Origin of the sequence: Promicromonospora sukumoe (assembly GCF_014137995.1) — a bacterium.
Classification (GTDB): Bacteria; Actinomycetota; Actinomycetes; order Actinomycetales; family Cellulomonadaceae; genus Promicromonospora; species Promicromonospora sukumoe.
This window is the reverse complement of sequence record NZ_JACGWV010000002.1, coordinates 170,416-285,758: the sequence shown is the minus strand read 5'-3', so window position 1 is coordinate 285,758 and position 115,343 is coordinate 170,416. Positions and strand designations below refer to the sequence as shown.

General features: G+C 73.4%; 99 protein-coding genes, 3 tRNA genes and 1 riboswitch (1 of these 103 running past the window's edge). Of the genes, 62 read left to right on the top strand and 40 right to left on the bottom strand.

The features are described from left to right. Positions 1–116: 116 nt before the first annotated feature. The 9 genes from FHX71_RS18530 (at position 117) to FHX71_RS18490 (ending at position 6,993) form a co-directional block, all read left to right on the top strand. Positions 117–887, top strand: coding sequence for a class I SAM-dependent methyltransferase (locus FHX71_RS18530; RefSeq protein WP_376770161.1), 771 nt, complete (start codon positions 117–119; stop codon positions 885–887). 33 nt (positions 888–920) lie between these two features. Continuing rightward, positions 921–1,703: a fumarylacetoacetate hydrolase family protein gene (locus FHX71_RS18525; protein WP_182618985.1), complete on the top strand. Its 783-nt coding sequence runs from the start codon at positions 921–923 to the stop codon at positions 1,701–1,703. A gap of 1 nt (position 1,704) precedes the next feature. Further along, the gene (locus FHX71_RS18520; protein WP_312877114.1) at positions 1,705–2,373 is read left to right on the top strand and encodes an NUDIX hydrolase; all 669 of its coding nucleotides are present in this window, start codon (positions 1,705–1,707) and stop codon (positions 2,371–2,373) included. A 75-nt stretch (positions 2,374–2,448) separates the two neighbouring features. After that, a complete protein-coding gene (gene gltX, locus FHX71_RS18515) occupies positions 2,449–3,921 on the top strand; it encodes a glutamate--tRNA ligase (RefSeq protein ID WP_312877113.1) in 1,473 nt (490 codons plus the stop codon). Positions 3,922–4,344: 423 nt separating this feature from the next. Continuing rightward, positions 4,345–5,457: a CPBP family intramembrane glutamic endopeptidase gene (locus FHX71_RS18510; protein WP_182618984.1), complete on the top strand. Its 1,113-nt coding sequence runs from the start codon at positions 4,345–4,347 to the stop codon at positions 5,455–5,457. Then, positions 5,454–6,404, top strand: a complete 951-nt coding sequence (locus tag FHX71_RS18505; protein ID WP_182618983.1) for an HAD family hydrolase — start codon at positions 5,454–5,456, stop codon at positions 6,402–6,404. The genes FHX71_RS18510 and FHX71_RS18505 overlap by 4 nt, the downstream gene beginning before the upstream one ends. Before the next feature lie 243 nt (positions 6,405–6,647). Continuing rightward, positions 6,648–6,719, top strand: a tRNA-Gln gene (locus tag FHX71_RS18500). Between the two features lie 91 nt (positions 6,720–6,810). Beyond that, positions 6,811–6,883, top strand: a tRNA-Glu gene (locus FHX71_RS18495). Between the two features lie 37 nt (positions 6,884–6,920). Next, positions 6,921–6,993, top strand: a tRNA-Glu gene (locus tag FHX71_RS18490). Between the two features lie 171 nt (positions 6,994–7,164). On the opposite strand, the gene FHX71_RS18485 is transcribed toward FHX71_RS18490, so the two are convergent. The 3 genes from FHX71_RS18485 to FHX71_RS18475 all read right to left on the bottom strand — a co-directional run bounded on the left by FHX71_RS18485 (position 7,165) and on the right by FHX71_RS18475 (position 9,630). Continuing rightward, a complete protein-coding gene (locus FHX71_RS18485) occupies positions 7,165–8,361 on the bottom strand; it encodes a PH domain-containing protein (RefSeq protein ID WP_182618982.1) in 1,197 nt (398 codons plus the stop codon). A 127-nt stretch (positions 8,362–8,488) separates the two neighbouring features. Beyond that, on the bottom strand, positions 8,489–8,659 hold the full coding sequence (locus tag FHX71_RS18480) for a hypothetical protein (protein ID WP_182618981.1): 171 nt from the start codon (positions 8,657–8,659) through the stop codon (positions 8,489–8,491). A 251-nt stretch (positions 8,660–8,910) separates the two neighbouring features. Further along, the gene (locus tag FHX71_RS18475; protein ID WP_026365378.1) at positions 8,911–9,630 is read right to left on the bottom strand and encodes an IclR family transcriptional regulator; all 720 of its coding nucleotides are present in this window, start codon (positions 9,628–9,630) and stop codon (positions 8,911–8,913) included. A gap of 127 nt (positions 9,631–9,757) precedes the next feature. Between FHX71_RS18475 and leuC the strand changes: the two genes are divergently transcribed. Both leuC and leuD read left to right on the top strand, forming a co-directional pair. Beyond that, complete coding sequence (leuC, locus tag FHX71_RS18470) at positions 9,758–11,287, top strand: 3-isopropylmalate dehydratase large subunit (RefSeq protein WP_182618980.1); 1,530 nt, start codon at positions 9,758–9,760, stop codon at positions 11,285–11,287. 14 nt (positions 11,288–11,301) lie between these two features. Next, positions 11,302–11,937 carry a 3-isopropylmalate dehydratase small subunit gene (gene leuD / locus FHX71_RS18465; RefSeq protein ID WP_182618979.1) on the top strand — a complete coding sequence of 212 codons (636 nt, stop codon included), beginning with the start codon at positions 11,302–11,304 and terminating at the stop codon, positions 11,935–11,937. Between the two features lie 88 nt (positions 11,938–12,025). Here the strand turns inward: leuD and FHX71_RS18460 are convergent, their stop codons facing one another. Beyond that, positions 12,026–14,173, bottom strand: coding sequence for an acyltransferase family protein (locus tag FHX71_RS18460; RefSeq protein ID WP_182618978.1), 2,148 nt, complete (start codon positions 14,171–14,173; stop codon positions 12,026–12,028). A 101-nt stretch (positions 14,174–14,274) separates the two neighbouring features. Beyond that, positions 14,275–15,129, bottom strand: a complete 855-nt coding sequence (locus FHX71_RS18455; RefSeq protein ID WP_182618977.1) for an LLM class flavin-dependent oxidoreductase — start codon at positions 15,127–15,129, stop codon at positions 14,275–14,277. An 80-nt stretch (positions 15,130–15,209) separates the two neighbouring features. Between FHX71_RS18455 and rnhA the strand changes: the two genes are divergently transcribed. Beyond that, positions 15,210–15,683, top strand: a complete 474-nt coding sequence (rnhA, locus tag FHX71_RS18450) for a ribonuclease HI (RefSeq protein ID WP_376770146.1) — start codon at positions 15,210–15,212, stop codon at positions 15,681–15,683. 111 nt (positions 15,684–15,794) lie between these two features. Continuing rightward, on the top strand, positions 15,795–17,198 hold the full coding sequence (lpdA, locus tag FHX71_RS18445; protein WP_182618975.1) for a dihydrolipoyl dehydrogenase: 1,404 nt from the start codon (positions 15,795–15,797) through the stop codon (positions 17,196–17,198). 111 nt (positions 17,199–17,309) lie between these two features. On the opposite strand, the gene FHX71_RS18440 is transcribed toward lpdA, so the two are convergent. From FHX71_RS18440 to FHX71_RS18410, 7 genes are all read right to left on the bottom strand, one after another. After that, positions 17,310–18,230: a cation diffusion facilitator family transporter gene (locus tag FHX71_RS18440; RefSeq protein WP_182618974.1), complete on the bottom strand. Its 921-nt coding sequence runs from the start codon at positions 18,228–18,230 to the stop codon at positions 17,310–17,312. Next, complete coding sequence (locus FHX71_RS18435; protein ID WP_246403413.1) at positions 18,227–18,682, bottom strand: ArsR/SmtB family transcription factor; 456 nt, start codon at positions 18,680–18,682, stop codon at positions 18,227–18,229. The genes FHX71_RS18440 and FHX71_RS18435 overlap by 4 nt, the downstream gene beginning before the upstream one ends. 70 nt (positions 18,683–18,752) lie before the next feature. After that, positions 18,753–19,745, bottom strand: coding sequence for a cytochrome c oxidase assembly protein (locus FHX71_RS18430; protein WP_182619945.1), 993 nt, complete (start codon positions 19,743–19,745; stop codon positions 18,753–18,755). Further along, on the bottom strand, positions 19,745–20,617 hold the full coding sequence (locus tag FHX71_RS18425; RefSeq protein ID WP_182618972.1) for a copper resistance CopC family protein: 873 nt from the start codon (positions 20,615–20,617) through the stop codon (positions 19,745–19,747). The genes FHX71_RS18430 and FHX71_RS18425 overlap by 1 nt, the downstream gene beginning before the upstream one ends. Before the next feature lie 137 nt (positions 20,618–20,754). Continuing rightward, positions 20,755–21,603 (bottom strand): C40 family peptidase, encoded by an 849-nt coding sequence (locus FHX71_RS18420; RefSeq protein WP_182618971.1) that lies wholly within the window; start codon positions 21,601–21,603, stop codon positions 20,755–20,757. Between the two features lie 107 nt (positions 21,604–21,710). Beyond that, entirely contained in the window at positions 21,711–22,166 is a 456-nt protein-coding gene (locus tag FHX71_RS18415; RefSeq protein WP_182618970.1) for a hypothetical protein, read from the bottom strand. A gap of 66 nt (positions 22,167–22,232) precedes the next feature. Then, complete coding sequence (locus FHX71_RS18410; protein WP_182618969.1) at positions 22,233–22,568, bottom strand: YnfA family protein; 336 nt, start codon at positions 22,566–22,568, stop codon at positions 22,233–22,235. Positions 22,569–22,787: 219 nt separating this feature from the next. On the opposite strand from FHX71_RS18410, the gene FHX71_RS18405 reads away from it, so the two are divergent. The 3 genes from FHX71_RS18405 to FHX71_RS18395 all read left to right on the top strand — a co-directional run bounded on the left by FHX71_RS18405 (position 22,788) and on the right by FHX71_RS18395 (position 25,553). Next, complete coding sequence (locus FHX71_RS18405) at positions 22,788–23,159, top strand: hypothetical protein (RefSeq protein WP_182618968.1); 372 nt, start codon at positions 22,788–22,790, stop codon at positions 23,157–23,159. A gap of 208 nt (positions 23,160–23,367) precedes the next feature. Further along, positions 23,368–24,282 (top strand): c-type cytochrome biogenesis protein CcsB, encoded by a 915-nt coding sequence (gene ccsB / locus FHX71_RS18400; protein ID WP_182618967.1) that lies wholly within the window; start codon positions 23,368–23,370, stop codon positions 24,280–24,282. Positions 24,283–24,371: 89 nt separating this feature from the next. Next, on the top strand, positions 24,372–25,553 hold the full coding sequence (locus FHX71_RS18395; protein ID WP_182618966.1) for an oxygenase MpaB family protein: 1,182 nt from the start codon (positions 24,372–24,374) through the stop codon (positions 25,551–25,553). Positions 25,554–25,659: 106 nt separating this feature from the next. Here the strand turns inward: FHX71_RS18395 and FHX71_RS18390 are convergent, their stop codons facing one another. Beyond that, a complete protein-coding gene (locus FHX71_RS18390) occupies positions 25,660–27,096 on the bottom strand; it encodes an MFS transporter (RefSeq protein ID WP_220490192.1) in 1,437 nt (478 codons plus the stop codon). Between the two features lie 213 nt (positions 27,097–27,309). On the opposite strand from FHX71_RS18390, the gene FHX71_RS18385 reads away from it, so the two are divergent. Then, positions 27,310–28,161: a helix-turn-helix transcriptional regulator gene (locus FHX71_RS18385; protein ID WP_182618965.1), complete on the top strand. Its 852-nt coding sequence runs from the start codon at positions 27,310–27,312 to the stop codon at positions 28,159–28,161. Between the two features lie 66 nt (positions 28,162–28,227). Here FHX71_RS18385 and FHX71_RS18380 read toward each other — a convergent pair whose 3' ends face one another. After that, positions 28,228–29,841 carry an SLC13 family permease gene (locus FHX71_RS18380; protein ID WP_182618964.1) on the bottom strand — a complete coding sequence of 538 codons (1,614 nt, stop codon included), beginning with the start codon at positions 29,839–29,841 and terminating at the stop codon, positions 28,228–28,230. A gap of 84 nt (positions 29,842–29,925) precedes the next feature. Between FHX71_RS18380 and FHX71_RS18375 the strand changes: the two genes are divergently transcribed. Next, entirely contained in the window at positions 29,926–31,308 is a 1,383-nt protein-coding gene (locus FHX71_RS18375) for an FAD-dependent oxidoreductase (protein ID WP_182618963.1), read from the top strand. A 19-nt stretch (positions 31,309–31,327) separates the two neighbouring features. Here FHX71_RS18375 and FHX71_RS18370 read toward each other — a convergent pair whose 3' ends face one another. Further along, entirely contained in the window at positions 31,328–32,656 is a 1,329-nt protein-coding gene (locus FHX71_RS18370) for a glycoside hydrolase domain-containing protein (RefSeq protein WP_182618962.1), read from the bottom strand. A 113-nt stretch (positions 32,657–32,769) separates the two neighbouring features. Between FHX71_RS18370 and FHX71_RS18365 the strand changes: the two genes are divergently transcribed. The 3 genes from FHX71_RS18365 (at position 32,770) to FHX71_RS18355 (ending at position 35,455) form a co-directional block, all read left to right on the top strand. Continuing rightward, on the top strand, positions 32,770–33,264 hold the full coding sequence (locus tag FHX71_RS18365) for an SRPBCC family protein (protein WP_182618961.1): 495 nt from the start codon (positions 32,770–32,772) through the stop codon (positions 33,262–33,264). Between the two features lie 96 nt (positions 33,265–33,360). After that, entirely contained in the window at positions 33,361–34,536 is a 1,176-nt protein-coding gene (locus FHX71_RS30145; RefSeq protein WP_312877112.1) for an NUDIX hydrolase, read from the top strand. Between the two features lie 22 nt (positions 34,537–34,558). Beyond that, entirely contained in the window at positions 34,559–35,455 is an 897-nt protein-coding gene (locus tag FHX71_RS18355) for an aminoglycoside phosphotransferase family protein (protein ID WP_182618960.1), read from the top strand. 49 nt (positions 35,456–35,504) lie between these two features. Here FHX71_RS18355 and FHX71_RS18350 read toward each other — a convergent pair whose 3' ends face one another. Beyond that, on the bottom strand, positions 35,505–35,948 hold the full coding sequence (locus FHX71_RS18350; RefSeq protein WP_182618959.1) for a hypothetical protein: 444 nt from the start codon (positions 35,946–35,948) through the stop codon (positions 35,505–35,507). 159 nt (positions 35,949–36,107) lie between these two features. Between FHX71_RS18350 and FHX71_RS18345 the strand changes: the two genes are divergently transcribed. Then, positions 36,108–36,431 (top strand): DUF5808 domain-containing protein, encoded by a 324-nt coding sequence (locus FHX71_RS18345; protein WP_182618958.1) that lies wholly within the window; start codon positions 36,108–36,110, stop codon positions 36,429–36,431. A 99-nt stretch (positions 36,432–36,530) separates the two neighbouring features. Further along, positions 36,531–37,304 (top strand): DUF3592 domain-containing protein, encoded by a 774-nt coding sequence (locus FHX71_RS18340; protein ID WP_182618957.1) that lies wholly within the window; start codon positions 36,531–36,533, stop codon positions 37,302–37,304. Positions 37,305–37,346: 42 nt separating this feature from the next. Here FHX71_RS18340 and FHX71_RS18335 read toward each other — a convergent pair whose 3' ends face one another. Then, entirely contained in the window at positions 37,347–38,030 is a 684-nt protein-coding gene (locus tag FHX71_RS18335; RefSeq protein ID WP_182618956.1) for a TetR family transcriptional regulator, read from the bottom strand. Between the two features lie 119 nt (positions 38,031–38,149). Here FHX71_RS18335 and FHX71_RS18330 point away from each other — a divergent pair, with 119 nt between their 5' ends. Next, a complete protein-coding gene (locus FHX71_RS18330; RefSeq protein ID WP_182618955.1) occupies positions 38,150–39,265 on the top strand; it encodes an AF_0692 family protein in 1,116 nt (371 codons plus the stop codon). A 40-nt stretch (positions 39,266–39,305) separates the two neighbouring features. Here FHX71_RS18330 and FHX71_RS18325 read toward each other — a convergent pair whose 3' ends face one another. The 4 genes from FHX71_RS18325 to FHX71_RS18310 form a co-directional block, all read right to left on the bottom strand. Beyond that, positions 39,306–40,532 (bottom strand): hypothetical protein, encoded by a 1,227-nt coding sequence (locus FHX71_RS18325; protein WP_182618954.1) that lies wholly within the window; start codon positions 40,530–40,532, stop codon positions 39,306–39,308. 109 nt (positions 40,533–40,641) lie between these two features. After that, complete coding sequence (locus tag FHX71_RS18320; RefSeq protein WP_182618953.1) at positions 40,642–41,388, bottom strand: sulfite exporter TauE/SafE family protein; 747 nt, start codon at positions 41,386–41,388, stop codon at positions 40,642–40,644. Between the two features lie 100 nt (positions 41,389–41,488). Beyond that, positions 41,489–42,958, bottom strand: coding sequence for a sensor histidine kinase (locus FHX71_RS30140; RefSeq protein WP_312877111.1), 1,470 nt, complete (start codon positions 42,956–42,958; stop codon positions 41,489–41,491). Next, positions 42,955–43,641, bottom strand: coding sequence for a response regulator transcription factor (locus FHX71_RS18310; protein WP_246403324.1), 687 nt, complete (start codon positions 43,639–43,641; stop codon positions 42,955–42,957). Before FHX71_RS18310 ends, FHX71_RS30140 begins: the two co-directional genes overlap by 4 nt. A 219-nt stretch (positions 43,642–43,860) precedes the next feature. Here FHX71_RS18310 and FHX71_RS18305 point away from each other — a divergent pair, with 219 nt between their 5' ends. From FHX71_RS18305 to FHX71_RS18295, 3 genes are read left to right on the top strand one after another with little or no spacing between them, the layout of a single operon-like run. Further along, the gene (locus FHX71_RS18305) at positions 43,861–44,988 is read left to right on the top strand and encodes a LolA family protein (protein ID WP_182618951.1); all 1,128 of its coding nucleotides are present in this window, start codon (positions 43,861–43,863) and stop codon (positions 44,986–44,988) included. Then, on the top strand, positions 44,985–46,136 hold the full coding sequence (locus FHX71_RS18300) for an ABC transporter ATP-binding protein (protein ID WP_312877110.1): 1,152 nt from the start codon (positions 44,985–44,987) through the stop codon (positions 46,134–46,136). Before FHX71_RS18305 ends, FHX71_RS18300 begins: the two co-directional genes overlap by 4 nt. Continuing rightward, the gene (locus FHX71_RS18295; RefSeq protein WP_220490191.1) at positions 46,133–47,062 is read left to right on the top strand and encodes an ABC transporter permease subunit; all 930 of its coding nucleotides are present in this window, start codon (positions 46,133–46,135) and stop codon (positions 47,060–47,062) included. Before FHX71_RS18300 ends, FHX71_RS18295 begins: the two co-directional genes overlap by 4 nt. A 90-nt stretch (positions 47,063–47,152) precedes the next feature. Here the strand turns inward: FHX71_RS18295 and FHX71_RS18290 are convergent, their stop codons facing one another. Beyond that, a complete protein-coding gene (locus FHX71_RS18290; RefSeq protein WP_182618950.1) occupies positions 47,153–48,535 on the bottom strand; it encodes an MFS transporter in 1,383 nt (460 codons plus the stop codon). Between the two features lie 293 nt (positions 48,536–48,828). On the opposite strand from FHX71_RS18290, the gene murA reads away from it, so the two are divergent. The 3 genes from murA to FHX71_RS18275 all read left to right on the top strand — a co-directional run bounded on the left by murA (position 48,829) and on the right by FHX71_RS18275 (position 52,111). Beyond that, positions 48,829–50,145, top strand: coding sequence for a UDP-N-acetylglucosamine 1-carboxyvinyltransferase (murA, locus tag FHX71_RS18285; protein WP_020013735.1), 1,317 nt, complete (start codon positions 48,829–48,831; stop codon positions 50,143–50,145). Positions 50,146–50,273: 128 nt separating this feature from the next. Continuing rightward, a complete protein-coding gene (locus FHX71_RS18280; RefSeq protein ID WP_312877109.1) occupies positions 50,274–51,029 on the top strand; it encodes a lysophospholipid acyltransferase family protein in 756 nt (251 codons plus the stop codon). 59 nt (positions 51,030–51,088) lie between these two features. Continuing rightward, positions 51,089–52,111: an NAD(P)H-dependent glycerol-3-phosphate dehydrogenase gene (locus FHX71_RS18275; protein WP_182619939.1), complete on the top strand. Its 1,023-nt coding sequence runs from the start codon at positions 51,089–51,091 to the stop codon at positions 52,109–52,111. A 55-nt stretch (positions 52,112–52,166) separates the two neighbouring features. Here the strand turns inward: FHX71_RS18275 and FHX71_RS18270 are convergent, their stop codons facing one another. Beyond that, positions 52,167–52,877, bottom strand: coding sequence for an AMIN-like domain-containing (lipo)protein (locus FHX71_RS18270; protein ID WP_182618949.1), 711 nt, complete (start codon positions 52,875–52,877; stop codon positions 52,167–52,169). Between the two features lie 197 nt (positions 52,878–53,074). On the opposite strand from FHX71_RS18270, the gene FHX71_RS18265 reads away from it, so the two are divergent. Continuing rightward, positions 53,075–55,522 (top strand): glycoside hydrolase family 95 protein, encoded by a 2,448-nt coding sequence (locus FHX71_RS18265; protein WP_182618948.1) that lies wholly within the window; start codon positions 53,075–53,077, stop codon positions 55,520–55,522. 74 nt (positions 55,523–55,596) lie between these two features. Further along, complete coding sequence (locus FHX71_RS18260) at positions 55,597–57,498, top strand: right-handed parallel beta-helix repeat-containing protein (protein ID WP_220490190.1); 1,902 nt, start codon at positions 55,597–55,599, stop codon at positions 57,496–57,498. A 114-nt stretch (positions 57,499–57,612) separates the two neighbouring features. Here FHX71_RS18260 and FHX71_RS18255 read toward each other — a convergent pair whose 3' ends face one another. Then, positions 57,613–58,671 (bottom strand): GlxA family transcriptional regulator, encoded by a 1,059-nt coding sequence (locus FHX71_RS18255; protein ID WP_182618947.1) that lies wholly within the window; start codon positions 58,669–58,671, stop codon positions 57,613–57,615. An 83-nt stretch (positions 58,672–58,754) separates the two neighbouring features. Here FHX71_RS18255 and FHX71_RS18250 point away from each other — a divergent pair, with 83 nt between their 5' ends. Together FHX71_RS18250 and FHX71_RS18245 are read left to right on the top strand one after the other, a co-directional pair. Then, a complete protein-coding gene (locus tag FHX71_RS18250) occupies positions 58,755–60,083 on the top strand; it encodes an MFS transporter (protein ID WP_376770145.1) in 1,329 nt (442 codons plus the stop codon). A gap of 138 nt (positions 60,084–60,221) precedes the next feature. Then, on the top strand, positions 60,222–61,427 hold the full coding sequence (locus FHX71_RS18245; protein ID WP_182618946.1) for a trans-sulfuration enzyme family protein: 1,206 nt from the start codon (positions 60,222–60,224) through the stop codon (positions 61,425–61,427). Positions 61,428–61,555: 128 nt separating this feature from the next. Here the strand turns inward: FHX71_RS18245 and FHX71_RS18240 are convergent, their stop codons facing one another. After that, on the bottom strand, positions 61,556–62,731 hold the full coding sequence (locus tag FHX71_RS18240; protein WP_182618945.1) for an acyl-CoA dehydrogenase family protein: 1,176 nt from the start codon (positions 62,729–62,731) through the stop codon (positions 61,556–61,558). A gap of 9 nt (positions 62,732–62,740) precedes the next feature. Further along, the gene (locus FHX71_RS18235) at positions 62,741–64,000 is read right to left on the bottom strand and encodes a PucR family transcriptional regulator (protein WP_182618944.1); all 1,260 of its coding nucleotides are present in this window, start codon (positions 63,998–64,000) and stop codon (positions 62,741–62,743) included. A gap of 185 nt (positions 64,001–64,185) precedes the next feature. Between FHX71_RS18235 and FHX71_RS18230 the strand changes: the two genes are divergently transcribed. From FHX71_RS18230 to FHX71_RS18215, 4 genes are all read left to right on the top strand, one after another. Further along, positions 64,186–65,889 (top strand): aldehyde dehydrogenase family protein, encoded by a 1,704-nt coding sequence (locus FHX71_RS18230; RefSeq protein WP_182618943.1) that lies wholly within the window; start codon positions 64,186–64,188, stop codon positions 65,887–65,889. Positions 65,890–65,966: 77 nt separating this feature from the next. Further along, a complete protein-coding gene (locus FHX71_RS18225) occupies positions 65,967–67,565 on the top strand; it encodes an AMP-binding protein (RefSeq protein ID WP_182618942.1) in 1,599 nt (532 codons plus the stop codon). Between the two features lie 24 nt (positions 67,566–67,589). Next, positions 67,590–68,771: a D-alanine--D-alanine ligase family protein gene (locus FHX71_RS18220; protein WP_220490189.1), complete on the top strand. Its 1,182-nt coding sequence runs from the start codon at positions 67,590–67,592 to the stop codon at positions 68,769–68,771. An 86-nt stretch (positions 68,772–68,857) separates the two neighbouring features. Next, a complete protein-coding gene (locus FHX71_RS18215) occupies positions 68,858–69,391 on the top strand; it encodes a hypothetical protein (protein ID WP_182618941.1) in 534 nt (177 codons plus the stop codon). 34 nt (positions 69,392–69,425) lie between these two features. Here FHX71_RS18215 and FHX71_RS18210 read toward each other — a convergent pair whose 3' ends face one another. Together FHX71_RS18210 and FHX71_RS18205 are read right to left on the bottom strand one after the other, a co-directional pair. After that, positions 69,426–70,199 carry a TetR/AcrR family transcriptional regulator gene (locus FHX71_RS18210; RefSeq protein ID WP_182618940.1) on the bottom strand — a complete coding sequence of 258 codons (774 nt, stop codon included), beginning with the start codon at positions 70,197–70,199 and terminating at the stop codon, positions 69,426–69,428. Then, positions 70,196–70,687 carry a DUF3515 domain-containing protein gene (locus tag FHX71_RS18205; protein ID WP_312877108.1) on the bottom strand — a complete coding sequence of 164 codons (492 nt, stop codon included), beginning with the start codon at positions 70,685–70,687 and terminating at the stop codon, positions 70,196–70,198. The genes FHX71_RS18210 and FHX71_RS18205 overlap by 4 nt, the downstream gene beginning before the upstream one ends. Before the next feature lie 111 nt (positions 70,688–70,798). Here FHX71_RS18205 and FHX71_RS18200 point away from each other — a divergent pair, with 111 nt between their 5' ends. Then, a complete protein-coding gene (locus FHX71_RS18200) occupies positions 70,799–71,908 on the top strand; it encodes a thiamine-phosphate kinase (RefSeq protein ID WP_182618939.1) in 1,110 nt (369 codons plus the stop codon). Between the two features lie 2 nt (positions 71,909–71,910). On the opposite strand, the gene FHX71_RS18195 is transcribed toward FHX71_RS18200, so the two are convergent. Together FHX71_RS18195 and rpmB are read right to left on the bottom strand one after the other, a co-directional pair. Then, positions 71,911–72,417, bottom strand: coding sequence for a GNAT family N-acetyltransferase (locus tag FHX71_RS18195; protein ID WP_182619934.1), 507 nt, complete (start codon positions 72,415–72,417; stop codon positions 71,911–71,913). A gap of 154 nt (positions 72,418–72,571) precedes the next feature. Continuing rightward, the gene (rpmB, locus tag FHX71_RS18190; RefSeq protein WP_020013756.1) at positions 72,572–72,769 is read right to left on the bottom strand and encodes a 50S ribosomal protein L28; all 198 of its coding nucleotides are present in this window, start codon (positions 72,767–72,769) and stop codon (positions 72,572–72,574) included. Positions 72,770–73,085: 316 nt separating this feature from the next. Between rpmB and FHX71_RS18185 the strand changes: the two genes are divergently transcribed. The 9 genes from FHX71_RS18185 to FHX71_RS18145 all read left to right on the top strand — a co-directional run bounded on the left by FHX71_RS18185 (position 73,086) and on the right by FHX71_RS18145 (position 82,618). Next, entirely contained in the window at positions 73,086–74,987 is a 1,902-nt protein-coding gene (locus tag FHX71_RS18185; RefSeq protein ID WP_312877107.1) for a DAK2 domain-containing protein, read from the top strand. Beyond that, the gene (locus tag FHX71_RS18180) at positions 74,984–77,275 is read left to right on the top strand and encodes an ATP-dependent DNA helicase RecG (RefSeq protein ID WP_182618937.1); all 2,292 of its coding nucleotides are present in this window, start codon (positions 74,984–74,986) and stop codon (positions 77,273–77,275) included. The genes FHX71_RS18185 and FHX71_RS18180 overlap by 4 nt, the downstream gene beginning before the upstream one ends. An 82-nt stretch (positions 77,276–77,357) precedes the next feature. Then, on the top strand, positions 77,358–78,323 hold the full coding sequence (locus FHX71_RS29410) for an endonuclease/exonuclease/phosphatase family protein (RefSeq protein ID WP_220490188.1): 966 nt from the start codon (positions 77,358–77,360) through the stop codon (positions 78,321–78,323). A gap of 136 nt (positions 78,324–78,459) precedes the next feature. Further along, positions 78,460–79,191 carry an RsmD family RNA methyltransferase gene (locus FHX71_RS18170; RefSeq protein ID WP_182618936.1) on the top strand — a complete coding sequence of 244 codons (732 nt, stop codon included), beginning with the start codon at positions 78,460–78,462 and terminating at the stop codon, positions 79,189–79,191. Further along, positions 79,188–79,700, top strand: coding sequence for a pantetheine-phosphate adenylyltransferase (coaD, locus tag FHX71_RS18165; RefSeq protein WP_182618935.1), 513 nt, complete (start codon positions 79,188–79,190; stop codon positions 79,698–79,700). Before FHX71_RS18170 ends, coaD begins: the two co-directional genes overlap by 4 nt. A 184-nt stretch (positions 79,701–79,884) precedes the next feature. Continuing rightward, entirely contained in the window at positions 79,885–80,439 is a 555-nt protein-coding gene (locus tag FHX71_RS18160) for a YceD family protein (protein ID WP_182619932.1), read from the top strand. A gap of 2 nt (positions 80,440–80,441) precedes the next feature. Continuing rightward, complete coding sequence (rpmF, locus tag FHX71_RS18155; RefSeq protein ID WP_108495103.1) at positions 80,442–80,636, top strand: 50S ribosomal protein L32; 195 nt, start codon at positions 80,442–80,444, stop codon at positions 80,634–80,636. An 88-nt stretch (positions 80,637–80,724) separates the two neighbouring features. Then, the gene (rnc, locus tag FHX71_RS18150; protein WP_376770144.1) at positions 80,725–81,414 is read left to right on the top strand and encodes a ribonuclease III; all 690 of its coding nucleotides are present in this window, start codon (positions 80,725–80,727) and stop codon (positions 81,412–81,414) included. Next, positions 81,407–82,618 (top strand): DNA-formamidopyrimidine glycosylase family protein, encoded by a 1,212-nt coding sequence (locus FHX71_RS18145; RefSeq protein ID WP_182618934.1) that lies wholly within the window; start codon positions 81,407–81,409, stop codon positions 82,616–82,618. Before rnc ends, FHX71_RS18145 begins: the two co-directional genes overlap by 8 nt. A 108-nt stretch (positions 82,619–82,726) precedes the next feature. Here the strand turns inward: FHX71_RS18145 and FHX71_RS18140 are convergent, their stop codons facing one another. Together FHX71_RS18140 and FHX71_RS18135 are read right to left on the bottom strand one after the other, a co-directional pair. After that, complete coding sequence (locus FHX71_RS18140) at positions 82,727–83,704, bottom strand: NAD(P)-dependent oxidoreductase (protein WP_182618933.1); 978 nt, start codon at positions 83,702–83,704, stop codon at positions 82,727–82,729. A gap of 144 nt (positions 83,705–83,848) precedes the next feature. After that, on the bottom strand, positions 83,849–84,733 hold the full coding sequence (locus FHX71_RS18135; protein WP_182618932.1) for a C40 family peptidase: 885 nt from the start codon (positions 84,731–84,733) through the stop codon (positions 83,849–83,851). Between the two features lies 1 nt (position 84,734). Next, positions 84,735–84,886: riboswitch (cyclic di-AMP (ydaO/yuaA leader) on the bottom strand. A 155-nt stretch (positions 84,887–85,041) separates the two neighbouring features. On the opposite strand from FHX71_RS18135, the gene FHX71_RS18130 reads away from it, so the two are divergent. Further along, the gene (locus FHX71_RS18130) at positions 85,042–86,796 is read left to right on the top strand and encodes a phytoene desaturase family protein (protein WP_182618931.1); all 1,755 of its coding nucleotides are present in this window, start codon (positions 85,042–85,044) and stop codon (positions 86,794–86,796) included. Positions 86,797–87,314: 518 nt separating this feature from the next. Here FHX71_RS18130 and FHX71_RS18125 read toward each other — a convergent pair. Both FHX71_RS18125 and FHX71_RS18120 read right to left on the bottom strand, forming a co-directional pair. Beyond that, complete coding sequence (locus tag FHX71_RS18125) at positions 87,315–90,023, bottom strand: FtsX-like permease family protein (RefSeq protein ID WP_182618930.1); 2,709 nt, start codon at positions 90,021–90,023, stop codon at positions 87,315–87,317. After that, complete coding sequence (locus tag FHX71_RS18120; protein WP_182618929.1) at positions 90,023–90,772, bottom strand: ABC transporter ATP-binding protein; 750 nt, start codon at positions 90,770–90,772, stop codon at positions 90,023–90,025. Before FHX71_RS18120 ends, FHX71_RS18125 begins: the two co-directional genes overlap by 1 nt. 88 nt (positions 90,773–90,860) lie before the next feature. Between FHX71_RS18120 and FHX71_RS18115 the strand changes: the two genes are divergently transcribed. Continuing rightward, positions 90,861–91,547 (top strand): response regulator transcription factor, encoded by a 687-nt coding sequence (locus FHX71_RS18115; protein ID WP_182618928.1) that lies wholly within the window; start codon positions 90,861–90,863, stop codon positions 91,545–91,547. After that, positions 91,540–92,781, top strand: coding sequence for a sensor histidine kinase (locus tag FHX71_RS18110; protein WP_312877106.1), 1,242 nt, complete (start codon positions 91,540–91,542; stop codon positions 92,779–92,781). The genes FHX71_RS18115 and FHX71_RS18110 overlap by 8 nt, the downstream gene beginning before the upstream one ends. 181 nt (positions 92,782–92,962) lie before the next feature. Here FHX71_RS18110 and FHX71_RS29405 read toward each other — a convergent pair whose 3' ends face one another. The 4 genes from FHX71_RS29405 to FHX71_RS18085 form a co-directional block, all read right to left on the bottom strand. After that, a complete protein-coding gene (locus FHX71_RS29405; RefSeq protein ID WP_246403322.1) occupies positions 92,963–95,323 on the bottom strand; it encodes an amino acid ABC transporter ATP-binding/permease protein in 2,361 nt (786 codons plus the stop codon). Further along, positions 95,320–97,599: an ABC transporter ATP-binding protein/permease gene (locus FHX71_RS18095; protein ID WP_246403320.1), complete on the bottom strand. Its 2,280-nt coding sequence runs from the start codon at positions 97,597–97,599 to the stop codon at positions 95,320–95,322. Before FHX71_RS18095 ends, FHX71_RS29405 begins: the two co-directional genes overlap by 4 nt. Before the next feature lie 34 nt (positions 97,600–97,633). After that, complete coding sequence (gene cydB / locus FHX71_RS18090; protein ID WP_182618927.1) at positions 97,634–98,683, bottom strand: cytochrome d ubiquinol oxidase subunit II; 1,050 nt, start codon at positions 98,681–98,683, stop codon at positions 97,634–97,636. Between the two features lie 78 nt (positions 98,684–98,761). Next, a complete protein-coding gene (locus FHX71_RS18085; protein ID WP_182618926.1) occupies positions 98,762–100,258 on the bottom strand; it encodes a cytochrome ubiquinol oxidase subunit I in 1,497 nt (498 codons plus the stop codon). A 449-nt stretch (positions 100,259–100,707) separates the two neighbouring features. On the opposite strand from FHX71_RS18085, the gene FHX71_RS18080 reads away from it, so the two are divergent. The 3 genes from FHX71_RS18080 to FHX71_RS18070 all read left to right on the top strand — a co-directional run bounded on the left by FHX71_RS18080 (position 100,708) and on the right by FHX71_RS18070 (position 106,662). Then, a complete protein-coding gene (locus FHX71_RS18080) occupies positions 100,708–104,568 on the top strand; it encodes an Rne/Rng family ribonuclease (protein ID WP_312877105.1) in 3,861 nt (1,286 codons plus the stop codon). 228 nt (positions 104,569–104,796) lie between these two features. Then, positions 104,797–105,966, top strand: a complete 1,170-nt coding sequence (locus FHX71_RS18075) for an acyltransferase family protein (RefSeq protein ID WP_182618924.1) — start codon at positions 104,797–104,799, stop codon at positions 105,964–105,966. 57 nt (positions 105,967–106,023) lie between these two features. Further along, positions 106,024–106,662: a thymidine kinase gene (locus FHX71_RS18070; RefSeq protein WP_182618923.1), complete on the top strand. Its 639-nt coding sequence runs from the start codon at positions 106,024–106,026 to the stop codon at positions 106,660–106,662. A gap of 45 nt (positions 106,663–106,707) precedes the next feature. Here the strand turns inward: FHX71_RS18070 and FHX71_RS18065 are convergent, their stop codons facing one another. Further along, a complete protein-coding gene (locus FHX71_RS18065) occupies positions 106,708–107,817 on the bottom strand; it encodes a fatty acid desaturase family protein (RefSeq protein ID WP_182618922.1) in 1,110 nt (369 codons plus the stop codon). A gap of 187 nt (positions 107,818–108,004) precedes the next feature. Further along, the gene (locus tag FHX71_RS18060; protein WP_182618921.1) at positions 108,005–108,595 is read right to left on the bottom strand and encodes a protein-L-isoaspartate O-methyltransferase family protein; all 591 of its coding nucleotides are present in this window, start codon (positions 108,593–108,595) and stop codon (positions 108,005–108,007) included. 262 nt (positions 108,596–108,857) lie between these two features. Between FHX71_RS18060 and rplU the strand changes: the two genes are divergently transcribed. The 8 genes from rplU to FHX71_RS18020 form a co-directional block, all read left to right on the top strand. Further along, positions 108,858–109,166: a 50S ribosomal protein L21 gene (rplU, locus tag FHX71_RS18055; protein ID WP_182618920.1), complete on the top strand. Its 309-nt coding sequence runs from the start codon at positions 108,858–108,860 to the stop codon at positions 109,164–109,166. 88 nt (positions 109,167–109,254) lie between these two features. Then, entirely contained in the window at positions 109,255–109,512 is a 258-nt protein-coding gene (gene rpmA, locus FHX71_RS18050) for a 50S ribosomal protein L27 (protein ID WP_036961235.1), read from the top strand. Between the two features lie 107 nt (positions 109,513–109,619). After that, positions 109,620–111,137, top strand: coding sequence for a GTPase ObgE (gene obgE, locus FHX71_RS18045; protein ID WP_182618919.1), 1,518 nt, complete (start codon positions 109,620–109,622; stop codon positions 111,135–111,137). 135 nt (positions 111,138–111,272) lie between these two features. Continuing rightward, positions 111,273–112,505: a glutamate 5-kinase gene (proB, locus tag FHX71_RS18040; RefSeq protein WP_376770143.1), complete on the top strand. Its 1,233-nt coding sequence runs from the start codon at positions 111,273–111,275 to the stop codon at positions 112,503–112,505. A 184-nt stretch (positions 112,506–112,689) separates the two neighbouring features. After that, the gene (locus FHX71_RS18035) at positions 112,690–114,117 is read left to right on the top strand and encodes a glutamate-5-semialdehyde dehydrogenase (protein ID WP_182618918.1); all 1,428 of its coding nucleotides are present in this window, start codon (positions 112,690–112,692) and stop codon (positions 114,115–114,117) included. Positions 114,118–114,243: 126 nt separating this feature from the next. Next, positions 114,244–114,396, top strand: a complete 153-nt coding sequence (locus FHX71_RS18030) for a hypothetical protein (protein WP_182618917.1) — start codon at positions 114,244–114,246, stop codon at positions 114,394–114,396. 46 nt (positions 114,397–114,442) lie between these two features. Next, positions 114,443–115,057 (top strand): nicotinate-nucleotide adenylyltransferase, encoded by a 615-nt coding sequence (gene nadD, locus FHX71_RS18025; protein ID WP_182618916.1) that lies wholly within the window; start codon positions 114,443–114,445, stop codon positions 115,055–115,057. Next, positions 115,050–115,343, top strand: the beginning of a protein-coding gene (locus FHX71_RS18020; protein WP_182618915.1) for a hypothetical protein. The gene runs 852 nt beyond the window's last position; the window shows 294 of its 1,146 coding nt (coding positions 1–294); its start codon is at positions 115,050–115,052; the stop codon falls past the right edge of the window. Before nadD ends, FHX71_RS18020 begins: the two co-directional genes overlap by 8 nt.

Genomic DNA, 115,343 nt, shown 5'->3' with positions numbered 1-115,343 from the left:
GCTCCGGCAACGGCGACGGGCAGGACGGCGACGGGCAGGGGAGCCACGACACCCCGGTCGCCGGCACGGACCTCACCAAGGAGTCCGAGTCGTACACGCACGGGCACCACGAGTCCGTGCTGCGCTCCCACCGACGCCGGACGGCGGCCAACTCCGCCGCGTTCCTGCTGCCCCACCTGCTGTCCGACATGACGCTGCTCGACGTCGGCTGTGGCCCCGGCACGGTCACCGTCGACTTCGCCGAGCGGCTCACGCAGGGCAGCGTCGTCGGCGTCGACGCCTCCGACGACGTGCTGGAGTCCGCCCGCGGGCTCGCCGACGCGCACGGCACCAAGAACATCACCTTCGAGCACGCCAACGCCTACGAGCTGCCCTTCGAGGACGACTCGTTCGACGTCGTGTTCGCGCACCAGCTCCTGCAGCACCTCTCCGACCCGGTCGCGGCCCTGCGCGAGATGAAGCGCGTCGCCAAGCCGGGCGGGTTCGTCGCCGTCCGCGACGCCGACTACGAGGCCATGACCTGGTACCCGGAGTCCGCGGAGCTCACCGAGTGGAACATGCTCTACCACGAGGTCACGCACACCTACGGCTTCGAGCCCGACGCCGGACGCCGCCTCGCCTCCTGGGTGCGCGACGCCGGCTTCGACCCCGCGACCATCGAGCCCGGAGCGAGCGTCTGGTGCTACGCCACCCCCGATGACCGCACCTGGTGGGGCGGGCTCTGGGCCGAGCGCTGCACCGAGTCCAACTTCGCCGTGCAGGCCAAGGACTCGGCGCTCGCGGACGACGTGGCCCTCGAGCAGCTCGCCCAGGGCTGGCGTGAGTGGGCCGCCGCCCCGGACGGCTGGTTCGCGGTGCTCAACGGCGAGGTGCTCGCCCGGGCGTGACAGGCGGGCGGCCCGGCGGCTTACGCTGAGGCCGTGCGTATCGCGAGATTCACCACCGGAGACGACCCCCGCTTCGCCCTCGTGCAGCAGGAGGGCGACAAGACCTTCCTCGCAGTGCTCGGCGGAGACCCCCTCTACATGCCGGCCATGCCGACCGGCGAGCGCATCGAGCTGGGCGACGGCGTCCGGCTGCTCGCCCCGGTGATCCCGCGCTCCAAGATCGTGTGCGTGGGCAAGAACTACGCCGACCACGCCAAGGAGATGGGCGGCGACGTCCCGACGACGCCGCTGCTCTTCTTCAAGCCGAACACCGCGGTGGTCGGCCCGGACGACCCGATCGTGCTGCCCGACTTCACGCAGGAGGTCTCCTACGAGGCCGAGCTGGCCGTCGTGATCTCCAAGGTCTGCAAGGACGTCACGCCGGAGAACGCGTCGTCGTACATCCTGGGCTACACCGTGGCGAACGACGTCACCGCACGTGACGCCCAGCGGACGGACGGTCAGTGGGCCCGCGCCAAGGGCTTCGACACCTCGTGCCCGCTCGGGCCGTGGATCGACACCGACCTGAACCCGGAGGACGTCGGCGTGCGCTCGCGCGTCAACGGCGAGCCACGCCAGGACGGCCGCACCCGCGACATGGTGTTCGACGTGCCGTTCCTCGTCTCGTACATCTCCGAGGCCATGACGCTGCTGCCGGGCGACGTGATCCTCACCGGCACGCCCGCCGGCGTCGGCCGGATCGACCAGGGCGACCGCGTCGAGGTCGAGGTCGAGGGCGTGGGCGTCCTCGCCAACCCGGTGCTGCGGCGTCGCTGAGGTGGCTGCCCAGACATCCTCCGGCCCGACGGCGTCCAGCGTGGTGTCGTCGGGCACGGCGTCGTCCGACGTCCACGAATCCCAGCCCGCGTCCGGGCTGCATGCCGAGGCTCTCGCGACCCTGCGCTCCTGGACCGCGCCGACGGCGGAGCAGGAGCGCCTGCGCGCCCGGTACGTGGTGCACCTGGAGGCCCACGACCGGGCCGACGACGACGGCGTGTACCGCGACTGCGTCCCGGACCACCTGACGGCGTCGACCGTGGTGCTCTCGCACGACGGCGCACAGGTGCTGCTCACGCTGCACGCCAAGGCGCGGCGCTGGTTCCAGCTCGGCGGTCACCTGGAGGCCGGGGACGTCACGCCGGCCGCCGCGGCCGCCCGGGAGGCGCGCGAGGAGTCGGGGATCGCGGGGCTGGTGCTCGACGCCGTCCCGGTGCACCTCGACGAGCACGTCGTGCCGTTCTGCCGGCCCGGCACCGGCGACCCGGCGCGCCCGGTGCACCACCTGGACGTGCGGTTCGTCGCGGTCGCGCCGGCGGACGCCGAGACGGCGGTCTCGGACGAGTCGCTGGACCTGCGCTGGTGGCCCGTCGACGCGCTGCCCGACCCCGAGCTGGCCGAGCTGGTGCTGCGGGCCAGGGCCCGGCTGGGCGGCCGGGCATCCGACTAGGCATTGCGAGGCCGGCAACTGCGCGGGCAGGTGATCGCGCAGTCCCCGGCCCCCGCAGCGCCTAGGCTGGGGCCCGTGACTTCCGTGACCGACACCCCGACCCAGCCCGCGCCCGACGGCGCGGCCGTGCGCGTCCGCTTCGCGCCGTCCCCGACCGGCATGTTCCACGTGGGCGGTGCCCGCTCCGCGCTGTTCAACTGGGCCGTGGCGAAGCAGCAGGGCGGCACGTTCGTGCTGCGCATCGAGGACACCGACGCCTCGCGCAACCAGCCGGAGTGGGTGGACGGCATCTTGTCGGCCATGGAGGCGCTCGGCATCCGCAAGGACGACCCGGCGTTCGAGGGCCCGTACTTCCAGTCCGAGAACGCGGGCATCCAGAAGGACGCGGCCCAGCGGCTCTTCGCCGAGGGCAAGGCGTACTACTGCGACTGCACCCGCGACGCCGTGACGGCGCGCACCGGCAACCAGCAGACCGGCTACGACGGCTTCTGCCGCGACCGGGGCCTGGAGTACGCCGAGGGCCGCGCGCTGCGCTTCCGCACGCCCGACGAGGGCGAGACGCAGGTCGTCGACCTGATCCGTGGCAACCCGACGTTCCCGAACGCGAACCTCGAGGACTTCGTCATCGCGCGCGGCAACGGCTCGCCGGTGTTCCTGCTGGCCAACGTGGTGGACGACATCGACGAGCACATCACCCTCGTCATGCGCGCCGAGGAGCACCTGCCCAACACCCCCAAGCAGCAGCTGCTGTGGGAGGCCCTGGGCCAGACGCCGCCGCAGTGGGCGCACATGCCGGTGATCGTCAACGAGAAGCGGCAGAAGCTCTCCAAGCGCCGCGACAAGGTGGCGCTGGAGGACTACCTCGCCGAGGGCATCCTGCCCGACGCCATGGTCAACTACCTGATGCTGCTCGGCTGGGCGCCCGGCAACGACGAGGAGATCCTCCCGTTCGACGAGCTGGTGCGCCGGTTCCGCGTCGAGGACATCAACTCGTCGTCGGCGTTCTTCGACATCAAGAAGCTCACGGCGTTCAACGGCGAGTACATCCGCGCCCTGAGCGTCGAGGACTTCGCCGCGGCCTGTGCGCCGTGGCTGCAGGCCCCGGCCGCGCCCTGGACGCCGGAGCAGTTCGACCAGAAGGTGTTCGACGCCGTCGCGCCGCTGGCCCACTCCCGGGTGGCCGTGCTGTCGGAGATCACGGCCAACGTGGACTTCCTGTTCCTGGACGCCCCGATCGTCGACGAGGACTCCTGGAACAAGGCGATGAAGGCCGGCGCCGCCGAGCTGCTCGCCGACGTGCGCGCGGCCCTGGCCGACGGCACGGCCTGGGCGGCCGAGCCGCTCAAGGACGTCGTCACCGAGGTGGGCGAGAAGCACGGCATGAAGCTGGGCAAGGCGCAGGCCCCGGTCCGGGTCGCCGTGACCGGACGCCGGATCGGCCTGCCGCTGTTCGAGTCGCTCGAGGTGCTCGGCAAGGAGCGCACGCTCGCGCGGATCGACGCTGCGCTGGCGCGTCTTGCCGCGGCGCAGCTCGCCCCGACGGAGTGAGCCGCCGGGGCGTCTTGATGGCTGGACGCCCCGGCCCCCGGCCGAGCAGTCCGGACGTTCTGGTCTAACGTGGCTGGCGTGACCGACGCCAAGACTCCTGACGCCGTGCCGCCCACGACCGATCAGCCGGACCAGCCCGCAGCGGTGCTGCCGACAGACGTACGGCAGCCCTCGACCGCGCCACAGCCCTCGACCGCAGCACAGCCGACGCCGCAGTCCCCGTTACCGGGGGCTGCGGCGCCGTCGTCTCCGGGGGTGCCCGCTCCGGGAGGGCCCGCCCAGGGGGTGCCTGCCCAAGGGCTGCCTGCCCCAGCAGCGTCCGCCCCAGCAGCGCCCGCTCCGGCAGCGCCCGCCCCGGCGGCGTCCCGGCCGGTGCAGCCGCCCGCGTGGGCTGTCGGGCCTGTCCGGCCCGCGCCCCCGAGAGTGCTGCCGTCCGGGCCGCGCGAGTATCCGCAGGCGCTCCGCGGGCCGTGGTTCCGGTGGTGGCGGCCGCTGCTCGGGCTGGTCGCGATCGGCGCGTGCATCGCCCTGGTGTTCGGGGCGATGCTGCTGTACGCCCTCGTCTGGCTCGTCGCGTCGGCGCTGGGCACGCAGCTCCCGGACCCGAGCACCGTCACCGACGCCTGGTTCGTCTCGCCGGCCGGGCTGGTCGTGACCAACCTCGGTCTCGCCCTCGGCATCCCGCTCGCCCTGGTGGCGACCTGGGCGCAGGCCCGCCGCGGCGGCCTGGTGTCGTCGGTGCTGGGGCGGGTCCGCTGGCGCCTGCTGCTCGGCGGGCTCGGTGTGTCGCTCCTGCTCCTGGCGCCGCTCACGGTCGGCAGCAGCATCCTGATGGCGCAGTTCGGGGCGGGGGCCGACGCCGGTTCGGGCGCCGACGATCCCGGACTGTGGCCCCTCACGCCGGCGTCCGGCTGGCTGGTGCTGGCGCTCGTGATCCTGCTGACGACCCCGCTGCAGGCGGCCGGCGAGGAGTACTTCTTCCGCGGCTGGCTGACGCAGTGGATCGGCAGCCTGCTGCGCTGGCGCTGGGTCGCCCTGATCGTGCCCGCCGTCGTGACCGCCGTGCTGTTCGCGATGGCGCACGGCGCCCAGAGCCCGTGGCTGTTCGCCGACCGGCTGGTGTTTGGCCTGGTCGCGAGCCTGCTCGTGTGGCGCACCGGCGGGCTCGAGGTCGCCGTCGCCCTGCACGTGGCGAACAACCTCATCGCGTTCGGCCTCGCCATCGCCTACGACGGCCTCGAGGACTCCCTGCTGATCACCGAGGTGGCGCCCGCCGAGGGCGCGGTGAGCATCGCCGGCACGCTCGTGACGACCGCGGTGCTGCTGTGGTGGGCGCGACGTCGGAAGCCGACGCTGGTGGTGACGGACCCGCCGGCGCCGCCCCCGGGCCCGCCGGGCTGGGCCCCGGGAGCCGGGGCGCCTGTGGCAGCGCCGTCTGGGGCAGTGGCAGGACAGGCAGGCACGATGGCGGCACAGCACGGACCGGCACAGCACGAACCAGCACAGCACGAAAGAGCACAGGGAGAGACGGCATGACGATGGACGGCATCCTGTTCGACGTCGACGACACGCTCGTCGACACCAAGGGCGCCTTCGCGCGGGCGCTCGAGGCCGTGCGGGCGGAGCACCTGCCGCACGTGCCGGCCGAGCGCGACCCGGAGATCCTGTCGCACTGGCGGACCGATCCGGGCGGCTTCTACAGCCGGTACACGCGCGGCGAGATGGACCACGTGACGCAGCGTCGGCACCGCGCGGCGCTGCTGCACGAGACGTTCGGCGCGGCGCCCGTCACGGAGACGTCCTTCGAGGCCTGGGACGCGCTGTTCTGGGGCACGTTCGAGCGGTCCTGGGCGGCGCACGACGACGCGCGGGCCGCGATCGACGCCGTCCTCGCCGCCGGCCTCCGCGTGGGCGTGGTGACGAACGCCGCCACCGAGCTGCAGGAGCGCAAGCTGAAGGCTGCGGGGCTCGGCGACCTGCCGGTGCTCGTCGGCGTCGACACCCTGGGTTTCGGCAAGCCGGACCCCCGCGTGTTCCTGGAGGGAGCGCGGAAGCTGGGCACCGAGCCGTCCCGGACCGCCTACGTGGGCGACGAGCCCACCGTGGACGCCCTGGCGGCCCACGAGGCGGGCCTGACGGGCGTCTGGCTGGACCGGGCGGGCCACCGGCGGGGTCCGGGCTACGCCGGTCACGCGCTGCCCGGCAGCGGGCTCCCTGGTAGCGGCCTGTCGGACGCCGCGCTGTCCGGTGCGCTCGGGTCCGGCGCGGGGCAGCCCGGAACCGGGCAGGCCGAACCGGCAGAGCCCGGCCTGGCAGAGCCCGGCCTGGCAGAGCCCGGCCTGGCACAGCCCGGCCTGGCAGAGCCCAATGCGGCGCAGCGGGCGGTCCTTCGGGGCGACCCGCAGAACCCGGAGGCTCTGCGCGCTGCGGGTGTCGTGGTGGTCGAGACGCTGGCCGAGCTCCCGGCGGCGCTGGGCTACTGACCAGCGGGCAGCGTCGGTGAGCTGGCACCGTCGGCGAGCGGGCATGACCGACCAGCGGGGACAGCCGTCGGGGGCCCTGAAGAGGGCTCCCGACGGGTGTCGGACGGCCCGATCGGGCACGGGTGACGGACGGCACCCCGATTGCGTTTTGCCCACCGTCCGAGGTCAGGTAGTGTTCTCCAGCGGTAGGGCCCCCACGAAAAGCCTGTCGGAGACAGGTGTATCCAGGCGGCAATACCCCCATGGGGTATGGTGTAATTGGCAGCACGAGTGATTCTGGTTCACTTAGTCTAGGTTCGAGTCCTGGTACCCCAGCGCAGAGCGCAGCGCATGTGCGGCCGACGTCAGTCGGCAGCATGGTGCGCTACGGTTCTCCCGGCAGCCGGTCCGTATCCGGTTAGTTCAGGCCCCCATCGTCTAGCGGCCTAGGACGCCGCCCTCTCACGGCGGTAACGCGGGTTCAAATCCCGCTGGGGGTACGCAGTCCATCGGCTTCGGTCGGCGGACGAGTTCAAGGCCCCCATCGTCTAGCGGCCTAGGACGCCGCCCTCTCACGGCGGTAACGCGGGTTCAAATCCCGCTGGGGGTACAGCAGGAAGGCTCGGTCCACGCGGACCGGGCCTTTCGTCGTTCCGCCCAGCAGATGACTTCGGCCCATTGCGTTGAGACCGGTCCGTCGACCGACCGATCTCAGGACATCTGACCGATCTCAGAATGTCGGACAGATCTGGCCAGGCCAGCAGATCACCAGGCCGGCAGGTCAGCGGATCTTCGGGTCCTTGCCGCCCTCGATGAACGGGCTCGGCAGGGTGTCGGAGCCGTCGGTCGCCGCCGTCGGCCCGCCCGGCACGTGGTCGCCGCCCTTGCCGTCGCTGGTCCGTCCGGGCATCCTTCCGCCGCCCGACGACGCCGCTGCCGCGGCCGCTCCGCCCGACCGCCAGGAGGCCCCGGAGCCGTCGCTGTTGGGGCCACCGTGGTTCCCGGCGCCGTCGGAGATCACACCGCCCGAGGCCCCGCCCGACGTCGTCCCGCCGGAGCTCACGCCGCCCGACGTCGGACTGCCTGAGGCAGCCCCGCCCGAACCGGTCCCGCTCGAACCGACCCCGCTCCAACCGCCCCCACCGAAGCCGTCGCTGCCCTGCGCCGCCCCGCCCAGGACGGCACCGTCGGAGACCGGGCCACCCGCGGTACCAGCACCCGCACCACCCGAGACCGCTCCGCCTGAGACCATGCCTCCCGAGCCCGTCCCGCCCTGCGCAGCCCCGCCCGGGCCCGTGAGGTCGCGCAGCGCCGGGACCTCGATGCGCTGGGTCGGGGGATTGCTGCGCCGGCCGATCCGCGGCATCAGGGCGGGCGGTGCGGCGGGCGCGACAGGCTCGGCCGCGGGCGGCACCGCCAGCGGCCGCTGGCCGGGGTTCGACTGGGCGGCGGCCTCGGCGTCGGCGGCGTCCGGGTGGAAGAGCGTCGCGATGATGAGGCGGTAGCGCGAGTCGGGCCGGGGGACCCAGGTGACGCGGTCGAGCGCCTGGTCCTGGCCCGCGGTCTCGAAGACGAAGGTGCCGTACCCGAGCACCTGGCCCAGCGGGGTGCGCTCGTACCCGAGGTCGGTCACCTTCTCGGACGGCATCATCGCCACCCGGTGCACCAGGAACCCCGTGAGCAGGATGAGCCGGCGGTCGGTCATGACGAACCACTCGGCCCGCCAGTTCAGCCACTTCCAGAGCAGGCGCGCGCCGAGGACCAGGAACGGCAGCCACACCCAGGCCAGGCTGTCGCGGACGTCCGGGTCGACCGCGACGAGGATCGCCAGGCCGAGGATGAACGCGCCGGATGTAGTGAGGATCGGCTCCCAGAGCTGGGCCCAGTGCCGGCGGGTGGCGACGACGACCTTCTCGTCCGCGAGGATGTACCGCTGCAGGGCGCGGTGGCGGATGACGAAGTCCGCTGTTGCGCTCATGCGGGTCTCCCCGGTGCGTTCGGAATGGTCCGGTGGTGCCGGTCCCGGCGGCGAAGCCGCAGGTCGGGCGGCGAGGTCCGGCGTCGCGAGTGTTCGCGCGCCGGACCTCGCCGCCGACCTTACGTGGTCAGCGGCCGATGGACCCGGTGAAGAGCTCCTCGAAGAAGGTGCCGATGTTGGCGATGGCACCCCAGATGACGTCCCAGAGGGCGAGCACGACGTCGGCGGACCGCTGGGGGTCGTTGATGACCGAGTAGAGCAAGAAGATCACCACGACCCAGATGATGATGAGTCTCACCTTTGGCGGCATCAGATTCCTCCGACGTTGGTGCGTGCGCACCGGGTGTGCGCACGTCGCGGACGAGACTACTGACACCACCCCGACCTGGGGAATGACCTGGCCCGGCGTGGCGGGCCAACACTCACGGACCGCTCACCGGCCGCACACCTCGTGCGCACGGCCGGCGGCCTTGATTCTTTGCGGGACCAGGACTGTTGCCGGAAACCCCCGCGGGGACCGGGAGGTACCGGGACTGATCGCGGGGTCCGCTACTCGCCGGAGCGGTGCAGCACTTCCGTCAGCTTGTTGGCCGCGGCGACGACGGCGGCCGAGTGCAGCCGGCCGGGCTGCCGCGACAGGCGCTCCACGGGACCGGACACGCTGACCGCCGCCACGACGCGACCCGACGGTCCGCGCACCGGCGCGGAGACGGACGCCACACCGAGCTCACGTTCTGAGACCGACTGGGCCCAGCCCCGGCGTCGGACGCCGGAGAGGATCGTGGCCGTGAACGTGGCGTCGCGCAGGCCGCGGTGCAGGCGGTCCGGCTCCTCCCACGCGAGCAGGACGTGCGCCGCGGAGCCCGCGCTCATGCTGAGCGTGGCCCCTACCGGGATCGAGTCGCGCAGGCCTACGGGGCGCTCCGCGGCGGCGACGCACACGCGGTGGTCGCCCTGCCTGCGGTAGAGCTGTGCGCTCTCGCCCGTGTGGTCGCGCAGCGCGATGAGCACCGGGTTCGCAGCCGCCAGGAGGCGGTCCTCACCGGCGGCCGTGGCCAGCTCGTTGAGGCGCGGACCCAGTACGAACCGTCCCTGCATGTCCCGTGCCACCAGGCGGTGATGCTCCAGAGCCACCGCCAGGCGGTGCGCCGTCGGGCGAGCCAGGCCGGTGGAGGAGACGAGCTGCGCCAGGGTGGCCGGGCCGGCCTCGAGTGCCCCGAGGACGGACGCCGCCTTGTCCAAGACGCCGACTCCGCTAGTATCGTCCATACCGCGATATTGCCGTCTCGGAACGTGAGATTGCAAGTCGAGGCCCAAAGTTGTTCCCGAGTTGTTCCCAAGTTGTTCCACACAGTTGTTTCTGACAGAGGTAGTTTTGACAGGGAGGCGAACCGCAATGGCCGGCACGCTGGCGGAGAAGGTCTGGGAAGCGCACCTGGTGCGCCGAGGCGAGGACGGCTCGCCCGATCTTCTCTACATCGACCTGCACCTGGTCCACGAGGTCACGAGCCCCCAGGCGTTCGAAGGACTGCGCCTTGCCGGACGGCAGGTCCGGCGGCCCGACCTCACGATCGCGACCGAGGACCACAACACCCCCACGCTCGACATCGACCGGCCCATCGCCGACGCCACGAGCCGCACGCAGATCGAGACGCTGCGCGCCAACGCCAAGGAGTTCGGCGTCCGGCTGCACAGCCTCGGTGACGCGGACCAGGGCATCGTGCACCAGGTGGGACCGCAGCTGGGGCTCACCATGCCCGGCCTCACCGTCGTGTGCGGCGACTCGCACACCTCGACGCACGGCGCGTTCGGCGCGCTCGCGTTCGGCATCGGCACCTCCGAGGTGGAGCACGTGCTCGCCACGCAGACGCTGCCGCTGGCGCCCTTCAAGACCATGGCGATCACGGTCAACGGCGCGCTGCCCGCGGGCGCGACGTCCAAGGACATCATCCTGGCGATCATCGCCAAGATCGGCACCGGCGGCGGGCAGGGCTACGTGCTCGAGTACCGCGGCGAGGCCATCCGCGCGCTGTCCATGGAAGCGCGCATGACCATCTGCAACATGTCGATCGAGGCGGGCGCGCGCGCCGGCATGATCGCGCCGGACGAGACCACGTTCGAGTACCTCAAGGGCCGCCCGCACGCGCCCGAGGGCGAGGACTGGGACGCCGCCGTCGACTACTGGAAGACCCTCCGGTCCGACGACGACGCGCAGTTCGACGCCGAGGTCGTCCTCGAGGCGGCCGACCTGGAGCCGTTCGTCACCTGGGGCACCAACCCGGGCCAGGGCCTGCCGCTGTCGGCGGCGGTGCCCGTCCCGGCGGACATCGCCGACGAGGACGAGCGCCTCGCCGCCGAGCGGGCCCTGGAGTACATGGGCCTGGAGGCCGGCACGCCGCTGCGCGACGTCCGGGTCGACACCGTGTTCATCGGGTCCTGCACCAACGGGCGCATCGAGGACCTGCGGTCCGTCGCCAAGGTCGTCAAGGGCAAGGAGAAGGCCTCGGACGTCCGCGTCCTCGTGGTCCCGTCGTCGGCCCGCGTGCGCCTGCAGGCGGAGGCCGAGGGCCTCGACGTGATCTTCAAGGACTTCGGTGCCGAGTGGCGCAACGCCGGATGTTCGATGTGCCTGGGCATGAACCCGGACCAGCTCGCACCGGGGGAGCGGTCGGCCTCGACGTCGAACCGTAACTTCGAGGGCCGGCAGGGCAAGGGCGGGCGCACCCACCTGGTGTCGCCGCTCGTCGCGGCCGCCACGGCGATCCGGGGCACGCTCTCCAGCGTCGGCGACCTGGACCTGCCGTTCGACATCGACATCACCACGTTCGACGGCACGCCGCTCGACGGCGTGGGTGTCTCGCCGCTGGGCGAGTCCGTCGTCGTCGACCTGCCCATGCCCGTAGCCGGCCAGCCCGCGCTGCGCTGAGAGGACCACTGACCATGGAGAAGATCACCACGCACACCGGCGTCGGCGTGCCGCTGCGGCGCAGCAACGTCGACACCGACCAGATCATCCCGGCCGTGTACCTCAAGCGGGTCACGCGCACCGGGTTCGAGGACGCGCTGTTCGCGGCGTGGCGGGGCGACCCGTCGTTCATCCTGAACCAGGAGGCGTACTCCGCGGGGTCCGTGCTCGTGGCCGGGCCCGACTTCGGCACCGGCTCGTCGCGCGAGCACGCCGTCTGGGCGCTCAAGGACTACGGCTTCCGCGTCGTGCTGTCGTCGCGGTTCGCCGACATCTTCCGCGGCAACTCGGGCAAGCAGGGCCTCGTGGCGGGCATCGTCTCGCCCGAGGACATCGAGATCCTGTGGAAGATCCTGGAGACCAAGCCGGGCACCGAGGTGACCGTCGACCTGGGGGCGAAGACCGCCACGGCCGACGACGTCACCGTGCCGTTCCAGATCGACGACTACACGCGCTGGCGGCTCATGGAGGGGCTCGACGACATCGGGCTCACCCTCCAGGAGGCCGACAAGATCACCGCGTTCGAGGAGACCCGGGCGTCGTGGCGTCCGAAGACCCTTCCGGCCCGGCACCTGCCGTCCGTCGAGATCGAGGCGGCGCGCCCGGTCTGACGTTCGTTTCGGCCGGGCGTCGGCGCCGGCCTGACGTTCACACCTGTCTCACGCTCGCACCTGTCTCACGCTCGCGCCCCTGCTGCGGTCAGCTTCCTGCCCGCAGCAGGGGCGCCAGTGCGTTCGCGAGGTAGGGCGCCAGGGTGCCCGCGAAGGTGTCCGACAGGTGGTCGGCGTCCCGGTACACCGTGACGCCGCCGATCACCGGGTGGCACTCGCGGGCGTCGCAGTAGACGTCGGTGAGGTCGACCAGGACGACGTCGGGCCGGTCCAACCGGTCCACGGCGCCCCGCTGCGGGTCGAACGCGCGCGTCGCGTCGCCGCGCGGGTTGCGGCAGGCGGTGGTGAGGTCGACGTCGGGCGCCGTCAGGCACTCGACCACGTCCGGGCGGGGCCTGGGCACGTCGGCGATCGCCGCGACGGGGAGCTTCTCGGCGGCGAGCCGCTGCCACAGGGCGGCCAGGCCGTCCTTCGCCCAGGCCTGAGGTGTCGCAGCCTGGGGTGTCGCGCCGGTTCCGGTCGTAGCCGCCGACCAGGGATTCTCCCAGCCGACGCCGCTCATCTGGGAGGTGACCACGAGGGCGTAGCCGCCGTCGAGGAGCACCCGCTCCGTCCGGTCGACCCACTCGACGCACGCTGCGGTCAGGACGTCGTCCTGCACGCGCACCGCGTCGGAGAACGGGCAGCCGGCCTTGACGAAGATGTCCAGCGCCCAGCCCTCGGTCTCCGCAGCACCCACGAGGGCGCTCGCGTAGTGCGCGGCGTGCGAGTCGCCGACGAGCGCGATCCGGACGCCGCTCGTGCGGTCGCCGCGCTCGCACGCGACGGGTTCCGTGGTCTCGCGGCCCGTGCTCGCGCACCTGTCCGTCGCGGACTCCGCGAACGGCGCCGGCAGGTCCGCGGCGACGGCCTCCGGGGCCGGCACCGCGGTCCCGGCCAGGTCCGGGTTGGCGCAGTGCTCGCCCTGCGGGGGCCGGGCCGCCGCCCCGAAGCACGCGACGCCGGCCGCCGCCGCGGCGGTCGCCGCATAGAGCTCGTTCCGGACGTGTTCCCGGGCCGTGTACGTCGCGGTGAGCGAGATGCCCGCGACGACGGCGCCGATCAGCGCCGCGCTGATGATCGCGGGCCAGGGCCGCAGCCGGCCCCGGCGACGGCGCACGGGCTCCTCGACCCAGCGTCGCGTGGCCCAGGCCAGGACGAGGGTGGCCGCCAGGACGGCGACCTTGTCGCCGGTGCGCAGGTCGTGCCCGGTGACGTACGGGACCAGCACGATCAGGGGCCAGTGCCACAGGTAGACGGCGTACGAGACGTCGCCGAGGAACCGCACCGGGGGCAGCCCCGCGAGCCGGCCGGTGAACCGGTCCGACGCCCGCGCCCCGAGGACCAGGACCGTGCCGAGCACGGGCACGGCCGCCCAGGCCCCGGGGAACGGCGTCGTCTCGGTGAAGAGGACGGCCGAGAACACGATCATGGCCAGGCCCGACCATGCTGCGACGCCCCGGGCCGTGGCACTCCGGGCCGCCGACGGCGTCAGGGTCGGTGTTCCCGGGGACGGCGCGAGCGCGAGCAGCGCCCCGGCGCCGAACTCCCAGGCGCGGGTCGGGGTGATGAAGTACGCGTACGCAGGGTCGGCCCCGGTCCAGACGACCGAGGCGGCGAACGACGCGACGACGACCAGCGCCAGCACGCCGACGACGGTCGCCCGCCAACCGGCTGTGTGCCGGGAGCCGCGGAGCCGGTGGTCGAGGGCCAGCGCCGCGACGATCAGCAGCGGCCAGAGCAGGTAGAGCTGCTCCTCCACGGCGAGCGACCAGTAGTGCCGCACCGGGGAGGGCAAGTCGCCGGCCGCCAGGTAGTCGACGGCGTCGGCGGCCAGCACCCAGTTCTGCGCGTACAGCGCCGAGGCGGCGATCTCGCGGAACCACTGCTCCCAGTGCTGGACCGTTGCCAGCGGCCAGACGCCGAGCGCCGTGACGCCCAGCACCAGCAGCGAGGCGGGCAGGAGCCGCAGGATCCGGCGCGACCAGAACCGCGTCACCGAGAACCTGCCCGCGTCGACGTCCCGCGCGATGTGCGACGTGATCAGGAAGCCCGAGATCACGAAGAAGACGTCGACGCCCACGTACCCGCCGGTGAGCCGTTGGGGCCACAGGTGGTACAGCATGACCGCGAGCACTGCCACGGCCCGCAATGCCTGGATGTCGGCTCGCGGGGTGGTTCGGCGCTCGTCCGTCACGTCGTCTCTCCGTCGGCGCAATCTCGCGCAACTCGCGCATACCGGCGCAAGTTGGCCGAGATGCTACCGGCCCCCGGCCCGCGACAGGAGGGCTCGTCCGACTACAGAGCCGGCGGTCCTTGGCGCACCTTCTCCAGCAGCGACTCCGCCGAGTCCGTCGCCGGGTCCCACCAGGACTCGATCCACCACGTGACCCCGGCGTCGGCCATGGCGCGTGCCTGCTCGGCCGCCTGCTCCGGGTCGCTGGACAGCTTGCCCTGCAGGATGACCTCGAACGGCCGCTCCTCCGCCCCGTCCGGCCGGTGCGTCGTGAGCCAGTCGACCAGGGCGGCGATGTCGTTCGTCGTCAGGTCGTCCGCCGTGCCGCGCAGCTGCGGGACGATCCCGTCCCAGCGCAGGGCGCGCAGCAGGTTCTTGGTGGGCGGACGCTCGACGTCCCACACACCGACCGGCCACACCGGGATGCGGCCGTTCACGGGAGGCTCGGGGAACCGGAACGGGCCCGTGCGGATCTGCTCGCCGTCGGCCTCGAACTCCTCGCCGGACCAGGACCGCTCCATCCAGGCCAGGGTCTCGTCCAGCAGCTCCGCCCGTTCCTTCAGGCCCGTCGCCTGGCCCGGGACGGACGTGAAGCCCCGGTCGTCGGTCACGCCGACGCCGACGGGCAGCACCAGGCGACCGCCGGAGATCCGGTCCACGGTGAGCGCCCGCTGCGCGAGCTCCCACGGCCGGTGCCGGGGCACGGCGAACACCATCGCGCCCAGCGTGATGCGCTCGGTCACGGCCGCCGCGGCCGCCAGCACGGCGAACGGGTCGTAGACCGGCATGGCCCACTCACCGCCCAGGCTGATGGCGTCCCAGGTGAAGAACCCGTCCCAGCCGTGCTCCTCGGTCTCCCGCGCGAGTGTCACGTGCTGGTCGATGGTGCCGAAGCTGCTGATGAACCCGAACTTCATCCGTCCTCCTGATGCGTCGTCGTACCGGGGCCGACTCACACGCTATGCCGGACCACTGACACTTGGCCCGCACGGTTAGGGTGAGCCCCGTGACCAGCACGAGCAGCACGAGCACGACGCGACCGACGGCGGAGATCTGGACCGACGGAGCCTGCAAGGGCAACCCGGGCCTGGGCGGATGGGGCGCGCTGCTGCGTTCCGGGACGCACGAGAAGGAGCTGTTCGGCGGGGACCGGGTCACCACGAACAACCGCATGGAGCTGACCGCCGTCGTCGAGGCGCTGAAGGCGCTCAAGGGCCCGACCGTCGTCACGCTGCACGTCGACTCGACGTACGTGATGAACGGGATGAAGACCTGGATCCACGGCTGGAAGCGCAACGGCTGGAAGACGGCGAGCAAGCAGCCCGTCAAGAACGTGGACCTGTGGCAGGCGCTCGACGCGGAGGTCGGTAAGCACGAGGTGAGCTGGGTCTGGGTGAAGGGCCACGCCGGCGACCCGGGCAACGAGCGGGCCGACGCCCTCGCGAACAAGGGCGTCGACAGCGTGCGCTGACGCACGTCCGGCGCACCTCCGGCGCACGTCGGGCGCATGTCGGGCGGCACGTCCGCCCAACGAGACAGAAGTCACGTCACCACGATTCGCGTGCACCAATACCCTTGACCCATGGCTTCCCACTACGACGTCGTACTCCTCGGTGCGGGCCCCGGCGGCTACGTCGCCGCTATCCGCGCTGCCCAGCTCGGCAAGTCCGTTGCGATCATCGAGGAGAAGTACTGGGGTGGTGTCTGCCTCAACGTGGGCTGCATCCCCTCCAAGGCTCTGCTCCGCAACGCCGAGCTGGCCCACATCTTCACCCACCAGAAGGACTTCTTCGGCATGTCCGGAGACGTCACGTTCGACTTCGGGAAGGCCTGGGACCGTTCGCGCACCGTCGCTGACGGCCGCGTCAAGGGCGTGCACTTCCTGATGAAGAAGAACAAGATCACCGAGTTCGACGGCCGCGGCACGTTCCGCGACGCGAACACCATCGAGGTGGCCCTCAACAAGGGCGGCACCGAGACCGTGACCTTCGACAACGCGATCATCGCGACCGGCTCCGAGGTGCGCCTGCTGCCCGGCGTCGAGCTGTCCGAGAACGTGGTCACGTACGAGAAGCAGATCCTGACGCGCGACCTGCCGAAGTCGATCGCCATCGTCGGCGCCGGCGCCATCGGCATGGAGTTCGCCTACGTCCTGAAGAACTACGGCGTGGACGTCACGATCGTCGAGTACCTCGACCGTGCGCTGCCGAACGAGGACGCTGACGTCTCCAAGGAGATCGCCAAGCAGTACAAGAAGATCGGGATCAAGGTCCTGACCTCGACGGCCGTGCAGACCGTCAAGGACGAGGGCTCGTCGGTCACCGTCTCCTACAAGGGCGTCAAGGACGACAAGCCGGGCGAGCTCGTGGTGGACAAGGTCCTCATGGCCGTCGGCTTCGCGCCCAACGTCAAGGGGATCGGCCTGGAGAGCGCCGGCGTGCAGCTCACCGACCGCGGCGCCATCGGCATCGACGACTACATGCGCACCAACGTGCCGCACATCTACGCGATCGGTGACGTCACCGCGAAGCTCATGCTCGCGCACGTGGCCGAGGCGCAGGGCGTCGTCGCCGCCGAGACCATCGGCGGGGCCGAGACCCAGACGCTGGGCGACTACCGCAACATGCCGCGCGCGACCTTCTGCTCCCCGCAGATCGCGTCGTTCGGCCTCACCGAGCAGCAGGCCAAGGACGAGGGCTACGACGTGAAGGTCGCCTCGTTCCCGTTCATGGCCAACGGCAAGGCGCACGGCCTGGGCGACCCGACCGGCTTCGTCAAGCTGGTCGCCGACGCCAAGTACAACGAGATCCTCGGCGCCCACATGATCGGCCCGGACGTCTCGGAGCTTCTGCCCGAGCTGACGCTCGCGCAGAAGTGGGACCTCACCGCCGACGAGCTGGCGCGCAACGTGCACACCCACCCGACGCTGTCGGAGGCGCTCCAGGAGTCGATCCACGGCATCGCGGGGCACATGATCAACTTCTGAGTCCGGCTTCCCGGTCTCTCGGGAGCCGAACCGGCCAGAGGCCCGGATCCGCGAAGTTCCGCGGGTCCGGGCCTCTTCGCGTGCCGGGGTGTCGTGGACACCCCAGGGGCATCACGCGTGGCTGGGCGCCTCGTGGTTGCTGTGCCCGGCGGGTTCGATCTGGAACGTGGAGTGCTCGACGGGGACGTCGAAGTGGGTGGCGACGCATTCCTGGAGGTTGTCCAGGATGCGCGGGGCGTGGCCGTCCTTGAAGCAGCCTTCGTCGACGACGACGTGGGCGCTGATGATGGGCAGGCCGGTCGCGATGAGGGAGGCGTGCATGTCGTGCACCCCGCGGACGTGGTCGGCCTCCAGCAGGTGGGCTCGGACCTGGTCGAGGTCGAGGCCGGGCGGTGTCGTCTCCAGCAGTACGGACGAGGTCTCGCGCAGCAGCTTGATGGCACGGGGCAGGATCAGCGCGCCGATGAGCAGGCCGGCGATCGAGTCGGCCTGCTGCCAGCCGGTCGTCGCGATCACGATGGCGGCGACGATCACGCCGACCGAGCCGAGCGCGTCGTTGAGGACCTCCAGGAACGCGGCCCGCAGGTTGAAGTTGGCCGACCTCTTCCCGGCCAGGACGAGCATGGAGGCGATGTTGCCGACCAGGCCGATCACGCCGAAGACCACGAGCTGGGTCGACGGGATCTCCGGCGGGTCGAACAGGCGCTGGACGCCCTCGATCAGGACGTAGGTCCCGACGGCGAGCAGGAGCGCCGCCTGGGCGAGCGCGGCCAGGACCTCCGCTCGCCGGAACCCCCAGGTGCGGCGCGAGGAGGCCGGGCGCAGGGTCAGTGAGGCGGTCAGCAGCGCCAGCAGCAGGCCGGCCGCGTCGGTCAGCATGTGCGCGGTGTCGACCAGCAGCGCGAGGCTGCCCGTTAGCACCGCACCGACGGCCTGGGCGAGCAGGATGACGGCGGTGATGCCGAACGCGACGGCCAGCCTGCCGCGGTGGTCCTCGGCGCCCACGCCGGCGTGATCGTGGTTGTGGCTCATGCCGAGCGCTCCTGCTCGGTCTGGTCCTGCTCGGCGCGGTTCTGCTCGGTCCGGTCCTGCTCGGTCCGGTCCTGCTCGGTCTGGTTCTGCTGGGTGAGGTGGGTGCACAACGTGACGGCCGAACCGGTCGCGGCCAGCAGCCCCTCGGTGACGGCGAACAGAGCGGTCAGCCGGTCGGGGTCGACCAGCGAGAACATCGAGGCGCGGCCCTCGGCCCGGGACCGGACCAGCCCACAGTCACGCAGGCAGGCCAGGTGTGCGCTGACCGTGCTCTGCGCCAGGCCGAGGTGCTCGGTCAGCTCCCGCACGCGGTGCTCACCGCTGAACAGGTGCTGCAGGATCAGCAGCCGGGTCGGCTCGCTCAGCGCGTGGAAGAGCGCGGCCGCCGGTGCGATCGCCGCCGCCTCGTCGAGCGGTGCTTCGAGCTCCTGGTCGCGCAGGTCCGGTTGCATCGTCATAGAACGATGATAGCGGTCGGGGGCGTGATGTTCCAGGGCCATTGCTCCAGGGGCATCACCGCGCTCACCCCCGGCCGCGTTCGGCGAGCCGTCTGAGGTAGGCGTTGTACGCGTCGAGGTCCGGGTCCTCGTCCAGGGTGCGGCGGTCGGCGGCCGTGGTCGCCCTGGCCTCGTCCTTGCGCCAGCGGCCGAACACGATCAGCAGCATGATCAGCGCGGGCAGCTCCCCGTAGGACCAGGCCAGCCCGCCGGCGGTCTCCTGGTCGGCCAGGACGTCGACACCCCAGGACGCGGGTGGATGGGTGAACGCGCTGACCATCGGCGTGGTGGACATCATGACGATCACGCCGAAGAAGGCATGCGTCGGCATCTCGACGAACATGTCGGCGGCCCGGCCGAGGTAGCCCTGCGGGCTCGGCAGCGGGTCGCGGGACAGGACCGGGACCGTGAACAGGATGCCCGCCACGAGGAACAGCAGCTCCAGGCCGAGGTGTCCGGTCCAGGTGCTGAGCAGGCGTCCGGCCAGCGGGCTCAGATACAGGGCGTAGAAGCACAGCAGGAACAGCGGGATCATCAGGGCCGGGTGCAGGGCGACCCGTCCCGCGCCCGAGCGCAGCCCCCATCGTGCGGCGACCAGCACGTGCCGACCGACCCCGTGGTGCGGCGTCGCACGCAGCAGGAGCGTCCCGGGCCTGCCCAGGACCAGGAGCGGGGGAACGGCCATCATGAGCGTGAGCTGCTGGAACATGAACGCGGAGAACAGCTCCAGCCCGTACCCCTCGATCCCGGCACCGGTGACGACCACCAGGACCGCGCAGCCGGTCAGGAACGACAGCGTCGCCCACGGCGACCAGCGCCGACCCGTGGCCCACACGCGGATCGCTCCGGCCAGGTACAGCGCGCCCAGGACCAGGCCGATCACCGGGATCAGGGGGATCGGCTGGAGCGTGGGGGCCAGGTAACTCGCCCAGGACGGCGGGTCGGTCGGTATCCAGACCGGGCCGTCGATGTCGCGTGCCGCCACGGCCAGCGCCCCGACGGCCGCCCTTGCCGGCATCATTCCGAGACGTCGGTGCTGTCGGTGCTGTCGGCGTGGTCAGCCGGGTCCGGTGCCGGGTGGTTGCGTCGCGTGAGGAACGTGACCACCACCAGGACTGCGACGGCTACGCCCACACCCACGCCGACCACGAGGATCGGGTCCACAGTCCCTCCACCGTTTGCCGGACGACCGTCTGCCGGACGACCGTCTGCCGGACGACCGTCTGCCGGACGCGACGCTCCCGCCAGGTCCGTCGATGCCACGGAGGGTGTCGACGACGGTGGGTCCTGGGACGGCGTCGCGCTCGCGCGGGCCTCCTCCGACGCGTCCTTCGTGGGCTCGGCCGTGGCTGTCGCGCGGACCGCGAACTCGAAGATCCCCTCGATCGGGTGCCCGTCGGAGGAGACGACGTGCCAGGCCGCCGTGTAGTCGCCAGCGGGCCCCTCACCCGTCAGGGGGAACGTGAGGGTCGCGCCGTCCCCTTCGACGGCGGGCGCACCGGCGGCCACCGTGTCGCCCTCCGGGGTGGTCAGGACGAGCTGGGCGCCGGTCGCCAAGGGCGCCTCGGACAGGACGAGGGTGACCTGGTCGGGCAACCCGGTCGTCGTCGCGCCTTCGGCGGGAGTCGAGGACCGCAGCTGGTCGTGCGCCGTCGCGGGCGGGGCGGCGACCAGGAACAGCCCGACCGCCGCGAGGGCGACGCGCAGGGCACGCCGGGGCGCGCGGCGAGCCGCCCGCCGCGTCAAGGCTGCGGACGGCGGCACGGCGGACAACGGCACGGCGGACAGCGGCACGGCAGACAGCGGCACGGCAGACAGCGGCAGCGCGGACAGCGACAGCGCGGACGGCGGCAGAGGGGACAGCGGCAGGGACGTCTGATGGGTGTGCATGGGTGTCTTTCGGAAGCCGTGGGACACGGCCGGGGCCTGGTCGTGACGAGGCCGCGCAGCCGGGAAGGTGTTCTTCGCGTGAGCTGAGCGAGGCCGCCGGTGAGGGACCGATCAAGCCCCTCACCGGCGGGGGAGGGTCAGCCGACGCGCAGGAAGGTCGGGTTGGACTGCCAGATGCTCGTGTACCGGACGGACTTGCCCGGGACCGGGGCCTCGATCTGCATGCCGTCGCCGGCATAGATCGCGATGTGCCCCGGCGACCAGATCAGGTCGCCGGGCTGCGCCTGCGACCACGGCACCTCCGGTCCCGCGTACCGCTGCTCCGAGGAGGTGCGCGGCAGGCTGATCCCTACCTGGCCGTAGACGTACGACGCGAACCCCGAGCAGTCGAACCCGGCCGGCGTCGACCCACCCCACACGTAGGGCACGCCGAGGTACCGCATCGCCACCGACACGACCGCTGAACCCGACGCCGACGCCGGGATCTCGACCGCCGCGGCCGCCTCAGCAGCGATCCCGGCAGCCGCCTCAGCAGCCGCCTCCGCCGCGGCCGCGGCTTCTTCCGCCTCCGTCTCGGCGGCCAGCTCGGCCTGGTAGTCCTCGTTCTCCGCGGCGGACGTGACGGAGACGGCGGCCTTCTCGACCGTCAGCGTCGCGTCGGCGGCCACGGTGACCACGGGCGAGGCGGAGACCGACTGCTTGGCCTGGGTCGCCAGGGCGTTGAGGTCGGCGGCGTTCAGCTCGCCCTGGAGGGACTTGCCCGCCAACGAGGTGCTGATCTCCGTGGCGGGTGCGGCCTGTGCCGAGGGTGCGACCAGGGACAGCAGGACGCCACCACCGGCAGCGGCGACGACGGCGCCGCGACCGGTCAGGGCGGCCAGCTGCCCGGAGGCGGCCTGCGCGACGCCGGCCAGGACCGGGCGGCGGGCCGCTCGGTGACGGCCACGCCCACCCTGGGGCGCGGCAGAAGAGGTGTACGAGTCCATGAAAGCGGGGACCTTTCAGATCGGAAGGAGGACCACACGCGCTGCCCCGACGGGGGCGCGCGAAACCGGTCGACATCAAGGGGGTGATGTCGACGGGGAGTGGTGGCCTACGTCCGGGAGATCCCCAGGGCGTGCAGCGACGGTGCGGCCGCGACGGTTCCGTTCGGCCCGACCCGGGACGCGTGGTGCGCCGCTTCGGGCACCTGCCACCGGACGGTCAGGTCCGGCAGCACCGCCGAGCCCGCGGGCACGGGCAGGACCGGGTCGCACTCCGCGGTGGCCTGATGGTGGTCGGAGCAGCCGTGCGAGTCGCCGCCCGCCGGCTCCGGAACGGCCGGTGCGCCGACGGCGTCGCCCGCAGCCTCGTCCGCCACCTCGTCGACCGAGACCAGGGCACTCGCCGCGTGCGAGTGACCGGCGCCCCGCGCCTGCTCGTCCAGGTGCACGCTGCACAGAACGTGCACGCTGACGACCGCCAGCGCGAGGAGCAAGACCGTCCAGGCGCCCGCCAGCCCATGCCGGGGACCGGCGAGCTGCGAGCTGGGGCGACGCGTCGGGCTCATGGCGAGGCCAACAGTAACGGAACGGACACGGTGCCGGGCGACGCCGCCGCTACGGCGTGCCCGTGGTCATGCGGATCGCGGCGCGTACATGATGATCGCGACGCCGACGAGGCAGATCAGGGCACCGGTCACGTCCCACCGGTCGGGCCGGAACCCGTCGACGACCATGCCCCACGCCAGGGAGCCGGCGACGAACACGCCGCCGTAGGCAGCCAGGATCCGGCCGAAGTTCGCGTCGGGCTGGAGGCTGGCGAAGACGCCGTAGATCCCCAGCGCGATCACCCCGGCGCCGATCCACACCCAGCCGCGGTGCTCGCGGATGCCCTGCCAGACCAGCCAGGCGCCGCCGATCTCGAACAGCGCGGCAGCGATGAACAGGCCGATCGAGTACAGGACGCTCATCGGATCGTCTCCGGGCCGGGTATCCCGCTGCGCCGCGACAGCTCGCCGATCCTCATCCTGTCCATGACCCGACGGTAGACCGTCGAGCCCGCTCGAAGGTCACTCCCAACGCGGCCGCACGACCGCCGGTCGGCGTCGAGGCGTGTGCCTAGGATGTCTCCCATCATGGGTAACCCGGTCCGACGTCGAGCAGGCTCGCGCGCCGTGCGGTGCGCGCTCGTGGCCGTCCTGCTCGTGCTGACCGTGCTGTTCGGCGGGGCCGCGGAGCAGCTCCCGACGTCGTCGGCGGCCGTCGCGGTGGCGCCGGCCGAGGCGCCGGCCGAGATGCCGTCAGCCTTGCTGGGTGATGGTTCCGTCATCGCGGCGGAGACCGTCGGATCGCATCTCCACGACACGATCAGCCTGCTGTGCCTGTGTGCCCTGGTCATGGTCGGCGTCCTCCTGGTCACCCGGCGCGTTCACCGTGCTTCCGGCGACGACGCCGGATCCGCTCTCCTGGGGTGTGTGCCGCAGATAGGCCACGTGAGCGGTTCGACGTCGAACGCTCCCTCGTGCCGCAAGCCGCCTCACCGCCAGGGCGCCCCGTCGTGACCTGGCTGGTGACAGCCCTGGTCAGCAGCTGACCGAGGGCGCTGCCTCCCCGCACGGAATCGCTCCCGCGACGCCCGCCCGCGCCCGCGGGCCAAGGCGTGCGCGCCCATGGCGCGTCCGTGCGCGGTGTCCACCTGCTTGATCTGCCTGAGTTCCGGCTCGCCGCCCCGCGCTCCGAACATGGGCGACCCCTTGAAGGGACCCCTGAATGGATATCTCTGCCCTGAGCGTGCTCCTCGTCTGGGCGACGGTCACCGCGCTCGTGATCGCACTCGTCGCCTTCGCCGTCGACCTGTCACGACAGGTCGACCGACGCGCGGCCCCCGCGTTCACCGGCGCGACCTCGGTGATGGCACCCCGGCGCGCCGCGGCCATCGGCATGTCCACGACCTGGCTGGCCACCGGCCTGCTGACCGGAGCCGTGGTGCTGCGCGGCATAGCGGCCGGCCGCACCCCGTGGTCGAACATGTACGAGTTCACGCTCGTCGGGACGTGCGCCGCCCTGCTCGCCTTCGTGCTGCTCGGCCTGCGCCGCGACGTGCGGTTCCTCGGCACCTTCGTCGCGGGTACCGGGGCGCTGTTCCTCGTGCTCGCGGTCAACGCCTTCTACACCCCGGCCACCGGGCTGTTCCCCGCCCTGCAGTCGTACTGGCTGGTCGTCCATGTCGGCGTCGCCGTGGGTGCCGCCGGGATCTTCACCGTCAGCTTCCTCATCGCGTCGCTCCAGCTCCTGCGCGACTCCCGCGACCACGACGGTCCGATCACCGGCCGGCGTGCGTGGCGCTGGCTGGACAACGTTCCCATCACCACCGCGCTGGAGTCGCTCTCCTTCCGGCTCAACGCCATCGGCTTCGTGGCCTGGACCTTCACCCTCATCGGCGGGGCGATCTGGGCCGAGAGCGCCTGGGGGCGGTACTGGGGCTGGGACCCCAAGGAGGTCTGGACCTTCATCATCTGGGTCGTGTACGCGGCCTACCTCCACGCCCGCACCACGCGCGGCTGGACCGGCCGGAAGGCCGCCTGGTTCGTGCTGGTCGGTTACGCGTGCGTGGTCTTCAACTTCACCTTCGTCAACCTGGTGATCAACGGCAAGCACTCCTACTCCGGGCTGACCGCCGGATAGGGCCGCACGGCTCACGGCCCGCAGAACACCCCGCAGAGGGGGATCACCAGGCCGTGGTTGTCCTCCGGCGCGGTGGCTTGGATGGCGGCATGACCCTCTCGAACAATGCCCCACCAGCCCCCGACCGCCTGGTCAACCTCGCCGCGGCTCGCGCCCGGCACGGCGACCGGGTCGACCTCATGGTCCAGAAGGTGCGGACGGGTGACCCGCTGGCCGACGCCGTCGTCGTCGAGCTCGACGCGCTCGGCCGCCCCGCCCGGGCGGCGCTCCAGCGTGGCCTCGCCGAGGGCCGGGCGAGCGTGCCGGACGCTCCGCCCGGCGTCGCCGCGCTGCTCGACCAGGTCGAGACGGTGCCCGGGTGGGTCGCGTCCGACCTGCTGGACGCGGGGGACCGGACGTCGCTCGCCGTGCCGCCGCACTGGCGCGGCCTCGCCTTCGCGGGCGGCTCGCTGGCGCACACCTACCGGTCCCCGGCGATCGCGAGGCTGCTCGTGGGGACCGGCCGGCTGACGTCGACGGCGCCGCGCCGGCTGGCCGAGACCGGGCTGTGGAACGCGTCGGTGGTGCTGCCCGGCGGTCTGCGGCACGGCGCGCCCGGCTACGTGCAGACGGTCCAGGTCCGCCTGCTGCACGCGCGGGTGCGGGCCTCCGCCACCGCGCACGGGTGGGACGCCGCCCGCTGGGGAGTGCCGATCAACCAGGCCGACACGGCGCGCACCTGGCTCGACTTCACCGTGGTGCCCTTCACGTTCCTGGAGGGCATCGGCTACCGGCTCACCGGCGAGGAGCAGGCGCAGCTGTACCGGTACTGGTGGTACGTCGGCCACCTGCTGGGCCTCGACGAGGAGCTCTTCCTCGGCATCGGGAACCACGAGCAGGCCGGTGAGCTGCTGGACCTCGTCGACTCGACGTCCGAGGCGCCGGACGAGAACAGCCGGGCCCTGGTCGGAGCCCTGTTCGACGCCGCGACCACCAACCTCGCGGCCGTGCCGCGGTCGCCGATGGACGCGGCGGGCTGGCGCGACCTGCTCAACGCCCTGGCCGGCCGCTATCACGGCGAGGCCGCGACGGCGCTCGGCATCCCGGAGTCGCCCGTCGCCTCCGTGCTGCCGCTGCTCGCGGCCGGGGAGGCGAAGGCGCGCGGCTACCAGCTCCAGGTTCCCGGCGCGGTGCAGGAGGCGGTCGACGACGGCGTCCTCGCCTTCCGCGGTCTGATCGCCGCCCTGGGCGACGGGAACGCGGCGTACCAGGACCACGTCGCCGCCCGCTGAGCCGGCCAGACCAGCGCCACCTGAAAGACCAGTGCCACCAGAAAGACGGGCCGGCTCCGGACCAGATGGTCCGGAGCCGGCCCGTCGTCCCACGGGTGCGTGTGAGTCAGCCCCGGACCTCGAAGCGCGCCCGCCCCGCCGGGGAGGACGAGGCAGGGGAGTCCTGGCTCTCGGCGATGTCGCTCAGCACCTCGGCGGCCGCGAGCTCGTCGCGCGCGGCGAGCCGGTCGAAGCCGTCCACGGCCGGGTAGACGTACCGGCCCAGCGTCGCGATGAGCACGGCGCCGACCACGAGCACGCCCATCAGCACCGGCATGACCGGGTCGTAGGAGCCCAGCTCGTCGTACCCCAGCCCGAGGAGCAGGGGCCCGAACGCGCTGCCGAGGATGAACATCGCCTGGATCGGGCCGATGATCCGGCCGAAGTTGCGCATGCCGAGGTACCGCGTGATGAGCAGGGCCAGCAGGTCGCCCTCGATGCCGAACGCGACGCCGATGAACGCGACCGCGACGGCGGCCGTGGAGAACGGCGGGTGCAGGAAGAACATGCCCGCGATGGGCGCGAGGATCACGATCGGTCCGACGATCGAGCCGTGGACCCGGTCGATGACGACGCCGCCCACGACCCGGCCCACCAGCGAGGCGACGCCGAAGACGACCAGCAGCCGGGCCGCCTCGTCGGGGCTCAGGCCGCGGTCGGTCATCATCGGCACGAGGTGCACCTGCAGGCCGATCACGACTACGCCGACCAGGCCGAGCCCGAGAGCGATGTTCCAGAACTGCCGGGTGCGCAGCGACTCACGGAAGGTCAGGCCCGGCAGCTCGAGGCTGACGTCCCGGTCGCCGACGTGGGTCTCCTGGACGAGTCGCCCGCGGACGTGCCGCTCGGCGCGGCCGCGCACGAACAAGGTGACCATCGTGACGGACACGACGGCGGCGATCAGTGCCATGCAGCCGTAGGCCAGCCGCCAGCCGACGCCGTCGATCAGGGCCCCGGCCAGCAGGGGGCCGAGCGCGGCGCCCAGGCCGATGATGCCCGTGACGACGCCGACGGCGAGGGCCCGGTTGTTGTCGAACCAGCCCACGACCACCCGGGAGGCGGGGATCGCTGTGCCGGCGCCGAAGAAGCCCACGAAGAAGCAGGGGATGAAGTAGATCCACTCGACCGCCGGGACCAGGCCGATCGTCGCCATCGAGGCCGCGAACAGCAGGAACCCGGGCACGAGGATGTAGCGCGCGGCGTAGCGGTCCACGAGCCGGCTGACGAGGAGCAGGCCGATCACCATGCCGACGGCGGCGACCGAGTAGGCGCCCGTCACCGTCGTGCGGCTGAAGCCGGTGTCCTGCACGATCGGCAGCACGAAGATGCCGGTGGTGGCGAGGTACATCTGGGGTCCGACGGCGTTCGCCGTCCCGGCGCCGACGACCACCCACCACGGGCTCCGCGTCCGGCCGGCGGTGCGCTGGGCACCGGGCTGGGCACCGGGCAGAGCATCGGTACTACGGGGGACAAGGTCAGAGGCAGGTTCAGGGACCGGGCTCATACGGCTGCTCCTCAGGTTCGACGTCGGCTGTGGCAACGAGCCTGGGCGGACGGCGAAGACCTATCCAGGACCTCCCGATCACAGGCTGGCCCTGTCACCTCCTCGCTCCGAGAGGCGTAAAGGGGGATCGCCGGGCCGTGGCTAACCCGATGCGCAGCCGGTAGAAACGAGGCAGTACTCCAGAAGAGGCAGTACTCCACAAGGGGGAGCGCGATGATCGACCGCACCGGGCTGGCCGGCTTTCTGCGCAGCAGGCGTGAGGCGCTGCAGCCGGAGGACGTCGGCATGCCGCGTGGGCAGCGCCGCAGGACCAGCGGGCTCCGGCGCGAGGAGGTCGCGACGCTGTGCAACATGTCGGCGGACTACTACTCCCGCCTGGAGCGGGAGCGCGGGCCGCAGCCGTCGCCGCAGATGCTGGCGTCGATCGCCCAAGGGCTGCACCTGTCGATCGACGAGCGCGACCACCTGTTCCGCCTCGCCGGGCACAACCCGCCGCCCCGGGGCTCGTCCAGCGAGCACATCAGCCCGGGGCTGCTGCGCATCCTCGACCGGCTGGCGGACACGCCCGCGGAGATCGTCACCGAGCTGGGCGAGACCCTGCGGCAGACGCCGATGGGGGTGGCGCTCACCGGCGACACGACCCGGTACACCGGCCCGGCCCGCAGTCTGGGGTACCGGTGGTTCACCGAACCGGGCGCCCGGGACCTGTACGCCCCGGAGGAGCACGCGTTCATGACCCGGATGTACGCCGCCGGCCTGCGTGGTCTGGTCACGCTGCGCGGCCCCGACTCCCGGGCCGCCTACCTGGCCGGGCTGCTCCTGGAGAGCAACGAGGAGTTCCGGCGCGTGTGGGACGACCACGAGATAGGCATCCATCCCCATGAGGTCAAGCACTTCGTCCACCCCGAGGTCGGCGCGCTGGAGCTCAACTGCCAGCGGCTCGTCGATCCCGGGCAGGCCCACGCTCTGATGGTCTACACCGCCGTCCCGGGCAGCGAGAGCTACGAGAAGCTCCAGGTGCTCTCCGTCATCGGCGCGCAGACGCTGCGCTCGACCTCCGGCTGAAGATCCGGCCGGGCACCCGGCCGAAGATCCGGCTGAAGATCCACCCGAGCATCCACCGCAGCCCCGTCAGAACGGCCAGACCACCGGCACGTAGAACACGGCCGCCGCCAGGAACACGAGCGCCAGCGGCAGTCCCAGCCGCCAGTAGTCCCCGAACCGGTAGCCCCCGGGCTGCAGCACCATCAGGTTGACCGGCGTCGCGATCGGGGTGAGGAACGCGGCCGCCCCGACCACCGCGAGGGCCATCATGAACGGCTGCACGCTCACGTCGAGCGTCTGCGCGAAGGACACCGCGACCGGCGCCATGACGAGGACGGTCGCCACGTTCGAGATGAACTGCCCGAGCACGAGCGTGAGCGCGCACACCGCCAGCAGCGCGAAGTAGGGGGAGCCACTCCCGGTCAGCCGCATCACCAGCTCGGCGATCGCCTCGGCCGCGCCCGAGGACACGAACGCCGCCGACAGCGGGATGAGCGCGCCGATCAGGATCACGGTGTCCCAGGAGATCGCCCGCAGGCCCTGGGGGACCGTGATGACCCGCAGCAGCACGAGGGCCGCCGCGGCCAGCAGCCCGACGATCACCGGCGGGACGGCGCCGGTCGCGAGGAGCCCGATAGTCGCGACCAGCACCCCGAGGCAGCGCTTCCAGCCGAGCCCGAGGGGCACGCTGCGCTGCAGGCTCTGCGAGGCCTCGACGGCGATGACGTCCGGCGACCGGGTGTAGCGGTGCAGCGCCTCCCACGGTCCGCGGACCAGCACGGAGTCACCGGCCTGCAGCGGCAGCGCCCCCGACGACGCGGAGGCGTCGGAACCGCCCGACGGGTCGCTGGCGCGGCGCAGCGCGACGACGACGAGGTCCTCGTCCCGCGTCGTCATGCCGGGGCTGACACGACGCCCGATCAGGGTCGAGCGGGGCGCGATGAGCACCTCGACCACACCCGTGGTGCCCGTGAAGAGGCGCGCCGCGTCGAGCTCCGCGGCGTAGCTCTCCTGCCACGAGCGCACGCGTTCGCGCGGGTCGGCGGCGACGTCGGCCAACCGCTCGGGGGCGCGCTCCGGCAGGAGGCGCTGGCCGAGGGTCACGACGAGGACCATCGTGACCAGGACGAGCGGCAGCCCGACCAGCGCGAACTCGAAGTACCCGAACTCCCGGCCGCCCGCGTCCGCGGCCACCTCGGAGACGATGACGTTCACCGGCGTGCCGGTGAGCGTCAGCATCGACCCCGCGCTCGCGGCGAACGCCACGGGGATCAGCATCCGCGAGGGCACGATGCCGGCCCGCGCGGCGGCGACGACGGCGACGGGCAGGAGCGCCGCGACCGCGCCGTTGATGCTGATGACGGCCGCGAGGAGCGCCGTGCCGCCGACCATCGTCGCGAGCAGCCCGGTGCGCCCGAACGACGAGCACCGCTCCAGCTGCGCCCCGATCCACGCCGTGATCCCCGTGGTCTCCAGGGCCGCGCTGAGCACGAACAGCGTGGCGATGAACAGGACCACCGGATCGCTGAAGCCGGCCAGGGCCTCACCCAGCGGCAGGACGCCGGTCGCCCACAACGACACCGGGACGAAGAGGGCCACGATCACGAGCGGCACCCGGTTCGTCGCAAAGCCGAGCACGGCTAGGGACAGGATCACGAACGTTGCGACCAGCGGGTCGATCAGGTGCTCCACGGGCCCCATCGTCGCACTTGGCAGGTTGTCGCATCCGGCCGGTTCACCCGGCGCGCACTGGTGGCGCCCCGGGCCGCCCGGCAAGATCGACGCATGACCGACCTCGACGTGGATCTCGCGGTGATCGGCTTCGGCAAGGGCGGCAAGACCCTCGCGGCCGCCATGGCCCGCCGCGGCGCCCGGGTCGCGATGATCGAGCAGTCCGACCGGATGTACGGCGGTACCTGCATCAATATCGGGTGCGTCCCCACCAAGGCTCTCGTGCACGACGCCGAGAACGGCTCGCCCGACGTGCCGGGACCCGAGCGGTACCGCCGCGCCGCGGAGCGCACCGACGCTCTGACCACGCTGCTGCGCGGCAAGAACTTCGCGATGCTCGACACCCTCGACACCGTCACGGTCATCACCGGCACCGCCGCGTTCGCGGACCCGCACACCCTGACCGTGCGGGCCGGCGACGACACCCTGCGGGTCACCGCGCGGACGATCGTCGTCAACACCGGCGCCGACCCCGAGCTCCCGCCGGTCCCGGGCCTGCGCGAGAGCGGGCGCGTCGTCACCAGCACCGAGCTGCTCGCCCGCACCGAACGGCCCGGCGAGCTGGTCGTGCTCGGCGGAGGGTACGTCGCGGTCGAGTTCGCCTCCATGCACGCCGCCTTCGGCGCGCGGGTCACCCTCCTCGCGCGGGGCCCGCGCCTCCTGCGCAGCGAGGACGACGACGTCGTCGCGACCGCCACGGAGATCCTCACCGGAGCGGGCGTCACGGTCCGGACGGGCGCCACGGTCACCGGCGTCGAGGACGACGGCGACGTCGCGGTCGTCACGTACACCGACCAGGACGGCGTCCGGCGGACAGCCCGGGGCGACACCGTGCTCGCCGCGCTGGGCCGCCGTCCGCACACCGCGGGCCTCCGCCTCGACGCGGCCGGGATCGAGACCGACGCCCGCGGCGCCGTCGTCGTCGACGAGCACCTGCGCACCACCCAGCCGCACGTCTACGCCGTCGGCGACGTCAACGGCGGGCCGCAGTACACCTACGTCTCGCTCGACGACCACCGCATCGTGCTCGACGACCTCACCGGCGAGGGGCGCCGCACCACCACGGACCGCAGGGCCGTGGCCTCGGCGCTCTTCATGACGCCGCCCCTGGCGCGCGTCGGCCTCACCGAGGCCGAGGCCCGCGCGACCGGGCGGCCGCTCCTGGTCGCGACGCGCAGGGTCGCGGACATGGCGACCGTTCCCCGGGCGCGGATCGTCCACGACCCGCGCGGCCTGATGAAGGCGGTCGTCGACGCCGAGACCGACGAGATCCTCGGCGTCACGATGCTCAGCCACGACGCCCACGAGACGATCAACACCGTGGCGCTCGCCATGCGCCACGGCGTCACCGCGAGCGAGATGCGCGACGAGATCTACACGCACCCGTCGATGACCGAGGCGTTCAACGACCTGTTCGCCAACCTCCGCCCGGCGTGACGGTCACCTCACGGGCAGCTCAGGGGCAGCGGGGCACCCGCGAGCTCCAGGTCGTGTTCGACCGGTTCGAGACGTAGTAGTCACTGACCCAGCTGCCGTTGCGCAGCTTGTCCCACACCGCGGTGGTGCCGACCCGGCTGCCGGCCCGCTGGCACATCACGTAGGCCAGGGCGCCCCGCCGCAGCGGGCTGCCGGTGGTCGGGTACGACGCCCCGGGACCGGTCCGGGCGTTGACCAGGTCGACGGTCACCTGCCCGGGATAGGTGCACCGCGGCAGCACCGAGGCGGAGAACCCCGTGCCCGACGGCGTCGACACGTACCGGTCGCTGACCCAGGCCCCGTTGGTCAGCCGGTCCCATACCGCCGTCGGGCCCACCTGCTGCCCGCTGCCCTGGCACACCACGGACAGTGCGGCGCCCGGGGCGTAGGTGCGCACGACCGGCGAGGACGACGACGGCCCGCTACGGGCGTTCAGCGGCGTCGAGCTGGTCACGGTGTACTGGCGCGCGACCGTGGCGACGGGTGCCCGGACGGAGTCCGAGTCGATGTTGATCGTCACCCCGCCGTGGGTCTCGTCGTGGTCGCCCTGGTACTGCTTGGCGCGCTGGTAGTACGACCACTGCGAGTTCGGCGCCGTCGGCCAGTTCGTGAGCGAGGGGTCGCCGTCCCAGCGGGCCATCCACACCGCGTCCGCCCGGGCGTACGCGCTCCAGTTGTAGGACTCGGACAGGTCGCGCAGCCCGGAGTCCTGGTGCACGTACACGCCGGCCAGGTATCCCGCGGCGTGCAGGGTCTTCGTCCACGCCGAGACGTACCGCCGTACCGCGGTCCGGCACGGCCCGTCGGTCCGGTCGTAGTTCTCGACGTCGGCGTAGAGACCGCTCCCGGACAGCACGCCGAGCGCCTGGGCCTGTGCGACGGCGTCGGCGCCGTCGGAGCTGCCGCGAGCCGTGGCATTGCCGGCGTTGTAGCGGTTCGGCTTGTTGCCGAACATGCAGGTCGGCTGGTACCCGAAGTAGGTGGGCAGCAGCTTCCAGCCGGCGGCGACGGCGCCCCGGACCCACGTCGGGGTCAGGTTGGGCTGCGCGCAGCCGCGGTTGTTGCCGCCGAAGTAGATGTTCACCACCCCGTAGGGTGACGTCCCGCGCCAGGCGCCCAGCGCCGCGAGCGAGGGCGCGGAGCAGGCGTCGAAGCCGAGGCCGTTGGCCCGCGTCGCCGTCGAGCCCGAGCTGTAGACCACCGGGGTCTCCGGCTCGGCCGCCGCCGGAAGGGCCAGCCCGGCGACCAGCAGGGCCAGGCTGCCGCCGCACGCCGCCAGGCCCCTGAGGAACATCTGCGCGGCGGACATCGCGTACCTCCCTGTACGGACCGGGTCGCCTACCTGGAGTGTCTGCCCGGGGAAGCCGCCGCGTCAGGGACTTTGGTCCCTGATCCTGCGAGTCCTGCGAGTAGGGTCCGAGCATGTCTGGTGCGAGCACGTCCGGTTCGGGCGCTTCCGGCGGGAACTCCTCCGGCCCGCGCCGCTACCGCGACGTGCGCGCGATACCGGTCGGCGCCCCGCCCGAGGCGGTGTGGCGCGCCGTCCTCGACCAGGTCGAGGTGCTCGGCCGGCCGTCCTGGTACGTGTGGCTGATCGGCTGCCGCGACCGGCGCGCCGAGGGCCCGCGCCCGCTCCGACCGGGCTCGGTGGTCCCGGGCTTCCGCGTCACGGCCGCGGACCCGCCGGCCCGTCTCGTGCTCGACGGCGTCCACCGCTTCTCGGTCTACACCCTCACCTTCCTGCTCCTGCCCGACGACGACGGCGGCACGCGGCTGGAGGCGCACACGGACGCGACCTTCCCCGGGGTGCTCGGCGCGGTGTACCGGCTGCTGGTCATCGACTCGGGCATCCACAAGATCGCGACCCGGAGCATCGTGACCCGCGTCCGACGGCGGACGGGCCCGGCGACCGGCTAGTGGCCGCCCGGCGGAGGCCTCGGGTTCACGAAACCGAGGGGTGGGGTTCACGAAAACGAATGTGTAGGCCCGTCATCGTGCGCAAGGATGGCGGATGTGGACCCTGTCGCTGATGCCGCTGCGCTGATCACCGACCGTTACCCCGACGCTCGGTGGGCACTGCTGGGCGGCAGCGTGCTCGACCCCGGCTCCCGCACGGCCGGTTCCGACCTGGACATCGTGGTGTGCGTGCCGGACGACGCCGTCGGGCACCGCGACTCGGTGCGCTGGCGGGGCTGGCCGGTCGAGCTGTTCGTGAACACCGAGGCGGGCCACCGCTGGTTCATCGCCAACGAGACCGCCCGCCGCAAGCCGACGCTGGCCCGGATGATCGCCACCGGCATGCCCGTCGCGGGCGCGGCCGAGCTCGTCACCGAGCTGCAGGCCGAGTGCCGCGAGCTGGTCGAGGCCGGCCCCGGCCCGGCGTCGGAGGCGGCGCTGGAGGACGCGCGGTACGGCGTCACCGACCTGATGGACGACCTGTCCTACGCCCGCGACCTCGGCGAGGCCGACGTGGTGCGGTCGGTGCTGTGGGAGCGCGTGGGGCACCTCGCGCTGGCGGCCGCCGGCCGCTGGGACGGCGGCGGCAAGTGGCTCCTGCGCGAGCTGCGCGCCTGGGACCCCGGGTTCGCGGCCCGCTGGGTGACCGCCCGCTACGACGACCAGGCCATGGTCGACGTCGCCCGGAGCACCCTGGACGCCGCCGGCGGCCCGCTGTTCGAGGGGTACCTGCGGCAGGCACCCGTCGTCGACGACGTCCCCGCCGTCGTGCCGCCGGTCGTGGTGCGGCAGGCGGCGCGCGCGATCCTGCTCGACGCCGAGGGGCGCCTCGTGCTCATCAAGCGCACCGTCCCGGGACGCGCTCCCTACTGGGTCACGCCGGGCGGCGCCGTCGAGCCGAAGGACGCCTCGGTCGAGGACGCGCTGCGCCGGGAGCTCCTGGAGGAGCTCGGCGCCACGGCGAAGGTCGTCCGGCAGGTGTTCCTGGCCTCCCAGCCCAAGGACGCCGGGGTCGCCGTGAGCCACTACTTCCTCGCCCGGGTCGTCTCGATGGACCTGACGCTGCGCTCCGGCCCGGAGTTCCAGGAGCCGATGCGCGGCACCTACGACGTCGAGCACGTGGACCTGCACGACGAGCGGGCGCTCGCGGGCGTCGACCTGGTGCCCACCGCGCTCAAGGCGTTCGTGCGGACCAACCGGCACGCGCTGCTCGCGGAGGCGGCGGGGTCCTGAGCCCCTGCTGTACGGTCTCGGCATGGTCGAGGTCCCCGCGTCCTTCCTCGCGATGCCGCGCTGGTGGACGGCGACGCCGGCGGAGCAGCGCTGGCTGTCCGACCTCCCGGGCCTCGTCGACACCTGGTGCCGGCGCTGGCGACTGACTGTGGACGGGCCGCCCGTGCACGGCTCGAACGCCCTGGTCGTCCCCGTACGTCGGGCGGGGACGCCGGCCGCGCTCCGGCTGACGCCGCCGGGCGACGACACCGCAGCGCTCTCGGTCGCGCTGGAGTTCTGGCGCGGCCAGGGCGTCGTGGAGGAGCTCGCGGCGGACACCGCGGCCGGCGTCCTGCTCCTGGACCGGCTCGATCCGAACCGCACCCTCGCCGACGAGCCCCTGGACGTCGCTCTCCCCGAGATCGGCCGGACCGCACGCCGCCTCGCGGTCCCCGCCGACGACGGGGTCGCGTCCGGCGTCGGGCACACGGCGGACGACGTGGCCGCACTGACGCCGGGCCTGCGGCCTGCCTGGGAACGGCTGGGCCGGCCCTTCGACGAGTCCGTCCTGGTCCGGGCCGCCGACGCCGCGGACGTGATCCTCGCCGGTGACCGGGAGCCCCTCGCGGTGAACGCCGACCTGCACTTCGACCAGGTGCTGCGCGACCGGGACGGCCGGTGGTGCGTCGTCGACCCCGTGCTGCGGCGCGGCGACGCGGAGCGGACCGCGGTGAACGTGCTCTGGCACCGCGTCGACGAGATGGCCGACCACGAGATACCCCGCTGGTTCGACGTGCTGGTCGAGGCCGCAGGGCTCGACGACGGGCTGGCCCGGGCGTGGGCGCGGTGGCGCGTCACGGACTACTGGGTCTGGGGGCTGGAGAACGGCCTCACCGAGGACCCGCCCCGCTGCGCCCGGGTGCTCGCCGCCCTGCGGTGAACGTGCCCTGCGCTGAACGGTCCCTGCTCTCAGACGGAGAACCAGCAGGTCAGACGGAGAACCAGCAGTACAGGTCCCCGCCCCGGGTCATCGCGCGGCGGCCGAGCGCCGACAGACCCGTGAGGAACTCGACGGGACCCTCGGCGTCCGCGTCCGGACCGAACTCCTCGGTGCGTCCCCAGGTCGCGGCGACCTCCGCCACGCGGCCCGGCGCCAGGTCGGCGAGGGCCGTGGTGAGCACGCCGCGCACCCGCACGACGCCGGACCCGCCGTCGTCGCCCAGGCCGACGGGGTCGCCCTGGTCCTCCGCGATCTCGTCGTACGGCTGACCGGTCAGCGTCGCCTCCAGCGTCCGGAGCATGATGAACGGGTCGATGCCCTTGGCCTCCTGGAGGTCGTCGGCGTCCAGCCCGGCGCCGTAGACGCCGCCGTCGAGAAATCGCGCCGCCTCGGAGTCGGAGCCGGCGATGAAGTAGTCGGTGATCAAGCCCATGGGCGTCGAGCATGCCACCTGCCTCCGACACGTCGGCAAATCGCCCGCCGAAACGCCCGCCGTCGGCGACCTCCCGTGGCGTGTACCAGGAGCGTGGACCAGGATGGTGGCGACAGGCACCGGGACCAAGGACCGGCGCCGCGAACCCCGGAGGACGTCGTGGGATCCAGCACGTCGGGCGGCAGCGGAACGAAGAAGCACCGCAAGGGCGGCCTCAACCGGCTCCTCACGCTCGTGACGATCAGCCTTGCGGTCGCGGCGATCGTGAAGGAGCTGCGCAAGCCGGAGGACGAACGCACCTGGAACGGCAAGGTCGCGGCCGTCGTGCCGTACGACTTCCGGTTCCCGACCCTGGAGCGCGCCAAGGAGCGGCTGTGGGACCCGGAGGCGGAGCACGTCGTCGGGCCGCGCGTCTTCGGCGTCGGCTGGGCGGTCAACGTGGGCCGGGTCGTCGCGATCGTCCGGGCGAAGCTCGACGTCTAGGGGGAGCTCGACTAGGGCGAGTCCGACGTCCAGGGCGAAGTTGACGTCCAGGACGTCCAGGGCGTCGCGCGCGGGAACCGCGCGTGGTTCGATGCCCCGATGAGATCTCGTGCCCTCCTCCTCGTCGCCGTCGGACTGCTGGTCATGGCGGCGGTGTTCGGCACGGTCGCGGGCGTCCTCGCGGTGCGGACCGCCGGCTTCCTGGCCGACGCCCAGGCGGTCGACGGCGTCGTGGTCGGCCTCGACGAGCAGTACAGCAGCAGCGACGAGGGCACCACGCGCTCCACCTACCACGCGGAGGTGGCGTACGAGGTGGGCGGCCAGGAGCACGGCTTCACCGACCGGACCGGCACCAACCCGCCGCGGTACGCCGTCGGCGAGCGCGTCACCGTCCTGTACGACCCCGCCGACCCGGGCGACGCACGCCTCGACGCGGCCTACGGGTACTGGCTGGAGACCATCTTCGGCCTGGTCGCGCTGGCGCTCGCCGGCGCGGGAGTTCCCGTGCTGCTCGTCTGGGGGCGGGGCGCCGCGCGGCGTCGGCTGGCCCGCACCGGTCAGCGGGCCACGGGCACGGTCACCGACGTGCGCGCGGCCGGCAAGGTCGTCCTCAACGGTCGTCCGCGCATGGCGACCACCGTCCGCTGGCGGCACCCGTTCGCCGGCGAGCAGACCCTCGTCGAGACCACGTGGGGCGCCGCGCACGCGGTCGGGGACCAGGTCACCCTCCGGTACGACGCCGACAGGCCCGCCCGGGCGCTCGTCGAACCGCCCGCCGGGCCTGCCTCCGGATCTGCCTCCGGATCTGCCGCTGGATCAGCCGCTGAGTCGTCGCTCGGACCGTCCGAGGAGCCGTCGGCCGAGCCCGTCTGACCGTTCAGCCGTCCGACGGCGGCCCACCCGTCCGACGTCGGTTCAGTCGTCCGACGGCGCCAGGCCCCGCACGAGCGCCGTGAGCCCGACGTCGAACTCGTGCGCGGCGCCGAGGTCGGCGACGGCCCGGACGACCGCCAGGAGATGGTCGGCGCCCTCGAGGCCGGCGTCTTCGACCGCGTCACCCCTGCGGTCACCCCCGGCGCCGCCGCCGGTACCAGGGCCGGCGCCGTCGTCGGCCACGAAGGCCGCCTCGCCCGGCGCCGACTGCTCCTCCAGCGTCGCCCCGATCGTGTACCGGGAGACGGCGATGAACGCCAGCACCGCGTCCGTCCCGGCGAAGCCCTGGGCCTCCAGGTGCGCCACCTGGGCCACCGAGTTGGCGAGGTTGGGCGCCCGGGGCCCGGTCGAGGCGATCAGGCGCGCGCCGTCGCGCACGGCGAGCATGGCGCGCCGCAGGCTGCGCGCGTTGCGCAGGAGGAACGCGTCCCAGCGCTCGCCGGGTTCGGGCAGGCGGTCGGTGTGCCAGCGGTCGAGCACCTCGGCCGCGACCGCGCTCAGCAGCTCCGCCTTGTTCCGGAAGTGGTGGTAGAGCGCGGGCTGCTGCACGCCGAGCCGGCGCGCGACGTCGCGGCTCGACAGCCCGTCCAGGCCGCGCTCGTCCAGGGTCTCGAGGGCCGCGGCGACGATCGTCGGCCGGTCCAGCCCGGGGCGGGTGCGTGGCATGGCCCGACTCTAGCCAGAGGTTCCTTATCGGTGATAATTTATCGGTGATAAGTTGTGCGGCAAGGGCACGGCAGGAGCAGGGCCAGAGCGCGGCAAGGGCGTGACGAGGGGGAGCGGCGATGACCGACGAGCGGACGACGGCACGGGCGGGGCTGGACGAGGCGCCCGATCGGCCCGGCGTGGCGGCTGGGCGACCGGACGGCGCGCCGGAGCGTCGGCGGCCGGTGCGCCACCGCGGGGCGGCGTGGACGCTCGTCGTCCTCACACCGCTGATCGCCGAGCTCGCGCTCGGTTCGACGCCGGTCCGGATGGCCTGGCTGGTGCTCCTCTGGATGCCGGTCTACGGCGCGGGCGTGCTCCTGATCCGCGAGCTGGTCGCCCGGCGCGGCCGGGGCTGGCCCAGCATCCTGATCCTCGCGCTGGCCTACGAGCTCGCCGAGGACGGGATCGGCCTCCAGGCGCTGACCAGCCCGCACCTCTACGACGCCGCCTCGTGGGGAGCGCGCGTGCTCGGCGTCAACCTGCCCTACTTCGAGGCGAACGCGATCTACCACGCCGTGTTCACCGTCTGCATCCCGATCGCGCTGACGAACCTGCTGTTCCCCGCGCACCGCGGCCGCCCCTACCTCGGGGTGCCCGGGACGGTCGTGACGGCGGTGATCGCGGTGCTCGGCGTCGGGCTGCTGCGCACGGTGACGATGTCGGAGGACGCCGGCTACCAGGCGCCCCTCGGCTTCGTGATCGGGTGCGCCGTCCTGGTGGTCGTGCTCGGGGTGGTCGCCCTGTTCGTGGTGCCGCCCTCCCGCGACCGCGTCCTGGCGGGCTCCGAGGACGTGCCGGACGACGGAGCCGGTGCGCCGGTCCCGTCCCGGGGCGCCCTCTTCGCGGGGGCCGGGCTGGCGACGCTGGTCTTCTTCGGGCTGTCCTTCCCCGTCTTCGGTGCCGAGCAGCCCGCGTTCACCCAGGGGATGGTGGTGCTGGTCCCGATGGCCGTCACCGCCGTCGGAGCCTGGGCCTGCTACCGGTACCTGGCGCGCACGTCGGCCCGTGCCGGCTGGACGCCGCAGCACACCCTCGCCCTCATCGGCGGGGCGCTGGTGGCGCACTCGCTCGGCGGCATGGTGATCATGGCGCACACGACGGTGGACCGGGTCGGCCTGGTCGTGATCGTCGCGCTGACCGTCGCCGGGCTGCTGCTCGTCGACAGCCGGCTGCGGCGCCGAGCCCCGCGCTGAGTCACGTGCCGGCCCTCGCGCAGGGACCTCGGCGCGGGCCTCAGTTCGCGGCGTCCCACTCCGCGACCTCGGAGGCCTTGGCCCCGCCGTACATGTCGACGACCTCGCCGTCGGGGTCGTAGGTGACCGAGGCGTCGTCGTAGGGCCCGGAGCCCCAGACGAGGATCTCGTAGGGCCGGCCGACGTCGCCGAACGCCGGGTTCGGCACGCGGACCTGGACGGTGACCGCGTCCTCCGGCTCGAAACCGGCCTGCTGCGGCAGCCGGTCGGCGAGCTCCTGGAGCGCGGCCCAGTCGACGTCGGCGGCGTCGAAGGGTCGCAGCGGCAGCTCGTCGCCGCTGGGCTGGATGGACGACGGCTCGTTCTGCACCACGTCGCCGTGCGCCCAGACGAGGTCGTCGGTGTTGTCCGAGCCGGGGGCCGCGGGCACGGTCGCCGTGGCGGTCGTGCTGCCGAGGCCGACGTCGGTGAAGCTGCTCTGCCCGGTCTCGGCGACGAAAGCGTCGACGACCTCCTGGGCCCGCACCGGGTCCAGCGTGCTCGCCTCCCGGTCGGCGCGTCGCTCCTGGGCCGCGGCGACCTCCGACAGCGGCGTCCCGGTGAGCACCGCGGCGACGTCGTCGCGCACCGGGTAGAGGCGCGCGGCGAACCCGACGAGCACCAGCAGCGCGAGCAGGGCGGCCGGGATCTTCACGAACCCCCGCGCGTCACGGCCCGCGCTCACGGGGGCGGCCCACTCGGGCGGCTCGTCCATCCGGCGGACCGACGTGTCCTCCGCGGCCCGGTCGCGCCAGGCCTGCGGCGGGGACTGGAGCAGGGTCACGCCCGGGGCGTCGGCCTTGTCCTGCAGCACCATGACGACGCCGCCCGGCTGGAACTGCGGGAGCCGGGTCTTGTCGATCAGCGCGCGCGTGGTGGTCGTGTACGCCGCGCGGCTCCGCGTGGCGACGGCGAGCCGCAGCGCGGCCACGGGGTTGTCGTTGATCTCCGTGCCGGTCGAGGAGATGTCCAGCACCCGGGCCAGGTGCAGGCGCCCCTCGCGCTCGGCGTCGGCCACGTCGTCGGACGACGGAGCCGTGCGCAGCACGTTGGCCCCGCCGACGCCCGCGAGGGCGGTCGCGATGGCCGCCAGCACGACCGCCACGCTGCTCACGGCGATGGCGACGGGCAGCCACCACCCGGGCGCGCCGTGGTCGAGCTCGAGGATGAGGAGCAGGAGGCAGGCGAGGGCGAACCCCACGGCGAGAGAGCGCACGATCCGGATCACGCGGCAAGTATTGCCGACCCGACTGACACTCCCGCACGTGTCAGACGTACAGGTCACCCGGGTGACCTGTACGTCTGACACGTGCGGGGGGAATCGCCGGCGGTGGTCGTCAGAGGGTGAGGAGGCCGCGGGTCAGGGCCGTGATCGCACCCGCGACGGCCACCGTGACGGCCAGGCGCGACGCCGTGCGGGTCGACAGGCGGCGGGCCAGGAGGTTGCCGAACGCGACGCCGCCGAGCACGGCCGCGAGCAGCACCGGCCAGACCCACCAGGCGGGGGCGGATCCGGCGGGGATCGCGCCGAGGCTCAGCTTGGTCACCACCGACATGACGTTCATGACGACGAGCAGCGGCTGCATCGTCGCCGCGAACGACCGGTGGTCCCAGCGGGTGGCCAGCGCGTACGCGGTCCAGGCGGGCGCCGCCACACCGGAGGTGGTGTTCATGAAGCCGGCCGCCAGCCCGGTGACGACGGCGACAGAGCGACCCTTGATCCGGACCCGCCGGCGCAGCACCGCCGAGGCGCCCAGGGCGAGCAGCACCGACCCGCCCACGATCACGTCGAGCCACGCGGTGTCGGCCTCCCGGACCGTCAGCGCGCCGAGCACGGAGCCCACGAGCATGAGCGGCAGGATCGTCACCACCCGCCGCCAGTCCACGCCGTCCCGGAGCGCCCGCAGGATGAGCAGGGCCGTGACGACCGCGGCGACATTGCTGACCAGCACGCCCACCGACGCCCCGAGGAACACCGTGAGCACGGGCGCGGCCACCATGCCGACGCCCATCCCGGCGACCCGCTGCAGCCCGGCCCCGAGGACGACGGCCACGCACGCTGCGATCAGGGCCGTCGTCTCCACGCCGTCACGCTATCCCCGATCAGGGGCGGCGCCGGTGCGAGGAATATCACCCCTTGGCCGGCTCGCGCGGCTGGTTCGGCCCGGTCCGGCGCCGCCCGGCTCACCGCGCCCGGGGCCAGACGACGGTGAACCGGGCCCCGCCGTCGGGCGACTCGCCCACGGCGACCTCGCCGCCCCGGCGCCGGACCAGCTCGGCGACCAGCGCCAGCCCGAGCCCGGCACCGCCGGAGGTGCGCGCGCGGTCGTCGGCGACCCGGTAGAACCGGTCGAACACGTGGGCGCGGTGCTCCGGGGGCACGCCCGGCCCGTCGTCGTCGACCAGCACGCGCACCGTGGACCGCTGCGCGAGGACGGAGACCACGACCCGCGTGCGGGTGTACCGGCCGGCGTTGCGCAGCAGGTTGTCGAGCACCAGCTCGGTCTCGGTGTGCGCCGCGGCCGCCCAGGCCCGGTCGGTCAGGGCGTTGACCACGACCGGCACGGGGACGGCGGGGTCGCCGGGCCGTGCCGCGCCCGCCCTGTCCGCCGCGTTGCCCGCCGCGTTTCCCGCCCCAGTCCTGTCCACCGCCGCCCGGACGGCGTCGACCAGGTCGACCGACTGCGCCGGCGGCAGCTCGCCCGCGTCCGACCGGGCCAGCGCCAGCAGGCCGTCGAGCAGCGCGGACAGCCGCTCGGCGTCGGCCAGGACGTCGGCGTGCACCTCCTGCGAGAGCCGCGGGTCCGGGCTGGCGACGGCGACCTCGGACTGCACGCGGATCGACGCCACGGGGGAGCGCAGCTCGTGCGCGGCGTCGCCCGTGAACCGGCGCAGCCGCTCGGCGGTGGCGTCCTGCCGGTCCAGCAGCACGTTGAAGTCGTCGGCCAGCTCGCGCAGCTCGGGCGCCGCGCCGCCGGGCACCGCCACGCGGGCGCCGGGCGCGAGCCGGCGCACCGACTCCCGCATGCGCGCGACGGGCGCCAGCGCGGAGCCGACGGCGAACCAGATGGCGACCCCGGCCACCAGCGACCCGACCAGCGCGGTCAGCAGCAGCCACCGGCCGCCCGACTCCTTGGCGGCGGCCTGGCCCACCAGCCCCGTGCCCGCGACCACGAGACGCTGGGCGCCGTCGGGCGCGGTGGTGACGACGCCGTGCCAGCGCACCGGCTGCGCGTCGCCCGCGGTGACGGGGGTGCCGGCCTTCAGTGTGCGCACCTGGTCCCGGGTCAGGTCGGGCGCGTCCCCGGCGGTGCCCCCAGCGGTCTCCCCGGAAGGGCCTCCGGCGCCGTCCCCGACGGCGTCGCCCGCGGTGTCCAGCACGCGCACCTCCAGGCCGTCGGGGGAGTCCGGCGCGCGGCCCGTGGCGACGTCGGCGGCGGCCGTGCTCAGCGCGACCCGCAGCTCGTCGTCCACGGCGCCGGTCAGCACCGGCCCCAGGCCCCGACCGGCCGCAGTCGCCAGGCCCAGCAGGCAGGCCAGCGTCACCGCCGTGGCGAGCAGAGTGATCCGCAGGCGCAGCGACACCCCGGACCAGCGCCCGCCGGCCCGTCCGCTCGTCGGCCCGCCGACCTGCCCGCTGGGCGGCGCGCTCACCGGGGCGCGTCCCCGAGCTGGTAGCCGTGCCCCCGGACGGTCCGGACCAGGTCCCCGGCGCCGACGGCGGCGAGCTTGCGACGCAGGTAGCCCACGTAGACCTCGACGACGTTCGGGGTGGCGGCCTGCTCGTCGCCCCAGGCCTCGGTGAGCAGCTCCTGCTTGGTCCACACGGTGCCCGGCCGCGAGGCCAGCGCCTCCAGCAGCCGGTACTCGCGGGGGCTCAGCGGCACTCCGGCGTCGTCGTACCGCACGGTGCGCGAGGCGCGATCCACCGTCAGCGGCCCCAGTCGGATGCGGGTCCGGGCGGCGCCCGGCGCCGTCCGGCGCAGCAGGGCGCGCACCTGGGCGAGGAGCACCACGAACGAGAACGGCTTGACCAGGTAGCCGTCGGCGCCGAGGTCCAGGCCGTCGGCCTGGTCGACCTCGCCGTCCTTGGCCGACACGAACAGCACGGGCGTGGTCACCCCGGCGGCGCGCAGCTCCTCCAGCACGCGGTACCCGGACAGCCCGGGGATCATGATGTCCAGCAGGATCGCGTCGAACGACCCGCTGCGCGCCAGCCGCAGCGCCGTCGGCCCGTCGGCGGCGAGGGCGACGTCCATGCCCTCCGCGCGCAGGCCGCGGTCGAGCGCCTTGCGCACGCCCGGCTCGTCGTCCACCACGAGGATCTGCGGCCTCATGCCTGCCAGCATGCCGCACGGTCCGCCCGGCGTGTACGTAAGCGGTCATGTCACCTGGCAGGTCGTCGGGCAGATCGGCGCGCAGGCCCGCGCATCGGGGCGCGACTCTCAGCGCGGTCTCAGCCGCGAGGGCGCATGGTGGAAGAAGTCAGGCACCAGATCAGGCACGACGCACGCAGGAAGGGCCGGGCACGGTCCGCCGGAGCGAAGGAGCTGCACATGAGGCCGAGGACGAAGGCGCTGGTCGCCGCAGGATCGGGCATCGCCGCCGGGCTGGCGGGCCTGGCGCTGACCACCCTGCCGGCGGGCGCGGACGACGACCCGGTGCTGCCCGCGATCGAGCCGGAGGCCCTGGTCGCCTCGGCGCTCGCGGCCGAGCCGCAGGCGTTCTCCGGCCAGGCCGAGGTGAGCAACGAGCTCGGGCTGCCCGCCCTGCCCGGCGTCGACGCGCTCGACTTCGAGTCGGCGCGCGTGTTCCACGACGGCCAGGAGAGCGCGCGGGTCCAGCTCGAGAAGCCGACGTCCGAGGTGACGTTCGTGAAGAACCCGGACGAGGCCTGGGCCTACGACTCCCAGGAGCGCGCGGCGCGGCACGTCACCTGGGACGACGCCGACGCCGCGGCCGCCCGCGAGCACGCCGAGGCCCAGCTCGCGGACCCCGCGCAGGCCGCGGCCCAGCTCATCGAGCAGCTCCGGCCCACCAGCGAGATCGTCGTGGACGGGACGGCGAGCGTCGCCGGCCGGGCCGCGTACGAGCTGGTGCTGACGCCCAAGCCGTCGGAGAAGACGCTGCTGCGCGAGGTCACCGTCGCGATCGACGAGCAGACCCGCATGCCGCTCGCGTTCGACGTGTACGCCAACGGCCGCACCGACCCCGTGCTGTCGCTCGGCTTCACCGAGCTCGACCTCGGCGCGCAGGACCCGACGCTGTTCGACTTCACGCCGCCGCAGGGCACGAAGGTCGAGACCACCGACGCGAGCGACGCGGCCGGGCACGGCGCCGGCAAGGACAGCGCCGGCAAGGACAAGGCGGCCGAGCGGATGGCCGAGCACAGCACGACGATGGTCGGCGACGGCTGGGACGCCGTGGTGATCGCCGACCTGCCCAGCGACCTGCCCGCCGACCTGCCGGCAGACATGCCCGCCGGGATGCCGGAGGGAGCGTTCGGCGGCGGGCAGGACCTGGCCGGGACGCTGGCTCAGATCGGGCAGCCGGTGTCCGGCGCGTTCGGCTCCGGGACCCACGTGGGGATCGCGGTCGGCGGCGCGATCGTGACCGACGACGGCCGGGTCGCCGCCGGCGCGGTGCCGCAGCAGGTGCTCGTCGACGCCCTGGACCAGCAGTGACGGCAGGCGCCGCCGAGCCGGCGCCGCCGGTCCCGGTCGGCGGCGCGGGCACCGCCCTGGCGGCCCGCACCCGCGGGCTGCGGAAGGTCTACCGCGGCACGGTCGCCGTGGACGGCGTCGACCTGGACGTGCCCGAGGGCGCGGTGGTCGGGATGCTGGGCCCCAACGGCTCCGGCAAGACGACGACGATCCGCATGCTCCTCGGGCTCGTGCAGCCGACGGCGGGCGAGATCGAGCTGCTCGGGGCGCCCGTGCCGGGTGCGATCGACCGGGTGCTGCCGCACGTCGGCGCACTCGTGGAGAGCCCGGGGTTCCACCCGTTCCTGTCGGGGCGCGAGAACCTGCTGCGGTTCGCGGCCGCGGAGCCGTTCCTGACCGGGCGGGGGTTGTCTGGGCGGGCGCTGGACGGCGCGGTGACGGCCGCGCTGGAGCGGGTCGGCCTCGCGGGCGCGGCCCGCAGGAAGTACCGCGCCTACTCGCTCGGCATGAAGCAGCGCCTGGGCCTCGCCTCGGCGCTGCTGGTGCCCCGGCGGCTGGTGGTGCTGGACGAGCCGACGAACGGCCTCGACCCGGCCGGCACGCAGGAGATCCGCCGGATCATCGCGGAGCTGCACGCCGGAGGCGTCACGGTGCTCGTGTCGTCGCACCTCCTGGCCGAGGTCGAGGCCACCTGCACCCACGTCGTCGTGCTGAACGAGGGTGTCGTGGTGGCACAGGGCGCCCTGGACGACCTCCTGGAGTCGGGCAGCCCGGCGCTGCTCGTCTCCACGGCCGACGGAGCCCGCGCCGTGGACGTGCTGCGCGACCGGCGGATCCCCGCCCGGCTCACCCCGGACGGCGTCCGCGTGGACCTGGCGACCACGCCGTCATCCGCCGTGATCGAGGTGCTGGTGGGCGCCGGCGTCGGCGTGGACGAGGCCCGTCGGGAGCGCACCGGGCTGGAGGAGGTCTTCGCGCGGCTCACCCACGACGCCACCGCTGGTACGCCGATCGACGCCCGGGCCGACGCCCGGGCCGACGTCAGAGCCGACACCACGCCCGACGTCGGGGACGGGGCCAGCGACACGTCGCACGACCAGGCCGGCGACGCCGGGGGCAGCACCCGGGACGGCGCCGGGGACCGCACCGGGACGGGGGCCGGACGATGACCGCCGTCGGCCCGGACACCCGGCCGCACGCGGACCTCGACCCGCACGGGACCCTGCCCGCCCGCCGGCGCGCGCCGCTGGGCCGCCTCCTGCGGTCCGAGCTGCGCTGGATCTTCCGGCGACCCCGCACCCTGGTGGTGCTCGCGCTGCTCGCCGCGCTCCCGGTGATCACCGGCATCGCCGTCGACCTGACCTTCGACGGCGCTGCGGCACCCGCCCCGACCGGCGGCCCCGGCCCGGGCGGGAGCGGCCCCGGCGAGGGGCCGCCCATCTTCGTCACCATGGCGAGCAGCGCCTTCGTGCTGCCGCTCGGCTCGCTGATGACGCTCCTGATCCTCCTGCTGCCGCTCACGGTGGCGATGGCGAGCGGGGACGCCCTGGCCGGCGAACAGTCCACCGGCGCGCTGCGCGGCTGGCTGCTGGCGCCCGTCGCCCGGGGCCGGCTGCTGCTCGTCAAGGCCGTGGGCGTGCTCGTCGTCGCACTGGCCGCCGCCACGCTGGTCGCCACGTCCGGGCTGGTCACCGGCCTCGTGCTGTCCGGGACCGACGGCCTGGTGTCGATGTCGGGCACCCGGCTCTCGGTCGCGGACGTGCTGCTCCGGCTCGCGATCGCCGTCGCCTGGGCCACGGTCTACCTGATGGCGGTCGGCGCGGTGGCGCTCGCGATCTCGGCGTCGACCGAGCACCCGATGCTCGTGGTGGTGAGCGTCCTGGGCGGCCTCATCGTGTCGGGCGTGCTGCTGCAGATCTCGGCGCTGGACTGGTTGCATCCGTACCTGCTGCCGACGTCGCTGACGAGCCTCGCCGACCTGATCCGTGACCCGCTGGCGTTGGACGGCCTCGCCGAGGGCGCGTTCCGGTCGCTGTGCTACCTCGTGATCGGCATGTCCCTGGCCTACGCCCGCCTCACCACCCGCGACGGCTGAGCCCCGCCCGCGACAAAGCGAGACGCCGTCGCGCCCCTTCCGTACGGAAGGGGCGCGACGGCGTCGGGCAGGGAGGTCAGCCGGAGCGGCTCAGGCCCCCACGTTGTCGTCGTAGTCCACGTCGCGCGTCTCGCGCTCCAGGATCAGCGCGACCAGCGTGATCACGGCCATCGCGGAGAGGTAGACGCCGACGAGCACGGGGGAGCCGTCGCCCTTGGCCCACAGCCACACGGCGATGAACGGGGCCACCGCGGCGCCCAGCACCGAGGACAGGTTGTACGCGATGCCGGAGCCCGTGTACCGCACGTTGGCGGGGAACAGCTCGGGCAGCACGGCCGCCATCGGGCCGAACGTGAGGCCCATGAGCGTGAAGCCGAGGATGAGCAGGGTCTGCACGCCGACGTCGCCCGCTGCGAACAACGGCACGAACAGCGCGCCGAACAGGATGATCGCGACCGTGACCCAGATGAGGTGCTTGCGGCGGCCGAACTTCTCCGCCAGCGGCCCGGACACCAGGGTGAAGACGCCGAAGAAAACGACGCCCACGATCAGCATCCAGAGGAAGTCGATCTTCTCGTAGCCGAGGCCTGCGGGGGAGCCGTCGGTGGGCGCGGTCGGGGCCACGCCGTAGTTCAGCGTGAACGTCGTCATCAGGTAGAACAGCACGTACGTGGCCAGCATGATGAACGTGCCGGAGACGATCTGCTTCCACGACGTGCGGAAGACGCGGGCCACGGGCACCTTGCTGACGGCCTCGGCCGCGAGCACCTTGCGGAACGCGGGGGTCTCCAGCAGCGAGAGCCGCACCCACAGGCCGACGATGACCAGGATCGCCGACGCGATGAACGGGATGCGCCAGCCCCACGCGGCGAACTGCTCGGGCGTGAGCGACGTCGACAGCGCGATGAACACCGTGTTGGCCAGGATGAAGCCGATGGGCGCGCCGAGCTGCGGGAACGTGCCGTAGATGGCGCGCTTGCCCTGGGGCGCGTTCTCGGTGGCGAGCAGCGCGGCACCGCTCCACTCGCCGCCCAGGCCGAGGCCCTGGCAGAACCGGCACAGCACCAGCACCGCGGGCGCGGCCAGGGCCCAGCCCGGCGTCGACGCCGCGGGGATGAGGCCGATCAGCACCGTCGCGATACCCATCGTGAGCAGCGACGCGACCAGCGTCGCCTTGCGGCCGATCCGGTCACCGAAGTGCCCGAACAGGACCGAGCCGACCGGCCGCGCCACGAAGGCGACGCCGAACACGGCGAACGACGACAGGAGCTGCGTGGTCGGGTCCTCGGCGTTCGGGAAGAACAGCGCGGGGAAGACCAGCGAGGCGGCGGTCGCGTAGATGTAGAAGTCGTAGAACTCGATGGACGTACCGATGAGGGAGGCCAGGACGACGCGGCCGCGGGGATTGCCGGCCGGCGCTGTGCTCTGCCCGCCGCCGGGGGTCCCGGCGGTCGGCGCTGCGGAGGTGCTCATGTCCGCGAGATTAGGCACGGTGTCCGCGATCCGGGAACCCCGTCTCGCGATACGGATGGGGTCTTGACGTAGGCTGCCGCAGTCGGCAAGCGCCGGTCATGCGCGGGCTCTGTGCGCGCGCGGCGTGTCGAACTGCGGCCTGGTGCGTCGCGAGTGAAGGTGTGGTGAACGGTGAATACTCCTGCCGGTCGCCGTGTTGGCACGACCGGCGGCGAGGGGCAGGATCGACCGGGCCCCCGGAGGCTCCGCCATCGGACATCCATCATCGGAACGAACGAGACGACGACGAGGATATGAACGATCTGCTGTATGTGAACGGCGGCAACCCGTTGAACGGGACCATCACCGTTCGAGGCGCAAAGAACTTCGTGTCGAAGTCCATGGTGGCTTCTCTGCTGGGGGAGACCCCGAGCGTGCTGCGGAACGTTCCGCAGATCCGTGACGTCAAGGTCGTCTCGGGGCTCCTGGACCTGCACGGCGTGAACGTCAAGTACGACACCGACGCCGGCATCCTGGACCTCGACCCGTCCAACGTCGAGTCCGCCCACGTGGCCGACATCGACGCGCACGCCGGGTCCAGCCGCATCCCGATCCTGTTCTGCGGGCCGCTGCTGCACCGCCTCGGCGAGGCGTTTATCCCTGACCTGGGCGGCTGCCGCATCGGCGACCGGCCCATCAACTACCACCTCGACATCCTGCGCCAGTTCGGCGCCGTCGTGGACAAGCGGCCCAACGGCATCCACCTGCGGGCGCCGCGCCGCCTGCAGGGCACCAAGATCTCCCTGCCGTACCCCTCGGTGGGCGCCACGGAGCAGACCCTGCTCACGGCGGTCCGCGCGGACGGCATCACCGAGCTCTCGGGCGCGGCGATCGAGCCCGAGATCATGGACCTCATCGCGGTGCTGCAGAAGATGGGCGCCATCATCTCGGTCGACACCGACCGCGTGATCCGCATCGAGGGCGTCGACCGCCTCGAGGGCTACACCCACACCGCGCTGAACGACCGGATCGAGACCGCGTCCTGGGCCTCCGCGGCCCTGGCCACGGGCGGCGACATCACCGTCAAGGGCGCCACGCAGCCCGAGATGATGACGTTCCTGAACACCTTCCGCAAGGTCGGTGGCCGGTTCGAGGTGCAGGACGACGGCATCCGCTTCTGGCACGCCGGCGGCGACCTGAAGTCCATCGTGCTGGAGACCGACGTGCACCCGGGCTTCATGACGGACTGGCAGCAGCCGCTCGTCGTGGCGCTCACGCAGGCCACCGGCCTGTCGATCGTGCACGAGACCGTCTACGAGAACCGGTTCGGCTTCACCGACGCCCTGCGCAAGATGGGCGCCACGATCCAGGTCTACAAGGAGTGCCTGGGCGGTCGCGACTGCCGGTTCGGCCAGCGCAACTTCCACCACTCCGCCGTCGTCTCCGGCCCGACGCCGCTGTCCGCGGCCGACATCGAGGTGCCGGACCTGCGCGGCGGGTTCTCCCACCTCATCGCGGCCCTGGCCGCCAAGGGGCAGTCGACGGTGCGCGGCATCGGCCTGATCGACCGCGGCTACGAGAACTTCCAGGACAAGCTGGAGGCCCTGGGCGCCGAGGTCGTCCGCGGCTGACCTTCTCCCGCACATGTCAGACGCTCAGGTCCCTCCGGGGACCTGAGCGTCTGACACGTCAGGGGCGGGGCAGGGGGCGGGGCAGGGCGCGGGCGGGGAACGGGGTTCGGCCGAGTATCCTTTCGGCCGTGTCCATCCCACGCCCCGAGTCGCGCATGTATCGCTTCGTCGCGTTCATCGTGCGGAACCTCATGTTCGCGCTGTGCAAGTACGAGTGGAAGGGCGGGGAGAACTTCCCCGAGAAGGGCGGCTTCATCGCCGCGGCCAACCACGTCACGGAGCTCGACGCGCTGACGCTCGCGCACTACCTGTTCGACAACGGCCGCGAGCCCCGCATCCTCGCCAAGCGTGGGCTGTTCGACTCGCCGCTGACGGGCTGGGCCCTGCGCGGCACCAAGATGATCCCGGTGGACCGGGACTCCACGAAGTCCGCCGAGTCGCTGAAGGACGCCGCCAACCAGCTCGGCGACGGCGCCTGCGTCGCGATCCTGCCGGAGGGCACCCTGACGCGGGACCCCGAGTACTGGCCCATGGAGGGCAAGACCGGCGTGGCCCGCATCGCGCTGACGACGCGCCTGCCGGTGCTGCCGGTCGCGCAGTGGGGCGTCACCGAGATCCTCGGCCGCTACAGCCGCGTGCTCAAGCCGATCCCGCGCAAGAAGGTGACCATCCGGACCGGCCCGCCCGTGGACCTGAGCGACCTGTACGACCGTCCGCAGGACACCGCCACGCTCCGCGAGGCGACGTCGCGCATCATGGATGCCATCACCGCCGAGCTGGAGCAGATCCGCGGCGAGAAGGCCCCCACGCCGCGCTTCGACCTGCGCAAGCACCCCGACTACGAGGCCAAGATGACGACCTACCCGCCGGTGGAGCGCCCATGAGCACGAACGAGTCGCAGAGCGCCGCGAACGAGACACAGCGCATGACCGAGACGCAGCACATGACGCAGCAGCCCAGGGTCGCCGTGCTCGGCGCGGGCTCGATGGGCACCACGTTCGCCATGGTCCTGGCCGACGCCGGCTGCGACGTGACCCTCTGGGGCCGCGACGCCGCCGTGCTCGACGCCGTCGAGACGACGCACCGCAACGAGAAGTACCTGCCGGGCGTGCAGCTGCCGCCGATGCACGGCACGACCGACCCGGCCGTCGCCCTGCGCGGCGCGTCGATCGTGGTCGTCTCCGTGCCGTCCCAGGTCGCGCGCGCCACGCTGGAGTCGATGAAGGACCTGGTGCACGAGCTGGCCGCGCCGGACGCCGTCGTCGTCTCCCTGATGAAGGGCGTCGAGCTCGGCACGGACAAGCGCATGAGCCAGGTCATGGCCGAGGTGCTGGACCTGCCGGACGAGCGCGTCGCCGTCGTCTCCGGGCCCAACCTGGCGCCGGAGATCGCGGCCCGCCAGCCGACGGCGACCGTGGTCGCCTCGCGCAGCGAGGCCACGGCGCAGCGTGTGGCCGCGGCCTGCTCGACGGGCTACTTCCGCCCGTACACGAACACCGACCTGGTGGGCGTGGAGCTGTGCGGCGCGGTGAAGAACATCATCGCCCTGGCGGCGGGCATGGCCCAGGGCCAGGGCCTCGGCTGGAACACCCTGGCGACGCTCATCACGCGCGGCCTGGTGGAGATCACGCGCCTGGGCCTCGCCCTGGGCGCCGACGCCGCGACGTTCTCCGGGCTGGCCGGCATGGGCGACCTGATGGCGACGTGCGCGTCTCCGCTGTCGCGCAACCACCGGCTCGGCAAGCACGTGGGCGAGGGGCTCACGCTCGCCGAGGCGATCAAGGCCACCGGCGGCACGGCCGAGGGCGTGAAGTCCTCGGAGTCGGTGCTGGAGCTGGCCCGCGCGCACGACGTCGAGATGCCGATCACGGCCGGCGTCGTCGAAGTGCTGGCCGGCACGCTGCCGCTGAGCGATCTCGCGGCGACGCTGCTGGCCCGGCCCCAGAAGTCCGAGGTCGCGGGCTGAGGCTCGCCTCCTGAAGAGCACTGCCTGAGCGCCGCCGCCCACGGGGCGGCGGCGCTCAGTGCCGCACGTCGACGACGACGCGCAGCGGGTCCTCCAGGAGGAACACCCGGAACGGGCGCTCGGCCTCGTCGACGCCGATGAACGCCGTGGTGTACCCCTCGAACCAGTAGCGGTACACGATCTCGTCGATCGACTCCGTGCCCGACGGCTCGATGCGGTCGCCCGAGAACTCGTCGACCCCGCTGTCCATGGGCGTCGCGGTGCCGGACAGCGACACCCGCAGGATCGCGTCGCCGTCGACGCGGACGGCGTCGCCGGAGCCGTCGTCGGACGCCTGGTCCACGTACTCGACGCGCCAGCCGGGCCTGCCGCTGCCGGTGCCGTCGAGGTCGAAGACCACGCGGTCGTAGCCGTCGTGCGCGCCGACTCGCACGTCCGTGACGGACAGGAACGTCTCGCCCTCGCCGGTGGGCTCCGCGGTGTCCGGGCTCGTGTCGGCCTCGAAGGCCGGGCCGCGCGCCGTCTCGGTCGCGGAGGCGCCGGGTTCGGGCTCGGCGCCGTCGTCGCCGGAGCCGTCACCACCGCCCTCGCCCGAACCGTCAGTGCCCGACGGCGACGACCCGCCCGGGTCGGAGGCGATCGGCGCGGGGCTCGACCCGCCCGGCCCTGGCTCGTCCGAGCTCTGCGGTGCGCTCGTGCACCCGGCGAGCAGCAGCGCCGCGCAGGCGGCGACCGTCAGGGCTGTGCGGTGTCCGGCTCGTCCCATGTTCCCAGCGTAGGGGCTGGTCCGCGGACGGGAGGGTGGCGGGAGCGTGACGGGACGGTCACGGACCGGCCCAGGAAAGATCCTGCGCAACCGGCCCTGCACTCTTGACATGTAATACATGTGACGTACTACATTTAACCTCGCGTCGTTCAACGGTGATGACGAAGTGATGGCGAAGAGGACGAGGGAGTCGCTCGATGAATCCGATCACGCGAAGAGATCTCCTGCGCACCACGGGCCTGTCGGCCGGGGCGTTCGCGCTCGCCGGGCAGGCCCCCGCGAGTACCGCGGCCGACGACGGCGGAGGCCCCGACGGGCCGGACGGCCCCGACACCAACCCGATGCGGCTCTGGTACACCGCCCCCGCGCAGGAGTGGCTCCAGGCGCTCGCGGTCGGCAACGGCCGGCTGGGCGCCATGGTGTTCGGCGGCGTGGCCGCCGAGAAGATCGTGCTCAACGAGGACACCGTGTGGGCCGGCGGCCCGCACGACTACGCCGACCCGCTCGGCCACGAGGCGCTGCCGGAGATCCGCCGGCTCATCGACGAGGAGCAGTGGCTCCAGGCCCAGCAGCTCGCCGAGGAGCGGTTCATGGGCCGCCCCACCGAGCAGATGCAGTACCAGCCGGTCGGGGACCTGCTGCTCAGCTTCTCGGGACCCGACTTTCCCGGGCTCACCGACGACCTCACGGACTATCGTCGCTCGCTCGACCTGACCACGGCGATCACCACCACGACGTTCGTGGCCGACGGCGTGCGCCACACCCGGGAGGTGTTCGCCAGCCACGCCCACCAGGTGATCGTCGTCCGGCTCACCGCGAGCGAGCGGGGCGCCGTCTCCTTCGACGCGGGGTACCAGTCGCTCCAGGAGACGTCGACGTACGCCTACGACACCCGCACGCTCGCCCTGGAGGGGCGCAGCGGGGAGGCCGAGGGCCTGGAGGGCCAGGTGCGGTTCGTCAGCCTGGTCCGCGCGCTGACCGAGGGCGGTAGCGTGACCTGCGCCGACGCCGGCCTGCGGGTGCGCGGCGCCGACGCCGTCACCCTGGTCGTCTCCATCGGCACGAGCCACCGGAACTACCTGGACGTCGGCGGGGACCACCTCGCCGCCGCCGTCGCGCCCCTGGAGCGGATGACGCCGGGCTACGGCGTGCTGCGGCGGGCGCACGTGCGCGACCACCAGGAGATGTTCGGGCGGGTCGACATCGACCTGGGCACCTCGGCGTCCGTCGACCTGCCCACCGACCAGCGGGTCGTCGCCTTCCGCGACGGCCAGGACCCGCAGCTCGCGGCCCTGTACTACCAGTTCGGCCGGTACCTGCTGATCGCCAGCTCCCGCACGCCGGGCCAGCCCGCCAACCTGCAGGGCCTGTGGAACGACCAGATGCTGCCGCCGTGGCAGTCCAAGTACACGCTGAACATCAACTGCCAGATGAACTACTGGCCCGCCGGGCCGTCGAACCTGGCCGAGTGCTGGCAGCCGCTGTTCGCGATGATCGAGGAGCTCGCCGAGTCGGGCGCCCGGACGGCGCAGAAGATGTGGGGCGCCAAGGGCTGGGTGGCGCACCACAACACCGACCTGTGGCGCGGGTCGGCGCCCGTGGACTTCGCGTACTACGGCGTCTGGCCCACCGGCGGGGCGTGGCTCTCCCTGCTCTTCTGGGAGCACTACGAGTACACCGGCGACCTGGACACGCTCCGTGAGTACTTCCCGGTGCTGCGCGGCGCCGTCGAGTTCTTCCTCGACACGCTCGTGCGGGACGCCGCCACCGGCTACCTGGTCACCAGCCCCTCGCACTCCCCGGAGATCAAGCACCACGAGATCGACGACGAGAGCGTGAGCATCTGCGCCGGGCCGACCATGGACATGCAGATCCTGCGGGACCTGTTCACGGCGTTCGACAAGGCGTCCGCGGTGCTCGGCCAGGACCGCTCCATGGCCGCCCGGGCGCTGGCCGTGCGCGACCAGCTCCCGCCGAACCAGATCGGCCACCTGGGCCAGCTCCAGGAGTGGCTGATCGACTGGGAGGAGGCCGCGACCGAGATCAGCCGGCACGTCTCGCACCTGTGGGGCGTGTTCCCCAGCGACCAGATCACCCCGCGCCGCACGCCCGAGCTCGCCGCGGCGGCCGACCGGTCGCTGGAGCTGCGCGGACCGGCGGTGACGGCGGGCTGGTCGCTCGCCTGGAAGATGAACATCCGCGCCCGCCTGCTCCAGCCGGACGGCGTCTACACCCACCTGCGCCAGCTCCTCTCGCCCGGCCGGACCGCGCCCAACCTGTTCGACTTGCACCCGCCGTTCCAGATCGACGGGAACTTCGGCGGGGTGTCGGCCCTGAACGAGACGCTCGTGCAGAGCCACTCGGGCGAGGTCTGGCTGCTGCCGTGCCTCCCGGAGGCCTTCCCGGCGGGCCGGGTCCGCGGGCTGCGCACCCGGGGCGCCTTCGAGCTGTCCCTCACCTGGCGCGACGGGCGCCTGGGCTCCGCCCGGGTCCGGTCGCTGGCCGGGAACACGATCCGGCTGCGCACCGACGGCCCGGTCCACGTCTCGGGCCCCGGCGGCCCCGTCGTCGTCGAGCGCCCCGAGGAAGGGCTCGCCGTCTTCGCGACGCGGCGCGGGGCCACGTACGTCGTCGAACCCGCCTGACCGGGACATACGGCCCGGCTGTCGGGCCGCCCGCCTGACCACCCGCAAGAACCCACACCCACGAAAGGACATCGATGTCCAGGAATTGGATCCGGAACAGCACCGTGGCGGTCGCCGCGGTGAGCCTGGTCGCCGCAGCGGGAAGCGGCGGGGTCGCGCTCGACCGGCTCGCCGACGCCGCGGCCGTGGCGACGTCCGCGAAGTGCCAGCAGCTCTACGTCTCGCCGTCGGGCGACGACCGGGGCAAGGGGACCGCCAAGGACCCGTTCAAGACGGTTGAGGGGGCCCGTGACCACATCCGCGAGAAGGGTCTGAACCGCGACTCGCGGCAGCGGTGCGACATCACGGTGAACCTGGCGGCGGGCGAGTATCCCGTCACGGAGACCATCGGCTTCACCGAGCAGGACTCGGGCGGCGGTGGGCACCAGGTCATCTACCGCAGCAGCGACGGTCCCGGCGCGGCGAACCTCGTCGGCGCCGAGGAGGTCACCGGCTGGGAGGAGTACCAGGACGGCATCTACAAGACCCAGTTCGACGCCGACAAGCAGTTCTACACGCTCTTCGAGGACGGCGAGCGGTCCGAGCTGGCGCGCTACCCCAACCGGACGTCGGAGGACACCCAGGCTCCGTACCTGTTCTCCGTCCTCGGCGAGCCGGAGAAGGAGGCCGTGCGGTCGTGGCTCTACTGGGCGGACGGCGACTGGGACCCGGCCTGGGACGACACCCCCGAGAACAACCCGCTCAAGGACGCCCAGGTCACCGTGTGGTCGGGCGGCTCCTGGAGCTGGTTCACCGACACGGTCCCGATCATCGGCCAGGACTACCGCAAGAACTTCGCCACGCTCAAGCACTGGACGCGCTACGCGATGGTGAACAGCCGGAGCGGTTCGCGCTACTACCTGCAGAACGCCATGGCGTTCCTCGACCAGCCGGGCGAGTACTACGTGGACCGGGAGGCCGGCGAGCTGTACTACATCCCGCGCGGTGACATCGACGACGTCACGATCATGCGGCCGACGGTCGCGAAGGTGGTCGACGTGAAGGGTGCCTCGCCCGAGGACCGGGCGCACGACATCACGTTCGACGGGATCGGCGTCCAGTACTCCGACTTCGTCGACTGGTACCGCGCGGGCTGGATCAGCGCGGGCGACTCCGGGGACGCGCACAAGTACCCGGAGTACGACCGGCAGATCGAGATGCCGCGCAACCGGTTCGGCGCGATCACGCTGGAGAACACGAGCGGCATCACGCTCACCGGGATGCACGTGCGCGACACGGGGTTCATGGGCGTCTACGCCCTGTTCGCCAACGACCACCTCACGGTCGAGGACTCGCTCCTGGAGAACCTCGGCGCCGACGGCATCAAGGTCGAGGGCGGCTGGCCGGGGGAGGGCGACCTCTCCCACGAGCACACGTTCCGCAACCTCTACATCCATCACGTCGGTGAGCTGGTGCCCGGTGACGCCTCGGGCATCGAGCTGATGAGCACCGGCAACAACACCGTGGAGCACGTCCACGTGCGCAACTCCGCGCGCTACGGCATCAGCCTCGAGTCCCGGCCGGAGGTGAAGGACGGTGAGCAGTACACCGACAACAACACCTTCCGGTACATCCGGATCGACGAGGCAGGGCTGGACTCGGGCGACATGGGCGCGTTCTACACGTACGGCGTCGCCAACCAGGAACCGCACCCGGTGAAGAACACCGTCGACCAGATGGTCATCGGCGACGTCCTCCCGGACCCGGCCGGCGCCATGCCGGACAGCGGCACCCGGGGAGTCCACATGGACGCGGGCGGCTGCGGCTTCTCGTTCAGCAACATCGAGGTGGGCGAGACGACCGACCAGTCGTACCAGTCGTACCAGTGCAACGAGGTGAGCAACGGGAACTGGGAGGCCGACTTCGACGCCTCGCAGATGGAGTACGACAAGATCGGCGTCACCGACGCCTTCCCGTACCCGGTCCCGGAGTCCTGACCGACCCTGTTCCGGCTCCCGCTGGTCGAGCCGATGTTCGCTGGTCGAGCTTGTCGAGACCTCGCCGGGTCTCGACAAGCTCGACCAGCGGGGGACGCTCGACCAGCGGGACGGTCAGGCCGCCCGGCGGAACGTGCGGCGGTAGGCCGACGGCGTCACGCCGAGCGCCGTCTGCACGTGCGCGCGCAGCGACTGCGCGGTGCCGAAGCCGCAGCGCCGGGCGACCTGCTCGACCGGCAGCACCGTGCTCTCCAGCAGCGTGCGGGCGTGCTCGACGCGCTGGCGGGTGAGCCACTGGGCGGGGCTCTCGCCGGTCTCGTCCCGGAACCGGCGCGTGAAGGTGCGCACCGACATCGCGGCATGCCGGGCCATGCCGGTCAGCGTCAGCGGCTCGTCCAGCCGGTCCAGCGCCCAGGCCCGGGTCGCGGCCGTGCCTGGGCCACGGCCCTGGGCGCCGGGCGCGCCGCCCGCCCCCGGGCCGACGCCGGGCCCCAGGGTGGGCCCCGCGACCACCGGGCGCCGGATGAACTGCGCCTGGCCGCCGTCCCGGTGCGGCGGCACCACGGTGCGGCGCGCGACGTCCTGCGCAATCGCCGTGCCGTGGTCGCGGCGCACGACGTGCAGGCACAGGTCGACGCCGGAGGCGACGCCGGCCGAGGTGAGCACGTCGCCGTCGTCGGTGTAGAGGACGTTCGGGTCGAGGTCCACACGCGGGTAGAGCTGCCGAAAGCGGCCGCTCTCCATCCAGTGCGTGGTGGCGGGCCGGCCGTCGAGCAGGCCCGCGGCGGCCAGCACGAACGCGCCCGTGCAGATGGACATGAGGCGGGCGCCGGGCCTGATCCGGGTCAGCGCCGCCGCGAGCTCGGGTTCGAGCACCGGGTCGCCGACGGCGGGGTCCGTCCCGTCCGGCCCGGAGGTGTGCGACGCCGGCACCACCACGGTGTCCGCCGTCTCCAGCACCTCGGGCCCGTGCTCCACCTGGACCAGCACGTCGGAGTCCGACCGCACGAGGCCCGGGCCGCCGGGCGTGCAGGTCACGACGTCGTACAGGGGCCGGAGCTCGGCGTCGCGCGCGATGCCGAAGATCCGGTGCGGGATGCCGAGCTCGAACGGGATGAAGCCGGGCCGGATCAGGACGGCGACGCGGTGCCTACGCGCGGTGTGCTGGGCCATGACCCGATCATACGGCCGGAACCTAACGTTGTGTGTCCTCCGGGCCACTGTTTCTGGCGGCCGCGCCCCAGCATGCTGATGCCGTGACCCAGACAGACGTCCCCGTGCCGGCGGGCCAGAACACACCGCAGGGCCCCGGCCAGACCGCGCCGGGCCGGACGCCCCGCATCCACCCCGCCTGGTGGGTGGCCCTCGTCAGCTTCGTGACCGTCATGTGCGCCGCGGCGTTCACCGCCGCGCCCGGCCTGTTCGTGGACCCGCTGAACGCGGAGCTCGGCTGGTCGCGCGCCACGATCGGCTTCGCCGTCGGCCTGCAGTCCGTGCTCTACGGGCTGACGGCGCCGTTCGCCGCCTCCCTGATGGACCGGTTCGGCATGCGGCCCGTGGTCACCGTCGCGCTCGTCGTGATCACCGGCGGCGCCCTGTCGACCGTCTGGATGTCCGAGCCGTGGCAGTTCGTGCTCGGCTGGGGGCTCCTGGTCGGCGTGGGCAGCGGAAGCATGGCGCTCGCGTTCACCGCCACCGTGACGGGGCGCTGGTTCGTGGCGCGGCGCGGCCTGGTCAGCGGCGTGCTCACGGCGGCCACGGCGTCGGGCCAGCTCGTGTTCCTGCCGCTGCTCGCGTGGATCGTGGAGAACCAGGGCTGGCGCCCGGCGTCGGTCACCGTGGCCATCGCCTCGCTCGTGGCGATCCCGCTCGTGCTGTTCCTGCTCCGTGACCACCCCGCAGATATGGGGCTGGCGCCCTACGGCGGCACGTACGCGCCCAAGCCCGCCCCCACACGCGGCGCGGCCCGCCGGGCCGTCACCGCCCTGTTCGACGCCGCCCGCACGGGTCCGTTCTGGCTGCTGGCCGGCGCCTTCGCGATCTGCGGCGCGACGACGAACGGGCTGGTCCGCACGCACTTCGTGCCCGGCGCCCACGACCACGGCATGCCCATCACGGTCGCCGCGAGCCTGCTCGCCGTGATCGGCGTCGTGGACGTGATCGGCACCATCGGGTCCGGCTGGCTGACCGACCGGTACTCGCCGCGCGTGCTGCTGGGCGTCTACTACACGCTGCGCGGCGTGGCCCTGCTGTTCCTGCCCTCCCTGATGGCTCCGAACGTCGAGATGCCGATGGTGTTCTTCATCGTGTTCTACGGGCTGGACTGGGTGGCGACCGTGCCGCCGACGCTCGCCCTGTGCCGGGAGTTCTACGGCGAGGACGCGCCCATCGTGTTCGGCTGGGTGCTCGCGTCGCACCAGGTCGGCGCGGGGGTGGTCGCGTTCGCGGGCGGCCTGGTGCGCGACATGACCGGCTCGTACGACGCGGTCTGGTACGGCGCCGGCGCCCTGTGCGCGGGGGCGGCGCTCATGTCGCTGCTGATCCGCCGGGTCCGCCAGCCCACCCCGGACGTGTCAGACGCGTAGGTCACCCGGGGGACCTGTGGGTCTGACACGTCGCCCGGGTCTGACAGGTCGCCCGGGGTTGACATGTCGCCCTGGTCTGACAGGTCGTCCTGCGGACGGGCGGGGCGCCCGCCGCGGGGCGGTCGTATTCTCCCGAGCATGAGCACCACCCCTGAGGACACCGCCACGCAGCGCGACGCGCACCCCGCTGCGCACCCCGCCGGGCTCGCCCCCGCCACCCTCGTCGTCGCCGCCGGACGCCCGGCGCGCGAGCAGGGCGGGCACATCAACCCGTCCGTGCCGCTGAACTCGACGTACGTGTCGCGCGGCGTGGTCACCTCCGGCGAGCTCTCGTACGCGCGCGGCGACAACGATGCCTGGCACCCGTTCGAGTCGGCGCTGGCCGCGCTGGAGGCCGGCACGGGGGAGCCCGGCGAGGGCATCGTGTTCGGCTCGGGCATGGCGGCGATCGCGGCCGTCTTCTCCCTGGTGCCCGACGGCGGCACGCTCGTGCTGCCGCGGCACGCCTACCAGGCGGGCATGGTGCTGGCCCGGCAGATCTCGGAGCGGCACGGCGTGACCCTGCGGTACGTGGACATCGCGGACACGGACGCCGTGGTCGCCGCGCTCGCCGGTGCCGACCTGTTCCTGGCCGAGTCGCCCACCAACCCGATGCTGGAGGTCGCCGACCTGCCCGCCGTGCTCGGCGCCGCCCGGGCCGCCGGGGTGCGCTCGGTCGTGGACAACACGTTCGCGACGCCGCTGGGCCAGAACCCGCTGGAGCAGGGCGCCGACATCGTGCTGCACTCCGTGACCAAGTACCTGGCGGGGCACTCCGACGTCGTGCTCGGCGCGCTCGTGACGCGGGACGCGGGGCTGGCCGCCACCCTGCGCGAGCACCGCACGCTGCACGGCGCGATCGCCGGCCCGTTCGAGGTGTGGCTCGCGCTGCGCGGCCTGCGCACCCTCGCCCTGCGCTTCGAGCGCGCCCAGGCGACGGCGGCCGAGCTCGCCCGCCGGCTCGCGGAGCACCCGGACGTCGCCGAGGTGCGGCACCCCTCGCTGCCCGGCGACCCGGGGCACGAGCGCGCGAAGGCGCAGATGAACGGGTTCGGCGCGATCCTCGGCGTCCGGCCCGCGTCGCGCTCCGGCGTCGGCCCGGTCGAGCGGGCCGACGCCGTCGTGGACGCCGTCGGCCTGTGGCTGCCCGCCACCTCGCTCGGTGGCGTGGAGTCGATGCTGGAGCGCCGCCGCCGGTGGGGAACCGAGGCGCACACCGTGCCCGAGGACCTGCTGCGCCTGTCGGTCGGCATCGAGGACGTCGAGGACCTCTGGCGCGACCTGGACGCGGCGCTCCGCGCCTGACCGCTGCTCCCGGCTGATCGGCAAGACGTCAGGCGGTCGGCAGAATGTCAGGTGATCGGCAACTCGGGCTGCCGATCACCTGACGTTCTGCCGACCACCCGTTTTGCCGACCATCCGCACGCGCCCCGCTAGTCCAGCGGGCCCAGCAGCGACTGGGCGACCGTCGAGTGGGCGGCGTCGTCGCTGGAAGGGTGGAAGATGCCCGCGAGCACGTCCCGGTAGAGCCGGCCCAGCTCGGAGCCGTTGAAGTAGGTCGAGCCGCCGGAGACCCGCACCGCCTGGTCCACGATCTCGCGCGCCGCGTCGGTGACCCGCACCTTGAGCCCGGCGGTGGCGCGGAACCAGCCCGCGCCGCGGTCCAGCGTGGGGTCCGCCGCCGACGCGTCGAGGTCCCGGGTGATCCCGTCGACCTGGAGCCACACGCTGTCCAGCGCCAGCGCCATGTCGGCGATCCGGCGCCGGACGTCGGGGTCCTGGGCGTACGCCTTGCCCGTCTTCATGGACGTGCGCTTGTTCGCGGCCTCGACCGCGAGCTCCAGCGCCCGGTCCGCGATGCCCGCGTACACCGACGACAGCAGCACCTCGAACGACGTGAAGATGCCCACCACGTACGGGTCCAGCGAGGGGCCGGGCGGCAGCAGGCGCAGCACGCGGTCGGCGGGCGCGTGGGCGCCGTCGAGCACCGTGGACCGCGACTGGGAGGCGCGCATGCCGAGCGTGTCCCAGTCGTCGAGGATCTCGAACCCGCCGCCCTCGCGGGTGATGAAGGCGTGCACCAGGCGCGCCGAGCCGTTGCGGCCGCGCAGCATGCCGGTCTTCTCCAGGCCGAGCACGCCGAGCCGCGTCCAGGCGGGGGAGTTGGAGGTGAAGATCTTGCGGCCGTGGAACGTGTAGCCGCCCGAGCCGTCGGGCCGCGCCTCCGTGCGGGAGCCGAGCAGCACCAGGTCGTTGCCCGGCTCCGAGTAGCCGAACCCGAACACCTCGCCCGACGCCGCCTCCCGCAGCAGCCAGTCCAGCGACGAGTCGCCGCGCTCATGCAGGTAGCGACCGACGCCGACCCAGACGTGGTGCATGTTCACGGCCAGCGCCGTCGCCGGGGCGTGCGCGGCCAGCCGCGCCTGCAGGCGGGCGGTCTGGTGCAGCGTGAGGCCCGCGCCGCCGAGCTCCGTGGGGACCATCGCGCCCAGGTATCCGGCCGCCTGGAGGTCCGCCAGGTCCTCGGCGAAGAACGCGTTGTCCCGGTCGTAGTCGGCCGCGCGTTCGCGGACGTCGGCAAGCAGCTCGTCGGACAAGAGGTCGGTCACCTCACGAGGCTAACCCTGGGAAGGGTCCGAATGCTGCTGGTTTCCACCCGGATGTGCGGTGAGAATCGCCGCAGGAGGAACTCCCGCGAAAGTCGTCGGCTGCAGCCGGCGGGCGCGCACGGCCGCGTAGAGCTCGGCGGCGGCGCGCGGGTCGTTGATGTCGCGGCCGGTCAGGTCGGCCACGCGGGCCAGCCGGTTCAGCACCGTGTTCCGGTGACAGTGCAGCTCGGCGGCGGCCTTCGTGCCCGACCCGCCGTGCTCGAACCACGCCTCGACCGTGGCGAGCAGCAGCTCCTCGTCGCGGGGGTCCCGCTCCCGCAGCCCGCCGAGGACGGCGAGGGCGAGCTCGGCGGCGCGCCCGTCGTCGGCGGCCAGCAGCGCGTCCAGCGGACGATCGCCGAAGCAGGACAGCCCCGGCTCGCCCGGGTTCAGGGACCGCACCGCCGTGCGGGCCTGGGCGAGGGCGGCGGGCGCCCCGGCGAGGCCGGTGAACGGGCGGCTGGCACCGGTCCGGGCGCCGGGCGCGAGACCGGCCAGAGCAAGGTGGGCGTCCTCCGACGTCGGCGCCGCCACGAGCACGATCCGGTCGCCCTCGTGGGTCAGCCGGAGGGCGGTCACGGTGTCGCCGCCCGCCTGGGCAGGGGCCAGGGTTTGGAGCCGGGTATCGGCATCCGCGCCGCTGCCCGACGTCGTCCCGGACGCCGTACCCGGCACCGTCACCGCGACCACCAGCATCACGTCGGCCGGCAGGCCGAGCGCGCGCCGCGCAGTCTCCAGGTCCTGCACGGCCCCGGTCAGGACGCCACGCAGCAGCTCGGTGCGCGCCACGCCCTCGCCGAACCCCGCGGCGGCCTCCAGGTGGCTGCGCACCGCGACGTTCGAGGAGCGGTCCACCGCGGTCCAGACCCGCGACGACGCGCGCAGCAGCGCGCCGGTGTCGCTCTGGTGCCGCAGCCGCCGCGCGAGCTCCTCCCAGATGCGCAGCCCGGCCAGCCGGTACGCGTCCTGGAGCAGGTCGAGCTGGATGCCCTCGGCGGCGGTGATCCGGCCGGTCTCCCGGGCGGGCGCGAGCGACGACGTCTCACCCGCCAGCGCTGTCAGGATCTCCGCGACGTTCGCGCGGACCAGCGGCTGGACCAGGGCGGCGGGCAGCCGCGTCTCCCCCCGGTACACGGGTTCCGCGTGCAGGATGCCGTCGGCGACCTGCACGCTCAGCAGGTCCAGCGCATCGCGGAGATCATGACGCCCAGCCGCGGCGATGTCCGACATGCCAGGCAGCCTAATCGCGGACCGGCGGTTGTGCATCGAAGGTCGAGATGTAAAGAAGCGACGAGGTCTCGCCCCGGGCCGCCCTCGCCCCCTAGGCTATTGGAGCGCCGGTCAGCGAAGCCCGGCCGGGCGGCCGTGGCGCCGCCCGCAGGGGTCGGAGCGAGTGCGGTCGAGGGAGACAGCGGATGAGCGTGACGGACACGCAGGCCACCACCGAGCGGGAGCTCGACCAGGCGGTCGAGGAGCTCAAGGTCGGCGCGGAACGCTGGGCACAGCTACCCGTCGCCGACCGCGCGGCGGTGTTCCGGCAGGTCCACGCGTCCGTCGCCGCGGTCGCCGACGAGTGGGCCGTCACGGCCGCCCGGGCCAAGAACGTCGAGCCCTCCGCGCCGTACGCGGGCGAGGAGTGGATGACCGGGCCCTACGGCGCCCTGGAGAGCGCCGCCACGTACGCGCGGTCCTACGCGGCGCTCGCGGCGGGCCGCTCCCCGCTCGACGGCCTTCGCGTGCACGCCGCCCCGGGCGACCGGGTGGCGGTCCGGGTGCTCCCGCGCAACCTCCAGGAGTGGGTGCTGTTCAACGGCTTCCGGGCCGAGGTGTGGATGCCGCCGGGCGTGCCCGAGCAGCAGGTGCGCGCCGAGGCGGGCCTGGGCGCCGGACGCGTCGGCGAGTACGGCGGCGTCGGCCTGGTGCTGGGCGCCGGCAACATCTCGTCGATCGCGCCCCTGGACGCGTTCTACGAGCTCGTCGCGCACAACCGCACCTCCCTGGTGAAGCTCAACCCCACGTTCGGCACACTGCTCGACGTGTACCGCCGCGCGCTGGCGCCGCTGATCGAGCTCGGCGCGGTACGGATCGTCACCGGTGACGGCGCCGTCGGGGCCTACCTGACGCAACATCCCGGTATCGGCAAGGTGCACATCACCGGCTCCGCCGTGACGCACGACGCCATCGTCTGGGGCACCGGCGAGGAGGCCGAGCGGCGTCGGGCGGACGGCGACCCCCGGCTCCGGGTGCCGATCACGAGCGAGCTCGGCGGCGTCGCGCCCATGATCGTCGTGCCGGGGCGCTGGAGCGCCGCCGACCTGCGGTTCCAGGCCGAGCACCTGGTCTCCATGCGCCTGCACAACGCCGGGCACAACTGCGTCGCGGGCCAGGTCGTGGTGCTCTCGGCGGACTGGGCGCAGAAGGACGACTTCCTCGCCGAGCTGCGCGCCGCGCTCGCGCGGATGCCGGCCCGCGACCCGTGGTACCCCGGCACGGCCGCCAAGGTCGCCCGGGCCGACGACGCGCACCCCGACGCCGAGCACCTCGCCGGCCGGCTCCTCGTCGAGGTGGCGCCGGGCGACCCGGCGTGCGCCGACGAGTACTTCGCGCCCGTGCTGGCCTGGACCCAGGTGCCCGGCGAGGGCACGGCGTTCCTGCGGGCCGCCGTCGACCTCGCCAACGACGCGCTGTCCGGGACCCTGGGCGCCAACGTCGTGGTCCGGCCGCAGGACCGCCGCAGGATGGGCGCCGCGTTCGACCGTGCCATCGCCGACCTGCGCTACGGCACCGTCGCCATCAACGCGTGGACGGGCGTGGGCTTCCTGCTGGCGGGCGCCTCGTGGGGCGCGTTCCCGGGGCACACCACAGCCGACGTCGGCTCCGGCATCGACGTCGTGCACAACGGGTACCTGCTCTCGGGGCCCGAGCGGAGCGTGGTGACCGGGCCGTTCCGGCCGTTCCCGCGCAGCGTGCTGCACGGCGAGCTCTCGCTCTTCCCGAAGCCGCCGTGGTTCAGTGGTTCCCGGAGCGTCACGGAGACGGGCCGGCAGCTCACCCGCTACGCGGCGGCGCCGTCCTGGCGCCGGCTGGTGCCGGTGCTGCTCGCGGCGTTCCGTGCGTGACGATGCCTGACGCCGGACCGACGGGGTTCCGGCCGCCGAGCTGCCGCTGAACCGGCGCTGAACGAAGGAGACCGACGATGGCGATCCGCAGCCCGCTGCCCGACGTGGAGATCCCGCCCGTCAGCGTGTACGAGTACCTGTTCGGCACGATCACGGACGACGACCTGGAGCGCGTGGCGGTGGTCGACGGCGTCAGCGGGGAGGCCACGACGTTCCGCGCCCTGCGGGACCGGATCGACGCCGTGGCGGGCGCGCTGGCGGCGCGCGGGTTCGGGGTGGGCGACGTCGTCGCGCTGCACGCGCCGAACGTCCCCGCCTACGTGACCGTGTTCCACGGCCTGCTGCGCGCCGGCGTCACGGTGACCACCGTCAACGCCCTGTCCAGCGCGCCCGAGATCACCAAGCAGCTCGCCGACTCCGGCGCGCGGCTCCTGATCACGGTCTCCGCGCTGCTCCCCGCGGGGGAGGCTGGGGCCCGGGACGCGGGCCTCGGCGACGATCAGGTCGTGGTGCTCGACGGCGGCCCTGACACGGGGGTGGGCCACACCTCGCTGGCCGACCTGCTGGCCGACCCGCACCCCGCCCCCGACGTGACGTTCGACCCGGCGACGCACCTCGCGGTGCTGCCGTACTCCTCCGGCACGACGGGCCGCCCCAAGGGCGTGATGCTCACGCACACCAACCTCGTGGCGAACGTGGCGCAGTCCATGGCGATCGGCGTGGGGCGGGACGACGTCGTGCCGTGCGTGCTGCCGTTCTTCCACATCTACGGCATGACGGTGCTGCTCAACCTGGCCCTCCGCACCCGGGCGCGGCTCGTGACGCTGCCCCGGTTCGACCTGGCGCAGTACCTCGGCGTGATCCAGGAGCACCGGGCGACCTTCCTCTTCGTCGCCCCGCCCATCGCCCTCGCCCTGGCCAAGCACCCGCTGGTCGACTCGTACGACGTGACCAGCGTGCGGGCCGTGCTCTCGGGCGCCGCGCCGTTCGGCGAGAGCCTCGCGGGCGCCGTGCGCGCCCGGCTCGGCGAGCACGTCCGGGTGCTGCAGGGCTACGGCATGACGGAGATGTCGCCGGTCTCGCACTGCATCCCGTTCGACCGCGCGGACATCCCGTCCGGCTCGGTGGGGCTGCTGGTCGCGGGCATGGAGGCCCGGATCGTCGACCCGGCGACGGGCGCGGAGATCGAGCAGCCCGCCGACGGCGTCTCCGGACCCGGCGAGCTGCTGTGCCGCGGGCCGAACGTCATGGTCGGCTACCTCGGCAACCCCGAGGCGACGGCGGAGACGCTGGAGCCGGACGGGTTCCTGCACACGGGCGACATCGTCACGGTCGACGCGCGGGGCGTGTTCGAGGTCGTGGACCGGCTCAAGGAGCTCATCAAGTACAAGGGCTACCAGGTGCCGCCCGCCGAGCTGGAGGCCCTGCTGCTGTCGCACCCGGGGATCGCGGACGCCGCGGTGATCGGGCTGCCCGACGAGGAGGCCGGCGAGATCCCGAAGGCGTTCGTCGTGCCGGTGGCCGGGGCGTCGCTGACCGAGGCCGAGGTCATCGCGTTCGTCGCCGAGCACGTGGCGCCCTACAAGAAGGTGCGCTCGGTCGAGTTCATCGACGCGGTGCCGAAGTCGGCGTCGGGCAAGATCCTGCGCAAGGACCTGCGGGCCACGGCGGGGTAGCCGGGTCCGGTAGGGTCGGGCGCGATGTCGCACCACAATCCTGAACCAGCCTCCGCCGGGGACTCGACGAGCCTCGTGCCGACGCCCGGCGCTGCCCGCAAGACCCGCGTCGTCGTCCTCTTCGGCGGCCGTTCCGGCGAGCACGGGATCTCCGTCGCCACCGCCGGCGGCGTCATGGGCGCCATCGACCGCACCAAGTACGAGGTCGTCCCCGTGGGCATCACGCCGAACGGGCAGTGGGTCATCGCGGCCGACGAGCCCGAGCGCTGGGCGATCACCGACGGCAAGGCGGCGGAGGTCCCGGCGGCCGCCGCCGAGGTGGTGCTCCCGCTGACCGTGGGCGACTCCGCGCTGCGCGTGCTGGAGCCGGGCCAGGCGCCGTCCGCCCTCGCGGACGTCGACGTGGTGTTCCCGCTGCTGCACGGACCGTACGGCGAGGACGGGACCGTCCAGGGCCTGCTCGAGCTCGCCGACGCGCGGTACGTCGGGTCCGGGGTGCTGGCGTCCGCCGTCGGCATGGACAAGCACTTCATGAAGATGGTGCTCGCGGGCCACGGCCTGCCGATCGGCCCGTACGCCGTCATCAAGCCGGGCGACTGGGACAAGCGCCGCGACGTCGTGCTGCAGACCATCGAGCCCCTCGGGCTGCCGCTGTTCGTCAAGCCCGCCCGCGCCGGCTCGTCGCTCGGCGTCTCGCGCGTGGACTCGCTGGACGAGCTCGACGCCGCCGTCGCCGAGGCGCGCCGGCACGACCCGAAGGTGATCGTCGAGGCCGGCATCGTCGGCCGCGAGATCGAGTGCGCGGTGCTCGGCGGACGCGGCGGGGAGCGCCCGCGGGCGTCCCTGCCCGGCGAGATCGTGGTGACCGACGAGACGAAGAACGGCTTCTACGACTACGAGGCCAAGTACTTCGACGAGGCGGCGGTGCAGCTCACCTGCCCGGCCGACCTGCCGGACCACGTGATCAAGGAGGTCCAGGAGATCGCCGTGCGCACGTTCGAGGCGGTCGGGGCCGAGGGCCTGTCGCGCGTCGACGTGTTCGTCACGGCCGACGACCAGGTGATCGTCAACGAGATCAACACCATGCCGGGCTTCACGCCGTTCTCGATGTACCCGCGCATGTGGGCCGCCTCCGGGGTGCCCTACCCCGAGCTGATCGACGAGCTGATCCAGCTCGCCCTCGAACGGCCCACCGGCCTGCGCTGATCGCCTGTACCCTCCTCTCACCAGGGCCGGGACCGTCCGGCGGGTGGTGCGATGGCGCTCGAGACGAGGGCGCCCGAGGAGGCAGGATGCTGGGCGAGCCGCGCTACGCCTACGCGGTACGGGACGTCCGGGTCGCGAACGGGGTGCTCACCATCGGGCTCACCTCCTTCGCCCTCGGCAACGTGATGCGGCTCGAGGTGATCGGGGTGGCGAAGCCGCAGCCCATCGGCGCCTGGGCCAACCAGGTGGCCTACCCCTTCTGCATCGTCGCGGTGGTGCTCCTGCTGCTGCGCATGGCGGGGGCCGACGACATCCCCTGGGAGTCCGCGCTGGCCACGGCCTGCGCCGGCCTCGCGTGGCCCGCGACCCGCGTGTGGCAGCGCACGCGGTTCTGGAAGCCGATGTGGCGGTACCCGGTGTTCGCGCTGCAGATGGTCACGGCCTCGCAGCACGTGCACCGCATCTGCTCGCACGACGCCCGGCACCTCGCCGCCCTGGCCGAGCTGATGGGCGCCGCAATGAAGGACCCGTCGATCACGTACCACGGGACCGTCCAGCTCATCTCGAACGCCGACTCGCTGCACACCCTGGAGGCAGGGCGGGACTCGATGGTGCGCTGACGCGCCGTCCTCAGGTGCGCGCGTCGGCGCCTGCTCAGCGCACGGTCGGGTGCGGGTCCAGGCCGAAGCGCACCAGCAGCGAGGACACGAGGTCCTCGTGCAGCGCCACGTGGTCGCCGAACGCGAACTCCTGGTGTCCGTAGACGGCCATGCACTGCAGGCCGTAGACCTGCCGCCAGCTCGTCACCATCAGGTGGGCGACGCCGAGCGGCAGGTCGTGCCCGCCGACGGCGTCGCGGTAGCGGCGCACCTGGTCGGCCAGCTCCGGGTCGAGCTCGTCGTCGGCCGCGTGTGGCATGCCGGACGCGGCCAGCTCGCGGAACAGGGGCACGTAGTGCCCGCCGATCATCTCCGCCATGCGGCGCTGGAGCTCGCGGCTCTCGGGGAGCTCCGAGCTGATGCCCGACCCGATGACCAGGTCGAACTCGGCGGGGTTGCGGACCGCCCAGTCGAGGGAGGCCCGGGTCGAGGCGACCAGCGCCGCGGCGACGTCGCCGGGCTCCTGCCGGGCGACGGCGGCGCCGAGCATGTCCAGCACCTCCTCGACGATGAGCACGCAGAGCTGGGCGACGACGTCCTGCCGGTTCTCGAAGTGCCGGTACAGCGCCGGCGGCGTGACGCCGACCTCCTTGGCGACCGCGGCCATGGTGAGCTTGCTCAGGCCGTGCTGCCCCGCGAGCTGGTGCCGGGCGGCGTCGAGCACCTCGCGGTGCAGCTCGTCGCGCAGGCGCTCACGCCGGGACTGGACGGGGGCGTCCGTTTGCCCGGCCGCGTGCGTGGCAGGGCGCTCCGTCACGGCAGGGCTCACTGACACTCCTTCGTGGCAGGTACCTGGGTCACGGCGTCGGCGAGGTCGGCGATGAACGACGTCGAGTGGTTGTCCGTGACCGCGGGCGGCACGATGACCTCGACCGCGGGCTCCCGGCCGTAGGTGACGAAGGACCAGGTGCCCTGGTCGTCGGTCGTCACGATCCAGTCGACGGTGGTGCCGTCGCCGGAGTCCACGTGCTGGCAGTCCCCGGACGGGCCGAGCTGCTCCACGCCGCAGCGCATGGTCACCGCTCCGCCCGGCTCGCCCCAGGCCGCCGTGGCCTGGGCGTCGGTCGGCACCTTGGGCAGGTCCTCGCCCAGCTCGTCCGGCACCGCGAGCAGCACCGACGCGCACAGCGGGTCGGCGGCGTCGGGCGCGACCTCGACCCCGATCGTGCGCGTGCAGCCGCCCAGGGCGACGGCGGTGAGGGCGGCGGTGGCCAGCACGGCAGCGATCCGAGGGGTGATGTTTCGGGCGGGAAGCACGGAGACACGTTACCTGTCCGTGGGGAGTCCCTGCCCCGGCCGCCCGTGCCCGCCCGGTGCCGCACCGCGCCGGATACCGCACGGGCCGGGCCGGGACCGTAAGGTCTTCCAGTGACCCGCGTCCGTGACCTCTCCGAGGAGCAGATCCTCGAACGCATCCTTCCCCTGCTGCCCCGGGGGAGTGCCACGCTGCTCGGCCCGGGCGACGACGCCGCCGTGCTCGCCGCCCCCGACGGGCGGTTCGTGGTCTCGACCGACGTGCTCGTCGAGGACCGCCACTTCCGTGCCCGCTGGTCCACGGGGTACGACGTCGGACGGCGTGCCGCCGCGCAGAACCTCGCCGACATCGCGGCGATGGGCGCGCGGCCCACGGCACTGGTCACGTCCCTGGTGGTGCCCGGGGACACCGACGTGGAGTGGGTGACCGGCCTGGCCAAGGGGCTGGCCGACGGGTGCTCGCCCGTCGGCGCGGGGGCCGTCGGCGGCGACCTGGCGAGCGGCCCGTGCCTGGTCGTGAGCGTCACCGTGCACGGGGACCTCGAAGGACGCGACCCGGTGCTGCGTTCGGGCGCGCGCCCGGGCGACGTCGTCGCGCACGCGGGGGTGCAGGGGTGGTCGGCCGCCGGGCTGGCGCTCCTGGAGGCGGGCCTCGTGCGCGCGCCGCTGTCCCCGGTGCCGCTCGAGGTCGGCGACGACGTCGTGCTGGAGGACGCCTGGGAGCGGCTGGTCGCCGCGCACCTGCGGCCCGAGCCGCCGCTCGACGCCGGGGTCGCGGCCGCCGACGCCGGGGCGACGGCGATGCTCGACCTGTCGGACGGCCTGCTGCGCGACGCCGGGCGGATCGCCGCCGCGAGCGGCGTGCGGATCGACCTCGACGCCGGGGCGTTCCCGGCCGACCGCGAGGCGCTGCGCTCGGCGGCACGGGCTGTCGCGGTGGCGGCTGGGATGGGCGACCCCGGGTGGGGACCCGGCAGGGCCGACATCGACGGGGTGCTCGACGGCTGGATCTTCGGCGGCGGTGAGGACCACGGGCTGCTCGCGACGTTCCCCGCCGGTGCGCGGCTGCCCGAGGGCTGGTCCGCCGTCGGGCGGGTGCTCGCTCAGGACAGCGCTGGTGGGGATGGCGCCGGGGGCGCTGCCGGCGAGGGGACTGCTCCGGCGGTCACGATCGGCGGGGAGAAGCCTGCTGTCGGCCCGGGCTGGGACCACTTCCGGGCCTGACGTCAGCGCTTGCGGAAGCGGAGCTGCGTGAGCGGCTGGCCGCCGATCTCGTCGATGCGCTCGGTGCCGTCGTGCTGGAACCCGTGCCGCCGGTAGAAGTGCTGCGCGCGCTCGTTGCCCTCCAGGATCCAGAGCGTCACGGAGCCGGAGTGCAGGCCGTCGAGCACGGTGCGCATGAGGTCCCGGGCCACGCCGCTGCCCCAGGCGCGGGGATGCAGGTAGATGGCGTAGATCTCCAGGTCCCCGGGTTCGGCGTCCTCGTCGCGGGACGGCCCGACGCTCGTGAACCCGACGGTCCCGGTCTCGTCCTCGGCGACGAGCACCGTCGTGTCCCGGGCGTTGACGGCCGCCGTCCACTGCCCGGCGCGGTCGCTGATGTCCAGCGAGGCCAGGTAGGAGTCGGACAAGATCTCTGAGTACGCACCACGCCAAGAGGCGATGTCGACACGAGCGATAGCTTGGGCGTCGGTCGTCGTTGCTGGGCGGATGGTCACGTCTTCCGGTGCCATCATGACCTTACCTTTTCACCGTGCGGTGCTGGGCGCAACCACTTCTTTGGTTCCGGATGAAGGTTCTGGAAAGCCGAAAACGCCCGCCGGCGGACCGGCGAGCGTCTTCGTCAAGCTTGATGCGGGTCGCGTCAGCGACCCGGCTGCGGCAGCGTCAGGCCGAGACCTTGCGCGTGACCTTGCCGGCCTTGAGGCAGGAGGTGCACACGTTGACGCGCTTGGGAGTCCCAGCCACGATCGCGCGAACGCGCTGGATGTTCGGGTTCCAGCGGCGCTTGGTGCGGATGTGGGAGTGCGAAACGCTGTGCCCGAAGCCCGGGCCCTTGCCGCAGACGTCGCAGTTGGCAGCCACGGTGTCTCCTGAATGTCGTGCACGCCTGTGCAGAACGACAGCACGACGTGATGATGGTCTAAAGGGGAACGCCTGGACGCTTTTGGAGCAATCAACGCTTCTTGGCGTTCCAGGCAACTTCCACAGAGTACCCGATGCCAGGCCGAGCCCTCAAACCGTAGCCCCGGGGTGCTGCGTCACACCGTGCCTGCGGACGGCCGGACGCAATCGTCTCACCCGCTCGGTACGGTGGGATCGGTCCGAGCACGTGCCCGGGCACACCGGTCGTTCGGGACACGAGCGGCCTTGGGTGACACCAGGCGCAGGAGGGCAGAGCGTGACCGACGTCGACAGCGGCAGCCGGACGGCTGACTCGGGTCCAGGTCAGTATCCGGAGCAGCATCAGGCCGTTGCCGGGCTCGACGACCCAGGTCTCGTCCGGGCCTGGACGCACGGGGCGACGGCGGCGCTGCGGCGCGAGCGCGACGCGATCGACCGGGTCAACGTCTTCCCGGTGGCCGACGCCGACACCGGCACCAATCTGTACCTGACCCTCCGCGAGGGGGACCGGGCGGTCGCCGCGGCCCCGGCGGACACGACGGGGGCGCGGCTGCTGGCGGCGCTCGCCCGGGCGGCGCTCCTGGGCGCGCGCGGCAACTCCGGCGTGATCCTCAGCGAGTGGCTGCGCGGGCTGGCCGTCGCGGCCCGGCGTGGCGGCACCACGGCCGACCTGCTCACGCGCGCGGCGGCGTCCGCCCGGTCCGCGGTAGCGGTGCCCGCCGAGGGCACCATCCTGACGGCCGCCGACGCCGCCGGGGCTGCCGCGCGGGCGGCCGAGACCCCGGGCGGCGGCGCCGGGGGAGGCGTCGCAGGTGCGGCAGGTGCCGTGGACGGGGGAGTGCCCGCTACCGGCGTCGGGCCGCTGCACGTCGTGACCGCGGCCGCGGCCGCGGCGCGGGCGTCCGCCCGGGCCAGCCGGGACGAGCTCGACGTGCTGCGCACCGCCGGGGTGCTCGACGCCGGGGCGCTGGGTCTGGTCCTCGTGCTCGACGCGCTTGTCGTCGCGGCGGCGCAGGCCGCCGGGGCTGTGTTGGAGCCTGAGGATGGAGGGTCCGTGGCTCACGGCGCAGCGGGCGGGGCGACGGGTGTGCGGGCGGACGGCACCGCGGGCGGAGTGTCAGTGGTGCGCGGCAGCATGGACGCCGTGACCCTGGACCAGCTTCTCGACGCCGGTGCGCTGCCGAGCGCGCCGGCCGCTGCCGACCCCGGAACCCCGGCCGGCGCGGTCGGTTCCTCCGTGACCGAGGTCGTGCCCGTGAGCGAGCCCCGGCCCGACGGCGCCGGCTCGGGCGCCCTGGAGCTCATGTTCGTGCTCACCGGCCCCGGCGGGGAGGCCGCGGACACCGTCGCCGCCGGGCTGCGCGGCGCGCTCGCCGAGGTGGGCGACTCGGTGGTCGTGGTCGGCGGGGACTCCGGCGCCGGCACCGCGGTCTGGCAGGCCCACGTGCACACCGACCACCTCGACCAGGCCCTGGCGATCGCGGCCGGGGCAGCGCGCGCGGGCTCGCTCAGCCAGGTGCACGTGCGGCACCTGGAGGCGGCCGGCCAGCACGACTGGGGCGTCGTGGCGGCGACGTCGGCACCCGCGCTGGCCGGCGAGCTCGCCCACACGGGCGCCGTCGTGCTGCTCACGGGCGGGGTCGACGCCGCCGTGGCGGCCCTGACGCCCGACGACGCCGGCCGGGCCGCCGCGTCGACCGGGGCCCGGCGCGTGCTGCTCCTCGGCACGCCCGACGTGACCGCGGCGACCGACGGGCACCTCGACGTCGACGAGCTGATCACCGTGCCCGCACCCACCGACGTGCACGCCGTCGTCGCCCTCGCGGCGCTCGGCACGCTGCTGCCCGTCGGCCTGCCGGACGCCGTCGGCGCCCTCGACCCCGTCGACGCGCACGCGATCGTCACCGAGGCGCTGGCGGCCCTGACCGTCCGTGGCACGACGGCCGCGGCCGCCGTCGACGCGCTGCGGCAGGCGGCCGACCCGGAGACGACCGTGGTGACGGCGCTGCTCGACACGGGGGTGCCGGGCGACCTGGCCGACTCGCTCGCCGCCGTCCTCGCGGAACGTGCGCCGGACGCGGAGCTCGTCGTCCTGCCGACCGGCCGCCCGGGGGACGGGGTGCAGCTCGGCACGGAGTCGGCCGACACCGAGTCCGCCGATCCGGAGGCGTACGCATGACCGACCGCGTGGACGAGCGCCTGGAGCGCGCGTTCGACAAGCGCACCGCGACCGCCCTGGGCAAGCTCGGGCTGAAGACCGTCGGCGACCTGCTGGGCCACTACCCGCGCCGGTACGCCGACCCTGGTGCGCTCTCGGACATCGCGGCCCTCGAGGTGGGCGAGCACGTGACCATCCTGGCCCGGGTCGAGCAGGCGACCGTGCGGCCCATGCGCAACCGCAACGGTGCGCTCATGGAGGTGGTGGTGACGGACGGGACCAGCAGGCTGTCGCTCACCTTCTTCGGCAAGCACCGCGGCTCGCTCTACAACCACGAGAAACGTCTGGTCCCGGGGGCGAAGGGCCTGTTCACGGGCACCGTCGGCCTGTACCGGGGCACGCGCCAGCTCACGCACCCGGACTTCACGCTGATGGGCGAGGAGTCGGACCTCGACAGCGACGAGGCGCTGCTGGAGCACGCGACCAAGCCCATCCCGATCTACCCGGCCGCCGCGGGCATCCCGAGCTGGAAGATCCAGGGCGCGCTGCGCGTCGTCCTGGACACGCTCGCCGACGCCGACGTGCCCGACCCGGTGCCCGACGAGGTCCGGGAGCGGCAGGGCCTGCCCGTGCGCGCGGCCGCCCTGCGCAGCCTGCACCGGCCGGCGACCCTGGAGGAGGCCTACCGGGCCCGCCACCGCATGCGGTTCGAGGAGGCGTTCGTGCTCCAGGCCGCGCTCGCGCAGCGCCGGGCCCGCACCGCCGCCGAGGACGCGACCGCCCGCCCGCCGCTGCCCGCAGGGCAGCCGGGCATCCTTGCGGACTTCGACGCGTCCCTCCCGTTCACGCTCACCGACGGCCAGCGTCAGGTCGGCGACGAGGTCGCCGCCGAGCTCGCCCGGCCGCGCCCGATGCACCGGCTGCTCCAGGGAGAGGTCGGCAGCGGCAAGACGGTGGTCGCGCTGCGCGCCATGCTCCAGGTGGTCGACGCCGGCGGTCAGGCCGCGCTGCTCGCCCCCACCGAGGTGCTCGCCGCCCAGCACGCCCGCACCCTGCGCGCCCTGCTCGGTCCCCTGGCCGACGGCGGCACGCTGTTCGGCGCCGAGCGCACCGGCGCCAGCACCCGGGTGGCGCTGCTGACCGGCTCGCTCGGCGCCAAGGCCCGCAAGGAGGCCCTCCTGCAGGCCGCGAGCGGCGAGGCCGGCATCGTGGTCGGCACCCACGCGCTGTTGTCCGAGCACGTGCAGTTCGCCGACCTGGGCCTCGTCGTCGTGGACGAGCAGCACCGGTTCGGCGTCGAGCAGCGGGACGCGCTGCGCGCCAAGGGCCGGGTCTCGCCGCACCTCCTGGTCATGACCGCGACCCCGATCCCGCGCACCGTCGCGATGACGGTGTTCGGCGACCTGGAGACGTCGTCCCTCACCGAGGTGCCGGCCGGGCGCGCGGGCATCACGACCGTCGCGGTCCCGGCGGGCAACGTCCGCTGGACCGACCGCACCTGGGCCCGGGTCCGCGAGGAGGTCGACGCCGGCCGCCGCGCCTACGTCGTCTGCGCGCGGATCCACCCCGACGACGAGAACGACGGCAAGAGCGGCCAGAAGACCAAGGCCTCGGCCAAGGACTTCGACGACCTGCCCGAGTTCCTCGACCCCGCCGACCCCGCAGAACCGGGCGCCGGGGCCGCGGACCGGCCGCCGCTGCGCGCCGTGCTCGAGGTGGTCGAGGAGCTGCGCACGCGGCCTGAGCTCGCCGGGGTCGAGGTCGGCGTCCTGCACGGGCAGATGCCGTCCGACCAGAAGGACGCGGCCATGGCCGCGTTCGCCTCCGGCGCGGCGCCCGTGCTCGTCTCCACCACCGTGGTCGAGGTGGGCGTCGACGTCCCCGAGGCCACGGCCATGGTGATCTTCGACGCCGACCGGTTCGGCATCTCCCAGCTCCACCAGCTCCGCGGCCGCGTCGGGCGCGGCAGCGACCCGGGCCTCTGCCTCCTGGTGTCCGACGCCGAACAAGGCACACCCGCCTACGCCCGGCTCGAGGCCATGACGCAGACCACCGACGGCTTCAAGCTCGCGAACCTCGACCTGGAGCTGCGCAGCGAGGGCGACGTCCTCGGCGCAGCGCAGTCCGGCCGGGCCAGCTCGCTGCGTCTGCTGCGGGTCGTCAAGGACGCCGGCCTCATCGAAGAGGCCCGCACCGCCGCCGCCGACGTCGTCGCCGCGTCCCCCGACCTCACCGAGTTCCCGCAGCTCGCGGACGCCATCCGCGCGCAGCTCGACGAGGACCAGGAGGAGTTCCTGGAGCGCACCTGAGCGTGTGGGGCATGGAAAAATCGCGTAAATCAAATAACCGGCTCCTTACGCCCGGAACACACAGCCGATAGAGTCCCGGCCCGTGACGGTCGACGCGAGGCATGCGATCCACACCAGCGGGCCCGCGAAGACCGCGTGGCAGCGCGGGAGACTGCTCGCGCTCGGATCCGTGCTGGCCGCCGTGCTGCTCCTGGCCCACGAGTACGTGCCCAACCGCTGGGGAAACCTCGGCAGCCTCGTGCAGTCGTTCCTGCCGTGGCTCGGGCTCGCGGTGCCCCTCGGCATCCTCGCGGCGCTGCTGCGGCGGTCGGCGCTCGCGGTCCTCGCCGTCCTGCTGCCGCTGGCGGCCTGGATCTGGGTCTTCCTGCCGCAGGTGCGCCCCGAGGCCACCACGCCCGGCGACCTGACGGTGGTGCAGCACAACGTCGACGCCGCCAACGCCGACGTGGCGGGCACCGCCGAGGTGCTGCTCGCCGCCGACCCCGACGTCGTCACGCTCACCGAGGTGCCCTACGACGTGGCCGAGCAGTACACCGAGGCGCTCGCCGAGGCCCTGCCGTACCACCAGTCCGACGGCACCGTCGGGATCTGGTCGAGGTACCCGCTCAAGGGCGTGCGGTCGGTCGACATCCTCGACGAGTCCTGGAACCGGTGCCTGCGCGCCGTGGTCCAGTACGAGGGCGCGAACGTCGCGGTGTACGCGGCGCACCTGCCCTCCGTCCGGTTCGGGAGCGGCGGCTTCGAGACCGCGGACCGCAACGCCGCCGCGCAACGGCTCGCGGACGCCGTCGCCGCCGAGAAGACCGAGACGGTCGTCGTCGCGGGGGACCTGAACGCCGTCCTGGCCGACGACGCGATCGCGCCGCTGACCAACCTGGTCACCGCGCCCACGCGGGGCTTCGAGTTCACGTACCCCGCGGTGTTCCCGGTGGCGCAGATCGACCACGTCCTGGCGCGCGGGGCGACCGTGACGGATGTCCGGGCCCTCGGCGAGACGGGCAGCGACCACCTCCCGGTCGTGGCCCACGTCGACACCTCCACCCCCTGACCCACCCCGTCCTGACCACCCCCACCCGACCGGCTCGTTGAGTGCTGGGTATTCGCCCTTTCTCGTGGGCCGGAAGGGCGAATACCCAGCACTCAACGATCAGGGGCGGTTTGGCGGGCGGGTTAGGGTTTTGGGCGTGACCAGGATCGTTGCGGGTTCGGTGGGCGGGCGGTCCATCGCGGTGCCCGCGAAGGGCACCCGCCCCACCAGCGACCGCGTCCGCGAGGCGATCTTCTCCCGGCTGGAGCACCTCGACGTGCTCGACGGCGCCCGCGTGCTCGACCTCTACGCCGGCTCCGGCGCGCTCGGGCTGGAGGCCGCCAGCCGCGGCGCGGTCTCGGTGATCCTCGTGGACAGCGCGCGTCCGGCGGCCGACGTCGCGCGCAGGAACGTCGCCGCCCTCGGGCTGGCCGGCGTCCGCGTCACCACGGAGACCGCCGAGCGGTACGCGGCCGGGCTGGCGGGGCGGCCGGCGGCCGGCCCTGCGGCGTCGGCTGTGCCCGCAGGTACTGCGGCGCCAGCCGGACCGGCGGGCGCGGGCGGGGCGGCAGCGCTGGACCTCGTCTTCCTCGACCCGCCCTACGACCTCGGCGAGGACGAGCTTGCCGCCGTCCTGACGCATCTCGCCGCGCCGGGGGTGCTGGCCGACGGCGCCGTCGTCGTCGTCGAGCGCTCGACCCGCACCCCGGAGCCGGCCTGGCCGGACGGCCTCGCGCCGTTCGCGCGCAAGGACTACGGCGAGACGGCGGTCTACTACGCGGAGCCCGCCGACCCGGAGCCCACGAACAACGAGCCCACCGACGCCGCACCCGCGGACGGCACCGCACCCTCGGGCGACACCCCGCCGTCGGATAGCGTGGGCGCGTGACCACAGTCGTCTGCCCCGGGTCGTTCGACCCCATCACGCTCGGCCACCTCGACGTGGTCCGCCGCGCCACCACCATGTTCGACGACGTCGTGGTCGGCGTCGCGAAGAACCCCGGCAAGTCCGGCCTGCTGGACCTCGAGACGCGTGCGGGGCTCGTGCGCGCCGCGCTGGCGTCCGCCGCCGAGACCGAGCCGGGGCTGGCCCGCGTCAGCGTCGCCGTCGTGCCGGGGCTGCTGGTGGACTTCTGCCGGGAGATCGGCGCGGTCGCCGTCGTGAAGGGCCTGCGCGGCGGCGGGGACTTCGACGCCGAGCAGCCGATGGCGCTCATGAACCGGCACCTGTCGGGCGTCGAGACGATCTTCCTGCCGGGGGACCAGCGGTACGCGCACGTCGCGTCGTCGCTGGTCAAGGACATCGTGCGGCACGGCGGGCAGGTCGACGACCTGGTTCCGGCCGGTGTCACGGAGGCCCTGCGGGCCGCGCTGGGGCAGCCCGCCGCGGGCTCGTGAGCCCTGTCACCCCGCACGGGCGCGCGTGACGCCCGTTCGATGTCGTAGGATTGCTTTTTGGTCCCTGGCTTGAGTCACCTTCGTGGCTGAGCGCCGGTCCACCCCCCTCATCGTCCATCCGGACGCTGACCTCGTTCTGCCCTTATCGGAGCCTGTTATCTCCCGCGAACCGAACTCGCCGCTCGTGCTCGACACGCACGAGCTCTCTCGGCGTGCCGGAACGATGCGTACGCACAGCATGACCGTGCAGGCGCCGTCGGACCTCGGCACCGCCGTGATCGGTATCCCGGAAGGCGCTGACCTGGAGCTGGACCTGCGGCTCGAGTCCGTGATGGAGGGCGTGCTGGTCTCCGGCACCGTCCGCGGCACGGTCAAGGGCGAGTGCAGCCGCTGCCTCGACGACATCTCCCGTGAGATCACGGTCGACGTCACGGAGCTGTTCGCCTACCCCGAGAAGGCCGCCGCGTCGGCCGAGGCGGGGGACACGGACGTGGAGGACGAGGAGTCCGTCCTGAAGGACGACATGGCCGACCTGGAGCCTTCGCTTCGGGATTCGGTCGTGACTGCACTACCATTTCAACCGTTGTGCCGGGAGGACTGCCCGGGCCTGTGCTCCGAGTGCGGAGCCCGCCTGGCGGATGACCCCGGTCATCACCACGACGTGGTCGACCCTCGTTGGTCGGCGCTACAGAGCATGCTCGAATCTACGAGCGTGTCGGACGAGACGAAAGAGAGCTAGCCGTGGCTGTTCCGAAGCGCAAGATGTCGCGCAGCAACACCCGTGCGCGTCGCTCGCAGTGGAAGACCACCGCAGCGACCCTCACGACCTGCCCGCAGTGCCAGGGCAACAAGCTGCCCCACACGGCGTGCCCGACGTGCGGTACCTACAAGGGTCGCACCTACCGTGACGCCCTGAAGACCGTTCACGCGGGCTGACGTGGCGAAGGGCGGTCCGGCCCCGGCGAGGCCGGAACCTACCGCGCTGCTCGAGAAGCTCGGGGTCCATCTGGACCCCGAGCTTCTTGTGCTGGCACTGACCCACCGGTCGTTCGCCCACGAGGCCGGAGGCATCCCCACCAACGAGCGCCTGGAGTTCCTGGGCGACACGGTGCTGGGGCTGGTGGTCACCGAGGCGTTGTTCCGGCGGCATCCCGACCAGTCGGAGGGCGACCTGGCGCGCATGCGCGCGGCGACGGTGTCGCAGCGTGCGCTCGCAGCGATCGCGCGCACCCTCGGCCTGGGCAAGTACGTGCTGCTGGGCAAGGGCGAGATCCGCACGCGCGGCTTCGAGAAGGACTCGATCCTGTCCGACACGGTCGAGGCGCTCATCGGCGCGACGTACCTGTCGCACGGCCTGGAGACCTCGCGCGCCCTGGTGCACCGGCTGGTCGACTCCACGCTCGACGTCGCCGCCGGGCTGGGCGCCGGCCTGGACTGGAAGACGTCGCTGCAGGAGGCGTCCGCCGAGCGCGGCCTGGGCGCGCCCGACTACCTCGCCACGTTCGAGGGCCCCGAGCACGCTCGGGTGTTCCACTCGACGGTCGTGATCGACGGCGTCACCTACGGCTCGGGCTCCGGCACCGCGAAGAAGCACGCCGAGCAGGGCGCCGCCGAGCAGACCTACCGGGCTCTCCTGGAGAAGTTCCCGCTGCCCGACAAGGCCGACGGCGCCGACGCGTCGGCCGCGGGCAAGGCGCCGGCGTCCGGTGCCTGAGCTCCCCGAGGTCGAGACCGTCCGCGACGGTCTCGACCGCCTCGTCGTCGGCGCGGTGGTGCGCGACGTCGAGGTGTTCCGCGAGTACAGCGTCCGCCGGCACGACGGCGGCCCGGACTCCTTCCGCGACCAGCTCACCGGCCGGCGGCTGTCGGCCGCGGTACGCCGCGGCAAGTTCCTCTGGCTGCCGCTGACGGAGCCCGCCCCGCAGCCCGCGACCCCGCAGCCCGGGGCGGCCCCGCTGGTCGAGTCTGTCGAGACCCCTCCCGTCGCCGCGCTGCTGGCGCACCTCGGGATGTCGGGCCAGCTCCTGGTGCGCGGCGCGACGCCGGACACGTCGGCGTCGGCCACCGAAGCGGTCACGGCGGATGCCACGGCGCAGAGCGACGCGCCGTCCGGCACCGCGCCAGGTGGCGTGGTGCCCGACGGCGCGGCCGGCACCGAGGACGACTGGCAGCACCCTCACCTGCGGGTCCGCCTGCACCTGGACGGTGCGCCGTCGGGCGCGCGGTACCTCGACTTCGTGGACCAGCGCACGTTCGGGCACCTGAGCGTCCATGACCTGGTGCCCGCCGACGACGGCGCGACGCGGGCGGGTGGCGCCCCGACGTCGGGCATCATCCCGACGTCGGCCGCTCCGGTGCCGGCCGCACAGGGCCCGGCCGCGCCGTCGGCCGTGACGCCGTCGCCTGGGACGCCGTCGAGCATCCCCGCAGGCCACGGCTCGGACCTGCCGCTGCTCCCGGAACCAGTGGCGCACATCGCGCGCGACCTGCTCGACCCGAACCTGGACCTGGACGCCCTGGTGAGCCGCGTCCGCCGTCGTCGGACGCAGGTGAAGCGGGCGCTCCTGGACCAGACCGTCGTGTCCGGCGTGGGCAATATCTACGCCGACGAGGCGCTGTGGCGCGCGCAGGTGCACTGGGCGCGCCCCACGGACAAGCTGAAGGCGGCGGACGTGCGGCGCGTGCTGGACTCCGCGGCCGAGGTCATGCGCGAGGCGCTCGTGCAGGGCGGCACCAGCTTCGACGAGCTGTACGTCAACGTGAACGGGCAGTCGGGGTACTTCGACCGGTCGCTCGCCGTGTACGGGCAGGAGAACAAGGAGTGCCGCCGCTGCGGCGCGCTGGTGCGCCGCGACGCGTTCATGAACCGCTCGTCGTTCAGCTGCCCGGTCTGCCAGCCCAAGCCCCGAGGCCTCTGACCCGCTCAACCCGCCTCCCGCACTCGCTGAGTGCTGGGTATTCGCCCTTCCGGCGCGCAGAAAAGGGCGAATACCCAGCACTCAACGAGCCGCCGGGCGGGGTGAGGGTCAGCGGGTCGCGACGTTGCGGAGGGTGTCGCCCGCGCGCCAGGCCGTGAGCTGCTCGGCCAGGAAGCGGGCTGCGCCGCGCGGACGTCCGCCCGCGACGTGCGGGGTGAGGATCAGGTTCGGCACGTCCCACAGCGGGGAGTCCTCGGGCAGCGGCTCGGTCTCCATGACGTCGAGCGCGGCGCCGGCGAGCCGTCCGGAGCGCAGGGCGTCCTCCAGGGCAGCCTCGTCCACGGTCGCCCCGCGGCCCACGTTCACGAACCGCGCCGACGCCGGCAGCAGGCCGAGCAGCCGAGCGTCGAGGATGTGCCGCGTCGCGGGCACGGCCGGCAGCAGCGAGATCAGCAGGTCGGTCTCGGCCAGCAGCGCGTCGAGGCCTCCGGCGTCGACCACCGGGTACCCGGAACGCTCGCCGGCGCGCGAGGCGACGCCGGTGACCTGCGCGCCCAGCGCCGTCAGCAGCGGTGCCAGGCGCAGTGCGATGGAGCCGAAGCCCCAGATCGTGACGCGCGCGCCGTCGAGCGAGTACTCGCGGCCGGTCACGCCGTCTGCCTGGGCGAACGCGATCTCCTTGGCCCAGCGGTGCTCCCGCTGCGCGGCCAGGGACACGTCGATCCGGCGGACCGACGCCAGGATGAGGGCCAGGGCGTGCTCGGTGACGGTGTCGTCGTGCAGGGACTGCCCGGACGAGATGACGACGTCGGGCGCGAACCCGGACCGCAGCGCGACGTCGGGCCCCGCGGAGAGGGTCTGCACCCAGCGCAGGGCGGTCATGCGCTCGGCGGCGTCGGCGACGATCTTGGGCGGGCTCGACCAGGTGACGAGCACCTCGGCGTCGGTGTGCTCCGCGGGGATCGGCTCGGTCATCGCGTAGGTGGCGACGGTGTCGGGGCCGCCGGGTGCGAAGGAGGCTCCGCCGTCGGGCAGCAGGGACGGGAAGTCGAGGTCGAAGGGCACGTCGGGTACGAGGATCTTCACTCCGGGGACGTTACCGGACGGGCCCACGCGGCAGAGCGCCCGTCCGGCCTGTCCGAGGAAGTCCTCGGGGCGGCCGGGCGGGCGCTCTGCGCTGGGGGTTCTTGCGAGGTACTGCGGGGTACTGCGGCTATCGCGGGAAGAGCGTCAGCCCGTCACCCGGATGAAGACCGGGTTGGTCTGCCACATCTCCGTGTAGTGCACGGGGACGCCGGCCTGCTGGGCCTCGACGACCATGCCGTTGCCCGCGTAGAGCGAGACGTGGCCGGACGTCCAGACGATGTCGCCCGGCTGGGCCTCCGCGGCGGAGACCTGGTAGCCGACGGTCGACATCGAGGCCGAGCTGTGCGGCAGGCTGATCCCGAGCTGGGCGTAGACGTACTGGATGAGCCCGGAGCAGTCGAAGCCGCTGGGTGAGGCCCCGCCCCACACGTAGGGCACGCCCACGTACTCGAGGGCGAGGTTGACGGCCTGCTGGCCCAGGCCCGAGGAGGACGCGGCGGCCTTCGCCACCACGGCCTCGGCCTCGGCTGCCGCGGCGGCCTCGGCCTCTGCGGCAGCCTTGGCCTCCGCCTCGGCCTTCGCCTTGGCTTCCGCCTCGGCCTTGGCGCGCGCCTCGGCCTCCTTCTTCTCCTTGGCCTCGGCGATACCCGCCTTGGTCTCGGCGTACGGGGTCACGCTGACGCGACCCTGCTCGGCCAGGAAGCTGGCGTCGTTGGCGACCTCGACCTTGGTCACGAGGTTCTCGGCCAGGCCCGCGCGGGTCTTGGTGTCGAACGTCTTGTTGGCGAGCGTGGTCTGGGTGTGGGACTCGGCAGGCGCGGTGTGGGCGGTCTGGGTGAAGACCGACGCGAGCATGCCGGAGGTGACTACCGCGATCGCGCCGGTACGGGCGGCGTTCTCGGCTGCTGTCTGGGTCAGAGCGGTGAAGGGGGTGAGGGCGGGGCCCTCGGCGCGATGCCGCGCCCGGTTGCTGGGTCGGTTTACCTGGTCGTCCGCCCAGTCCTGGGTGCGGTCGGTGAGTACGGTCACCAGTGATCTCCTCGGACGCCTACGAAGTGAGCTGTCGGGTTCGGATGGGGAGAGCAATCACCCGGCCTCACAAGGAGGCTTCACCCCGAGGACACTCCCGTGCCCGGCTTACTTGGTTCCCCCGCCCCTGTCACGTTCTGGCTGCTCAGGACCGGTGACAGGGTTCGGCGTCCGGGCCTGGACCGACCCGTTGCTGGAGCGGCGAGATCGACCGTACTCGTCTCCCGTTCAAATGTCACGATTAGGTCACATACCGTCTTGTGATGGAACGTTCCTGGCAATGAGTGCCCCGTGTCACCATGGCGTGCATGTCCGATTCCCTGCTCGACACCCTGCGCGCCCGGTACGACGTCGTCGTCGTGGGCGCCGGTCACAACGGCCTCACCGCAGCGGCCTACGCGGCCCGCGGCGGGCGCTCGGTCCTCGTCCTGGAGCGCGCGGACCACGTCGGCGGCGCGTCCGTCTCGGCCCGCCCGTTCACCGGCGTGGACGCCCGTCTGTCCCGCTACTCCTACCTCGTCTCGCTCCTGCCGCACCGGGTCGTGGACGAGCTCGGGCTGCCGATCCGGCTCGTCCGCCGTCGTTGGTCGTCGTACACCCCCGTGGCCGACGGCGGCCTGCTGGTCGACACCCAGGACGAGGCCGCCACACGCGCCTCCTTCCGTCGCCTGACCGGTTCCGATGCCGACCACGAGGCCTGGGGCCGGTTCTACGCGATGACCGCCGAGGTGGCGCGCCGCCTCGCGCCCACCCTCACCGAGCCCCTGCTCCCGCGCGCCACCGTCCGTCGCCTCGTGTCCGACGGCGTGGGCGAGGAGGCCTGGCGCGCCCTGTTCGAGGAGCCCCTCGGTGAGGTGCTGCGCCGCACCTTCGCCGACGACGTCGTGCGCGGCGTCGCCGCCACTGACGGCCTGATCGGCACGTTCGCCGACGTCGACGAGCCGTCCCTGAGGCAGAACCGCTGCTTCCTGTACCACGTGATCGGCAACGGGACCGGCGACTGGGACGTCCCCGTGGGCGGCATGGGCGCCGTCTCGGGCGCCCTGCGCGACGCCGCCGTGGCGGCCGGCGCCACGATCGTCACGTCCGCGTCGGTGACCGCCGTCGACCCCGGCGCCGTGGGCGCCGAGGTGGCCTGGACCGACGCCGACGGGCGCACCGGGGGCGTGACCGCCGGGCACGTGCTCGCGGGCTGCGCGCCGGCGGAGCTGGACCGGTTGTTGGCCGGAGCGGGGCGGGGGGCTGCTTCGGGTGGGGTGGTGGGTGGTGCTGGTGCTGGTGCTGGTGGTGCCGGTGTCGCCGATGCCGCGCCCGAGGGCGCCCAGCTCAAGGTGAACATGCTGCTCAGCCGGCTGCCGCGCCTGCGCGACGACGTCGACCCGGTCGCCGCGTTCAGCGGGACCCTGCACGTCAACGAGTCGCTGACCCAGCTCCAGACCGCGTACGCGCAGGCCGCCGCCGGGCGCATCCCCGACCTGCCGCCCAGCGAGATCTACTGCCATACGCTGTCCGACCGGACGATCCTCGGGCCGTCGTTGGCCGGGACCGACGCGCAGACGATCACGCTGTTCGGGCTGCACATGCCGGCCCGGCTCTTCCGCGCGGACCCCGACGGCGCCCGCGAGCAGGCGCTGGCGGCCACCCTCGCGTCGCTGAACACCGTGCTGGCCGAGCCCATCGAGGACGTGCTCGCTCTCGACGCCGACGGCGCGCCCTGCCTCGAGGTGCGCACCCCAGTGGACCTGGAGGGCGACGTCGGTCTGCCGGGCGGGCACATCTTCCACCGCGACCTGACCTGGCCGTTCGCGGAGGACGGGCCCGGCTCCGCCGTCGGCGAAGCAGCGGGTGCGGCGGGCGGGTCAGGCGCGGACGCCGGAGCCGCCAGCGGGGCTGCGACCTGGGTCGACCCCGGGGCGGCAACGGGTGCCGCCGAGCGCTGGGGCGTCGCGACGGCGCACCCGAGGGTGCTGCTCGCGGGCGCCGGCGCCCGCCGCGGCGGCGGCGTCAGCGGCATCCCGGGCCGAGCCGCCGCGATGGCGGTCCTGGAGACCCCGGCCCTCTGACTCTCTGCTGCCCCACCGCCCGACCTCACGGTGTTGACCACAGCAGTTCCTGCCAGGATGCGGCCCCTGCTGGCAGCAGCTGCTGTGCTCAACACCAACCCGCGAGGCGGCGTCGCGCGGGCGGACGTCGTCGGGCGGCGGTGTTGACCACAGCGGTTGCTGCCAGCCCGAGGGCCCCGGTGGCAGCAACCGCTGTGGTCAACACCGGGGATGACGGGGCGGTGCGCGGCTGGGCGGCGTCAGGACGACGGCGTTGAGCACAGCGGTTGCTACCAGCCGAGGGCCCCGGTGGCAGCAACTGCTGTGGTCAACGACGGGTGGGCCGAGCCGCGGCGGGGGCAGGCCTGGAGGGCTCGGCCCTCTGACGCCGGCAGGGCTCACGGCGGCGTCGTGGCCAGGTCCGGCTGACTCCGGTTCAGCAGGCTCTGGCGGACCATATCCCGAGGGTTGACGGTCGCCTGGGGCCTGCTGAATCGGAGTCAGCCGGGCAGTGGTCAGCCGGGCAGATCAGCAGCAGGTCAGTCGAGGGCCAGGGCGGCTGCCGGGGTGACCGCCGCGGCTCGGCGGGCCGGGACGACGGCGGCGAGCAGCCCCGCCAGGACCGCGACCGGCACCACGGCGGCCAGCGCGAGCCACGGGACGCGCCAGGTCGCGGCGTCGAGCGCCGTCGTCAGGAATGTCTCGTAGCCGACCCAGGCGAAGCCGACCCCGAGCGCGGTGCCCAGCACCGCGGCCGACACCGCCAGCAGCACGGCCTCGGCGGCCAGCATCCGCCGGAGCTGCCGGCGGGTGAGCCCGAGCGCGCGCAGCACGGCGTGCTCGCGAGCCCGTTCCAGCACCGAGAGCCCCAGCGTGCTCGCGATACCGATCAGGGCGATCACCACGGAGATGCCCAGCAGCCCGAGCGTCGCGGCCGTGATCGTCGCCAGCAGCTGGCCGTCCGCGGCCTCGGCGCGCAGCCCGTTGTCGACGTCGGCGCCGACGTCGTCAGCGAGGGTGTCGAGGTCGCCGAGCAAGGCGACCGGGTCGGCGTCGGCCGCGGCACGCACCCAGACGGCGTGCACCCGCGGCGAACCGAGCGCGGTCAGTGTTTCCGGCGCGACGACGCCGGCGCCGCCCCAGCCTGTGCCGGTGGTGACCCGCAGCTCCGTCTGCGCGGGGCCGTCGGCCCCCGGGGTGTCCGCAGCGCTTTCAGGCTCCGCGGCGGCGTCGGCCTTCCCGTCGCCGACGGCGCTCACCGTCACGAGGTCACCGGTCCCGTCGCCCAGCCGGTCCGCCGGGTCGTCGCCGTACACGTCGGCGTCGAGCGCGACCGTGCCCGGCTCGACCCGGGCGAACGCGCCGCCGTCGCGGGCGACCCGGTCCGCGTCCGGCGTGCCGAGCAGCAGCAGCGGTCGCTCGGCGCCGACGTCGCCGGCCCCGGCCGTGTCGGCGTCACCCGCCCCGGCCGCGCTCGCGCCGACCTTGCCGTCACCGGCTCCGACCTTGTCGTCACCGGCTCCGACCTTGTCGTCACCGGCTCCGACCTTGTCGTCGCGCGCGTCGCCCTCGCCGACGCCGCCCCCGCCGTCGACGTCGTCGCCCGCCCCGACGGCGTCGTCCGCTCCGGCCGCGCCGCCCGCCCCGCCACCCCCGCCCGGACCCACATCAACCAGCACCCCCTCGACCACGATCGCCCGCTCCACCCCGGCTACGCCCAACACCCGCTCCAGCACGTCGGCGTCGAGCGGCTCGTCCCACGACGTGAGCGCCACGTCGAGCGGGTGCGCCGTGCCGTGGTTCGCCTCGACCGACGCGCGCGTGCTCGCGAGCCCGGTCAGCACCGCCGTCGTCAGCGTGACGCCGACCAGCAGCGACGCGGTGGTAGTCGCCGTCCGGCGCGGGTTGCGTACGGCGTTCTCGGTCGCGAGGCGCCCGCCGGGGCCGAGCAGCGCCCCGACGCCCCGCACCAGCAGCGGGACCAGCAGTGGCCCGAGGAGCAGGACGCCCGCGAACAGCGCGCCGCCGCCCGTCACCATGCTCACCGCGCTGCCCCGGGCGACCGCCACCGCGAGCAGCGCCCCGCCGCCGGCCACGAGCAGAGCCCCGAGCGTCACCCGGGTGCGGCCAGCTCCCGTCCGCACGTCGACAGCGCCGTCGGGCCGCAGCGCCGCGAGCGGGCTCACCCGCACGACGCGCCGGGTCGGCAGCCAGGACGCCACCGCCGTCACCACCAGCCCGATCACGAACCCGCCCAGCAGCCACCAGCCCGGCGGCTGCTGGGGAGCGGCGAGCGGGCTGTTCCGGGTGACGGCGTCGACCACCGCGACCAGGCCGTACCCGAGCCCGGTGCCGGCCAGCACCCCGCCCAGCGAGGCGAGCACCCCGACGACGGCGGCCTCCCGCCGCACCGACCCCAGCACCTGCCGGCGCGTGGCCCCGACGCAGCGCAGGAGCGCGAAGTCCCGCACCCGCTGGGCGAACAGGATCGCGAACGTGTTGGTGATGACCAGCACCGAGACGAGGATCGCCACACCTGCGAACAGCAGCAGCATCAGCGACAGCGTGTTCACGTTGTTGGTGTGCAGGGCCATGCTCTCGGCGACGTGCTGCTCGGGTGTGACGGCCGTCGCGCCGTCGGGCAGCGGGCCCGTGTCACCGACGACGGCGGCCTGGTCCAGCAGGAGGCTGTCGTCGTCGCGCCAGTGCAGCAGCTGCTCGAACGTGATGTAGACGGCGGCCTGCCCCAGGTTCGCGGACGCCGCCACGATGCCGACCACCCGCAGGTCGACGGCGGCGGACCCCGCGCCGAGCGTCACCTGGTCGCCCACCGCGATCTCCATGTCCTGGGCGGTCCACACGTCGATCACCGCCTCGCCGGCCCGCTCCGGGAAGCGGCCCGAGTCGAGCGTCTGCCAGCGCAGCCGCGGCGTGTCCGCGATCGACCCGACGAACTTGCCGGGGGCCTGCGCGTCGCCCGCCCGCAGCGGCAGCGTCGCCGAGCCGAGCACGGCGACCTCGTCCCCGTGCTGCGCGGCGTAGGTGATCGCGTTCTGGGTGCCGAGGCCCCGGACCACGTGGTCGGCGCCCGCGAACTGCGCCCCCGCGCCGGCCGTGATCCGGCTCTGCGCCCCGGTCGTGAGCACGCCGACCGCCACGACGAACGCGACCGCGACGACGACGGCGGTCGCCGCCGCGACGTACCGCCGCAGGTGCCGGCGCAGGGAGGCGAGGAAGACGGTACGCATCAGGCGATCAGCCCGTCCTGCACGACGACGACGTCGTCGGCGTACGCCGCGGCGTCGGGCTCGTGGGTGACCATGACGACCGTCTGGCCGAGCTCGCGCGCCGACCGGCGCAGGTGGTCCAGCACCTCCGCCGACGTCGTGCTGTCCAGGTTCCCGGTCGGCTCGTCGGCGAACACCAGGCTCGGGCGCGTGACCAGCGCCCGCGCGATGGCGACGCGCTGCTGCTGGCCGCCCGAGAGCTCCGCGGGCCGGTGGTCGAGCCGGTCCGCCACACCCAGGCTGTCGGCGAGGCGCTGTGCGCGCTCGCGCGCGTCGTCGTCGACCCGGGGGCCGCCCAGCTCCAGGGGGAGCAGGATGTTCTGCCGCGCGGTGAGCATCGGCAACAGGTTGAACGACTGGAAGACGAAGCCGATGCGCTCGCGGCGGAAGACGGTCAGGGCGTCATCGTCGAGGGACCCGAGGTCCGTGCCGCCGACTGCGACGGTGCCGCCGCTGGGCCGGTCGAGCCCGGCGAGGCAGTGCATCAGGGTGGACTTGCCCGATCCACTGGGGCCCATGATCGCGGTGAACCGTCCGCGCGGGACGTCGAGGTCGACGCCGCGGAGGGCGTGCACCTGGGCCGCGCCGCGGCCGTAGGTCTTGGTCAGGCCGCGCGTGCTGGCCGCGAGGGCTTCGGGTGCTGGGGCGGGGCCGGATGCGGCGGCGGGCCGGGCGGCCGCCGTCGCCGGTGCTCGTCTGCTGGAGGACATGCCCCCAGCCAAGGCAGCGCGCCGTTGCCGCCGTGTATGCGAATTTCCATACGCCCCCGATATACCCCGGCTCCGTAGCATCGAGGACATGCGCGTGCTGATCGTCGAGGACGAGCCCGAGATGGCGGACGGTATCCGCGCGGGCCTGCGCCTGGAGGCGATCGCCGCCGACGTCGCCGGGGACGGTCACACGGCCCTGGAGCTGCTGAGCGTCAACACCTACGACATCGCCGTCCTCGACCGCGACATCCCCGGCCCGTCGGGCGACGAGATCGCCCGGCGCGTGGTCGCGTCCGGGAGCGGCATGCCGATCCTCATGCTGACCGCCGCCGACCGGCTCGACGACAAGGCCTCCGGGTTCGAGCTCGGCGCCGACGACTACCTCACCAAGCCGTTCGAGCTGCGCGAGCTCGTGCTGCGGCTCCGGGCGCTCGACCGGCGTCGGGCCCACCACCGGCCGCCCGTCCGGGAGGTCGCGGGGCTGCGCCTCGACCCGTTCCGCCGCGAGGTCTACCGTGACGGCCGCTACGTGCCGCTGACCCGCAAGCAGTTCGCGGTGCTCGACGTGCTGATGGCGGCCGAGGGCGGCGTCGTGAGCGCCGAGGACCTGCTGGAACGGGCCTGGGACGAGAACGCCGACCCCTTCACCAACGCCGTGCGCATCACGGTCTCGGCGCTGCGCAAGCGGCTCGGCGAGCCGTGGGTGATCGCGACGGTGCCCGGCGTCGGCTACCGGATCGACGTGCCGGCGCCCGTGGAAGCCGACCGTGGATAGGGCGCCCGGCCTGAGCGTCCGGCTCAAGCTGACCCTGAGCTACACGGGGTTCCTCATGCTGGCCGGCACCCTCGTGCTCGGCGTCGCGTGGGTGTTCCTGCTGCGGTTGTCGCCCTCGGCCGGGATCGACACCCTGCGCGAGCTCACCAACCCCCAGGTCTTCATCGGCGGCGTCGGGCCGCGGGTGTTCATCCCGGCGGCCCTCGTCGTGATGGCGTTCCTGCTGGTGTTCGGCCTGGTGGGCGGCTGGTTCCTCGCGGGCCGCATGATCGCCCCGCTGGCACGGATCACCGACGCCGCCCGCCGCGCCACCGCCGGCTCGCTCGCCCACCGGATCCACCTGCCGGGACGCCGGGACGAGTTCCGCGAGCTCGCCGACGCCTTCGACGCCATGCTCGCCCGGCTCGAGTCGCACGTCGCCGAGCAGCGCCGCTTCGCCTCCAACGCCTCCCACGAGCTGCGCACCCCGCTCGCGATCGCCCAGACGTTCCTCGACGTCGCCCGCCGGGACCCCGACGGCGACACCGGCGACCTCGTCGAGCGGCTGCACGCCGTCAACTCCCGGGCGATCGACCTCACCGAGGCCCTGCTCGTGCTCAGCCGTGCCGACCAGCGGTCGTTCACCCCGGAACGCGTCGACCTGTCCCTCCTGGCCGAGGAGGCCACCGAGACGCTCCTCCCGCTCGCCGGACGCCGCGGCGTCACGATCGAGACCTCCGGCGACGTCACCCCGACCACGGGGTCGCCGGCGCTCCTGCTGCAGCTCACGACCAACCTCGTGCACAACGCGATCGTCCACAACCTGCCCGACGGCGACGGCGTGGGGCCTGGCGTGGTCGGGGATGGCGGCGCGGGGGCCGGCAGCGCGAGGGGAGGCAGGGCGGGGGCGGGCACGGTGCGGGTGCACACGAGTGTGTCCGACGGCGGCGCGACGCTCGTCGTCGAGAACACGGGGGAGCGGCTCACGGCTGGGCTCGTGGCGACTCTCGCCGAGCCGTTCCAGCGCGGCAGCGAACGCGCCCGCCCCGGCCGCGCGGCCGCGGGCCGGGCACGCGGAGGCGTCGCAGTCGGGAGCGGTGCGGGTCGGGTCGTGGACGCCGACCACGTCGGCGTCGGGCTGGGCCTTGCCATAGTGCGGAGCATCGCCGAGGCCCACGACGGGACCCTCACCCTCGAACCCCGCGACGGCGGGGGCCTCCGCGTCACGGTCCGCCTGCCCGCCGCGCAAGACTGACGGAGACCATGCATCTGCGGCCGAGGCAGGCCGGCGCCGCTGACTCCGGTTCAGCAGGCCGCGGGCGACCGCAACTCAAGGGTTGACGGTCGTCTGCTGCCTGCTGAACCGGAGTCAGCCGAGCAGCTGCTGCAAGGGTGCGGCCCGGTGCGGCAGCAGGTGCCTAGTCCGGTACGGGGCCTCAGCCCTCCTGCGCGGCCGCCCAGGCGTAGGCGGGGTCGGTGGCGAGCAGGTCCTCGTGCCGCCCGCGAGCAGCGACGGTCGCGGGCGCGCCCGGTCCCGCACCAGCCCCGGCGATGCCAGGTCCGGTCGTGCCAGCTCCAGCGGCGCCAAGCCCAGTCGTGCCAAGTCCGGCGGCGCCAGATCCAGCGAAGCCAGCCCCGGCGGCGTCGAGCCCAGCGGTGCCAGGCTCGGCGGTGGCAGTTCCGGCGTCGGGCCCAGGCGCGCCCTGCGCGAGGAGCAGCACCTCGTCGGCCACGGTCAGCGGCGTGAGGCGGTGGGTCGCCAGCAGCACGGCCCGGCCGGTCGCACGGGCGTGGGCGGCGACGGCGTCCACGAGCGCGTCAGCGGTCGCGCCGTCGAGGTGCTCGGCGGGCTCGTCCACGAGCAGCACCCGCGCCGGCGCCAGGAGTGCACGCGCCACCAGCAGCCGACGGCGCTCGCCGCCCGAGACCGCCGCCGCGTCCGTGCCCACCACGGTGTCCAGCCCTGCGGGAAGCGCGGCGAGCCAGTCGCCCAGCCCGACGGCGTCCAGCGCGGCACGCGCCTCGTCCGACGTGACGTCGCCGCGCGCGACCCGCAGGTTCTCCAGCACGGTCGTGTCGAACACATGCCCGTCCTCGGCGACGAACAACGCCCCGCCGTGAGCGTCCCCACCCCCGCCCCCGCTCCGCGCGACCGGCAGTTCGGCGGTCGGTAGTTCGTCAGGTGATCGGTAGTCCGAGCTGCCGACTACCTGACCAACTGCCGACCTTCCGTCACCGACCCCGCGACCGACCTTGCGACCGACCCCGCCGGAGACCGCCGGGATCAGCCCGGCCGCCGTCATCAGCAGCGTCGTCTTGCCGACGCCGGACGGCCCTGCCAGCGCCACGACCGAACCCGGCCGCAGCGTCAGGGACACACCCTCGACCGCCGCGACGCGCCGGCCGTCGGCTCCGGGCCAGCCCGCGGCGACGTCGTCGAGCACGAGTAGCGCCCCGCCGTCCCCGCCCGAAACCCCCGATGCACCCCCCGACGTGTCAGACCCACAGGTCCCTCGGGGTGCCTGTACGTCTGACACGTGCGCCCCGCCCGAGTCACGCCCCTTGACACCTGCCCCCGCGGTCTCGTCCGCGACCTCCCCGTTGTCAGACGTACAGGTCCCCCGGGGTACCTGTACGTCTGACACGTGCGCTCCGCCCGGGTCACGCCCCTCGACGCCGGCCCCCACCGTCTCGCTAGCGGCCCCCACCGTGTCAGACGTACGGGTCCCCCGAGGGACCTGTGGTTCTGACACGTTCGAGGTCGCGGAGGTCGTAACGTTTGCTGCGCTCGCGGGCGTGTCCGGGAGCAGGCCCAGCAGCCGCCGTGCCGCCTCGCGCGAGCGGTGCAGCTGGACCGCCGCGGCGGGTAGGCCCGCGGTCGCCTCGAACACGGCGAGCGGCGTCAGCACGATCACGGTCAGCGCCTCGGGCGACAGCGACCCGTCCAGCGCCGCCGGGATGCCGAACGCCAGCGAGGCGAGCACCGCGAGCCCCTGGGCCAGCGCCCCCAGGGCGGCGGCGAGCCCGGAGGTGCGGGCCCCGTCGTCGGCGACGGCGGACAGCCGCGCGTCCGCCGCGTCCAGGTCGGCGACCCGTGCGTCGAACCGGCCGGCGACCCGCAGCGCGGCCGACTCCTCCAGGAGCCCCAGCGACAGCGCCGACACCTCGCCGCGGGCCGCCGCGCCCCGCGCCTCGGTCCGGGCCGCCGCCCGCGCCGCGAGCCACGGCGTCACGACCCCCGCCAGCACCAGGCACACCGCCAGCGCCACACCCGCGGCCGGCAGCAGCACCCCCAGCAGGATCACCGAGCCGAGCGACGTCACCGCCGCGACCCCGGCGGGCACCATCGCACGCACCACGACGTCGCCCACGTCGTCGACGTCCTGCCCGATCCGGGCCAGGAGCTCGCCACGGCGCACGGTCACGGGCCGGTCGTCGGCGGCGAGCCGCGCGTACAGGTTCGCGCGCAGGGCGGCCATGCCGCGCAGGGCGACGTCGTGGGAGGCCAGGCGCTCGCAGTACCGCAGCACGCCCCGCCCGATGCCGAACGCCCGCACCGAGACCACCGCGACCGAGAGCGTGAGCACCGGCGGCATCTGCGACGCCCGGGCGACGAGCCACGCGGCGACCGCGGCGAGCCCGATCGCGCAGGCCAGGGCCAGCACGCCGAGCGCGACCGCGGCCGCGACCTTGCCCGGGCGCACCTCCAGCAGGGGCAGCACGCGCCGCAGCGGGTCGCGCGTGTCTCGCGCGGGGGAGACCGGGCGGGCCGGGTCCCGGGTCAGGGGCGTGGTCATCGTGCCTCCCGGTCCGCGAGGCCGGACGCCGGCCCCGCCGTGTGTCCCGCGGGCGCGTCGTCCTGCGCCGCGCCTGCGGGCCCGCCTGATCCAGCCGGCTCATCCGGCTCATCCGGCTCATCCGGCTCGCCCAGCCCAGTCATTGCGCCCGGCTCACCCGGCTCACCCGACCCACCCGGCAGGCCCAGCCCAGTCATTGCGCCCGGTTCGCCGGTCCGTGCCGGGTCGTCCGGCCCAGCCGCCTCCGACGCCGAGCGGACGTCGACCACCTGGTCCGCGAGGGCGAGCAGCGACGCCCGGTGCGCGACGACGAGCACGGTCCGGCCGGCGTCGCGCCACGCCCGGACGGTGTCGAGCACGGCCTGCTCGCCGCGCGCGTCGAGGTGTGCGGTCGGTTCGTCGAGGATCACCAGCGGCTTGGCGCCGGCGTCGTCGAGCAGGGCGGAGGTGAGCGCGACGCGCTGGCGCTGCCCCACGGACAGCCCGACGCCGCCGAGCCCGATGCGGGTGTCCCAGCCGTCGGGCAGGGTGCCGACGACGGCGTCCAGGCCGGTCAGCCGGGCCGCCTCGGCCAGTGCCCGGTCGCGGTCCACGCCGGAGGCGCCGTCCAGGAGCGAGTCCTCCCGGCCCGAGTCCTCCCGCCCCGAGCCCTCCCGGCCTGAGCCTGCCGGCACAGCACCCTCCAGGACGACGTCGCGCAGCCGCCCCGGCGCCAGCGTCGGCCGCTGCGGCACCCAGGTGAGCCCGGCCCACCACCCGGCGAGACCGCCGCGGGCCGGGTCCGCGAGGTCGTGGAACGCGCCGTCGGGCCCGGCCAGGCCGACCCGTCCGGCATCCGGGGCGAGGAGCCCCAGGATCGTGAGCACGGCGGTCGACTTGCCCGACCCGCTCGGCCCGCGCAGCGCGACGACCCGCCCGTTCCCGCGCGCGCCGGAACCCAGCGGTATGCGTGCCGAGAGCCCGGACGGCGCGACGACCCCGCGCCCGCCGGCCCGCACGGAGACCCCCTCCAGCACGAGTGAGCGTCCCGACGACGGCGCGGCGGCGCCCCCGCCGTCCGCCCGGGCGACGGAAGCGGCACCGGCACCGGCACCAGCACCAGCACCAGCACCCGAACCCGCCGTCGAGCCCGAGCCCGAGTCGATGAGGGCGAGCGCCCGGTCCACGGCCGCCACACCGTCGACCGACGCGTGGAACTCCGCGCCGACCCGCCTCAGCGGCAGGTACACCTCGGGCGCGAGCACCAGCACGGCCAGCGCCGGCTGCAGCTCCATGGCACCTTCGACGAGCCGCAGCCCGACGCCGACGGCGATGATCGCCACCGACAGCGTCGTGAGCAGCTCCAGCACCATCGAGGACAGGAACGCGACGCGCAGCGTGCCCATCGTGGCCCGGCGGGAGGCGTCGCCCAGCGCGCGCACCCGCTCGGCCGGCCCGAACGACCGGCCGAAGGCGCGCAGCGTCGGGAGCCCGGCGACGAGGTCCAGCACCTGGGCGCCGAGCCGTTCCACGGTGGCGAGCCGCCGCTCGGACGTCCCCGCCGTCAGGCGCCCCACGAGCACCATGAACACGGGCACGAGCGGCAGCGTCACGACGGCGATCACTGCCGAGACCCAGTCCAGGCCGAACAGCACGAACACGAGGGCGGGCGTGAGCAGCGCCGTCAGCACGAGCTGCGGCACGTACCGCACGAGGTACGGCTCCAGGGCGTCGAGGCCGCGGGTCGCGAGGGTCGCCACCTCGGCCTCGGGGCTCGCCCCGCTCCCACCGCCCGACGTCGCGGCGGGGCCGGTCCCGGCCGTCGCCCCGCCGTCCGCGGCCCGTCCCGAGTCAGCCTCTGCCGAGTCGGCCCCGCCGTCCGCCGTTCCGACCGAGTCGGCCCCGCCGTCCGCGGCCCCTTCCGCGCCAGCCCCGCCCGAGCCCGCCCCGCCGTCCGCCGTCGGCCACGCGGCCCGGGGACCGCGCGCCGCCCAGGCCTCGACGACGGCGCGGCGCAGCTCGGCGATCGTCCGGGCGGCCGCGCGCAGCGCGTACCGCTCCTGCGCCCACGCGACGGCGGCCCGCCCGCCGACGACGAGCGCGAGCCAGCCGAACGACCGCACCAGCTCGGGTCCGGACACGCCGTCCCCGCGCACGACCGGCGTCAGGATCGCGGCGAGGAGCAGGGCCTGCGCCACGATCAGGCCGGCGGCGGCCAGGCCGAGCCCCACCGTGAGGGCCACGTACCAGCGTGCCGCGTGCACCTGGCGCAGCAGGCGGGGGTCGAGGGGTTTCATGACGTGATGTTCGCGTTCCGGTCCGGCCTGCGGCTCAGAACGCCGACTCCTTGATCTTCTTCCAGGTCAGCCCGGCGGGCGCGGGGATGTGCTCCACGCTGAGCCGGCGGCGGAAGACCCAGTAGGTCCAGCCCTGGTAGAGGATCACGAGCGGGGTGAGGAACACGGCGACCCATGTCATCACGGTCAGGGTGTACGGGGTCGAGGAGGCCTCGGCGATGGTCAGCGAGTTGCCGCCGTCCAGGCCGGGCATGACGTCGGGGTACATGGAGCCGAAGATCAGCACCACGGCCGCGACGATCGAGACGGCGGAGAGCCCGAAGGCCCAGCCTTCTCGGCCCATCCGGTTGGTCACGACGACGCCGACCAGCGCCAGCGCCGCCACGGCGACGGCGGCCCACGTCCAGGCGGGGGAGAACGCCACCTGTGCCCAGACGGCCCAGCCGCCGGCCACCAGCACGGCCACCAGCGACAGGACGCCGGCGAGCCGGCGGGCGCGGGCCCGGATCTCGCCGTCGGTCTTGAGCGCCACGAACACGGAGCCGTGCAGCAGGAACAGCACCAGCGTCGTGGCGCCGCCGAGCAGCGCGAACGGGTTGAGCAGGGCCCAGAAGCCGCCCACGTACTGGTGCGCCTCGTCGAGCTGGACGCCGCGCACCAGGTTGGCGAACGCGACACCCCAGAGCACGGCGGGCACCCACGAGCCCACCTGGATCGCGACGTCGCAGCGCCGCGCCCATGCCGTGCCGGCGATCTTGCCGCGGTACTCGAAGGCGACGCCGCGCACGATGAGCGCCACGAGGATCAGCAGCAGCGGGATGTAGAAGCCGGAGAACATCGTGGCGTACCACTCGGGGAAGGCGGCGAAGGTGGCACCGCCCGCGGTGATCAGCCACACCTCGTTGCCGTCCCAGAGCGGTCCGATGCTGTTCACCAGCACGCGCCGCTCCTTCTCCCGGTGCTCGGCCCTGCCGCGCGGCAGGATCGACATCAGCATGCCGACGCCGAAGTCGAACCCCTCGAGCACGAGGTACCCGGTCCACAGGATCGCGATGATGAAGAACCACACGAGTGCGAGGTCCACGGTCACTTCCTTGTCTTCATGAGGCTGGTCTGCAAGAGGCTGGTCTGCGTCAGTTCAGGGGACATGAGGCGCTCGCGGTCAGTAGGCGAACGAGAGGGGCCGGTCGGAGCCGTCCGAGGCCGCCTCGGGCGACTCGTCGCGGACCGTCGAGGGCACGCCCTCGACCGCGTACCGGTGCATGAGCCGGTACCAGACGAAGGCCAGCACGCCGTAGAGCAGGGTGAACACGATCATCGAGGCGAGCACCATGCCCGGGCTCACCACCTCGGAGACGCCGTTCATGGTGAGCAGCCGGATCTGGTCGATCCCCGTGGGGTTCGGGGCGACGACCCAGGGCTGGCGGCCCATCTCGGTGAAGATCCAGCCGAACGACGAGGCGATGAACGGGGTGGGGATCGCGGCGATCCCGATGCGGGCGAGCCACTTGTTGTCGCTGACCCGGCCGCCGCGCGTGAACCAGAGAGCGGCCAGCGCCAGCAGCGCGGATCCGGCGGCGAACCCGATCATGAGCCGGAAGCTCCAGTAGGTGACCGCGAGGTTCGGCGTGTACGAGATGGGGTTGCCGGCCTCGTCGGTGGCGCCGAACTTCTCGGAGTACTGCTCCTGCACGTCGTTGACGCCGGGCAGGAAGCTCTCCGGGCCGGAGAAGTGCCCCGTGCCGAGGTAGCTGGCCAGGCCGGGCACCTCCAGGATGTGCCGCACGCCCTCGCAGGAGTTGGAGAGATCACCGATCGTGAGGATCGAGAAGTTCGCGGCCTCCTCGCCCTCGCACAGCGCCTCGGCGGACGCCATCTTGCCCGGCTGCTGCTCGAACATGAGCTTGCCCTGGACGTCGCCGGACAGTGCCACGCCGGCGCCGGAGATCAGCATGACGACCGTGCCGAGGATCACGGCGGGGCGGTACACGTTCCGGGCGAGCTCGACGGACTCGGGCTGCTTGGTCCGGGCGAGGCGCACCATCCACCAGGCGGCGATGCCGGCCACGAAGGTCCCGGCGGTCAGGAAGGCGGCGGCGACGGCGTGGGGGAAGGCCGCCCACAGCGTGTTGTTGGCGAGGATCGCCCAGATCGACTCCATCTCGGCGCGGCCCGTCTCCGGGTTGTACCGGGCGCCCACGGGGTGCTGCATCCACGAGTTGGCGGCCAGGATGAAGAAGGCCGACAGGTTCACCGCGACGGCCACGGCCCAGATGCTGGCCAGGTGCACCTTCTTGTTGACGCGGTCCCAGCCGAAGATCCAGACGCCGAGGAAGACCGACTCGATGAAGAACGCGGCGAGGGCCTCCATGGCGAGCGGGGCGCCGAACACGTCGCCGACGAACCGTGAGTACTCGCTCCAGTTCATCCCGAACTGGAACTCCTGCACGATGCCGGTCACGACGCCGAGCGCGAAGTTGATCAGGAAGAGCTTGCCGAAGAACTTGGTCAGCTTCAGCCAGCGCTCGTTCCCGGTCCGGACCCAGGCGGTCTGCATGATCGCCACGAGGGGCGCCAGCCCGATCGTGAGCGGGACGAAGATGAAGTGATAGACGGTGGTGATGCCGAACTGCCAGCGTGCCAGGTCGAGAGCTTCCACTCCGGGCTCCTGTGGTGTGTCTCCGTACGGCTCTTTCCCTTCGGACGCTAGGCCTGATCTGCCAGGTCCGCGCGTTGCCGCGGGGTGAATCCGTCGCTTGTGAATGTCTTCACAAGGCACTGTACACGCACTTGGAGCGCTGTTTTGCTCGGTGTTGCCCCAGGCGCACGTGCGGGCGGTGCGGGCATGGTCTCCTGTGCGATACTGGTCGGACCCGCGCAGGCCACATCCCTGCGTGGACTGCAGAGTCCATCACTGCCCGCGATCCGCACGCGGTGCCGCAGTCACGACAGAACGTGGCCGCAGGCGTCCGCGAAGATCGCAGGAACAGGGCCGCAGCCGAGACTTCCGTCCAGATGTGTCGCTTCGCCGCGATACATCCACCGGACGACCGACCGCCTGGCGGTCCGCAAGGTGTGGAGCGGACACCGGCTACAGGAGCACCTCACGTGACGCCTTCCAGCACCACCGGTTCGACCATCGGGTCACAGGATGATCACGACGCACCTGAGGCGAACGCCCAGGTCACCACTGGTGGGGAGGCTCCGGCGGACGCTGCGCCGGCCAAGCGCCCGCGTCGCCGGGCCACACGGTCCGTCGTCTCGACGGCCTCCCACGTGGAGCCCATCGTCGTCGGCCCCTCCGACGCCCCCGCCGCGCCGGTGGAGAGCCAGCCCGTGACCACGGGCGGCACCGCCGCCGTCGCGACGTCCGCGACCCCCGCGGCCGGTGAGCCGGCCGCCAAGCGCCCGCGCCGCCGCGCCACGCGCGGCGTCTCCTCGCCCACCGCTCCCGCTCCCGAGGCGGCCGCCGCGCAGGCGCCCGCCGAGGAGCCGACGCCGGTCCAGCCGGTCGCGGCGGAGCCCGTCGTCGCTGAGACGGATGTCACGGAGCAGGCTCCGGCCGTCGTGGCCGAGCCGGAGGCCGAGACCACGCCTGAGGCGATCGCCGAGACGACGCCCCCCGCCGAGCCGGAGGCCGCCGTCGCCGCCGAGCCCGTCGCGGAGCCCGTCACCGAGCTGGTCGCCGAGCCCGAGGCCCCCGCCGAGCAGGCCGCCCCGCTGGACCTCGACCTGCCGCAGCCCGTCGCGCCCGCCGAGGCGCCGGCCCGCGAGGTCGCGAGCCTCGACGACATCGTGCTGCCCGGCGGCCCGGCCGCCGACGCGTCCGCCCCGGCGGACAAGGCCGCGCCGAAGCGCCGCACGCGCAAGAAGGCCGAGCCGACGGCGGAGGCCGTCACGGCCGAGCCGTCCACCGAGGTCACGGCTGAGGCCGAGACCACGGCGGAGGTCACGGTTGAGGCCGAGCCCGCCGCAGAGCCGGCTCCCAAGCGCAGCCGGTCGCGCCGCAAGCCCGCGTCGGCCGAGGCCGAGCAGGCCGTCGAGACGCCGGCCGAGCCCGCGGCGGCAGCCCCCGAGGCTCCCGTCGAGGAGACCCCGGCCGAGCCCGCGACCCGGTCCCGCACCCGCCGCGGCGGCCGCCGTCCCGCGTTCGAGCAGCCGGAGGCGCCCGCGCAGCCCGCGACGTCGCCCGCCGCGACGACGTCGGGCACGCGCGTCCCGCGCCTGGCCACGACCGCGCTGCTCTTCCAGGCGCCGGACGACTCGGCCGCGCGCCGGTCGCGCCGCGCGCAGGCCCCGGCCGGGCCGCCGCGTGACCTGACGCCGCAGTTCGCCCGTCCGGTCGCCCGCCCGGTCGAGTCCGTGCCCGAGCGGCCCGCCGCCCGGACCGAGGCCCCCTCTCGCCGGACCGCAGAGCGGGCCGCCGAGCAGGTCGCCGAGGCGCCCGCTGTCGAGACGCCTGCCGTCGATGCGCCCGCCGAGGCACGCGCGGAGACCGTGGCGGAACCCCGCACGCGCCGGTCCGGCTCGCGCCGGGCCGTCCGCCGCACGGGTCCGAGCACCGATCCGGCCGAGCGCGCCGCCGCGGAGACCGCCGCGGCCGAGCCCGCCACGGCCGAGCCCGCACAGGAGAGCGCGCCGGCCGACGCCGCGACCAGCGGCGACACCGCGGTCGAGGCCCACGAGGCCGCCGCCCCGGCCGCCCCGCAGTTCGTCGTCGCCGACCTGAGCGAGGACGACGCGGCAGCGGTCGACGAGGTCGGCGCCATCGAGGAGGAGCTGGTCGCCGAGGGCGTCGAGCTCGAGGAGCTCGCCCCCGCGGACTTCGAGGAGTACGACGACGAGGACGTGCGCCCGTCGCGCCGCCGTCGTCGCCGGGGCGGACGGGGCCGCCGTGGCGGCCGCGCCAACCGCACGGACGACATGGACGACTCGGCCGACGAGGACCAGGACGACGAGTCCGACGAGGACGCCCAGGGCGCCGAGGACGAGGACGGCGACGCCGAGGACTCCGGCCAGGACGCCGCGGACGCCGACGGTGAGGGTGAGGGTGAGGGCGGCAGCCGTCGTCGGCGCCGTCGTCGCCGGGGCACGCGCGGCGAGCGCGCCGAGGCCGCCGCCGCACGCTCCAGCCGCAGCGACGAGGTCACCGCGCTGAAGGGCTCCACGCGCCTGGAGGCGAAGCGTCAGCGTCGCCGCGAGGGCCGCGACCACGGCCGTCGTCGCCAGATCATCACCGAGGCCGAGTTCCTGGCCCGCCGCGAGTCGGTGCAGCGGTCGATGATCGTGCGCGAGAAGGACGGCCGCACGCAGATCGCGGTGCTGGAGGACGGCGTGCTCGTGGAGCACTACGTCTCGCAGCAGTCGCAGGCGTCGATGGCCGGCAACGTGTACCTGGGCCGGGTCCAGAACGTGCTGCCCTCCATGGAGGCCGCCTTCGTCGACGTCGGCAAGGGCCGCAACGCCGTGCTGTACGCGGGCGAGGTCAACTGGGACGCGGCGGGCCTGGAGGGTCAGCCGCGCCGGATCGAGCAGGCGCTGAAGTCGGGCGACTCCGTCCTGGTGCAGGTCACCAAGGACCCGATCGGCCACAAGGGCGCCCGGCTCACGAGCCAGGTCACCCTGGCCGGCCGGTACCTGGTGTTCGTGCCGGGCGGCGGCATGACCGGCATCAGCCGCAAGCTGCCCGACACCGAGCGGTCGCGCCTCAAGAAGATCCTCCGCGAGGTCGTGCCCGACGGCGCGGGCGTCATCGTGCGCACCGCCGCCGAGGGGGCCAGCGAGGACGAGCTGCGCGCCGACGTCGAGCGCCTGCAGGGCCAGTGGGACGCCATCCAGGCCAAGTCCAAGAAGGCGTCCGCCCCGGCCCTGCTGCAGGGCGAGCCGGACATGGCGATCCGCGTGGTCCGCGACATCTTCAACGACGACTTCTCGTCGCTGGTGGTGCAGGGCGAGGGCGCGTGGGACGAGATCGCGCACTACGTCGAGGAGCTGGCCCCGGACCTGCGCGAGCGCGTGTCCAAGTGGGTCGAGAACACCGACGTGTTCACGGTGCACCGCGTGGACGAGCAGCTCGCCAAGGGCATGGACCGCAAGGTCTGGCTGCCCTCGGGCGGCTCGCTGGTCATCGACCGCACCGAGGCCATGACCGTCGTGGACGTCAACACCGGCAAGTTCACCGGTGCGGGCGGCACGCTCGAGGAGACCGTCACGCGGAACAACCTCGAGGCGGCCGAGGAGATCGTGCGGCAGCTCCGCCTGCGCGACATCGGCGGCATCATCGTCATCGACTTCATCGACATGGTGCTGGAGTCCAACCGTGACCTGGTGCTGCGTCGCCTGGTCGAGTGCCTCGGCCGGGACCGCACCAAGCACCAGGTGGCGGAGGTGACCTCGCTGGGTCTGGTCCAGATGACGCGCAAGCGCGTGGGTCAGGGCCTCGTCGAGGCGTTCTCCGAGACCTGCGAGCACTGCAAGGGCCGCGGCTTCATCGTGCACGAGGAGCCCATCGAGAAGCCGGGTTCCGGCGCCGGCTCCGGCGGTTCCGCACCGGTCGAGGAGAGCCCGCGCGCCGCGCGCTCCCGCCGGAAGCGCGGCAAGGAGACCAAGGAGAAGGCTGCTCCCGCACCCGAGCAGGCGGCGCCGGTCGCCAGCCTGCCCGAGGAGCGGTCCGAGGCGCGCGAGGCCGTCAAGGCCACGCTCGCGACGATCGCCGCCGCGGCGCAGCACGCGCACGAGACGCACGACACGAAGGAAGCGGGGGAGGACGGTCCGTCCACCCTGGCCGACATCCAGCTCCCCGCGGCCCACTCGGGCCCGTCGAGCTCCGGCTCGACGGCCTCCGCCGAGTCACCCGCCTCCACCGGCTCCGCGGCGGACGCCGCGTCGTCGGCGAGCGATGCGCCGGAGGGGGGCTCCGGCACCGGGCAGCCGGAACCGCCCAAAGGAGCTGGCGACGAGGTCGCCTAAGCAGAAGGGATTCTGGGCGCGGCTGATGGGCCGCTGACCTGATCCGGACGAGGGTCGCCACCGCGAGGTGGCGGCCCTCGTTTTTTCGTGCCCGGAAGCAGCTCCGGGAACTCCTCGGGAAACTCCTCCGGAACTCGTCGGGCAAATCCGTTGCGGGTGGGGCGCGTTCTATGGTTCATTAGTCGAGTAACGAACCAACGAAGCGAGACCGAGACGACGGAGACCGAGATGACGACGACCGCCGCGAGACCGATGACTGCCCGGCTCGGGTATGTCGACAACCTGCGCATCCTGCTGACCGTGCTGGTCCTGGCCCACCACAGCGCCCTCACCTACGGCGCGCTGCCCATGTGGTACTGGGCCGAGCCCAGCGAGAGCCTGTCCGGCCTCGCGCTCATGGCCTTCGTGGTGGCGAACCAGCTCTGGTTCATGGGCTTCTTCTTCCTGCTCTCCGGCCTGTTCGTCCCCGGTTCGGTGGACCGCAAGGGGCCGGGCGCGTTCGCCCGGGACCGGATCGTCCGGCTCGGCATCCCGCTGGTCGTCTTCTGGCTGGTCGCGCGGCCCGTCCTGTCCCTGCCGACGTGGCCCGCGCGCCAGGCCCAGGGCGAGTCGTTCCTCACGTTCTGGTTCACCGCCGGCGACCCCGGCCCCATGTGGTTCGTCGAGGTGCTCCTCGTGGTCTCGCTCGGCTACGCGGCCTTCCGCGCGCTGCGGGCCCGTTCGGCCGCCCGTCGCGGCGTGCTGTCCGGGGCTGCCGGTCTGTCCGGTGCGGCCGACGGCGTCGTCCGTGAGGCGGCGGCTCGCCCCGTCACCTTCCGCATGGTCGCCGGGCTCGTCGCCGCCCTGACCCTCGTGACCTTCGTCTGGCGCCTGGCCGTGCCGCTGGGTACGTACTGGACGGGTGTCGGCCTCCCGACGCCGGCCTACCTGCCGCAGTACGTGCTGCTGTTCGTCGTCGGCCTGCTCGCGGCGCGCCGCGGCTGGCTCACCACGCTCACGGTGCGGCAGGGCCGCGTCGCGCTGATCGTCGCGATCGTCGGTGTCGGCCCGGCCCTCGGCGCCTCGGCCCTCGCGTCGGCGCCCGACGCCGGGGTCCTCGCCCTGGTCGCTCAGAGCCTCGTCGAGAACGTCGTCGCCGTGGGCGCGGCTCTCGGGCTGCTGGTCCTGTTCCGGGAGCGGTTCTCCGGGCAGCCTGCCTGGGCCCGGTTCGCCGCTCAGCACTCGTTCGCCGTGTACGTGATCCACCCGCTCGTGCTGGTGGGCGTCGCGGTGCTGCTGTCCCCGCTCGTGGTCCCGGCCGGACTGAAGTTCCTGGTGCTGCTCGCGCTGTCGGTGCCACTCTGCTGGGGCGCGGCCTACCTGCTGCGCCGCGTCCCGGGCGTGGCGCGGGTGCTGTAAGCCGCGAGTAGTTCTCCTCCCGGTCGCCGACGGCGTCAGGGTGCTTGACTGGCACCCATGGAAGACGGTCTGGGCGCCGGGCGCCTCGAGGTCATCGCCGGCCCGATGTTCGCGGGCAAGTCCGAGGAGCTGCTGCGGCGGGTGCGCCGGGCCCGGATCGCGCGGCGGGGCGTGGTGGTCGTCAGCCACGCCCTGGACGACCGGCGTGGCGTCGGCCGGGTGTCGTCGCACTCCGGGCAGGAGGTGCCGTCGCACACGGTGTCCGACGCCGGGGAGATCCCCGGGCTGATCGTCGACGGCACGGGGCACGACGACGGCGCCGGGGCCGGCGGCCGCACCGAGCTCGTCGCCGTCGACGAGGCCCAGTTCTTCGGCGCCGGGCTCGTGCCCGTGGTCTCGGAGCTGGCGGGCCGCGGGCTGGTGGTGGTCGTCGCGGGGCTGTCCGTCACCTTCGACGGACAGCCCTTCGCGCCGCTCCCGGAGCTCATGGCGCTGGCCGAGTCCGTCGAGAAGCTCACGGCCGTGTGCTCCGTGTGCGGGGCCGACGCCGCGTTCCACGTCCGGCTGCCCGCCGCGCCGGCGGTTCCCGACGCCGGGCCCGCGCACCCGGACGACGCGCTCGTGCCGGTCGCGGCCCACGTCGGTGGGTCGGAGTCGTACGAGGCCCGCTGCCGCCGGCACGCCGTCGTCGGCTGACCGGACCGGGCCGCGCCGTCGGGCCCCGGCCCCCGGGCCGCGTCGTCAGACCTTGCGCATCAGCTTGTACTGCGGGCAGTCGAACGGGTCGCGCGCGGCGAGCCCCACCTTGTTGAGGTAGTTGACGACGATCACGTACGACTGCGCGAGGCTGGTCTCGGTGTAGGGGATGCCGAGGGTCGCGCAGTGCTCCCGGACGATCTCGGCGGTCCGGATGAGGTGCGGCCGCGGCATGCTCGGAAAGAGGTGGTGCTCGATCTGGAAGTTGAGCCCGCCCATGAGGATGTTCATGAACCGCCCGCCGCGGATGTTCCGCGAGGTGAGCACCTGCTTGGACAGGAAGTCGATGCGGCTGTCGGCGGGGATGATCGCCATGCCCTTGTGGTTCGGGGCGAACGACGCGCCCATGTAGACGCCGAACACCGCGAGCTGCACGCCGAGGAACGCGAACGCCAGGCCGGGCGACAGCACCCAGAACAGGACCGCGACGTAGGCGGAGAGGCGCACGGTGATCGTGACGAGCTCGCGGATGCGGGCGCGCAGCGTCTCGGGGCCGCCCGTGAACAGCGAGCGGATCGAGAGGAAGTGCAGGTTCAGGCCCTCGAGCGTGAGCAGCGGGAAGAACAGCCAGCCCTGGTAGCGGTTGATCCACCGCTTCAGCCCGCGGTGCTGCCGGACGCCCTCCTCCGTGAACGCGATCGTGTCGTTCTCGATGTCCGGGTCCTTGCCCATCTTGTTCGGGTTCGCGTGGTGCCGGGTGTGCTTGGTCATCCACCACGAGTAGCTGATGCCGACGACGGCGTTGGCCAGCAGGCGCCCCACGCGGTCGTTGCGCGGGCCGGACTCGAAGACCTGGCGGTGCGAGGCCTCGTGGGCCACGAAGGCGAACTGCGTCAGGACGAGCCCGAGCGCGCCGGCCATCAGGAGCTGGAACCACGAGTCGCCCAGGAGCACGAACCCGGTGACGATCCCGCCGAGTGCCACGGTGAGCACACCGAGGGTCCAGGCGTAGTACCCGTGGGCCCTGCCCAGCAGCCCGGCGTCACGCACGGTGCGGGCCAGCGACGAGTACGTGCTGGTGACGGGCTCTGCACCGGGCTCACGGGGTTGCGTCGGGCGGAAGCCGTCGCGGACGACGGGGGCAGCTTGGGCCATGTGTCCTCACATGCTCGGGGTCGACTTCCCAGCCGTGGAGTTGGACGGAGTCGCCCGTCATGCGGATGCCCTCGAGCCTACGGGACCGTAGGTTACGGTCGCGAGGGGCAGATGTGGATGCCTCGCGGAGAGTTGAAGACGATGTGTTTACCTTCGCCAGACTCTTGGGCCGGTCGTCAGGGCCGGCTCAGTCCTCGATCAGTGGGACGAACCGGTATCCGCCGTGGTCCGTCGCGCGCGTGCGACCGTCGGGCAGGCGCTCGATGAGCAGCAGCGTCGTCCGGACGGGGATGACCATGCGGCCGCCGATCCCGACCTGGTCCACCAGGGTGCGGGGGAGCGCGGCCGCCGCCGCCGACACCAGGATGCGGTCCCAGCCGTTCTCCCGGGGCTTGCCGAGCACGCCGGGGGCCGAGTGCTCGAGCGTCGCCCAGTCCATCCCGGTCCGGGCGAGGTTGGCGGCGCCCCACTCGGACAGCCGGCTGTCGCGCTCCACGCCCAGCACCGAGCCCTGCGGTCCCGTCAGGTAGGCGAGCAGCGCCGTCGTCCAGCCGGAGCCCGCGCCGACGTCGAGCACGCGCGCGCCGAGCGGGACGCGCAGCAGGCGGAGCATGGCGGCCACCGTGGTGGGCTGGGAGGAGGTCTGGCCGCGCCCGATCGGCAGCGGCTGGTCCTGGCCGGCGAACGGCCGCTGGGACCGCGGCAGGAAGTCGCGTCGCGGTACGGCGCGCATCGCCCGGGCGATGTCGTCGTGCTCTGCTGCCGGCTCAGAAACCATCACGTATCACCTGAGCCCAGGGTAGGCACACGCGGTTCCGGGTCGCCAGACAGCCCTGTGCCGAGCGCGTGGCCAAGGCCACGCCGCCGTCGGTTTGAACCCGCTGAGGGCATCGCGTAACCTAGTCCTTCGGTGTGCTGTCTGCGCACCCGTCCTGCGTGCCCATGGCGCATCGCACTCGACCGCCGCGGCGGAGCGAGTCACAGCAAAGCCGGTGAACACCGTCGTGCGCGCACGCCAAGACTAGAGAGATGAGTTGAACGTGGTGTACGCGATCGTCAAGGCCGGTGGCCGCCAGGAGAAGGTGTCCGTCGGGACCATCGTCGTCATGGACCGTGTCCAGGCGGCAGCCGGTGAGACCGTTGAGCTCCCGGCCCTGCTGCTCGTGGACGGGGAGAAGGTGACCACCGACGCGAAGAAGCTCGCGAAGGTCAAGGTCACCGCTGAGGTCGTGCGGGACGAGAAGGGTCCCAAGATCACGATCCTCAAGTACAAGAACAAGACCGGTTACCGCAAGCGCCAGGGCCACCGCCAGTCGCTGACCCGCCTCAAGGTCACCGGCATCAAGTGACTTCCGCTGCGGGCACGCTCTGACGAGCGGGCCCGCGCGAGCCAGATACTTCTTCTTCCTCCTTCGTCCCGAAAGACAGGTCAGCCAGATGGCACACAAGAAGGGCGCGAGCTCCTCGCGCAACGGTCGTGACTCCAACGCCCAGCGCCTCGGCGTGAAGCGCTTCGGTGGCCAGGTCGTCAAGGCCGGCGAGATCATCGTCCGCCAGCGCGGCACCCACTTCCACCCCGGCGTGAACGTCGGCCGCGGCAAGGACGACACCCTGTTCGCCCTCGACGCCGGCGCCGTGCAGTTCGGCACCCGTCGTGGCCGCAAGGTCATCGACATCGTCGCCGCCGAGGTCTGATTCGGCTTTCGCGTGAGGGGGCGCACCGGTGACGGTGCGCCCCCTCACGTCTTTTCATGAGCGGCCCCGGGCCGCTCGCCCTGAGCAGTACCTGAGAGGATCGAGACATGGCCAGCTTCGTGGACCGCGTGGTTCTGCACGCCGCCGGCGGTAACGGCGGGAACGGCTGTGCCTCGATCCGCCGCGAGAAGTTCAAGCCCCTGGCGGGGCCCGACGGCGGCGACGGCGGTGACGGCGGCAGTGTCAAGCTGGTCGTCGACGCGAACACCACCACCCTGCTGGAGTACCACCACTCGCCGCACCGCCGGGCGACGTCGGGCACCCAGGGGATGGGCGACGACCGGGACGGCGCCAACGGCGGTGACCTGGTCCTGAAGGTGCCGGACGGCACCGTCGTGAAGGACCTCGACGGGAACGTCCTGGCAGACCTCGTGGGCGACGGCGCCGAGTACGTCATCGCGGCGGGCGGCAAGGGTGGCCTCGGCAACCGGGCCCTGTCGTCGCAGAAGCGCAAGGCCCCGGGCTTCGCGCTGCTCGGCGAGGAGGGCGACGAGGCCGACGTCGAGCTCGAGGTTAAGACCATCGCCGACGTCGCGCTGGTGGGCTTCCCGAGCGCGGGCAAGTCGTCGCTGATCGCCGCGATCTCGGCCGCGCGGCCCAAGATCGCCGACTACCCGTTCACCACGCTGGTGCCGAACCTCGGCGTGGTCCAGGCGGGCCAGTCGCGGTTCACCGTCGCCGACGTGCCGGGCCTGATCCCGGGCGCGAGCGAGGGCAAGGGCCTGGGCCTGGAGTTCCTGCGGCACATCGAGCGCACGGCGATGATCGTGCACGTGCTGGACTGCGCCACGCTGGAGCCGGGCCGCGACCCGATCACCGACCTCGACGTGATCGAGGCCGAGCTCGCCGCCTACTCGGGCGACATCGGTATCGCGGGCGGCCGCGTGCCGCTCACCGAGCGTCCCCGCCTCGTCGTCCTCAACAAGATCGACGTGCCCGAGGCGCGCGAGCTGGCGGACTTCGTGAAGGCCGACCTGGAGGCGCGCGGGTTGCGCGTCTTCGAGATCTCGACCGCCTCCCACGAGGGCCTGCGCGAGCTCAAGTTCGCCCTGGCCGAGGTCGTGGAGAAGGCCCGCGCGGACGCCCCCGCGCCGGAGGCCGCGCCGATCGTGCTGCGTCCGCGCCCCGTGAACGAGTCGAAGTTCACCGTGCGCCGCCTGGGCGGCGAGCACGACTACTGGTTCGAGGTCCGCGGTACCAAGCCCGAGCGCTGGGTGCGGCAGACCGACTTCAACAACGACGAGGCCGTCGGCTTCCTCGCGGACCGGCTCGCGAAGCTCGGCGTCGAGGACGGCCTGTTCAAGGCGGGTGCCGTCGCGGGCGACGAGGTGCGCATCGGCGACCCGAAGAACGCCGTCGTCTTCGACTGGGAGCCCACGCTGCAGACCGGCGCGGAGCTGCTGGGCGGCCGTGGCACCGACCTGCGGCTCGACCAGAGCGATCGGCCCACGCGTGGCGACAAGCGCCGCGAGTTCACCGAGCGCATGGACGCCAAGGCCGAGGCCCGGCGCGAGCTGTGGACCGAGCGCGAGTCGGGCCACTGGACCGACCCCGAGGACAGCTGAGCCGAAGGCGCAGCGGCCAGCAGACGTGTCGACGTACAGGTCCCTCCGGGGACCTGTACGTCTGACACGTCTGTGGTGTGACCGGCTCGTGGAATGAGCGAGCGTTCCCGGCGGGCCTCCGGGGAGGATGAGGGTGTGAACTCCCTCGACCCCTCGGTGAACCCCCAGGACGGCGCCTCGGACGGGCAGGACCAGCACGGCGGGCACGGCCGGCCGGGCGGTTCGGACCAGCCGGCCGTCCCGACCGCCCGGGCCGTGATCGCCGCCGCCCGGCGCGTTGTGGTCAAGATCGGCTCGTCGTCGCTGACCGGCCCGGACGGGCACCTCGACGTGGGTGCGCTGCGCGGGGTCGTCGAGGTGTTGGCGGCCCGGCAGGCCGCAGGCGCCCAGGTCGTGCTGGTCACGTCGGGCGCGGTGTCGGCGGGCATCGGGCCGCTCGGGCTGGGCAGCCGCCCACGGGACCTGGCCACGATGCAGGCCGCGGCGTCCGTGGGGCAGGGCCAGCTCGCGGGCCGGTACCAGGAGGAGTTCGCCGCGTTCGGCATCCAGATCGGGCAGATCCTGCTGACGGCCGAGGACACGGTCCGCCGCGCCCGCTACCGCAACGCGCAGCGCGCGCTGGAGCGCCTGCTCGCGCTCGGCGTCGTGCCGGTCATCAACGAGAACGACGCCGTCACGACCGACGAGCTCAAGTTCGGCGACAACGACCGCCTCGCCGCGCTCGTGTCGCACCTGGTGCGCGCGGACGCCCTGCTGCTCCTGACCGACGTCGACGGCCTGCACGACGCGCCGCCGTCGCGCCCCGGCGCCCGCCGCATCCCCCTGGTCGACGACCTCACGGAGATCGCGGGCGTCGAGGTGACCGCGCGCGGCAGCTCCGTCGGCACCGGCGGCATGGTCACCAAGCTGGAGTCGGTGCGGATCGCGACCGGCGCGGGCGTGCCCGCCGTCCTCACGCTCACCGCCAACGCGGCCGCCGCGCTCGCCGGGCACGACGTCGGCACGTTCTTCACCGCGACGGGCCGCCGCACCTCGGCGCGCCGGCTCTGGATCGCGCACGCCGCCCGTACGCAGGGCCGCCTCCACCTGGACGACGGCGCCGCGCGGGCCGTCCTCGGCGGCCGGGCGTCGCTGCTGCCCGCCGGGATCACCAAGGCCGAGGGCCAGTTCGACGCCGGGGACCCGGTCGAGCTCGTCGCGCCCGACGGCACCGTCGTCGCCCGGGGGCTCGTCGCCTTCGACGCGAGCGACCTGCCCGCGCTGCTCGGCCGCTCCACGTACGCGCTGCGCGAGGAGCTGGGGGAGGGGTACGACCGTGTGGTGGTGCACCGGGACGACCTGGTGCTGGAGAACGCCCCGCTGGGCTGAGCTGACTCCTGCCCGGACGTGCTTCCGACTTCGGTCCGTTGCACCGAGACCGGTCGGTTGACCGACCGATCTCGGCGCAACCGACCGATCTCGCCGAGTTCGGTCCGTTGCACCGGGTGACCGGCCGCGTCCGCACCACGGAATCGCCCTCGGCATCGGCCCGCCCCCGACGTACTCTCGACGCATGACGATCGTGAGCCACGAGGCGACCCCTGCCGGAGAAGATTCCGCGGGAGCCGGCACCCCGCCGCCGTCGGGCGCCGGCGAGGCCGACACGACGGGCGCCGCAGGAGCGGCCGGCGCCACGGGCGCCACGGGCGCCACCGGCACGGCCGCCCCGGGCACCCAGGACGTCACCGAGGCGGTGCGCGACGTCGCCCGCCGCGCCAAGGTCGCCTCGCGCACCCTGGCCACGGCCAACCGCATGACCAAGGACGCCGCGCTCGGCGCCGTCGCGGGCGCCCTGGTGGCGGCCGCCGACGAGATCGTGGCGGCCAACGCCCAGGACCTGGAGCGCGGGCGGGCCAACGGCATGTCGGACGGCCTGCTGGACCGGCTCGCCCTGACCCCCGAGCGGATCGTCCAGATCGCGACCGCGCTGCGCGACGTCGCCGCCTTGCCCGACCCCGTCGGCGAGGTGGTGCGCGGCCAGACGCTGCCGAACGGCCTGCGCCTGCGCCAGGTCCGCGTCCCGATGGGCGTGCTCGGCATGATCTACGAGGCCCGCCCCAACGTGACGGTCGACGCCGCCGGCCTGGCGCTCAAGTCCGGCAACGCGGCGATCCTGCGCGGCGGCAGCGCCGCGGCGTCGTCGAACGCGGTGATCGTCGCGGTGATGCGGGCGGCGCTGGAGGCCTCCGGGCTGCCCGCCGACCTGGTCCAGTCGATCGACGCGTACGGCCGCGCCGGCGGTGTGGCGCTCATGCGGGCCCGCGGCCTGGTGGACGTGCTCATCCCGCGCGGCGGCGCCGACCTCATCCAGACCGTCGTCCGCGAGTCCCTGGTGCCCGTCATCGAGACCGGCGTGGGCAACGTGCACGTCTACGTGGACGCGTCGGCCGACGTCGACATGGCGGTCGCGATCGTCATGAACGCCAAGACCCAGCGCGTCGGCGTCTGCAACGCGGCGGAGACGCTGCTCGTGCACGAGGACGCCGCTCCGGCCTTCCTCCCGGCGGCGCTCACGGCGCTCGCGGGGGCGGGCGTGGTGCTGCACGGCGACCCGGCAGCCCTGTCCTTTGCCCCCGACGGCGCCGTCGTCCTTCCCGCGACGGACGAGGACTGGGCAACGGAGTACCTCGCGCTGGAGCTCGGCGTGCGGGTGGTCCCGTCGCTGGACGAGGCGATCGAGCACATCCGCACCTGGTCCTCCGGGCACACCGAGGCGATCGTGACGCGGGACATCGCCGCGGCTGACCGGTTCGTCGCGGAGGTGGACTCCGCCGCGGTGATGGTCAACGCCTCGACCCGGTTCACCGACGGCGGCGAGCTCGGCCTGGGTGCCGAGATCGGCATCTCCACGCAAAAGCTGCATGCGCGCGGTCCCATGGGGCTCACCGAGCTGACCACCACCAAGTGGGTGGTCACGGGCGACGGCCACATCAAGCCGTGAGAGCGCGCTGGCGTGCCGCAGACCTCCGCAGGATCTCCTTGCGACCGGGTTCCGCGGTGTGCTGGCCGCAATTCGTCCGTGAGAGACTAAAGCCCACCTGAGCACGTTCGACTGGGAGGAATACCAGTGCTGCACACCGCCGTCCTGGCTGCCGAGGCCGCCTCGGAGCACGTCAACGAGCCGATCTCTCCGATCGCCCTGGGCCTGATCGCCTTCGGCGCGCTCGTGGCCGCCCTGCTGGTGACGTACGCGTTCCGCAACGTCGGCAACCGGCACTGAGCCGTCGAGACGGGGAGCCTGACGACCAGATGAGCGCACGCACCGTATGAGCGCCCCCACTGGGACCAGGCCGCGCATCGGGGTGATGGGCGGCACGTTCGACCCCATCCACCACGGTCACCTCGTCGCCGCCAGCGAGGCGGTCGCGCAGCTGGAGCTGGACGAGGTCGTCTTCGTTCCCACCGGCCGTCCTGGCTTCAAGCAGAAGCAGCGGGTCACCCCGGCTGAGCACCGCTATCTGATGACGGTGATCGCCACGGCGTCCAACCCGCGGTTCACGGTCAGCCGGGTCGACATCGACCGGGCCGGCCTCACCTACACGGTGGACACCCTCCGGGACCTGCGGGCGCAGCGGCCCGAGGCGGACCTCTTCTTCATCTCGGGTGCGGACGCCATCCAGCAGATTCTCTCGTGGAAGGATGCCGAGAAGCTGTGGGACATGGCACACTTCGTCGCTGTCACACGGCCTGGGCACAAGCTCACCGTTGACGGGCTTCCTCGGGACGGCGTGACGACACTCGAGGTTCCTGCACTAGCTATCTCCTCGACCGACTGTCGTCGTCGGGCCGAGGAGGGTTTGCCGGTCTGGTATCTGGTGCCTGACGGCGTGGTCCAGTACATCGCCAAGCACGGACTGTATCGAGGTCTTCACGATGAGTGACAACAAGGGTCGTCCCATGACGCGCCGCGAGATCCGCGAGCGGGAGGCTGCCGCTGCGGCCGCCGCCGGCGGTGGGTCCTACCCACCGCAGGGCGGGCAGCAGCAGGAGCCGCCGCACCGCGGCGCGCCCGCGCCTGCCCCGGCTCCCGACGGCGGCTGGTCGCCGAACCCGTCGAACCCGCCGGTCGCCCGCCCTCCGCAGGCGACGGGCGGCTCGCGCGGCGTGGACGCGACGGGCCGGCTCACGCCCGTGCAGCAGCCCGGCGGCGGCGCCCCGTCGCCCTTC

Excerpts from the sequence above, each read along its gene's own strand:
- FHX71_RS18505 (WP_182618983.1), top strand. The coding sequence starts at position 5,454 with ATGACGATGGACGGCATCCTGTTCGACGTCGACGACACGCTCGTCGAC.
- FHX71_RS18485 (WP_182618982.1), bottom strand. The coding sequence starts at position 8,361 with ATGAGCGCAACAGCGGACTTCGTCATCCGCCACCGCGCCCTGCAGCGG.
- FHX71_RS18475 (WP_026365378.1), bottom strand. The coding sequence starts at position 9,630 with ATGGACGATACTAGCGGAGTCGGCGTCTTGGACAAGGCGGCGTCCGTC.
- leuC (WP_182618980.1), top strand. The coding sequence starts at position 9,758 with ATGGCCGGCACGCTGGCGGAGAAGGTCTGGGAAGCGCACCTGGTGCGC.
- leuD (WP_182618979.1), top strand. The coding sequence starts at position 11,302 with ATGGAGAAGATCACCACGCACACCGGCGTCGGCGTGCCGCTGCGGCGC.
- FHX71_RS18455 (WP_182618977.1), bottom strand. The coding sequence starts at position 15,129 with ATGAAGTTCGGGTTCATCAGCAGCTTCGGCACCATCGACCAGCACGTG.
- lpdA (WP_182618975.1), top strand. The coding sequence starts at position 15,795 with ATGGCTTCCCACTACGACGTCGTACTCCTCGGTGCGGGCCCCGGCGGC.
- FHX71_RS18440 (WP_182618974.1), bottom strand. The coding sequence starts at position 18,230 with ATGAGCCACAACCACGATCACGCCGGCGTGGGCGCCGAGGACCACCGC.
- FHX71_RS18435 (WP_246403413.1), bottom strand. The coding sequence starts at position 18,682 with ATGCAACCGGACCTGCGCGACCAGGAGCTCGAAGCACCGCTCGACGAG.
- FHX71_RS18430 (WP_182619945.1), bottom strand. The coding sequence starts at position 19,745 with ATGCCGGCAAGGGCGGCCGTCGGGGCGCTGGCCGTGGCGGCACGCGAC.
- FHX71_RS18425 (WP_182618972.1), bottom strand. The coding sequence starts at position 20,617 with ATGCACACCCATCAGACGTCCCTGCCGCTGTCCCCTCTGCCGCCGTCC.
- FHX71_RS18420 (WP_182618971.1), bottom strand. The coding sequence starts at position 21,603 with ATGGACTCGTACACCTCTTCTGCCGCGCCCCAGGGTGGGCGTGGCCGT.
- FHX71_RS18415 (WP_182618970.1), bottom strand. The coding sequence starts at position 22,166 with ATGAGCCCGACGCGTCGCCCCAGCTCGCAGCTCGCCGGTCCCCGGCAT.
- FHX71_RS18410 (WP_182618969.1), bottom strand. The coding sequence starts at position 22,568 with ATGAGCGTCCTGTACTCGATCGGCCTGTTCATCGCTGCCGCGCTGTTC.
- ccsB (WP_182618967.1), top strand. The coding sequence starts at position 23,368 with ATGGATATCTCTGCCCTGAGCGTGCTCCTCGTCTGGGCGACGGTCACC.
- FHX71_RS18395 (WP_182618966.1), top strand. The coding sequence starts at position 24,372 with ATGACCCTCTCGAACAATGCCCCACCAGCCCCCGACCGCCTGGTCAAC.
- FHX71_RS18390 (WP_220490192.1), bottom strand. The coding sequence starts at position 27,096 with ATGAGCCCGGTCCCTGAACCTGCCTCTGACCTTGTCCCCCGTAGTACC.
- FHX71_RS18385 (WP_182618965.1), top strand. The coding sequence starts at position 27,310 with ATGATCGACCGCACCGGGCTGGCCGGCTTTCTGCGCAGCAGGCGTGAG.
- FHX71_RS18380 (WP_182618964.1), bottom strand. The coding sequence starts at position 29,841 with ATGGGGCCCGTGGAGCACCTGATCGACCCGCTGGTCGCAACGTTCGTG.
- FHX71_RS18375 (WP_182618963.1), top strand. The coding sequence starts at position 29,926 with ATGACCGACCTCGACGTGGATCTCGCGGTGATCGGCTTCGGCAAGGGC.
- FHX71_RS18370 (WP_182618962.1), bottom strand. The coding sequence starts at position 32,656 with ATGTCCGCCGCGCAGATGTTCCTCAGGGGCCTGGCGGCGTGCGGCGGC.
- FHX71_RS18365 (WP_182618961.1), top strand. The coding sequence starts at position 32,770 with ATGTCTGGTGCGAGCACGTCCGGTTCGGGCGCTTCCGGCGGGAACTCC.
- FHX71_RS18355 (WP_182618960.1), top strand. The coding sequence starts at position 34,559 with ATGGTCGAGGTCCCCGCGTCCTTCCTCGCGATGCCGCGCTGGTGGACG.
- FHX71_RS18350 (WP_182618959.1), bottom strand. The coding sequence starts at position 35,948 with ATGGGCTTGATCACCGACTACTTCATCGCCGGCTCCGACTCCGAGGCG.
- FHX71_RS18340 (WP_182618957.1), top strand. The coding sequence starts at position 36,531 with ATGAGATCTCGTGCCCTCCTCCTCGTCGCCGTCGGACTGCTGGTCATG.
- FHX71_RS18335 (WP_182618956.1), bottom strand. The coding sequence starts at position 38,030 with ATGCCACGCACCCGCCCCGGGCTGGACCGGCCGACGATCGTCGCCGCG.
- FHX71_RS18330 (WP_182618955.1), top strand. The coding sequence starts at position 38,150 with ATGACCGACGAGCGGACGACGGCACGGGCGGGGCTGGACGAGGCGCCC.
- FHX71_RS18310 (WP_246403324.1), bottom strand. The coding sequence starts at position 43,641 with ATGAGGCCGCAGATCCTCGTGGTGGACGACGAGCCGGGCGTGCGCAAG.
- FHX71_RS18305 (WP_182618951.1), top strand. The coding sequence starts at position 43,861 with ATGAGGCCGAGGACGAAGGCGCTGGTCGCCGCAGGATCGGGCATCGCC.
- FHX71_RS18295 (WP_220490191.1), top strand. The coding sequence starts at position 46,133 with ATGACCGCCGTCGGCCCGGACACCCGGCCGCACGCGGACCTCGACCCG.
- FHX71_RS18290 (WP_182618950.1), bottom strand. The coding sequence starts at position 48,535 with ATGAGCACCTCCGCAGCGCCGACCGCCGGGACCCCCGGCGGCGGGCAG.
- murA (WP_020013735.1), top strand. The coding sequence starts at position 48,829 with ATGAACGATCTGCTGTATGTGAACGGCGGCAACCCGTTGAACGGGACC.
- FHX71_RS18275 (WP_182619939.1), top strand. The coding sequence starts at position 51,089 with ATGACGCAGCAGCCCAGGGTCGCCGTGCTCGGCGCGGGCTCGATGGGC.
- FHX71_RS18270 (WP_182618949.1), bottom strand. The coding sequence starts at position 52,877 with ATGGGACGAGCCGGACACCGCACAGCCCTGACGGTCGCCGCCTGCGCG.
- FHX71_RS18265 (WP_182618948.1), top strand. The coding sequence starts at position 53,075 with ATGAATCCGATCACGCGAAGAGATCTCCTGCGCACCACGGGCCTGTCG.
- FHX71_RS18260 (WP_220490190.1), top strand. The coding sequence starts at position 55,597 with ATGTCCAGGAATTGGATCCGGAACAGCACCGTGGCGGTCGCCGCGGTG.
- FHX71_RS18255 (WP_182618947.1), bottom strand. The coding sequence starts at position 58,671 with ATGGCCCAGCACACCGCGCGTAGGCACCGCGTCGCCGTCCTGATCCGG.
- FHX71_RS18245 (WP_182618946.1), top strand. The coding sequence starts at position 60,222 with ATGAGCACCACCCCTGAGGACACCGCCACGCAGCGCGACGCGCACCCC.
- FHX71_RS18235 (WP_182618944.1), bottom strand. The coding sequence starts at position 64,000 with ATGTCGGACATCGCCGCGGCTGGGCGTCATGATCTCCGCGATGCGCTG.
- FHX71_RS18230 (WP_182618943.1), top strand. The coding sequence starts at position 64,186 with ATGAGCGTGACGGACACGCAGGCCACCACCGAGCGGGAGCTCGACCAG.
- FHX71_RS18225 (WP_182618942.1), top strand. The coding sequence starts at position 65,967 with ATGGCGATCCGCAGCCCGCTGCCCGACGTGGAGATCCCGCCCGTCAGC.
- FHX71_RS18220 (WP_220490189.1), top strand. The coding sequence starts at position 67,590 with ATGTCGCACCACAATCCTGAACCAGCCTCCGCCGGGGACTCGACGAGC.
- FHX71_RS18215 (WP_182618941.1), top strand. The coding sequence starts at position 68,858 with ATGCTGGGCGAGCCGCGCTACGCCTACGCGGTACGGGACGTCCGGGTC.
- FHX71_RS18195 (WP_182619934.1), bottom strand. The coding sequence starts at position 72,417 with ATGGCACCGGAAGACGTGACCATCCGCCCAGCAACGACGACCGACGCC.
- FHX71_RS18180 (WP_182618937.1), top strand. The coding sequence starts at position 74,984 with ATGACCGACCGCGTGGACGAGCGCCTGGAGCGCGCGTTCGACAAGCGC.
- FHX71_RS18130 (WP_182618931.1), top strand. The coding sequence starts at position 85,042 with ATGTCCGATTCCCTGCTCGACACCCTGCGCGCCCGGTACGACGTCGTC.
- FHX71_RS18125 (WP_182618930.1), bottom strand. The coding sequence starts at position 90,023 with ATGCGTACCGTCTTCCTCGCCTCCCTGCGCCGGCACCTGCGGCGGTAC.
- FHX71_RS18120 (WP_182618929.1), bottom strand. The coding sequence starts at position 90,772 with ATGTCCTCCAGCAGACGAGCACCGGCGACGGCGGCCGCCCGGCCCGCC.
- FHX71_RS18115 (WP_182618928.1), top strand. The coding sequence starts at position 90,861 with ATGCGCGTGCTGATCGTCGAGGACGAGCCCGAGATGGCGGACGGTATC.
- FHX71_RS29405 (WP_246403322.1), bottom strand. The coding sequence starts at position 95,323 with ATGACCACGCCCCTGACCCGGGACCCGGCCCGCCCGGTCTCCCCCGCG.
- FHX71_RS18095 (WP_246403320.1), bottom strand. The coding sequence starts at position 97,599 with ATGAAACCCCTCGACCCCCGCCTGCTGCGCCAGGTGCACGCGGCACGC.
- FHX71_RS18075 (WP_182618924.1), top strand. The coding sequence starts at position 104,797 with ATGACGACGACCGCCGCGAGACCGATGACTGCCCGGCTCGGGTATGTC.
- FHX71_RS18070 (WP_182618923.1), top strand. The coding sequence starts at position 106,024 with ATGGAAGACGGTCTGGGCGCCGGGCGCCTCGAGGTCATCGCCGGCCCG.
- FHX71_RS18065 (WP_182618922.1), bottom strand. The coding sequence starts at position 107,817 with ATGGCCCAAGCTGCCCCCGTCGTCCGCGACGGCTTCCGCCCGACGCAA.
- FHX71_RS18060 (WP_182618921.1), bottom strand. The coding sequence starts at position 108,595 with ATGGTTTCTGAGCCGGCAGCAGAGCACGACGACATCGCCCGGGCGATG.
- rpmA (WP_036961235.1), top strand. The coding sequence starts at position 109,255 with ATGGCACACAAGAAGGGCGCGAGCTCCTCGCGCAACGGTCGTGACTCC.
- obgE (WP_182618919.1), top strand. The coding sequence starts at position 109,620 with ATGGCCAGCTTCGTGGACCGCGTGGTTCTGCACGCCGCCGGCGGTAAC.
- FHX71_RS18035 (WP_182618918.1), top strand. The coding sequence starts at position 112,690 with ATGACGATCGTGAGCCACGAGGCGACCCCTGCCGGAGAAGATTCCGCG.
- nadD (WP_182618916.1), top strand. The coding sequence starts at position 114,443 with ATGAGCGCCCCCACTGGGACCAGGCCGCGCATCGGGGTGATGGGCGGC.